Here is a 115,343-nt window from a genome sequence, read left to right as displayed (position 1 = left end):
AAGGGGCGATCGCCTTAAAAATAACTGAGTAATATAGTAAGTATTACCTATTCGCCACACTCCTACACCTGTCTCTGCAAATACGGGGCGGAGAATATTTTCTCGGTGTCCAGGGCTTTTCATCCACCCTTCAATAGCTGACGGTACAGGGCGGGGAATATTTGTGCTTGTGTATAGATTTTCACCTACTACCCAATAAGAGACACCACCAGCACGGACTCTATCGGCTGGGGTACTGCCATCTGCACCTGTATGACTAAAAAAGTTCTTTTCTGCCATTTGTCGGCTGTAATTGCGGGCTACTTGCGCTAATTTGACGTTATTTTGTAGGGGTTGTAGCCCATTACGTTGCCGCACTTGGTTGATACCTTGGCGGATGGCTACTTCGATTTGGGCAGTCGTGGCAGATTCTACGGGAATTTGCGGTTTTTGTGGCTGATTTGATGGTATTTCAATGACTGGTAGAGGTGGCAAAGATTCAATTACCTGCTCACAGCCAGTAGATAATAAGGCGATAGCACCCCCCATTACCCAAAAAATATTGGGTAACATATTTTTGTATTTGTATAGTAATTTCATTTATTCTTCCTTAAACAGTATTTTTACTGCTTTGTGCGTATAAGTTTCATTAATTTCTAGTGTTCCAATATTTATACTTTAGACAATTTTTGCATAGCCTAACAACTACTTGTTGCCAATTTATTTGGCAAATTTTAAGGCTTTTAATCAGCTAATAGCTGCTAAATTGACAATCGGGATTGAATGAACTGGCATAATATAAAAGAGGTAAATACAGATAGTAGAAATAGTGCGATCGCTACAAATTCATGAGAAATTAACAGCAGATAATCTGTATATTTAACTGCAAAAATCGAGGGGATTTAGCTGCGAAATTCGGGTACTTATAATTTTCACATTGATTTCGCAGAGGGGTTTATGAGTCAAATTGACATCGAAAAACTTCATCTTTGGGTACAAGATAGAGACACTGTATTAAAGTACAGCACTCATGTTGACTGGCGTTATGGTGAAAAACCAGATTATACCCATTCTAATGAAAAACTTGCCCAGGAAAGTACACGTAATCACCCATCCAATTCACTGGAAACACTAGTACAAAATTTGGTGCGTACCTTTGATATTGAAGCTAACTTTAAAACAAATCCTGCTCAGTGGCTTTCTGTTGTTCCCGACCAATTTCGCATGAGTACCAATGGAGGTTCTCGCCATACCATCACAGACTTGATTAATTCAGGTACTTATAAATTGATGATTGGCAATACCAAAAATTACAAAGCCACTGAGGAAAACTTTGAAACTTCCACTGGTCTATTTCATACAGCTTTTCCTAACGGCTTTTTGTGGGAAGTTCTAGAAGTTTATTCAGGGCCACCGGAGATTGTTTTTAAATGGCGACACTGGGGAGAATTTAAAGGTGAATTTAAAGGCTATGCACCCACAAACGAGACGATAGAAGTCATTGGTACAAGCGTTGTGCGCGTCACAGATGATTTAAAAATCCTTTCTTTGGAACACTATTATGACAATACCCAGTTCCTAGCAAAGCTGACATCTGGTGGTAAATTACTCAAAACTCCCCAAAATCAGCAAAAAAAATCTAATTCTCTTTGGCGGAGGTTTTGGAATTTGATCCGAAAACTTTGGGGAAAAAAGGAGAAATCAGCCTCGGCAAATTTACAAACTAGCCGTTGTCCTTTTGCTGCTGTTATGAAGTAAAGATGGAGATTGGGTAAGAGATAATTTCTGAGCGCTAGGATCTCAACTTTAGTCTCTTTGATGCCCTAATACATCTTCCAGCATCGGCGCTAATTCTTTATTTAATCGCCCAGACTTGACAAATTCCGCATAAGTATCTGCCTCAATCGCTAGTAGTTCATCGCGGAATTGTTCTGTTGTAAAGTTTTGAAGATTGGGGTATTCATGGTGTAATTTATCAATCTTGGTTTGCAATTCTGCAATTTCGCCTGTGACAAGTTTTTCTTGGTAACGAAGAAATTCTGGGTCGATACCGGGACGTTTCTCTGTTTGCAGGTATTGCAATACTCGTTCTAGTGCAACAATACGGGCGACTAGTTGTAAATATTGTTCGCGTAAGGGTGCATCGCCGAGCAAATTGAGCTTTTGTAGCAGGGGCTTAATTGTTAATCCCTGGACTAGTAGGGTAAATAAGACTACTCCAAAGACGGTAGCAATGATTTTTTCTCGCCCTGGCAATACAGTCGGTACACTCAATGCCAGGGCAATTGACACCGAACCACGTAACCCACCCCACCAAAGAATAGTCTGTTCAGGTAAGGAGACTTGTGATTGAGTCATCATAACGCTCAATTTGCTGAGAATAAATAGTGTAATTGCTCGCATGAAAATCATTGCACCTACTGTAATAGCAATGATTTGCAGGTTTTCTCCTAAACTGGCAAAGCGGATTTGGTCGCCAATTAATAAAAAAACAATCGAGTTGACAAAAAAGGCTAAAAATTCCCAGAATTCGGAAACAATAATCCGCGTCCGGGGATTCATGCCTATGCGTGAACCAAAGTTACCTAATATCAAACCTGTAGTGACAACGCCAATCACGCCGGAACCTCCCAAGTCTTCGGTAACGAGATAAGTACCGTAAGCGGACACCAAAGTTAAGGACTGTTCCACCATTGGCAAGTCAAAGCGTTGAGTCAGGTAGGAAATAGCAAAGCCAATCAAACAGCCTACCGCTACACCGATGCCAACTACTTGAAAAAACTGTAACAAAATCGGTTGAACACCCAATTCGGCACTTCCCAAAGGCAAAGCCACCAAAAAACCAAAGGCGACTACTGCCATACCATCATTAAATAGACTTTCGCCTTCCATGAGGGTGACAAGACGAGTTCCTACACCCAATTCACGAAACAAAGCGGTCACAGAAACCGGGTCAGTAGCAGAAAGACTCGCACCGATGAGTAACGCTGTAGTTAGGGAAATTCCCGCCAGTTGATTAAGTCCAATTGCTACTCCGGCAATTGAGATTACCACCCCAAACACCGCATACAGGGAAATTGGCACAAAATCTCGCTGCAAATCTGACCATTTCAAATTCCATGCGGCTTCAAACAATAAGGGTGGTAAAAAGATGGACAGAATTAAAGCAGGAGACAGGACAACTAAGCGCACATCAACGACTGCTAGTCCTAAACCGACAATTACCAGGAGTAAGGTATAGGGGATTTGGCGAAACCAACTAAATACTTGGGGTAAGGTGGCTACGCCTAAAGAAACCGAAAGTACTAAAAGGAACTGCTTGAGATTCGTGGCGATCGCTTCTTCACTAATTGCTGATTCAAGTACCATGAGTAAGTATTTAGTACAATTATGTACTTATTCTCCAAGGACTATATTCAGATAACATCGGCTGAATATAAGATTTTAATCATCAAGCCGCGAATATTTGCCAGTTTATTCCACAAGAAGGAGGAAGCTCTTGGGTATTAACATTCGAGACCGCTTTCAGAACTTCAGGCGCAAACAAAGACAGCCAGAACAACTACAACAGTTACAAGTAGATTTATTTAAAGAGTCAATTTTAGATATATCTTATATCGCACTAATAGTTGGTTCCTGTGCGATCGCTACTTTTGGTTTATTGTCAAATAGTAGCGCTGTGATTATCGGTGCTATGATTATTGCCCCCTTGATGTTGCCCATTCGCGGATTAGCTTTTGGTGCTTTGCAAGGTGATATTGGCTTATTCCGCCAAGGTGTGATCTCAGTAGCGTTAGGTACATTATTAGCGCTGGCGATCGCTTTCTCTTTGGGTTTAATAGTGGGACTACCTGATTATGGTAGTGAAGTCTTGGCTCGTTCCGAACCAACCCTATTAGACTTAGGTATTGCCGTCGCGGCTGGTGCTATTAGTGCTTATGCCAAAGTTGAGTCAAAAATTTCTGGTAGTTTAGCAGGTACAGCGATCGCAGTAGCTCTCATGCCTCCTATATGCGTAATTGGTCTGGGTTTAGCAAAGGCAGATTTCGCACTCAGTTTGGGCGCAACCTTACTCTACCTCACCAATCTACTCGGTATTACCCTCTCCTGTATGGTGACATTTTTGGCAGCAGGCTATACTTCTATGAGCCAAGCACGTCGCCCCATCGTTTGGACTTTAGTACTAACAGCTATTCTGGTTATTCCTTTAGGTGTGAGCTTTGCTCGACTTGTACGACAGACGCAATTAGAAACTAGTTTACGTAGAGCATTATTAAATCGTACTGTCACCTTTCAACGCCTGCAATTATTTAGAAGTAGTACTAACTGGTTAGTTAATCCTCCGGAAGTACGGCTGAGTGTGCGAGCCAATGACCCGGTTACACCCCGACAAGTAAAGCTACTAGAAGAATTTGTCGAGCGAGAAATGGGACAACCATTCACCTTGATTTTTGAAGTTGGTCAAGTGGAAGAAGTGAAAAGTTCTGAGCCTTAGTAGCTGACAGAATTACGAATTCTCCCTACTGATTGAGTTTATTGATTAATTTTGATGGCGGATTTTTTGATCAATTCCTGAATTTGTGCTGCTACTAGGGGATGAGAATCTTTTTGTAATTTGGGCAGAAGTTCTAAGAGGACGCGATGTGAAACTACATTCAAATAAGCGATCGCCGCTTCCCGTACAAAGCCAGTAGGATGACGCAAAGCCATCAGAATTTCGTTAATTGTCAAACGAATCCGGTTAACCTGGGCAAAATGAAAACAGCAAGCCAAGCACCAATCAGAGAGAAAAGTGCCTAAAGTCAGCATCTTCCGCAATCTTTCACTAGCTGACAACGGTTGATATTCTGTGAATTCCGCCTCTAAAAGATCATGCAGCTTTTCTTGGTGCGATCGCTTATCTAAGAGATTTAATAACAATGATTTTCTGGGCAAATTCACTGTATGTTCTAATATTTCCAATCCTCTTGCTAAATTCACCATCGATTCAGACCGGAGATTAAACGCGGCTGCCTGCATTTTATCTGGCGAATATAGTAATTTTAATAGTAATAATAAACGTTCCCGAATATCCCATTCCATTTCTGCCAAGGCACGTTGGAGTAAATCCGCAACAATCAAAGCCCTGGAATTTGTTTGACTATTATCTAAAGTGAGTTGTGGTCGTAAGTCTATATAAGCTGCATAAATCTCACCCAAAAATCGTAACTCCTGATCAATGAGACTTTCTACCCGACTGTGTTGAAACCTATCTACTAAATTGGTAATTTCTGATTGTTTCTGAATTTTCAACAAGCTACGCAGAATATGGTACCTAGTACCACCCCAAGAAGATTCCAACTGCAACCATAAAGTCTCTACAGCTTCTGTAGTAGAAATTTGTCCGATGGTACGCCAAGCATACATTCTTAATACTTCTGGTTTATGGGCATTGGTAGCCAGTTGTAACAGCATATCCAATGCTTCATTCTCCATTTTGATTAAGGCGCGCATAGCGGTAGCGCGGGTTGATTTGTAATAAAGTGCTGTCAGCAGTGAGGAATAGTATTCTTCCATACGTGTTGCAGCAATCATTTCTAAGACAGCACAACGCACCCTTAAGGATTCATCCTGTAACAAATTAGGGATATGAATCCGTAACGCCTGTAAATAAACCACTTCTCGCAGGGCTTTGACACCATTCACCCGTTCTCGTTCCTGCTTATGGGTTAGCATCCGGCTTAAAGTCTTGGTGGCGGCTACTTTTTGGATTGGTGTTCCCTGACGCAATAGCAAAGCCGCAGCTGTGGCGCGAGTTAATGAATGGTGGCGCTGGTTGAGGTATTCTTCCAGTTGGCTTAAATTGGGATTGGGGTCAGCTAGCCAAACATAACGTAATGCTAGGGCAAAAACTTCGGGATTAACATTGTCTGGATGACGCTCTAACAACCATTTTACTTCCGATACATGGTTGGGATTAGCATCAGCCCCTAGCATCACCTCTAAACTGTGTCGTTGTAAATCTGGCGTTAGCTTAAATAAAATTGGTGAAAGAACATCTGCTGCCCCTTGGGGGTCAATTTGGGCTAATAATTCAATACATGAGTGTTTATCTGCGGTGTTGCCCTTTTCTTCTAAAGCTTTGACTACCCCTTGTTTAAAGGCACGCAAACCCACATTAGAGGCACTTAGTTCGCCTCTATCGGCGCTCAAGACTAACAAATCAACATAACGCGATCGCAATAACCATACTACCTTCAAGCAGGCAACGGCTACGACCATTGTTTCGCAGATAAACACCCACTTTTGCATTGTTGCAGGTACAAATAACCCACACACAAACAAGGTAATCACAATGATGATACCAGCAGTACCAGTGGCGATCGCTTCCGCCGTTCCCCCTGATAATGCCTGCATCCGGCTACGAATGCGTTCTGGAATTGGTTGATATAGTGACGGCCCACTACTAATAACAAAGGTGTAGCGTAGCAGTTCATCAAAGAACTTTAACCCGACCAATCCCCAAAAAAATGCCAGTGATTGTATTCCTGGTAGTAAGTAAAGTACAACAATCATCCCAGGGACAACAAAGCCTACAGCCACAGGCAAAAGTGCAGCAGTAAAGAACACTCCAAAGCGTTCGATCAAGCGGCTGGAAACGAACCACTGAGTTCCTAATTCACACAAGCCAACAATCCCACCAAATATACCTAAAAAGCCTGCTAGTTCGCGATCGCCTAAGTTGATTTTTAGTTCTTGGAGATATTGAAAATCTACTAATAAACCGATAATTTGTAACAGACCAACAAAGGCAAATAGCTGTAAAGTATAACGCTTGAGTGGTGCTTGGATACGCCGATGCCGAGAGGCTTGTTCTTGAGGAATTAGGCGCTGTGGTGCTTCGGGAAAAGAGCTGCGATACTGATAACTTAAATAGCAGAGAATTGCCGAGCCAATCATAATCACTCCACAGGCGATCATAATCACGCGGTTGAGTTTGGCGAACTCCAGCAACCAAGGCAAACTAAAGCCACTGATCACATCAGCCACTAATAATCCACTACTAATCAGTGGGTAAGTGCGCTTAATTTCTCGAATATTAAATAATTGGTTAGCAACAATGGAAGTATTTAGATCATTAACTACATAAAGGGAATCTACCCACAACCGTAGTAAAAATACAACAATGACTGAAAAGTAAGAAAGATGGATGCCCCAGCGTAATAATACCAACAACATTAATGGCACAACCATACAAGGTGCGATCGCTACCACCACCCAGCGCAAAGGAAAAATCTTTTGCAACCAAGAATAGACAAAAACCAGCGCCATACCCATAACCGCACTGGCAATATACATCCAAGGCAATGGCCCAGCGCCATATTCATCCAAAAATAGTGCTACTGTACTATCCTCAGCCCATCGCAACCCCACAGATACAGTCGTGTAAAAGGCAAACATCATCCAAGTCCGTTCGCCTTCCTCTGGTCGTAGATTCACCCATTTTAAAAGTTGTGCCAGCCAACTTGGATTTGCCGCCAACGAATAATTTTTCAATTCCATGTTTTACTTTCTGGTATCTTCTCCGTCCAGTAGCTACGGTGTGTACACAAGTTATTTGATCCCCCTAAATCCCCCTTAAAAAGCAATACGGTTCAGTTAAGAAAATAAGTTAACTGCTACACATAAAACAGATCTATTTTTTGGAGGGGGCTTGGGGGACGCAACCGTCCCCCAATCGGGGGTTTGGGGGAGAATCCCCCAAGTCTTGGTTCTTCTGAAATCAATTCAAAATTAATAACGGCTCCCCAGTCCCCAGTCCCCAATCCCCAAAAAGGCAAAAGTCCTGAACAACTGAGTATTATGTTTCCCACTCAGAGTTCAGGACTATCAAATTGCAATTAATTTCAACGACAGTGAAGCCGTTTTGATATTTTCAGTGGTGGATTACTTGGTTACAAGAATACTTAGGGTATTACTTCTTAGGCGAGATGAGCATCATCATGTTTCGCCCTTCTTTTTTGGGTGCTTGTTGCACTTCACCAAACGGTTCCAGATCCGTTGCCATTCGCTTCAGTAAATCTTCTGCCAGGTCACTGTGTTGAATCTCTCGACCCCGGAACATCACAGTCGCTTTGACTTTATCACCATCTTTCAAGAAGCGTTCTGCTTGCTTAACACGGACATTGTAGTCGTGTTCCTCGATTTTGTAGCGCATCTTCACTTCTTTCACATCAGCCGTGTGCTGTTTCTTTCGAGCTTCCCGCGCCTTCTTCTCCTGCTCGAACTTGTATTTCCCGTAATCCATAATCCGACACACCGGCGGGTCGGCCTTGTCACTGAGTAGCACTAGATCCAGCTCCTTCTCCTCTGCTAGTTGCAGCGCTTCCTGTGGAGTTAGAATTCCTAGCTGGGAACCATCAGTGTCAATGACTCGAATTTTCGGGAAGCGGATCCGTTCGTTAATTTGGGGCAGATCGCGAGTTCTTTTTTTCTCAATCACAGGCATTATGATTTGTGGGAGCTTCTTTGTTAAGTGATGTAATGTGGACTTGATTGCTTTGTTTTGATTGGTCTGCCAAAGCAGCACAATACTAAAATAACTGAGAACTTAAAAAGGAGTCTATAGTTTTATGGTAACTAATCCATAAAATAGTTTATTTAGTCTGTGTATTTGTTATTCTACTCATTTTGAGAGAATTTCTCTGCGATCGTTAATTTAAATCACACAATCTAGAGAATAGTTAACTATTGTAACAATTCTTTTTTAATGGAAAAAATGATAGTTATCCCCCACACCCCTTTACCCGAATGGTACTAAGATAAGCGCAAATCTTGAAGGTATAAGCCTTTCGGGGGGTAAGGGTGTAAGGGTGTAGGGGGGTAAGGGAAACATCTCATGATTAAATCAAGATACCTCATACATACTGTTATTCTCATCACCCCTACACGCCTATACCCCTAAACCCAGTCACGGCAAGAGCTTTATGTTTTCTTAGTGCCATTCCCCTATACCCTTACACCCCCTTTAAGATAGAAATTAATCACTAAGGAATTGTGACCATGACGGTACACTGGCGGGAACGAGTAGGGAATCAACGAGATTGGGTTTGGCGGGGGTGGCGGACTCGTTATACTTACATTCGTTCTACCCAAGAAGACCGGGAAAAAACCCCTCTAATTTTACTGCATGGTTTTGGTGCTTCCATTGGTCATTGGCGACATAATTTAGAGGTTTTGGGCGAATCTCATACAGTATATGCGCTGGATATGCTTGGTTTTGGTGGTTCGGAAAAAGCCCCTGCAAATTACAGTATTGAACTTTGGGTGGAGCAAGTTTACGATTTTTGGCGAGCTTTTATTCGTCAACCAGTGGTATTGATTGGGAATTCTAATGGTTCTTTGATTTCTTTAGCGGCGGCGGCGGCTCACCCCGATATGGTTAAGGGGATTGTGATGATGAGTTTACCAGACCCATCATTAGAGCAAGAAATGATTCCACCTTTTTTAAGACCTGTAGTCACGACAATCAAAAATATTGTCGCTTCTCCAATATTTTTAAAGCCGGTGTTTTATTTCGTGCGCCGTCCCAGCATTCTCCGTCGTTGGGCTGGTATTGCTTACGCCAATCCCGCAGCCATCACCGACGAGCTGGTGGATATTTTAGCTGGGCCTCCCCAGGATAGGGGTTCAGCCCGTGCTTTTAGTGCTTTGTTTAAAGCGGCGATCGGTGTTAACTTTAGTCCTAGTGTCAAAGCTATATTGCCAACTCTACAAATTCCCATGTTATTGATTTGGGGAAACAAAGATAGGTTTGTTCCGCCGATTTTGGCTAACCAATTCGCTCAATACAACGAAAAGTTGCAATTGCTCAACCTAGACGATGTAGGGCATTGTCCCCACGATGAATGCCCAGAACAGGTAAACAAGGCAATTTTGGCATGGATGGATAAGGCCTTGGGAGATTACTAAAATCTAGTCATCTCCCAGACATGACAAAAATTGCTAGTCTTTAGCCAATATTAACTTGGTTGGTATCAACGTTTGTAGTACCATGTACAGACTGCGCCACAGAAATCATTTTATTGAGAATGTCTTGGCTGGGAACCGAACCTTTTAGAACGACGGTGCTACCAGTTTGAGCAACCCACAAAGAATTCATATCATCAAGTTGCTGGTCTTGATCAAATGCCAGTGCTACTCGCTTTGCTAAACCACTTTGGTCGTATTCGCCGTTTAACCCTAAACGTTCTGGTGGAATTGATTGGGTAGCCGTAGGTGCATTAGCAGTAGTGGAGGCTGAGGATACTTGCGGAGTTGGATTTACCTGGGCATTTTGAGGTTTTTCCATGCCAAAAAGTCTTTTTAACCAACCCATAAATGTCTTTCTCCTGATTTAATGGTGACAATATTCTCAAAATAAGATTTTGATAAATAATGTACATCTGCCGATCAAAAGATATATTCTCCAAATGACTTCTGCTTTTGGAATGATTTAGACATAACTTTTTTATAGAAGATTTCAGGAATGCAGGGATTAAGTTTAAAATAAAGTATAAGATTTATAACCTATTCACCTAGTAAGCAGTACGTGTAGGGCAGCTGTTAGCTAACATTCGGGTTAGTTATATGTTGTCTGAGCCTGTGTTGGCAAAGATGAAACATACTCTTTCAGTTCTGGTAGAAGATGAGGCGGGAGTTCTGTCCCGCATTGCTAGTTTATTTGCTCGTCGTGGCTTTAATATAGAAAGCCTGGCTGTTGGTTCGGGGGAAGAAGGTGGGGTTTCCCGCATTACTATGGTTGTGCCTGGTGACGATCGCGTGATTGAACAACTTACCAAACAACTATACAAGCTCGTTAACGTTCTCAAAGTACAGGATATAACTGAAACTCCTTGTGTGGAGAGAGAATTGATGCTCCTGAAGGTGAACGCCACTAGCAGCAACCGTTCAGAAGTCATTGAACTAGCTCAAATTTTCCGGGCGCGAGTAGTCGATGTAGCGGAAGATTCTTTAACTTTGGAAGTGGTCGGCGACCCTGGTAAGATGGTGGCGATCGTCCAGGTGCTACAAAAGTTTGGTATCAGGGAAATCGCCCGCACTGGTAAAATCGCCCTGACTCGTGAATCTGGTGTCAATACTGAGTTACTTAAATCCTTAGAAGCGAAAGTTTCTTAAGATTTGTCCCCTCACTCCCAGTCTCTGACTGGGAAATCTCATCTTTATTGTTTGCGTAATCATTTCCAAGCATAGCTCATAGCCTTTATAGATCCGCATATATTAATATTTTTAGTTTTAAGCACCTTATATTAGGTGCTTGACTCCTGTTTTTGATTGTTCAATAAAAATATTTCACCAGCTTTATATCAAGCTGCTATCTGCTATGTATTAGACAGGTTTTTTAGTCGAATATCACTCTTTTGAGATTTATAGGATAGATACACATAAAATCATTTATTCAACTATTTGGATAATACTTTATCGTAAATTTAAAAAAAGTGCATTTTTTATATTGAATAAGTAGTTTTACTTGAAAAAATATAACTGCAATATTAAAATCTACTGTGTTTGAATATCAGTAATTATACTAACGCGCCAAAAAAGAAAACTACTTTAAAGCCAAAAACCTAGTTATTATCTGGATTTTTGAATTAGCAAGCACTTTGGCGCAGGACTATGCTTATACCAATTTTCTATGAAGTTGCACCAAATAAATGATGTAGAGGCGTTTCATGCAACGTCTCTACAGTTCAGAATAAAGCACATCTTCATTAAAAAACGGTATTAGGCTATTGGAGATGAACTGTCTTATTTTTTGGCGATCTTGATCACTGGCTAAGTCTATCCTAAATCATGTAGTGAGGGGAAATGTTTACTTACAAAAGTATTAGTTTAGGTTTACTTTTAACATTACTAGGATTGATAACTTTACCAACTAAAGCATTAGGGCAATTCAGCTATGATGCCAACGAGACAGAAATTTTCAAGACAGATTTTGATAACAGCGACGGCTGGTCATTAAGTGGAACAACTATTAATGCCGGTAAAATTGTCGGTACTTCAGCTTGGGGTACTGCCTCTTATTCTCTAAATAATCGTGTAAATTTAGATTTAGGGCCTGTTTCTTTATACTGGAGTGGAATTTTTCCTAGCACAAATGCTCACAGAGAAAATGACAAATATTATGTTGGTTTGCAGTATGTTGATAATGCTCCTGTATGTTACAACAGTTCAAGCAATACGATTGTCGGTACACCACTCTGTCCGAGCGGTAGTTCAATAGTTGATGAAAATGCTGAACTCAGAGTGGCAATGAGACCGCGTAATCCTACCAATGTTACAGATACTTATCATCAAGTTTATGTAGATCCCGGTTTCGATCCGATTAGTAACTACTCACCTGCATCAACGCGATTAAACCTTCCAGCAGGTCAGCCAACAGATTTCCGCTTGAGAGTCAGTAAGGTAAGTTCAACCTCATACGAAGCTTCTTTATCGTATTGGGATATTGCTCAGACTGCTTGGAAAATTTTTGATCCCAAGTCAACGTTAATGTCTTCCCCACTTACAATTAAAGCTTCAGATTGGATAGATGCTAATGGGTTGATTGAAAGTCCTGTGACTTTTGAAGCCATTAATCTTCAGTTTCGCAAGAATTCCACTCGAAACTCAGAAATAACTGCTCTAGCACTAACACAAGTTTTACCACCATTGTTGCAGCAACAATCTATCACTGTTCCGGAAAGCCCTTCTATTATTGGCTTACCGTTGGTTATGGGATTTGGCATTTTATTAAAACGGCAAAAGCAGAAATAACATAGGTTAAAATCATCACCTAAAAGGTATGAGAATTTGGTAATGGGTAATTGTTATATTATCTATTACCTTTTTCTTATATCTTCTGTAATTATCAGAAGCTATTAAAAAAAATGTTTGGAATCAAATTTGTCGTTTTTGGGTAAATATTCAGAACAGTTTTTTGCTTCATCTGTGAGTACAATGGAGGGCTGTACTGCACATTTAAGATAATGATTATTGCAATAATATTGGCAGTTTTTACAAGGCAATTGATGTAAACCTTTCACTGTAAAAACCATCTTATTTTCTATGATAGAACGAATCTTTCGTAAAATTATAAAAAAAATTACCCAACTAAAAACTAATCCAACAGGAGTTAAAGAAATAGCTATATCTGGAAAATCTATACTATTAGTTTGAGTGTTTTTTTGTTGAGATTCAGTTATATTCACAGATCGAATGTGATTATTTGTCGTTATCTTGTGTTGATTTATTACCTCAGTGAACATATTATTGAACCTTATTTATATATTTGCTAATTTGGGTTTTATTGGTATTTATTTGGTTCTGTGAACACAAAAATATTAATGCTTGTACTACATAACATATTTAGCACTAATAAATTAGGCATATGCTATAAATATTGATTACTATTATATGCGCGTGTAACATTGATACCTCAGTGTTTGATTCGAGATGAACCTTTTTTAGTGCTTTAATTATATGTTTAACAAAATAAAGTTTTAGCTATCTCTGTCAATAGTTTTGCTTAGTAACCTGAAAACTATATCCTTGGATATAGTTTGAAGGCATAATCTCAGAAATATATTTGTTTAAGAACATGAATCATAAAATTTCTAGCTATGGGTGCAGATCATGAATACTAATATATACCACTATGAATATAGTTAAAAACGATGTAATATGATATTTTCGGGATTATAAATTATAATTGTCTGTGCAGTTTACTGAAAGTCTAAATACTGCTATTATCCCTGATTAAAAGAGAATTTAATCTGTATTTTTTAGTAAATTGTAATGTTTCTATCTCTATCATAACCATAGTTCAAAATATTTAAAAATTTGCTCAAGTATGGCAAATAGCAAGGAATTTATAAGTGATAATCAGACTAAATTGTAAGTAGTGAATCCTTTTCATGGGATGTGTTAGCGTAGTCTTTCTGAGGGACGGGATTCCTTCGACTATAGCCTACTATTGCAAATATGGTTCCAATCACTATTAGGACTTACACACCCAGTTTGTCTAAGAGTATAAATGTTTAAAACCCTTACACCCTTAAACCTTTAATCTCTACATCCTGATCAAATCCCTTGATTTTTCTTTTTCGTGTGTAAGTCATAACTAGGTTAAAACAAGTACGTAAAAAATTTGGGTTGTGTTAAGAAAAACAAATAGTTTCCCAGGAATTTTGAGATGTTAGATAGACTAAAAAATATTAGTCATAGATAAAAGTACTGAGTTTGATTAGTAGTAATTATTTACAGATTATTGAAGATGCAAAATGCAATCACTCTCTTTAGATACCTTAACTATAACTAAGTGAGAGGAAAATAAACAGTCTAGTTAACTTAATTATCTTCTTCTCAATGCAAACTAGACTAAATATCGACTCTGAGATTTAATGTTTTTCCGGTTTCTCAGTACTATTGGATGAAAATTACAAAAATAGTACTCATATTATAAGAAGTTTTAACAAGAATATTGATGAAATTAAGAGCAATCAAGATTTCAGAGGAGGAGAATATGGAAATCTTTGATTATGTAATTCTTGGAGCCGGTTTGGGTGGATTAGCAACTGCTGCTTGTTTAACTCGACAAGGATATAATGTAGCAGTTTTAGAAAAACACTATTTACCTGGTGGCTGTTGTCACACTTTTGATTACGGTGAATATAGTTTTTGTGCGGATGTGCATTATGTTTCTCAATGTGGTCATGGCCAGGCGATCGCTCAATTTCTCAACTATATTGGTCAAGATGTCCCTTTTAATAGCCTTGACCCCGACTGCATAGATCGCATCATCACCCCAGAAGCAGATTTTAGAATTCCCTTAGGATGGGAAAGTTTACGTTATCGTTTGCTGTCTACCTTTCCTGAAGAAACCAATGCTATTAACCGCTACTGCAACGAAATTCAACAACTTCATCAAGAAATCCGTAATTTAGCGCAAGAAATTCGTTGGTTTGACCAGAAGCTGCCTGACTGGTTAAAGTTACCTAAGTATTTTAATCTTTTTAAAAAGCGCAATTGGACTCTGCAAGACTTGTATAACTATGCCGGGTTATCGCCCAAACTCCAAGCTGTGCTGGCTGGACAAAGTGGCGACTATGCACTACCACCCGCAGAAATTGCTTTGCTGACCCATACTTCTCTGGTTTGGGATTATTCTGAAGGTGCTTATTATCCCAAACATCACTTTAAGCACTTGGTTGATACCATTGTTGAGACAATTACCGCCGGTGGTGGTGTCATTGCTTATGCTACGACGGTTAATCATATTCAAGTTAGTGGTGGCAAAGTTCATACTGTCATTGCTGATGGCAAAATCTATCGCGCCACCAAAGCCTATATCAGCGACCTTGACCCTAAATTAACAGTAGAGTTGATGCACGATAGTGAAGCCATCAGCCACAAAGAACGGCGGCGGCTGACCGATTATGAATACTCTGCCAGTGCTTTTAATATTTACTTGGGTTTAGATAGCAATTTTGATCCACAACGCTACGGCATTGGTAACTGGAACATTTGGTATTATCCTACTGGAGATTTAAATAGAGAATATCACCAACAACTGCAAGGTGATTTCAGTCATCCGTGGATTTTCCTTTCTTGTCCGACGATGAAATCTCATGAACCAGGAATGGCTCCAGCCGGGCATCATGTTTTAGAAATTGCTACTGTTTGTGCTTATGAACCTTTTGCATATCTGCATAGTAACGACTCGGCAGCCTATAAAGCTAAAAAGCGTGAGGTCTACCGACAAATCATGAATAGTGTGCGTGATATCGTTCCAGATATAGATAATTACATCAGGATGAAAGTTTACGGTACACCCACAACCAGCGAATATTACCTGGGACAACCACAAGGTAATATTTACGGTGCGAAATTAGTCCCTAGACAGGTGGGGTTAAATCGCTTAGGTTACACGACAGAGTTACCTAACTTATTCTTAGTGGGGGCCAGTGCTGGATATCCTAGTGTTCCTGGTGTAATTGGGAATGGCATGGATGTTGTAGAGTTGCTGACTGGGCAATCTGTCAGGCAGAAAACTAGCGCGCCTCAACGATTGGTGGGGATGAGATAAGCGATCGCAGTAAAATGGCGATCGCTTGTTTATTGCACTACGTATGTCAGTTGTTAATCGTCAGTTGTCAGTTGTGGAAATGATCTGGTCTAACACGCCAACCCGCACATGGCGTGGTTTTTACATATCTTTGCCACTGACTACTGACCAATGACTACTGACAAAACTCTATCCCCTTGTGGGTAGAGTTTTTATTCTTCAATCTTCACTTCTAAAAATTGCCAGCACTTGCTTCTACTCTTCTAAATCCTCTACTTCTTCTGCATCAAAACTATAAGCATCTACAAACTCTTCCACGTCTTCTTCTTCATCTACCTCGTCTTCGTAATAGTAGTCAATAGGTTGGTAAGAAACTAATCGACCTGTACTTTGTAACCAATCCAGCAAAGATTCTTCTTGTTTGAGAGGAATGATAGCGCCTGACTGGTGACGAGGTTCTTCGTGGAGAGCAGGGTTAGACAATTTAATCATTGTTTTGCACCACGAATCTCTTTTAATTACTAGTGTGATTGGTGTATTTACAATGACTTCTGTCTTATGGGTGAGGTTTTTGATCAATAGGTTAGAGTTAATCCATTTTTTGGCTGGGTAATTTAGTTCCGCAACGCTTACAAAACTCTGCATCCTGATCGTGAAATTTTAGACCACAATTCAAACATACAGTTTCTACCTGATTGGCTGTTTTGACTACGCGCCTAATTAAATCTCCTACTTGCCAAGGAATGATGGCTACACCTGTCAAAATCATCAATACAGTTAATAATCTACCTAGTTCTGAGATGGGAGTTAAATCTCCAAAGCCTACAGTAGTCATTGTGACTACTGAGAAATAAAAGGCATCTAAAAAAGTACTATAAACTTGGGCATTTACGGGATGTTCTACTTGATAAATTAAGCCAGAATAAACAAAAATTATGGTAAACAAAGTAAACAGTATGCGAATAAAAATTATCCCGTCTTCGGAACTAATACTGCCAAATAAAAATTTACTGTCAATGAATCTAATTAATCTTAAAATTCTAAACCAGCGTAATATCCGAATAAAACTAATATTTACTAAGCCTAGTAAAAATGGCAAAATTGCGATTAAATCAATAATGGCATAAAAGCTAAATATATACTTTAGTTTATTTTCCGCACTCCAAAGGCGGAGGACATACTCTACTGCAAAAATTGTCAATATAACTGTATCTATTTGATCCAACTGCAACCTAATAGAGTCGGGTATAGCGTAGGTTTGAGCAACAAAAATGCCTGATGATAATAGAACCAAGGCAGCAATTGTCAAATTAATCGCTTTACCTAATGGTGTTTCTAGGTCTGTTAAGTAAAATTCAGTTTGTTGTCTACTCAGTAACATACTTCACGATATCTGCTTAAATATGGTATTTTTACCGTCTATCTGACTGAAATATCAAGATAATTATGAATCCAGAATATTTTATGCGTCTAGCGATCGCTGAAGCAAAAAAAGGAGATGCGCCATACGGTGCGATAATTGTCAAAGATGACCAAGTTGTGGCATTCGCACACAACACTGTTGCTAGAGACAATGATCCTTCTGCTCATGCAGAAATTAATGTGATTCGCCGTTTAACCGCGCAATTGCAAAACTTTTCCTTAGAAGGTTATAGCATATATACCACTGGTGAACCTTGCCCCATGTGTGCCGCAGCCTGCGTTTGGACTGGTATTGCAGAGATTATATATGGTGCTTCAATTCAAGATTTAATTTTAGCAAATCAAGCACAAATCCAAATATCTTGTGAAGAACTAATTGCCAAATCTTTTAGGAACATCAAAGTTACTAAGGGTATTCTTCGACAGGAATGTTTGAATTTGTTTGTGTGAAATCAGATAATCACTTTTATTCAGGTTCATTGAGATGATTTAAATAGGTATTGGCAATGATAGCGGCTTGAGTGCGATCGCGCAAACTCAAACGATTTAAAATATTCGTCACATGATTTTTAACTGTCCCCTCGGAAATATAGAGTTGTTGGGCAATTTCTTTGTTATTCGCACCTGCGGCAATTAAGCGTAAAACTTCTTTTTCTCTGGGCGTAAGATCAGCTAAATTAGTCGGCGCAGGTGGCGTGTGGTTTGGTGTAGACTGAAACTGCACTAAGAGTTTCTTGACTATTCCTGGGCCTAGTTGAGTGTAACCTTTCTCGACTGCACGAATTGCCACAGCTAATTCTTCTGAGGGTGTATCTTTGAGTAAATAACCCATTGCACCATTTTGTAAAGCCGCTTTGACATATTCATCATCATCAAAAGTTGTGAGGACTAGAACTTTAACACTAGGGAAATTTCGTTGAATTTCTTGTGTAGCAGCTACTCCATCCATAATTGGCATTCGCATATCCATCAATACTACATCTGGATGGAATTGGGGAATCAAATCAATAGCGATTTTTCCATTTTCTGCCTCTCCCACAATTTCTATATCAGATTCTAGCTCTAATAATGCTCTTAATCCTTGACGGATCAGATTCTGATCATCTACTAATAAAACTTTAATCATATTAATCTGCTTGCAGGAATATCAACTGTAATTTGACAACCATAACCAACATCGCTATTGATGGCAAATTTTCCTCCTAAAGCCAAAGTGCGATCGCGCATACTTTGTAATCCAAAACCTGTAGTATTTTTTTGGATATCAAATCCTCTACCATTATCCCGAATTATCAAAGATAAGCTACCTCGATTGAGGGAAATTTCTAAAATAACTTCTGTGGCTCTGGCGTGCTTAGAAATATTGGTTAACGATTCTTGAATAATTCTATATATGGCTGTACTAACTTCTGTTGATAATTTATAATTAACATTAAAACTACTAGTGAATATAATCCCGGTATTCTGTTGAAAGTCTTCTGCTATGATATCTATTGCTTGTTCTAAAGTTTTGTCCTGCAATGGATGAGAGCGCATGGTAGAAACAGAATTTCTCACATCTTGTAAAGCTTTGGAACCAAGCTCTTTTGCCCTAACTAAAAAAGTTTGTGCTTTATTGGGATTAGACTGTGCAAGTTTTAACGCAGTTTCCAATTGTAAATTCAATGCTGTGAGCGAATGACCTAAAGAGTCGTGAATTTCTCGTGCAATGCGGTTGCGTTCTTCTAGAGTTGCCTGGTTTTCAATACGTAGAGCATATTGACGTAGTTTTTCATTCGCAACGGCTAGTTCTTCTCGACTCTGACGTTCCGATAATAAGCTATTCATTAACAGCAACACGAAAATTAAGCTTAAGCCAAATACAAGTGTCAAACTCAGCGTGAAAAAGCGAAAACGCTCTTGGGCTTGTAGTGGGAGTGGAGGACGAGGTAATCGATTTATTAGTGTGAATAAAAACAAACTAAATGAAATAAAAGTGACAGATAACCGTCCAGGTAACTTAAAGATTAAACAACTACGAGTCACTAAAATGATGTAGAGAAAGGGAAACATCCGCGCTGCTCTCCCTTCAAATAATCCAGTAATGAAAATTAAAATGATTTCACAGGCAGTATAAACTATTTTATCTAGGTTATTACTAGTAGGTAATCTTAGTCCCATCAATCCAAAAATTGTGAGACTAATAATCGTAATTTCGGGAAACCTACTGGAAAATCTAGGTGAGGGATAGGGCAATATCGATGTGATAATAGATATTGCCAACAATATCCATTCTAGATATAGTAAAAAGCGGAAAGGGTGATTATGAACTTTAATATATTGACCCATAGTTTATAATACAAAATATATTGATATTTTTTGAATTTGAAATACAAAATACCCTACAAAAAAGCTGCGCCAACAAAATTATGTTAGGAAGAATAGAAATAATTTTGAATTAATTAATTCTAAGTTTCAAGCCACCACTAATTATCTTCACTTTTGAATTTTGCGGAAAGTACTGTAGGCAACTGGTGAACCTAGAGGGGTTTCCCCACCGTAAGAACACCAATTGCTACAAGCCGGGGAACCCGTAAGGGCGCAGTGGCTCAACTTTTCAAGACTAATTTTGAATTGGTATGACTTCTGGATTCTGACTAGTTCTCTATGTTTACTTGAATTTCCACCAAACCACCAGTCACTTGAATCAGGGTTGCCGCATGACAAAAGTCATGGGTGTATTCATGACTTTCTCCTCATGTGGATAGTTGATTTGGGTTTCTAAGATGGTTACATTCCCACAGGAAAACACATCAAGGAACCTAATGCAACTCAAACCCTTATCCCTATTAGTTGGAGCGCTAGCGCTCACCTTAACTGCAACCCCCTTCGCTGTTCAAGCACAAACAAATTCTTCTTCTGTGTTATTAATCGCACAGGCTGGAAAGAAAGGCCCTTGGGAAAGTTTGGGATTAAGCAACGAACAGAAAGCCAGAATACAAGAAATTGGCCGTAATAGCCGCGCCCAAATTGAGGCAGTTTTTACCCCAGAACAGAAAGCCAAAATGGAAGCCGCACGCCAAGCACGTCAGGCGCAGCGTCAACAAGGTCAACGCCCACAAGCCGGCCAGCGCGGTGGTAAGAAGAATTTTGCTGAATTAAATTTGACTGAAGACCAGAAAACTAGAATCCGGTCAATTCGCCAAACTTCGCAACAACAAATGGAAGCAGTTTTAACCCCAGAACAGCGAACTAAATTACAAGAGCTGAAAGCTAATGCCCGTCAGCGTTGGCAGCAAAGACGCAATAATCAACCTTCACCTCAAAGCTGATAATGCTACCCCTTGCTACGTCAACTATTTCAACTCCTGGCCTACGCCAGTTTTTAGATTTGGTTGACCGTCTGGCTGAAGCAAGGGGGAAATCTTCTCCCAATTGTGGAAATAGAGAAACTATGCTTACTCTCAAGAAAAACAGGGGTGTAAGGGTATAGGGCAAGAGAAAAAGTGTTTCTCCTATATTTTGCTAGTGCGCCACCGCGCTAGTTAGAGGCTTATATCAAGCAACCAGAGAAAATTCATTTCTCAGAGTGCTAGACAAAAATAAATTTGTCAGCTATATTAAGAAATGTGTGAAAAACAAGGCTCAGTAGCTCAGTTGGTTAGAGCACGGGACTCATAAGCCTGGGGTCGTTGGTTCAAATCCGACCTGAGCCATATTCAAAATTAAGCTATGCAAGAGTTTTTCTTCCTAGCCATTAAATACGGGATAAACATCTAAAGCTTTGTAAGGCCAAAAGAGGCGATCGCCTTCGGGAGTGTCAAAGATAATAGTTTTGGCTATTACCAATGACCTATTAAATATTACCAATCTCCACAAACCAAACACAAATCATGTCGTCCGCAAATGGCGAATCACTTCTGCGACTGACCAAGCCTGTGCTACGGCTCCTCTTGCTCTATGAGGAGGGTCACCATCAAAAATTTCGGAAATAGAACCCAGACAAGCATCACTTGAAAAGTGATCTAATAGAGGTTGCCAATCAAAAGGCAATGGTTGTTCTGGGTAAAAACGCTGCCAAGCGCGGATAAAAGGCCCAATTAGCCAAGTCCAAACAGTACCTTGATGGTAAGCGCGATCGCGTTTTTCGGGATTGCCTTCATATCTGCCAATATATTCTGGATCTGCCGGATCGAGGCTACGAAGACCATAGGGGGTTAACAGGCGATAAGTTGCCAAATCTAATATTTGTTGTCCCTGTTTTTGGGAAAATCCGCAGTGGTGTAGAGACAAAGCTAAAATCGCGTTGGGACGAATTTGGGCGTTCCGGCGATCGTCTAAATCGATGGTGTCGTACAAATAACCAAGCTGTGGATTCCAAAATTTTTGCAAAGAAGCTTTCACCTGTTGGGCTTGTTGAGCATAACGCCGCCCCTGTTTTTCCAGACGAACAGAATCACCCAAATCCATCTGACTCAGTCGTTCAGCCCATTGACTCAGCCAACATAAAGCAGAATACCACAGAGCGTTAATTTCCACTGCTTTACCTGGACGAGGAGTCATCGGCTCTCCCCCAACTACCGCATCCATCCAGGTAAGAGCAACATTTGGAGCATCCCAGCCAATTAGACCATCAGTCGCATCGAGTTGGATATTGTAGCGAGTACCACCAAAATATGCTTTGTAAATTTGCTGGACAGTGGGGAACTGTTCCGCCAAAAATTGCCAATCTTGGGTAGCTTCCAGGTACAGTCCTAAAGTTTCAATCCACCATAGGGCTGCATCAATACTGTTGTAATATGGTTCGCTGTCAATATCAGGAAAAGCGTTAGGTATCAAACCGTGGCGGCAATAACGCCCAAAGGTTTGCAACAGACCTTTTGCTAATTCAAAACGCTTGGGTACTAAAGCTAAACCAGGTAAGGCAATTAACGTATCACGTCCCCAATCATTAAACCAGTGATAACCAGCAATTACCGTAGGGCCAGCAATGGAATCTCGATAGACAATAAATTGATCCCCGGCTTTGAGTAGTTGCTGCCAAAGTGGGGATGAGGAGGAAATATGGAAAGATTCTTCCCCATCGCTCCTATCTTCCCCCCATTCCCAACCAAAAACCTGAGACAGTCTTTCTTGCTCTGCTTCCACGGCTTCGGCAAAGGTGTCGCTGGTTAAGGAATCTGTGAGTTCAGCCGGAAAACCCATCCGTGCTTCTAGAGTGACTGTGTCTCCTGGTTGGAGAGTCACTGTCAAATAACCAGGGCTGTGGAGGTCTTCGCGATCGCCTAATCCCCGTTGTGTTTCTTCTGGTAAGCCATAACGCCAATACCAAACTGCATTGGCTTGATACTCTCCTTGCGACCACCGCAACTGCCAAGGTGTGCCGAAACGACCAGAATTCATGGCTTGCAAGTAGATTTGCTTGTTACCCAGGACTTGGGAAAATTGTAAATCTAGGCTATTGGTTTGTTGATGGTGAAAGTCGCGATCGGCAATTAGCAATCGCAGTCTTAATACGGCAGTTTCTCTACCTTCGTAACGATAGTGAATTAATAACCGATGGCAAAATTGAGATTCCTGATCTTGGAGTTCACATTCTTCTCCACTTTCCACTACACCGTAAGGCATCACAAGTTGCCTACTTAATTGCCATTCTCCTTCACCCCAAATCCACTTAGGTACTGGGTTAACATCAAAAGAACGCAGTAGCTTGTAACCAGTGGGTGCAATCTCACCTGTACCCCAAATATTCGTCCCCAATGCTACGACTTTTCCTGAGACTTCTAAGCTAGCTTCTAGGTGCGACAGTAGTAGGGTGCGTCCAGAAGGCGGATTTGTCGATGCAAATAGCCAACCGTGGTAGGTGCGTGTACGGATATCCGAAACAGTACCACTGGCAAAACTTCCTAAGCCATTGGTCAGCAACCATTCTCTTGTATCTAAATCATCCATTTGCTACTCAAAATCGTTATGACTATGATATAGTCGTAACAGATCGTAATCAAACTGTGAGACAGCCCTAAAGGACTGCGTACCCGTAAGGCTTCTCGGAGAATACCCGATAGGGTGAAAGCGTGGATGGGTAAGTTTATTCCTAACCCAAACTCCAACACCTAGTAAACCGATATAAGTTGAAGGAGAATTAAGTTAATGTCCATCACCTACGGAACACAAGAAAGCCTCCGCGTTGGTCAACAGGCTCCCGACTTTACAGCAACAGCTGTAGTTGATCAGGAATTCAAGACAATCAAGCTTTCCGACTATCGTGGTAAGTATGTTGTCTTGTTCTTTTATCCCCTAGACTTTACCTTTGTTTGCCCCACGGAAATCACAGCATTTAGCGATCGCTACGAAGAATTCAAAAAACTTAACACCGAAATTCTCGGTGTGTCCGTTGATAGCGAGTTCTCCCACCTAGCTTGGATTCAAACTGATCGTAAGTCTGGTGGTGTTGGCGACCTAAATTATCCCCTAGTTTCCGATATTAAGAAAGAGGTGAGCGACGCTTACAACGTACTAGACCCAGCAGCAGGTATTGCTTTACGTGGTTTGTTCATCATCGACAAAGATGGTGTAATTCAGCACGCTACCATTAACAACCTAGCTTTTGGTCGTAGCGTTGACGAAACCCTACGGACATTACAAGCAATCCAGTACGTCCAGTCTCACCCAGATGAAGTTTGCCCTGCTGGTTGGCAACCTGGCGAAAAGACCATGACTCCCGACCCTGTGAAGTCCAAAGTTTACTTCGCGGCTGTTTAAAAAAGCAGTTGGCGATCGCGCATTTTTTGAAGAGAGGGTAGCAGGCACAAGGAAAGAAAATAGCCTCATTGGTTCATAGCTGTTTCTTTCATATATTTATCCTGCCCCTCTGCGATCGATTACTTTATTTAGAAACCTTCCAACTTCTATCCTGCTTGCAAGAGTCAAATAAGATAATCATCCGCACCACAGATGAACGTAGATAGACACAGATATAAAATCAGTGTTAACTCCAGTGTTTATCTGTGGTTTTATAATTGTATTTTCCATCATATTACTACTAGATAATTTTCAAATGTTTATGTTAACTTCAACAGATTTTAGAGGCTTATTGAATGAACGTTTCTTTCGTAATTTCTTGCCTATTCCTGCTAGCAACGAATTAAGGCTAGATGTAGGAACACCAGATTTTCAATTACCAGATATTACCAATGGAACGTTAGTTAAATTATCAAATTACCGGGGTAACAAACCTGTATTATTGGCATTTACGAGAATTTTTACAGAAAAGCAATACTGTCCCTTTTGCTTTCCTCATATCAAAGCCTTAAATGAAAACTATGAACAATTTACCAATCGGGGGATAGAAGTTTTATTAGTTACGAGTACTGATCAAAAGCAAAGTCAAATAGTAGTTAAAGACTTAGGCTTAAAAATGCCTTTACTTAGCGACCCAAGTTGTCGGGTATTTCGTACCTATCAAGTAGGGCAAGCCTTGGGAGCGCCTTTACCAGCCCAATTTGTCTTAGATAAAGATGGTAGATTGCGTTACAAGCATTTATTTTCGTTTTTCGATCACAATGCCAGTGTTGAGAAATTGTTAGGGAAATTTGATTAAAATTGGTAATAGGAAAAAAAATTATACCAATTTGAAAAAAAGAATGCTTGTAGAGACGCGATTCATCGCGTCTTCTTCTTCAACCAATGATGTATTACAATCATTAATCGAATCGGTATTAATATTACCCATTACCAACCAAATCAACCATAGAAATTCGATTTGATTCCAGAGAAATTTTCAACATCTATAGGGCGGGCATTGCCCACTAAAACCATGAGCCGGTGGCAATGCCCACCCTACGTTTCAAAAATCAAGTACGAATCCTAGATATAAATAAGTAGCAAAACGGAATATTACAACTTCACTTGTTGTAAATGACTCCGGGGATTGTAACTGCGGATAGCCCGGATTTTTTCATAATATTCTCGCTCTTGTTGGCTCATATCTTTTGGTGGAACAATAGCCACTTTGACAAACTGATCACCCCGTCCGCCTTTGGCTATAGGCCAGCCTTTGCCCCGTAAACGGAGAGATTGACCAGAACGTACACCAGCAGGTAGTTTAACGTTCACAGAACCATCGGGTGTAGGTACATCAATGGAAGCTCCCAGCGCAGCTTCATCGGGGGTAATGGGAATTTCACAGGCTAAGTTATCCCCTTCAATTTGGAAGAATGAATGGGGCTGAAATTCTACTTTTAAATATAAATCGCCTCTTTGTTGTGTCATAGGGTTAAATTGACCCTTACCTCTTACCCGTAAGCGAGTACCGGGTTTAGTGCCAGCCGGAATTCGCACATCAATAGTTTCGTTACCTAAATTAAAGCGCTTTTGAACTCCAGCAAAAGCTTCAGCAAAGGTGAGGCTGATGGTAGCTTCCGCATCTTGACCACCACCGGCTGCGCCTACATCTTGAAATCCAAAGTCATTAAAGCCGCCAAAACCACCCCCTGGTCTACCACCAGAAGTGCGATAAGAGTAGCCTTGTCGCCCACCACGAGGTGCAGCACCACCAAAGCGCCCTAACAACTCATTAATAAATTCATCAAAATTGCCGTATTGGCTGAAGTCCACTCCACCCATATCGACACCAGCGCCACCCCCAGGGAAACCTTCGCCTACTTGTCGCCAATATTGTCCAAATTGATCGTATTTTTGGCGTTTTTCGGCATCTGACAAAACTTCGTAGGCTTCGTTAACTTCTTTGAAGCTTGCTTCCGCCTGTTTATTCCCTGGATTAACATCAGGGTGATATTTGCGGGCTAATTTGCGAAAAGCTTGTTTAATTTCCTCTGGAGTGGCAGTTTTACTAACTCCCAAAATCGCGTAATAGTCTTTGAAGTCTGTTGCAGCCATCTACCAGCCTCCTGTAGAAATTTCTTTAAGTTTTTTTCTAAGATTTGAAATGAGAATTTGCTAGGTCTAATGCCAACGCATAAATATAGGATTTACCTACCCAGATTTTCTGTTGAGACCGGGTGTAAGGGTGTAGGGGTGTAAGGGTTTCAAACATTTATACCCCTAATACCCCTATACCCTTGCCCAAACCCTTGATCTTTCGTTTTCATACGTAAGGCATAAATATTCTGATTTTAAATTAACAAATAATAAAGAAAATCAAGTGTGGTTCCCGCTCACTGGGTCAGGGCAATTTCCGTACTTATCGATGAAGGAAATGGGGAGTAGGGAGTTGTGAATGGGGGAAGAGATATTTTCATGGACAATTAGGTTTTCTAGTCCTTCTTGTAGGGTGGGGGGTGCATCGCGGAGTTGGCGGTGCATTCTTAGGATGACATCTTCGGGGACTTGGCGTGGGCGTTTTTTGTTACGTGCTAGACATAACCAGACGGGTGTTTTGATCCAAACTCCTGTAATTTCGGTAAAGCCTAATTCACGGGCTAGGGCAATAAGTTCACGACGATGGCGGCGTTGGGCGTTGGTAGCGTCGAAAAGGGCGATTTTACCTGTAATCACAGTTTGCTGCAATTGCCGTTCTATCTCCCGCCAAATTAGCAGCCATGACCCTTGAATTGCTTCTGAGCCAAACAGTTGCCCCCTGATGGCATCTGTGGAAATCAGCTGCATCTGGGGGCATTGTGCTACTAATTGTTTTGCCAAGGTTGACTTACCGCTACCAGGAAGACCAATCAGTAATATGAGTTTTGTCATTAGTCTAGGGTCAGTAGTCAGTAGTCAGTAGTCAAAGTTGTTGACTACTGACTGTGAGGCAGTCGCAGTCTTGGCGCTTTGCGTCGATTGCGAACTGCCGTTCTCCGTTCGCGGAGCGTTCCGTAGGAAAGGAGTTCTCGAAGAGTACCCGAAGGGTTGACTGCTGACTAAATTATTGTGCCATCGGTAATGACAGCATTTTTGAGAACAACGACAATGCCACTGCGGATGTAAAATCCTTGACTTTCGCGGTCTGCTTCCTGCACGTTGTCTTTATTGATAATTTTGACATCGTGACCGATGCGGGCATTTTTATCGATGATGGCACGGCGAATAATGGTATCTGGGCCGATGCCTACGGGGATGTCTCCTTTGTCAATGCTGCACTGGCGTTCCACTGAAGCTTGGTAGAAGTCGGCACCCATGAGTAAAGATTCTTCAATGACGCAGCCGGTTTCAATACGCGATCGCACTCCCAATACTGAGTGTTGAATGCGACAGTTTTTCAGAATACAGCCTTCGCCAATGATGGATTCTGTAACGTGGCAATCTAATAGTTTTGTGGGTGGTAAGTAACGTGCGCGGGTATAAATTGGTGCTTCTTCATCGTAGAAGCTAAAGGGCGGCATGGGCTGCTGAGTCAATGCTAAATTAGCATTATAAAAAGCTTCGATTGTCCCAATATCTTCCCAGTAGTCATCGAATAAGTAAGCTTGAACGTTGTGATCTTTCGAGGCATCAGGAATAATTTCTTTGCCAAAATCAGTACGTTCTAAAGATTCCTTCAACAGTTTGATCAAAACATCTTTTTTAAATACGTAAATCCCCATCGAGGCGATGTAAGGCTGTGATGCTGCCTGTTCTGGTGTCAAGCCTAAAACGGTGGTATCAACACGCATTTTGGTTAAGGCTTCGCCTTTGGGTTTTTCGCTAAAATCGATGACTCGTCCAGCGTTATCGATTTTCATTAAACCAAAATCCGAGGCGCGGCGATCGTCAATGGGAATTACGGAAAGTGTGATATCCGCATTGGTTTCTCGATGGCGCTGGATAAATAGGCGGTAATCCATCCGGTACAGGTGATCTCCTGACAGGATCAAAAATTCATCTACGTCCCACTCTTGTAACATCCAGAGATACTGACGTACAGCATCGGCTGTACCTTGGAACCAGTTAGGGTTCTCCGGTGTCTGCTGGGCGGCCAGCACTTCCACAAAACCCTCGCTAAAACCACTAAAGTTGTAGGTACGGGCAATGTGGCGATTGAGAGAAGCTGAGTTAAATTGTGTTAATACGTAGATTTTAAAAATTTCCGAATTAATGCAGTTACTGACAGGGATATCTATTAGGCGGTATTTCCCTGCCACTGGTACTGCCGGTTTAGCGCGGAGTTTGGTTAGTGGGTAAAGGCGAGTACCCGCACCACCACCAAGAATAATTGCTAAGACTTTTTTCACAAGATTTCTCCCAACTGCCTTTCAACTCCCACCTACAGTTTAGGACTGTCTGTGGCAGCTGGTAAGGGGGGATCAAAGATTATCTTGAATGAATTTTAAAAAACCTTACTGGTGACGTATCGTGTAGCCATTGATCACAAAACAATTTCCACTGTATTAATTTGCACTGGTAATTAAAAATATTAGATATGTTAATAGTTACACTATTTCTTAATCTCGCCTTAATTTGGTGGAAAATCTGTTGTGGTGACTACTGAGTAAACTTAATTTTGGCGATCGCATAACGTCCAGTGTAGCTGATTGCCTCAAGAATTTCACCCAAGGTTGGGCGGATAACTGAGAAATCTGATCAGGTGATACTGTGGCTGTAAATATTTCCTGGTTAGCTTTGACACAATTAATTCCCAGACTCTTTAACACAGCAGTTGCCCCAGCATCTAAGTGAGTGTGTGTATGGATAAATATCTCTAAACTGCCTTCTGGCGATTCATTTAGCGCCATAGTCAGGGCTGCATCTAACTTTTGGTAATCCATAATCATGACTTTTTGGCTAAAAACCCTCAATCTCAGCCGATTAATTTTGCAGCATTAATCAGCCCAAAACCCCATTTGGGGTCAAATGTACCAGGAGGTTTACCAGGGATAGAACTACTTTGACGTAGTAAGTCTTTAATTGCCTCCGGGTCTAGGTTAGGGTTGCGTTGCAGAAGTAAGGCGATTAAGCCGGTGATGAACGGTGCAGCCATACTTGTACCAGACATGGCGATAAACTGAGGATTAATGGTCATTGAGCGATCATCGCTATGAGCATAACCAGAAAGTGCAGATACAATCATTGCCCCTGGTGCAGCTACATCTGGTTTTTGGGTATTGTTCCGTAAGGGGCCTTCACTACTAAAATCCGCAATAGTGTTTAAATCCAGCCCCATTTCTTGAATCTGACCATCTATATCTTGAAACTTGGCTTTGGTGGTGTAAGCAGCAACCGTTACCGCACTTTTAGCGCAGCCGGGAGAACCAATTTTTAAGGCATCCTTGACGCTTTTACCTGTAAAAAACACTGATGATGTATCATCCAGTGTCCACACATCCAGTTTAGTATCAGATGGGGAAGTGTTGCGCGATCGCAGTTGCCACACACCGCCTTGTACTGGTGATTTACCTTGACCACGAATCTGCACAAAAATATTGTAATCACCATTGGCTGGGTCTGGGCCTGGGGTAACAATTTCTACCTGAGAATCAGGTAAATTATAACTGTGGCTAGGATTGCCGTCAGTGATGATTTTTTGCCAAGGACTAACAAAACCATTGGGACTCTGTAGCGATACTTCCAATTGGCCACTACTGGCATACCAAGCATTTAACCAGACTACACCGATTTGATTTAAGGGGACATGAAAGCGCATTCCTCGGTTGCGTCCACTGGGAATGTTTGCTTGACCGTGAATATTGTAGTTACCTTCATTACCCGCAGCACAGCAGACAATTCTGCCTGAACCTGATTCCGCATCAATAATTTGTGATAGAGAATCAGTGCCATCATGGGCATCACTATGATTACCTAAACTGATATTGACTACGGCTGGTCTTCCCAACTCACCAGCTACCCGAAAAATATAACGGATACCATCAGCAATATGGGCATCTTGTAAATCAGATTTGACAATGACTAACTCGGCCTCTGGTGCTACGCCGCGATAGGTAGCATCCGCACCAGCCGCAATGCCAGCAACATGAGTACCATGACCTGTCGTATCTTGAGAAATGGTAAGTTGTGTTTCTGTAAATTCTGCACCGTAGCCCCCCTCATTTACTCCTGGGCCTGGTAGAGTTTGATCCCAAATCCGCAAGATCCGGCCAGTAAAGGCATGGTGTTTGGCATCGATACCTGTGTCGATAATACCGATGATGACACCTTTACCAGTCAATCCTGTTTTGCCATGAAAATCTGGCAATTGCACGGCTTGGGGTGCAACATCCATCCGCAGCTTGAGTTGACGTGAAGGTTTAATTCTGTGGATGGCGGCTTCTTCTGATATGGCGGCGAGATTTTCTAAGGGTAAGAAAGCTGTGCGAACGCTACCGGAATTTTGATTTACTTCGACCCCATATTGTGACAAATGGCTTAAGTCAGCGTCAGCATCACAGTAGATAAAGATAATACTTTTGGTTGGTTTGATAACTGTTTTAGGGGCAATTATACCCAGAAAATACCTATGCTTTATTAAAGCTGTCTGTCCTTGATTTTGAAGGTCTTGATAGGCTAATAACAATGCAGGCGCAAGTTTTTCATGTCGCATTTTGACACCAATTTTACAGGAGTATTTAAATTAATTAGCGCTGGTATTGATGTGACTCTGGATTGGATAATTGGTAGTAATTAATTGGTAATCGGTAAAAATTTAGTAAGTTTTACTCATTACTAATTTTTGAATTCATAAGTTCCTAATTAGGTTATTACCTTTAGCAATATCATTAAATCAATTTAAAGAGTAGGAAATAAATTGGAAATATTTATATATAGGAATCCGATTTGATTATTGAATAAAAGTAAGTATCTGTAGGGTAGGCAATGCCCACCATATCGGGTTTTTTGGTGGGCATTGCCTAGCCTACTACGTATGATTCACAAATTAAATGGTAGCCCTATAGTATTCATGCTTAACTTTGGAAGCACAAGAAGTATGGCTGATAATATAAGCTCTTTGGTGGGCAATGCCCACCCTACAAATATTTATATTTTTTGAAAACTTCAATAGGTAATACCGTTTCTTAATGAAGATGTGCTTTATTCTGGACTGTAGAAACGTTGTATGCAAAGTCTCTACATCATTTATTTGATGCAACTTCATAGAGAATTGGTATAACAACCAGTCAACAACTACCAATTACCAATTACCAATTACCCAAACTTGATATAAATTAACTACTGATGACTGATAGGTAAATGTAAATTTTCTATCATAAGTAAGAATCACAAATAGGTAATTATTTGTAACGATCGCACCTGAAGGCATAAAAGGGAACTCATGCAAATTCAAACACCAGACTGGGTGAAAAACGCTGTATTCTACCAAATCTTTCCAGACCGTTTTGCTATAAGTAAACAGTCCCGGAAGCGGCTGTTGCGTGATGTGCGTTGGGAAGACTGGGACGCAATGCCCACACTGCAAGGATACAAAGGCGGTGATTTATGGGGCATTATGGAGCAGTTGGACTATATTCAAGATTTGGGCATCGATGCCATCTACTTTACGCCCATCTTTCAGTCTGCCAGCAATCACCGCTATCATACCCACGACTATTATCAAGTAGACCCGATGTTGGGTGGGAATGCCGCTTTTAAGGAATTACTAGACGCAGCCCACGAACGCAATATTAAAGTTGTCCTCGATGGCGTATTTAATCATTCCAGTCGAGGATTTTTCTTTTTCCATGACGTTTTGGAAAATGGCCCCCATTCTCCTTGGGTAAATTGGTTCAAAATTGAAGGCTGGCCTCTTGCACCATATACAGGTGAGTTACCAGCAAATTACGTAGGTTGGGCTGATAATCGTGCCTTGCCCGTATTTAATCACGATAACCCAGACGTACGGGAATATATTATGGAAATTGCCGAATATTGGATTAAATTCGGCATCGACGGTTGGCGATTGGATGTACCATTTGAAATTAAAACTCCTGGCTTTTGGCAAGAATTCCGCGATCGCGTTAAAGCCATTAACCCTGAAGCTTATATTGTGGGGGAAGTATGGGGAGACTCCCGTGAGTGGCTAGATGGGACGCAATTCGACGGCGTGATGAATTACTTATTTGCCGGGCCGACCATTGCCTTTACCGCAGGCGATCGCGTAGTCTTAGAACAAGTCCAAAGCCGCGACTATCAACCGTATCCGCCCCTATTCGCCGCCGAATACGCCACCAAAATTCAGGAATTACTGCAACTTTATCCTTGGGAAATTCAACTTACCCAACTCAACTTATTAGCCAGTCACGATACAGCTAGACTAATGACCATTGCTGGCGGTGATCAAGCCAGTATAGAATTAGCTACCCTATTACTACTTACCTTTCCTGGTGCGCCGAGTATCTACTACGGCGATGAAGTGGGTTTACCAGGAGGTATAGACCCTGATTCTCGCCGGGGTTTTCCCTTAGAAGCCAACTGGGATAGAGAAATTTACCAGACTCACCGTCAATTAATAGCTTTACGCCACGCTTACCCAGCCTTACGCACAGGTGAATATCAAGTTATTTGGGCGCAAGGTGCATTGTATGTATTTGCCCGTACTTTAGGTAAGGAAGAATTGATTATTGCTGTGAATGTAGGTACAGCACCAGCCCAGGCTAATGTAGATGTTGCTAGTTTGCAGACTCAGCCAGATAAAATCCTGTATGGCGAAGCAGAATTGAGCTGGCACAATACAGAAGAAACAAAACAACTATCCTTAAATCTCCCGCCACGTAGTGGCTGCATTTTGGGTTTAGGGGATTAGGGACTGGGGATTGGGGACTGGGGACTGGGGACTGGGGATTGGGTACTGGGGATTGGGTACTGGGGACTGGGGACTGGGGATTGGGGACTGGGGATGGGGGACTGGGGACTGGGGGAGAAGAAAAGATAATCCCTATGAGTTTAGAGATGTTCTTTTTCTTTCTTTTGCCTTTTAACTTTTTACTTTTGCCTTATTTGGTAATACCCAGCCCCGTTCCCAGAAGAAATCCTTTCCGCAGGCTATGAGGAACTATTTCCCCGCTACCATCGCTGGCATTAAAACAGCGTCGATAACATGAATCACACCATTATCAGCCAGGATATCTGTTTGCAGGACATTAGCACCATTCACCTTAAATTTACCGTCGATAGACTCAATTGCTAAAACAGATCCTTCCACGGTTTCCGCTTCTGCAATTTGCACCAAGTCATCCGACCGGACATCACCAAAAGCTACGTGATATGTGACAATCTTTTTTAGCTTGGGTATATCTTTAAGCAATGCTTCTAAAGTTCCCTGTGGTAACTTTGCAAAAGCCTCATCAGTAGGTGCAAACAAAGTAAAAATCCCAGGACTATTGAGAGTATCTAAGATTTGTGCAGCTTCGGCCGCCTGCACAAACTTATTGAATTTTCCGGTTTTGACAGCAGTTTCCACAATGTCAGCCATAATATTTGGTTAATTTATTGACTTCACAATTACAACCAACTTATAAACAGACAAAAGCAATCAACCTCTATCGCAAGAAAGGTCATTACTCACCAGTTCTTACCCCTCCCTGCCCCTGAAGAGTCCCTAGTCATGATAACTACTGCTAAACTAGGTTAGTCCCTAAGAACCCATTACTATGCTCAAGCGTTCTAAATTCGAGACAACTCAATCTCAGATTATGCACCGTGCTGAGGATTTAATTAGTGCAGCTTCCAATCGCTACCGCATTACGGTTCAGGTGGCAAATCGCGCTAAACGTCGGCGTTATGAAGAATTTGAGAGTGCTGAAGATTCCATGATGAAGCCAGTACTCAGGGCAATTATTGAAATGTCTGATGAATTGACACAACCAGAAATCATTGGTGAAATTTAAAATATATAGGACTTACGCACACATATTTTCTGTTGAGACCGGGTGTAAGGGCGTAAGGGTGTAAAACATTTATTTTGAATTTTGAATTTTGTAGCTTTAGCTTCCCGTAGGGTATTTTGAATTGATTCATACTCCTATACCCTTCTCCAAACCCTTGATATTTCGTTTTCATGCGTAAGTCCTAGTATATTGCTGAGTTGAGAGTGCTATTAGCGATAGCGGGGCGTTCAGTCCGTGCTGAGTTGATAAGCAATCGCTTTGCACTTTCTTCTCAGGATGTCTGGCGATATCAAAAACAAGCTTGTGCTTTAGTCAACCCTCCAGTTTGTAGTTGTGAAGTTTAACTCAGCGTTGATAAGTACCTTGGTGGTGGCGGGTGTTCTTGTTTTTAGTGCAGGTAATTTAACCAGTATCCAACCTGCGGTAGCCCAACAAAGAATTAGTCCCGGCGACGTTTGGCAGTTAGTTTATCAGCAATTGCCTGATTTTCCCAAAGAAAACCAATACATTAGTAAAGAATCAGGAAGAGTTGCAGAAAATAACACCTTAGCATCTCGCCTGATTAGGTATCACATATATGTCAAAGAACGCGCGCCCAATTATCGCCTAGATTGGAAATTAACTCTAGCCGATTACTTGGATGCGAATGAAATTATGTACGAAAATACCTATCCTGGTAATGATACATTGCGGCAGAATCCCTTAAAAGGCGATCGCGCGATTATTTCTCGCCTCAGTCGCACTCAACGCAATGCCTTAGTACAAGTATTAACCAATATATTTAATCCCAATACCCCCACTCAACCAACCCCACGCCCCAGCACTCCCCGCACCCCAACCCCACCCCCAACAGGAGGCGCTGAACTCCTCAAATAACCTCTTCATCAAAATGTTATGGAACGTCTCATTAAAAGCGGTGCTGGCTGGCGTATTGGCTGGAACCCCGACGCAAGGGAATATAAAGGTTTAGTCGGTACTGACGATTGGGCAATCGAGTTAACCGAAGCTGAGTTAGATGATTTTTGTCGCCTCTTAGCCAAGTTAGCCAACACCATGAAGCAACTCACCGCCGAGTTGATGGATGAAGAGAAGATTGCCTGTGAAGCCGAAAGCGATTTATTATGGATGGAGGTAGAGGGTTATCCTCATGAATACAGTCTGCACTTTATCCTCAACACAGGACGTTGTGCAGAAGGTAAGTGGAACGCCTCTGCTGTGCCTAGTCTGTTGCAAGCTGCGGCAATGCTCAAAGTTTTTTGAACTTACCCCTTGATTTCACAAAGCGTTTGCGATAATATAGTAATTCTGACCGGGGCGTAGCGCAGCTTGGTAGCGCGCCACTTTGGGGTAGTGGAGGTCGTGGGTTCGAATCCCGCCGCTCCGATTGATAAAGCCTAGATTATAAGGCGTATGTAATATTTAACTGAAACCCTAACCACAAATGGTTAGGGTTTTGTTTTGCTTTTCAATTATGGCAACTTATAGCTAGCAACACGCACAATTAGTTTTCCTTGACGGGGGTTTTGGCTAAAGATAAATGTACCCTCCTCCTTTTCACCGTCAGATAAAAAGTCAATTTGTTGTTCTCCTGTTTCCACAACCTCACCAGCAATTTGTAATTCAGCAATAATTTGTACTGATTCAGCAGTTTCGCCACCAGTATTTACTATCTCGAATGGAACGTAAAATTGTCCGTTAACTTCCCGCATTACTTGTTTTTTCGTAACAGATAAAACGGGGGGTTTATTTTCCTCATGTAGCCAAAGATAAGCTACTAAGCTCATAATAATTCCGAGGATAAACAAAGCAATACCGAATGTTACCCACTCAGCTAGAGAACGTGCTGATTTTTGTTCTGCTTCCATCATATTGCTAACCTACCAGCAGCACCACCAATTGTTGCAGGTAAACCTAAAACCAAAGTATGTTCTAGCCACATTCTCCAAGGGTCTGCAAATGTTACTTTTTGGAAGAACAATAACATTAATGCACTTGCTAACAACGATACTAAATAAGAAATAGTTGTTTCACTTAATGGACTTTGAAAAATCCCCTTTTGCTGTCTACGTTTTTTCTGGTCGGAAAAACCAGCTTGGAAGACAATAGCATAAGAAATTACTAAAGATGCAGCGATTAATGCGAATAGCCACGGCGGTGAAATAGCTGCTGCTAACATGGGAACTTCATCCGTAGGCGCGATATTAAAAGCAATGACAATTGCACCGATGAGAGTTGCACCTAAATCAGCCAAAGTTCCATACAAACCATTTTGTTTATACTTGCTGAGTCCGTTTTCTTGATGATCACTGGATGGTAAATTATTCTGGTTGCTATCTCCAAGAAACTGGTTAGCTAATGCTACACCCAAAGTAAAAGGTACACCTTCAAAAACAATTTTACCCAATGATTCTTTTAATGAAGTTTCTGGCGTGATTTCTTGCAATAACCACAACATAAAAGCAGCACAAACAAACCCAATTGCCATTGCTTCTACAGTATCAATTACAGCTTCATCCACTCGCCAGTTATTTTTGCGTTTGCGAAAACCTTCAGTATAATTGAGGAGGAAAACTACGATAAACATCAAGGCGATCGCTATCATAATTAATCTTGGTTTTGCTAGCGAGCCAATCCACCAGACTTCCATCGTATATATTAAAGGTATACCAAATAGAAAACCTCCACAAGTACCTCGTAAAATATCATTTATCTCGCGTTTCCACCCATTTTTCTGATATCTTTTAGCCACTCCTAAGATTTACCTATTTAATTTTGATATTTTCAGTGTTGTAGAATATCTCATGATATCTTCTATTTAATCATCTATCCCAAGTATATGAAAAAAGCAAATATTATCTTTCCTATGATAGACAAATAAAAAGCTTTTTACTGGTAGCCTATTTTATGTTGGTATTTTCAATAGTTTAAGGAAAATATGAGTACTGAAAAAAGAATTGAAGCAACTGCTAAAAATATCGAAGGTAAATTACAAGAGGTAATTGGCGAAGTTACCGGAAACCCAGCAGATAAGGCAGAGGGTAAAGCTAAACAAGCTGAATCTCAGGTGATTCATACTACAGAAAATATTAAGGACGAATTAAAGAAAGCCATTGACTAAAAAACTTTAAGGGAACACCAAAAAATAGATTATCCAAAATTGATAGTTTAGTAGGGTGCGTCAGTGTCAAAAAACCTAAATACACCAAGAACTTATTCATACTGACGCACCCTACATTTGGAGTATTTTTTCTCTGTAAGTCTCTAAAAGGATATGCACGTTTTAATTACTGTAGTTACAGCTTAAATTTTCCAGATTAATATTTTTTTACTCCACTACTTGTAAAAGAGTGGAGTATTTTTGTTTTAAATTTTTCATGTAAAAAAGGTTAGTTTTGAATAAATTCGCTCTAACCATAATTTCTATCATCTGACTAATAGCTTCTGGAACTTCCAGTGACTAAATTCCACAGAAAGATAGCAACTATAGCTCCAATAATTGCCACGATTATCCCAGAAATACTAAGGCTAGCTGCCGTCAGTTGTAGTGTTCCCGTATCTATCAGGGTAACAATTGTACCACCGATTAAAGCGCCAATAATACCTAAGATCATAGTTCCCAAAATACCACCACCTTGACGACCAGGGTAAATAGCTTTGGCTATGGCTCCAGCAATGAGACCAAGAATAATCCAGGCAATAATGTTCATAATTCTACTGTGTAAAAGACTTACCAGTAATTTATTAATTACCAATAATTTTTCCTTCTACCAGAAGAGATAAGTAGAGTATCTAAATTTATAGATTTGCTACATTCATCGCTCAAAATATTAGTTTATCTTACGATCATACTGGTAGCGATCGCCTCACATAAACTGTGTAATTATCGTCTATCAAAGAGCATCGTTAATTAATAGATTTAATAAAATTTAATGAAATATCAAGCCAGATTTACCTCACCGTGGGCTTATATTCCTATTTTATATTTTGCTTCTGGTGTCCCTTACGTTATTATCAACACTGTTTCTGTAATTTTCTACAAAAAGCTAGGAATAGCTAATACACAAATTGCCTTCTGGACAAGTTTTCTCTATCTACCTTGGGTAATTAAAATGTTTTGGGGGCCGATTGTCGATGTTTACTCAACCAAACGCACATGGATACTTTATACTCAATTTGCTATGTGCGCTTGTTTAGCTGTAGTGGCATTTTGTTTACAATTACCAAATTTCTTTTTCATCTCCCTAGCTGCTTTGACTATAGGTGCATTTATTTCTGCAACCTATGACATTGCGACAGATGGCTTTTATCTACTAGCGTTAAATCCCGAACAACAAGCCTTCTTTGTAGGCGTTCGCTCACTATTCTATAGACTAGCTGTTATTTTCGGCTCTGGCTTTTTAGTAGTTTTCGCCGGACAACTAGAAACTTACCTCAATGATATTCCTCTCAGTTGGACTTTGGCTATTGGCTCGGCTACTGTAATTTTAGCAATGATTTATGTCAGCGATCGCCTAATTTTACCCTTCCCAGAATCAGATAACCCAAGAGAACTACAAGCCACTAGTAAAATCTCATTTTTAAAAATAATTACCTCATATTTCCAGCAACCCAAAATTCTCGCCATCTTAGCTTTTATCCTACTTTACAGATTTGGCGAAGCCATGCTGCTAAAAATTGCTTCCTTATTTTTATTAGATAAACCAGAATTAGGTGGTTTAGGCTTAACTACATCGAATGTTGGCTTAGTTTATGGCACATTTGGCGTTATTTCTTTGATTTGTGGCGGTATTTTGGGAGGACTAGCAATAGCTAAATATGGACTGAAGAAATGTCTCTTACCAATGGCTTTAGCTTTGAACCTACCTGATCTATTCTACGTTTACATGGCTTATAATCAACCTCCGCTAACATTAGTATATCCCCTTGTTTCCCTAGAGCAATTTGGCTATGGTTTCGGGTTCACCGCTTTTAGTGTGTATTTAATGTACATCTCTCAAGGAGAATATAAAACATCCCATTTTGCCATATCTACAGGTATCATGGCCTTAGGAATGATGCTACCAGGAATAGTTAGCGGTTATCTACAAAATTTACTTGGCTATCCATTATTTTTCGTCCTAGTTTGTGTTTTAACTATCCCTGGAATGATTTCTCTATTTTTTATTCCTTTACCAGCAGAAACCAATCACCAAACTAGTTAATATGAGCTATGTTTTAGGAATAGACGGCGGCGGTAGTAAAACTGTGTGTATTTTAATGGATGATATACATCAAGTGGTTGGTCGCGGTCAAGCAGGTGCAGCTAATTATCAAAGTATAGGGATAGAAACAGCATTTACATCTATTCAATCCGCCATTCATGAGGCTGTCAAATTAATCAAAACAATCGAAATTAACGCTATATGTTTGGGATTGGCTGGTGTAGGTCGTCCAGAAGATATAAAGGTAGTTAAACATCTAATAGAACAATTAATTAATAGTAAAACTTTACCTATTACCTGGAATTTACAACCATTTAATATTGTTATTTGTAACGATGCTTTGATTGCTTTAGTCGGCGGAATTGGTCATCCTGTAGGAATTGTCGTCGCAGTTGGTACTGGTTCCATCGTTTTTGGTCGCAATCATCAAGGAAAAACCAAGCGAGTTGGCGGTTGGGGATATATTTTAGGAGATGAAGGAAGCGCCTACAAAATTGCTGTGGCTGGTTTAAAAGCAGCATTGAAATCTTATGATGGGCGTGAAAAATATACCAGTCTCATAGCAGATTTTAAACAGCATTTGGATTTAGAAAATATAGAAGACCTAATCGAGGTTATCTATCGTCGGGGATGGGGAGTGAAACAAATAGCAGCTTTAGCACCTATTGTTGATTTAGCCGCCGCTTCTGGTGATGAAGTAGCCAATAATATAATTGATGATGCTGTCGGAGAATTAGTCAAAGCCACAGCTACAGTAATCGAAGCAATTTTTATTCCTAACTCAGTTTTAGAAATAGTGACAACGGGAAGTGTATGGCGGGGTAGATGTAAGATACAGCAGAGATTTACAGCAGCTATAGTCAATAGATTTCCCCAAGTGAAGGTAATTTTCCCCCGCTATGAACCTGCTTATGGTGCTGGTTTATTGGCTTTGCAAAGTTTAGCAGGTAAAGAGGGAATTTAGGCGATCGCAGTTTTCAATAAATCCGCAATAATTAAAGGGATAGATGACATTCGTTTACCGCGAAGTATCTATCCCTAAATAGCTGCCCAGATGACGAACCTGGAACCCTATAATCTGGTATCTAATGAATCCAGTATCAGTCGAGATATGTCTATTGTCACTGGGATAGATACGGATTTAGACGATATTTATGAACAAATCATACTGAATATTTGATGAGGGAATGATGGTGTGATTGATTCACGCAGAGGCGCAGAGAGAAGGAGGAGTTTTTCTCTTATCTTCCCATCGCCAGCAATGCTGAACCATAGGCGGCTTCTGTATTAAGTGAAGAAATGACGGGGACTTTTAAGTTTCTTTGCCGAATTGTATTCCAGGTAGAGTTTTTTGCGCCGCCACCGGCTGTATAGACTTGATTTAAGCTATCTGCACCCAATTTTTGTAATAGTTCATATCCTTGGGTTTCTATGCGGGCGATACTTTCTAATAAGCCATGTAAAAATTCGGCTGGATTGTCTGGGCGTGGTGTAAGGCGTGGGGGTAAATTGGGATCATTGATGGGAAAGCGTTCTCCTACTTTCAACAAGGGATAATAATCTAATTCGCTGGCTTTTGTGGCATCAATTTCACGACTCAAGTTTTCTAACTCAGCATCAGTAAAAAATTCGCGTAATACTGCACCCCCCGTATTTGACGCGCCACCGGTTAGCCACAAATCACCAAGGCGATGGCTATAAATTCCATATCGTGCATCTTCTACAGGGGTGTGACTCAGAAGTTTGAGTACTAATGTCGAACCAAGGGAAGTCACCGCTTCCCCTGGAGATTTTGCCCCACTCGCCAGAAATGCTGCAATACTATCTGTTGTCCCTGCACATACCAAGCAGTCTGGAGGTAATAAAAACTGTTGGGAAATTTCGGGACGTACTTCACCAATGGGAGTCCCAGGCGGTAACACTTTGGGTAGCTGAATTGGTAGTTGCAAATTTTCTAACCATTCTGGGTATTGCAACTTTTCCACGTCATACCCCAGCTTTAAAGCATTGTGGTAGTCGCTGATTCCCAACTTTCCGTGTAGGAGAAACCCTAGCCAGTCGGCTTGGTGGAGAAAATATTGTGCTTCGCCAAAAGAGGGTAACTGCATCATCCAGCGCAATTTAGCCAAGCTGGAGGTAGCACTTAAAACAGTATGATTTGCTGGTGCGATATCTCTCAACTCATTTAGTACTATTGATCCCCGCCCATCGTTGTAGAGTAAGGGGGTATCTACAGGGTTGCCATTTGCATCGCATAATAAAACTGTAGAGGAAGTGCCGTTAATTGCGATCGCTTTTATTTCTCGCCGCAACTGTTCGGGAATTTGTCCCAGCAGCGTCAACAAGGCCTTTTGCCAACTAGAGACTAGGGAATCAACCTCTAGCCAAGGATAACGCACCTGCACCTGGATATGGGCTGATTCATCAATTACCACAGCCCTAGCACCAGACGTACCAAAGTCTATCCCCAAATAAAAATCCATATTTTTATAAATTTTTTTAATGAAAGATAACTAAGACTACTGACTAACAAGTGCTTTTGTTGCATCTTGTAACAAGATATTCCATATTTCTGGCAAAACAAGGAAAAGTAGTAAACGAACTACTATGTCAACATCCATTTAAGGTTAGGAGGTTTCCCACCATGCCTACTCTGTACCTTGCTCAAGTGTCTTCCATTTCGGATACCCAAGTGTACATCGCTCTAGCTGTAGCGCTGATTCCAGGTCTTCTAGCTTGGCGTTTAGCAACAGAACTTTACAAATAATGAAGCCTCTCATCAAGTCTGCTTAGGTACTTGTCATGAAAATTTGTCATGATTTAGTCATCAAACAGGCTTGATGTAAACTCAAGCTTCTTATTACTGAACACAACAATCCAAAGTATCTGGATTGTTGTGTTTTGTTTGTTTGTTAGATAAATTTCAGTGCAACTTGCACCCACGAGAATTAAACAAGGTTTCTCTATCCAGACACCTTTTTGTATTTTTTATACTTGTACATTAAGTGTATATACGTCCTGAGATAAAAATATATATCGAAAATATATGCTCATTTATGAGTCTACAATAGACGCATATCTCGCAAAAATGGTAGTAATTGCGAGAAAAGTAACATCTGCCATGAGAATAAAATTGACAGAAGCAAGTTTTGATTGATACTTTAGAATGGTTTAGTTTCCCTGAGGAATCAAAACATACAAAACTGTACATCATACAGTAAGTTGTGCTTTACAAGTGAGATACACGTTGCAATTGACATTAACTCTTAAAAGAATAATAATCCTGGCATACAAGGAGCAGTTTCCATATACTGGTGGCTGAATTCCAGAAAGCTGTGCCAACTAGTTACCTACGTATCTTTTGTGTACTTTTGACAAATAGCATACGTGTAGCAATTTGGAAAAAATGAAGTAATATGTCAGCTAATCTCAGCCGTTATCTATGCCAGTAGGCTCTTGACGGTTCAGCTATTCAATCAGGCAATTTTCTCTAGAGCATCATGAACGCTTTTCAACCTTCCCAATTTCCGCAACAACCTACGCCCCAACCTCGTCCTGTACCCCGCCCAAAACGGCATCTACGCCAACGCTCTTATCGAGTAATGGCTATAGAAGCCACAGTGAAAATAGGGGCTAATATAGCGATTTCAGCCGCAGCAGCAGCCGCTTTGATGCAGCTTGTACCTCATCACTTTTCACAGCAAACAAAGTTGCGCGAAGTGCGTGTTGAGGTCAAACAGATGGAAAAGCGCGTTAGCGATTTACAAGCTCAATTGAGCCGTAATCTTGATTCGAGTCAAGCTAATAGTATTAGACAACAGCAAGGATTCCGATTTGCTCCTAATCAAATTCCCATTGTATTGACCAATGAAGAGCAAGTAGATACCGAAGCCTCAGAATCTTTGCCCTAAGGAAAGTATTGCCTTGGGGTTGAAATAATATAAATTATTTTTATAGATGTAGTGGCTTATAAATACAGGGTTGTACTGCCGATTAGGCAGGGGATAGGGGAAAGAATTAATGTACAGATGTTGTACACAACGTCTCTTATATTGACAACTGACTAATTACGCCGAAGGCAGCAATTCATTTAACCAATTTTCCATTTGTAGCCGCAAACGGTAGCCAGGAACATCTCTGCGACCATGTAACGAAGGTAATTGAGTTTCGGCACGACGATAGTCGGCGATAGCACAATTCCAATCACCCCAAAGATGGTAAGTTCTACCACGTTCAGCCCAGATATGCCCCTCTAACTGACCAAAAACCAGGGCAATATCAAAATTCTCAATTGCTTGGTCATATTCGCCCAAATCGCGTAGAGTAATGCCACGATTAATCCAGGCTCGCACATGACGAGGATTTAAATCAATAGCGCGATCGTAATCAGCCAGAGCGGCTGCTAGTTGTCCACAAGCTGCGTAATAATTGGCGCGATTGTTGTAAGCGCTGGCTAAATCAGGATTCAAATGTAATGCGGTGTTGTAATCTTGTATTGCCTTTTGAGTATGTCCACATTGAAAATAGATTAACCCCCGGTTGTTGTAGTCAACCGCGTTGTCAGGATGGCGGTTAATCAATTGGTTCAGGAGAGCGATCGCTTCGCGATAATTTCCTTGTTGCGCTGATCTCAAAGCACAAGAGCGTAAGTAGCCATCACCGAACCCCGACTCATCACCCCTAGCCCCATGTTCTTGAGGGTCAAGTTTAGTCTTAGCAATAAATTGGTAACAGTTATTCTGCTGATCACCAGAGGCTAAAAATGAGTGACTGTTCATGTTTTCCTACCTTCGCTGCTTAGTCTGAGAAATTAAATTAGAGTTGTGGTGGTAGCTTGCTCAGAAATTTTCTTGCCGACAAGCACACCTGATACAGACTATTTACGCTCCAATCTAGTAATACATACGTCATCCTCAGGGTAAATTCCTGAAACAAGAAATATTAATCTCTAAGACTATTCAAGTAGTAAGACTGACAAATTCGGTAAAATGCCAGGGAAGACACACAAGGGCAATCAATTCAAAATACCCTACGGGAAGCTAAAGCTACAAAATTCAAAATTCAAAATTAAGAGATAACGCCGTGTGCAACTTTCTCTCAAACCTAACCCCCAACCCCTTCCCTGCGTTCGCGCAGCGTGTCGGAGACAGGGAAGGGGAGCAAGATTCAAAGCCTCTCTCCGCTTCGGGGAGAGGTTTGGAGAGGGGTTTCAAAAATAAATCGCACATCGCGTGAGATAAGGGCTTCCTACTCAGCACGGACTAAATGCCCTTCCCTTAAAGCGCAGCTATGCCCACAGGGCCTTACAGCAATCAACACTGAAAACTCCCCAATCCCTATGACAACTACAATTTCTGAGCAAAACACAGCCGATCTCAATGGTGATGATTATATTGTCATCGGTCTGGCTACCTGCTTCATTAAAGAAGATGGCGAAGTTCATCAAGTCGATGTGATTGAACCAATACCCTCAGCTTCTTTAGAAGCAATTATGAAGGGTATCCCCACCTCTTATAAATTTGCCTATGCAACCACCTTGGGTTCAGTTTTGCATGGAGATGAGCCAATCTTACCCGTAGGCTTTCCTGATACGGCTCAGTTCGCCGATGAATTTGCGTCACGAGTATTTGCAGCCACTCGTACATACAAGCGTCGAGAAATTGCCAAAACTCTGATTCCTCTCGGTACAACCTATACGGATTTTAAATATTCCCTTGACCGTAAGCGGGTATTAAATGCTAATAGAGTAGTAACAAAAGACGATAACGTCAAACAGCACTCCCACACTCACAAAGTACTTTAATCTCAGGTAGCTATGCTGAAACTTTATGGAGGGGCTTTTAGCCGCGCTTCCATCGTGAAGTGGTATTTAGAAGAGATAGAAGTTCCCTATGAGTTTGTTTTGTTAGATATGCAGGCGGGGGAACATCGCCAGCCCGAATACCTGAAAATAAACCCCATTGGCAAAGTACCCGCGATTGTAGATGGGGATCTTCAGCTTTGGGAATCAGGAGCAATTTTACTTTATCTTCGGGATAAATACGGTAAAGCTCCCCTGTCAGCAGAGGAACGGGGGATACTCGCCCAATGGGTAGTATTTGCTAACGCCACCCTTGGGCCTGGTATTTTTGTCGAAGCAAATCGAGAAAAAGAAATGCCCCGTTTGCTAACTCCTCTCAATGAAATTTTTGAGCGTCAACCCTTTTTGCTGGGTAACGAATTCAGTGTTGCTGATGTTGCAGTGGGGTCTATTTTGGCTTATATTCCCATCATGCTGAAACTAGATTTGGGCGATTATCCAGCAGTGGTGAACTATATTAAGCAAATGACTGAACGACCAGCATTTCAAAAAAGCATTGGCGGAAGATCATAAATTCAGTTAACAGTCAATAGTCAACAGTTAACTTTTAATAATTTATCAAACAAAAAAGCGGGGATATGATATATCACCCGCTTTTTTATGTTTTGAAATTACCTTTTAACGATAATTAGTGAACTGTAAAGCCACTGGATAGTCTTCTTGTTTCAAGCGTTGGATAACGGTTTGCAAATCATCTTTTGCTTTAGCAGACACTCGCACAGCATCACCTTGAATTGAAGCTTGGACTTTTTTGAATTCATCCCGAATCAATTTAGAAATTTGCTTGGCGATGTCTTGACTGATGCCTTTTTTGAGGGTGATTTCTTGACGGACGCGATTACCACTGGCCGATTCTACTTTGCCAAAGTCAAAGATTTTTTGTGAGAGATTACGCTTGGCTGCTTTTTCCCGAAGAATGTTATGAACAGACTCTAGGGTAAACTCGCTATCCGTACCAATCGTGATTTTTTCTTCACCCAACTCGACAGTTGTCTGAGTATCTTTGAGGTCGTAACGACTTTTCAGGTCTCTGATGACTTGATCAACAGCGTTAACTAGTTCTTGCCGATCAAAATCGCTCACAATGTCAAAGGAATAAGTAGAAGCCATAAAGAATGTCTAACTTGCGATTTTGGATTTTAGATCAAGGATAGAACATGGATTGAAAAGAATCCCAGTCCCCGCTTCCTAATCAACCTTTAGCTTGAATTATGCTCAGGACAAAGAGAGTACCAGAGCCAAGGGAGCCAATAGCGTACATGAGCGATCGCAAAAGCGGTATATTCAAAATATAGAAGATAGAGTATAGCAGACGCGCCACCAGAAAGGCGATCGCAGCCCATACGGCTGTAGGAGAGTTCACACCAGTCACATAAGCCATTAGAGCGGCTGCGGCAAATATCATAAACGCCTCAAATGAATTTTGGTGCGCCCATGTAGCTCGCTGTCCATAAGGTGGTAACTTATCAAACATCGCCCGTGGAGCAGAAACATCATACCCAACACGCACGCGAGCATAACCTACCACCAAAAATGGCAGATAAATTAAAACCGCAGCTGCGGCAATAGAATATAAGAAAATAATCATGCTTTATGGTTAGTTATTCATCAGTCATCAGTCTATAGTCCCGATGTTTGACTATTGACTGTTGACTAATCAAAGTAGAAAAGTGTGACAACCTTTCTCTGTTCTTCCGCATCTCCACAAGTTTGTAGGAGAGTACGGCTGTCATGAAACGCAAAGCAGATGAGCTGCTGACATCGGGAGACAATTTCTTTGTTGCACAAGTAACTAGCTTCAGCAAGAGACAAGTTATCATTACTAGGATTTTCTACTAGGTGCATCACCTGTTCTAGTTGCTGGCGAGATTCTTGGGGCTGACGTTCTAAGCTTTGGGGTAGAATTACCGTGAGCAAATTGGGGTCAGCGCGCATTGCGCCCTTAATGGCAGCCGAGTTAGTACCTGTAGCACCAGAAGTAATGACTCGATTCCCTGACAAAACCAGGGCATAAGTCATCATTTCAATGAGATTTTGATGCGTAATTGGCACATGACGGGAACCCAGCAAGGCAATTCGTTTAGAACCTGTTTGCTGGATTGTCGCCAGTTCTTGCGCTAACGTATCGAGGTTAATGAGGTCTGTTGACTGGCTCAAAGACGGATATATTCAGATTAAACGACCAAGCTATTCTACCAAAGAGCGTGTAAGTAGGAAGCGAATTTGAGTCGTAAAGTTTTTCATTTTGTATCAAAAGATTTGTGTGTGAAGAGGTTGGAAATCTAAGGTAAGGCTGTAGCGGGCGTTAAACCTAGTTTAGATAACAGGCGATCGCTATCAAAATTTTCAGCCATTAACTGACGAATACACTGTACTTTAATCGGCTCATGGACACGCACTTGGCCGAAGGTGCGGTCAACAATTTCTACAGTGGTGAGGGTATCTAAGTCAACGGATAAGATGGGAATTTCTAACTCTTCAGCACGACTGAGGATAAATTGTGGAGGAGGTAATTGTCCGGTAAGGATGAGACATTGAGTAGAAGTTTCTAAGGCTGCTTGCTGAATTTCCACGCGATCGCCGCCTGTCACCACTGCCATATTCCGACGTTTGCGGAAATACTTCACAGCTGCATTCACATTCATTGCCCCAATTGCTAAACTCTCGACCATCAAATCTAGGCGATCGCTACGACAGAGAACTTCGGCGTTGAGTTGTTTGACTAATTCGCCCACGCTGACACTACGGAGTAAATCATTTTTTGGCAGCATCGCCATCACGGCAATACCTTGCTGTTCTAGATAAGGGCGGACAAAATTATCAACGGTTTCTAACTGGGCAGGCGGGATATCATTGATCACAACACCAATCAAGCGATCGCCTACACGTTGTTTAGCCGATAATAACGATTCCACAGAAATTAGCGAACTGTAACGACTCACCAATAGTACAGACGCATCCAAAACGTCTGCTACTTGCAGTAAAGACAAATCAAACAGATAACCTTCTGCTAAATCCCCAGGGCCTTCTAGCACAACTAAATCCCCGCGAGGAACTTGTAAATACTGCTCCACCAAAGTTTGGGAATAATCAGTTGTGTCTTCACCAAATAGACGTTTCTGCATACTGGCTTCATCTAAAGCCAATATTGTGGGAGCAATACGATTTGCCGATAAATTGAGACTATGGGTAATAAACTGGACATCTTCTTCAACTAAAGTACCTTCAGATGTACTCAAACTATTGCCTAATGGTTTACCGTAAGCAATATCTAATCCTTTTTGCTGTAACTGATGAGACAATCCTAGAACTGTTGCGGACTTACCGCTATAAGTCTCAGTCGAGCCAATCAGCAAATATTTAGCAGATTTTGGCACACACGCACTCCTAATTTCAAAAGGCAGTAAAACCCAGCCAGGTGTTTACTAATTTTAGTTGGTTCCGGCAGAAACCTCAGACGTTCTCACAAGGTAATTTCTTGAAATGTACTTTTTTTTGGTATTTAAATGAATATAAATGCTAAATAATTTTACTGTGCTACGCGTGTCAGTTTTCGGATTTGCGATAAACACTTCTGCGTGAGCGCTTGGTTAAGTTTTCAGTAGAGCGGTTATTTTTGCTCTGGTCTAATGTCCTGTCCACTTGTACCCTGTCGAAAACATCCGTCTATATAGACCACAGATCAAATCAAGAGTTTCCTTACGGGTAGAGAGTTATTATGTTAAATATAAGAAAATTAATCTTGTTTAAATTACACAATTAAAATTGTTTAAATAAACCCAAAAATTAGCAAATTTTAATAAATTCCAGAGTATAAGAGCATAGATTCCAGAATATATTTCTGTCTCTAAACTCCTACACTCATATACGCAAACAGACTTTCATTCATCTATACGCAGGAGTTTGCGGTAAAAAGATTGCGAGAAATCTGTCAGCTTATAACGTCTATGATTTTCCATTAATTCGATGAGAAAACTCATAAATTCAAAACTTGCCATCATTACTTCGTAATTTAATTCAGCGTTGCCATCAAACTGTATCCGGCAACGTGTCAAATCTGAAGGTAGAGTAGCAACATTCCAAGAAGCGACAAAAGGAACATTTTCACCTGCTTCTATTTTGCGTTGACCTTCCACAATGCCTTTTTGATAAAGACTAATAGCAAGGGGCAAAGAATTGCGTTTAGTACCCTGAATATAAGGCAAATATACACTCGCTTGTTGCTGAGTGGCAGGCTGGAGTTGCTCAATAGACATTTTTGGACATTCCTCAAGTTAATTGACAACTGGGGATATTGGTGGCTGTGAATAGTATTCCCAAAAATTTTCAGTTGTACACATGAGGGGGTTGGGGACTGGGGATTGGAGGCTGGGGATTGGGGATTGGGGACTGGGGACTTTTTACCAAGCGGTAAATGATGACTCTCAAACTAACGAGAGAATCATCATTTCACTAACCCCTAAACCCCTAAACCCCTAAACCCCTACACTCACCTACTCCAGTGTTTCTAAATATAAATTTGAGGCGATTTGCACCAGTTGATCGAAATCAGAGAAGTTATCTACGTAAGGTAGACAGCCTAAGACTGGAATATTCGTGAGGGATTGAATTAAATCTTTTGGTGTTAAGTCGGCGATTTCTTCATCAGATATAGGTTGTGTACAGTTCAACACAATTCCTTTGAGATCCACTCGTGCTTGTCTAGCCAATGCTACATTTGCTACAGCGTGTCCCAGGGAACCTAATTTTACTGGTACTACTAATACTGTAGGTAAGCGCCATTCCCCGGCTAAATCTGCCACTGTTAACTCGTCGGTGACTGGTGAACCCAAACCGCCTAAAGCTTCAATTAACAACACATCAAGACGCGATCGCAACTGGGTTAAAGTCTGCCAAACTATAGCTAAATCTACAGAACGATTTTCCTTGGCGGCGGCGATGGGAGGAGCCAGAGGTGCGCTAAAGTGCAGAGGTGTAATTTCGGCGATTGTTTGCTCTAGTGTAAACAGATTTTGATACCATTCGCGATCGCCAATTCCCGATTGAATTGGTTTCATAATTCCCCAACTGCCTTGGGGGTAATATTTCTGACAGTAAGCTGCCAAAACTGTAGTCAAAGCAGTTTTGCCAGCTTCTGTATCAGTTCCAGTAATTAGTAGTGACTTCAACAATCTGGTTTAATAATCTGAATGAAGACGGGTAAGTGATGAAGTAAATCGCATTACTTCAGAGTTTTGATCGCTAAGAACTCACAAATATTGTAATACACTGTTGGCGCTGGCATTCAGGCATTACGGTAACGCTGGTATCGAAACTGATGTTTTGTATCCATAAGTAAGTTCTATTAGGGTAAACTTTGTGGTTCAGGAACAGATGTTGGGGTTTCTGTAGGCGTGAGGGTTGGTGTTGGGGTTTCCGTAGGCGTGGGGGTTGGTGTTGGTGTCTCCGTCGGTGTGGGGGTTGGTGTTGGGGTTTCTGTAGGCGTGAGGGTTGGTGTTGGAGTTTCCGTAGGCGTGGGGGTTGGTGTTGGTGTCGCGGGAATGGCTTTTTCTATGGCTACATTCAAACTGTAGTCACTTGCAGCCACCCCTGAACCTAAAGTCAACTGAATGGTATATCTTCCAGTATTCGGTAATGTACCTACGTAGTTGGTCACTTGCTGGGCGCTACTATCAATTGGCTGTTGATTCCTACCCACAATAGTCAATGACACGCCTTCACCTTGGTCAATAAAGGTAGTTACCTTATCTCCTGCGTTGCCAAAAAAACTGTATCGAATAATCTGATTTGCTTGGATAGTATCTGCAACCGTAGCTGTATTAGAGTTTCCCAGATTGAGACGCTTGTTTAGAACTACTGGTTCTGGGGTTTCGGTTGAGAAAGTAGTACCACCTGTAACTACTGGCGAGGGGAAGGTTTGGGGCGGCGGTGTTTCACCAGGCTGTGATGATGAGTGACTGCGAATAGAACTTACCAGCGCCCAAGAACCGACACCAGCCAAAATGACTACAGCCGTACCTATCGCCCCCAAAGCCAGAGGACTATCTAAAACTGAACTACTGCGGCTGGGAGGAATTACAGGTTCAGATTTGTTGGGTGCAGGTGGTGGTGGTGCAAAGTCAGGACGACGACCGACCGCAATTGTTTGCACACGGGAAACATTAGGAAGAGAAACACCAACATTGGGTTGGTCTATGGCTTGTAATGCCTGGGAGACTTCTGCCGCAGTTTGGAAGCGATCGCCTGGTGCATGACTCAACATCCGATTTATAATCTGGGCAAGGACGGGATGTACTCTCACCCATCTTTGCCAAGTCCAACTCAGTTGGTTCTCATCAAATAATTCTGATGCTTCCTTCCCCGTTAATAAAACTATCGCGGTGACTGCTAAAGCATACAAATCACTGCTAGGATAAGCCCGCCCCGTTTGCATTTGTTCACTAGGAGAGTAGCCCAATTTTCCCACGGAGGTAACTGGTGTTGTCATCTCTGGAGACTGCAAACGCGTCGCTAACTCTTTGACCACCCCAAAGTCAATCAACACTGGCTGAGAATCACTATCCCGCAAAATAATATTATCTGGAGAAATATCTCGGTGAATAATGCCGCGCCCGTGGATATGTTCCAAGACTGGTAACAATGAGCGCATTAACTGTAATACTTCTAACTCCGTGAAAGCTTTGCCGGTAGCTTGCCTTTCCGTCAATATGTCCCAATAGGTCTTCCCCGCTACATAGTCTTGTACCAAGAATAAGCGCTGGTCTTGCTCAAATTTTTCGCGGAATTTTGGTATTTGGGGATTTTCTATCTGATATAAGATAGCGGCTTCTCTGTGAAAAAGCTCTTGAGCCTTTTCCCAAGCAACAGTCCCTGTTGCAGTAGGAATCAGTTCCTTAATCGCACACAGTTCGTTAAAGCGTCTCTGGTCTTCCGCTAAATAGGTTCTACCAAATCCTCCTTGTCCGAGAATTTGCACAATGCGGTAACGATTTTGCAGGACAGTGCCAATTAAAATTGGTGGTTGCATGATCAATCAGTAGAGTGTAATAGCAACTCAGGAGGGAGTAAGTCACCCACCAAGATAAATCAAAGCGGCGACAGACAGTTACCTGCGGCGATATTCTACCCTACACAGCAGGTAAACTGGCAACTAATGTGTTGTATGCCTATTGTGCAACGCTCGGCAACCTTTGGATCTACCATCAATAATGTTGCCTCAAATGAAAGGCGATCGTCTACTCGTAGGAGTTACGCACTCAGGTTGGGTGTGGAAACTGGGTTTAGGGGTGTAAATGCCCAACCAAAGGTTTCACCTTTTATTGGTTGAAATTCAGATGGGAATTTTTTGTCAATTTCGATCAAAAGTCTGAGGTAATAATCAAAAAGGGGAGCTTGTGGAAATTAACTACAATTTTCTCCACAAGAATTTCTCAATTCATAGAAATACGGTATTGATGGTTTTAATTGTCGTGGTAGAATTTGTTTTACTTTCGTACCAATGTCTGCCATTCAGTTTCATAAAACAGTTCAATAGACTCAAAAAAATCTTTTTGGGAGCAGGCAACAATCATTCCCACGCATTTCGTATATTTAAATAAGCTTGTGAAAAATAGCAGAAAAATCTTGTAGTTAGACTCATACTCGCTTCGCTCTCAGGTGGGCGATCGCCTACGGTGAGCTTAACGCCATCGTCTTTCATGGAGGGTTCCGTAGGAAAGACGGAGGGGCGCATCGTCGCATCTTTACTCTGTAACCTTCAGAGTAAATCACTGCTTGCTGGGGAACTTTCCCTGAATGAGTAGTTGTCCTCAAAAATAAACTATATTTCAGGAGAATATGAAATTTCAGCCGGTAAGCTAATAACTCATCAACTATAATCTGAATGGATAATAGTTAAGATGATTTTATAAACTGAAAAAATTTGTTGATGACCAGTCAAAAATTTAGTTTGTCAGTTTATATTATAATTTTGAGACTAATATCGTAGAATATTAAATGAACCCTTAGAATTCGTTAAGGTTTTTGTCTGTTAATGATTCTATTTCTTAATTGCTATTAGGACAAAACCAACTAACTAATTTAATGGTTAATCCTCCGTTAGCAATATATAGAAGAAGTCTCCCAGTCTAAATAGACTCGGAAAATCTGGTTTTGCTGATAATGAACGAGAATTAAACTAGTTTCTGCTAGTCCGTGGGTTAATCGGCATGATGCTTTGTTTATCAAAAGGAACGAAAAGTGAGCAGATGATGATTATATTGAGAAATATTTAAAGTATTTATGAAAGCTTCAAAAAAACACACAGATGTTTTTTTTGCTCTCTTTCAGTTAAATCCACCAAATATCTAATGCTAAGATTGCCATGAATGCACATCGAGGATCTGCTGTGCTCAGTTCTGCAACTTTTAAAATGCAGCCAACTGCAACAGGACTGACTGAAAATCATCGCCTGCGGCTGTTTTCTGGCTCTTCTAACGTACAACTTTCTCAAGAAGTCGCTCGTTACCTGGGTATGGACTTAGGCCCCATGATTCGCAAGAGATTTGCGGATGGTGAACTGTATGTTCAAATTCAGGAATCGATTCGGGGTTGTGATGTCTACCTCATCCAACCGTGTTGTCAACCAGTTAACGATCACTTAATGGAATTACTAATTATGGTTGATGCTTGTCGGCGTGCTTCTGCGCGACAGGTGACAGCAGTAATTCCTTACTATGGTTACGCTCGTGCTGACCGTAAAACCGCAGGGAGAGAATCAATCACTGCCAAGTTGGTTGCTAACCTGATTACTCAAGCTGGCGCTAATCGCGTTTTGGCAATGGATTTACACGCTGCTCAAATTCAGGGATACTTCGATATTCCGTTTGATCATGTGTACGGTTCACCAGTCTTACTGGATTATCTAACAAGCAAACAACTGCATGATATTGTAGTCGTTTCTCCTGACGTTGGTGGTGTAGCCAGAGCAAGAGCATTTGCGAAAAAGCTCAATGATGCCCCACTGGCGATTATTGACAAACGCCGTCAGGCTCATAACGTCGCCGAAGTTTTAAATGTGATTGGTGATGTCAAAGGCAAAACAGCAGTTTTGGTTGATGACATGATCGATACTGGTGGGACAATTGCCGCCGGCGCTAAATTATTACGTGAAGAAGGGGCGCGTCAGGTATACGCTTGTGCAACCCATGCAGTCTTCTCTCCTCCTGCTGTTGAACGATTGTCCAGTGGCTTGTTTGAGGAAGTAATTGTCACCAATACAATACCCATACCAGAAAGCGATCGCTTTCCCCAACTAGTAGTGTTATCAGTCGCTAACTTGTTAGGGGAAACCATCTGGCGGATTCATGAAGATACATCTATTAGTAGTATGTTCCGCTAGCCCAAACAAGACTGTTTTTCCTGTTACAGTCGAAGCATAAAAAAGATGTGAAGTATGAGGCAAAGAATTTTTCAGCCTTCATGCTTCAGATTTTTTCTGAGATGCTAAATCCTCAATTTGGGTAACTACCCGTGCCAGTTCTGCAAAAATTGCCCTAGTTTCAGTCTTTTGATAAGCATCCACAAGCGATCGGTAATACCAAAGAGTACCAGTTTTACCACCTTGGAAGCGTTCCCAAAGGGATTCGCCCACAAGGCGATAATCTTGGAGAATTGACCGAGCATTGTGGAGTTTATCAGCAGCTGATACCAGTAGCACTGATGGAGAAGCGGTAGAAATATGAGCAATATAAGCCTCCTTGCGTTGTTTCCAAGGGGGCTTTGGCATTGTATCAGCGTCTGTACAACCATCAACAATTGCCGTGACAGTTTCACCAAAGCGGCGACGAATTTCTTCTCGTGTCTCTGCACCACCTTGGTCTTCCACCGCATCATGTAAAAGTGCTGCTATGGCTTCATCTTCATTGGCTCCATATTCCAAGGCAATACTGGCAGCTCCTAACAAATGAGCCACGTAAGGGATACCCGAACCTTTACGGACTTGGTGAGTGTGGAGTTGAGTAGCGTAGGTCAAGGCTTGGGTAAAGCGTTCTGAAAGCATAAAAAGGAGAGGGTGGTGTTGAGAACTAGAAAAATATTGGCAGAGAAGTTAAAAGCGTTAAGTGTTGACCCTGATGTTATTTAGTTTTGGTTAAGTATGATTGTAGTGCGGTAAATATCTTTGATTTTGTCAGTGGTCAGTGGACAGTGGTCAGTAGTCAGAGGTAAAACAATTAACAACTGACACGTACAGCGCAATAAAAAACAACTGAAATTAACAACAGACGCGATTAATCGTACAGACGCGATTAATCGCGTCTCTAACAACTGACAACTGACACAGGCAAAACGGTAAAGATAGAGCTTGGTAGATATCAGTATAGGGAGGCTAGATTTTTAAGATTTTATGTGACAACCGGATCTTTTTACTCCTAAAATCGAAGACAAGGTAAAGTTCAGTAGAACAACAGCCTAAATTTATGATTCTTTTAAAAAATTCAGGGTTAAAAGCTATTATTAAATCTCCAATGGTAGATCGGATAAACGATATCGCCTGGCAAGCTCACCAAGGAAGCGTTGCGGCGATTATTCAACTATTAAACGAAAAGCTCACCAAATCCGGTGTGAGAATTAGGGCTGTTTTTGCTGATGGTGTCCTGCAACTATTATGCGAAGCAGCCAAGGTAGAACAACTTGAGCAATCTAGTCTGGTAGAGCAAATCCAGCACATTCTGGAATCAATTGCACCGCGCCATATTCGCCGCATCAAAATTAACAGTCGGATTGTTCGGGAACAACAACTGCTATGGTTGACAGAAATTGACCGCGATCGCGACAATCAATTACTCTGGTCACAAGAAATCACCCTTGCTCAACCCAATGTCCTCAAGCAACTGATCAGTGATTTCCAAGAAGCCCAAGCCGAACAAGGACAGGTAAATTTACGCGATCTCTCGCCACTGCATAAAAAAGGTAAACAAACAAAAGTCTCCAAAGTTAAGTTGCGGTCAGCATTTGGTTTGTGCTTGTTGCTATCGGTCGGGTGGATTTTTTATAGTCAGTTTGGTGAACAACTCCAAAATTCAGCACAACTAGACAATCACAATTCTTTAGCTACAGCCAACACTAACGGGAAAAAATCAGCAGTACTGAACAAGGCTTTTAATAGCGGCGCTACTAACGAATCTGAAGACTCCTTTGCTTCGGCTGTACGCCTGGCTAATCAAGCCTCCGCATCTGGTAAAACAGCTACTAGTGCAACTCAATGGTTGGAGTTAGCGGCTATGTGGCAACGAGCATCTGATTTAATGAGTGCAGTACCAGCCAATCACAGCCGTTACCAGGAAGCCAAGATACGTACTCAGCTATATAAGAAATATAGTGAGGCGGCACAAAAAGAGGCGGATAAATCTCCATGATGACTAAGCAATTCACAAGTGTATGAACTGTGTCACCCAGAGAGAATATTTAGATTTGAGGATTTGGAAAACAGAGATGATATGGAAAATGGGGAAACTTGATTTCCCCATTTTATTTGTAAAAAATATAAGAATTAATTGACTAATTACTCATCTCTAACATTCGTTGCATTGGTCGCAAAGCGGCGATGCGGATATCTTCTGACATGGTGATTTCCGGAGTCCGATTTTTCATCGCCCAGTAAAGTTTTTCTAGGGTGTTTAACCGCATAAATGGACATTCATTGCAAGCACAATTATTTATGGGCGGGGCAGGAATAAAATGCTTGTTAGGTGCTAGTTTCTGCATTTGGTGGATAATTCCTGGCTCAGTTGCCACGATAAATTCTTGGCTGGGGCTGGTTTGGCAGTATTGGAGTAAAGCTGCTGTAGAGCCGATAAAACTGGCGTGGCGCAAGACACTGCTTTCGCATTCTGGGTGAGCGATCGCCTCTGCTTGGGGATGAGCAACTTTTAATTGTACAATCTTCTTCTCAGAGAAGGTTTCATGGACTAAACAGCTACCCTGCCACAGTACCAAATCCCGTCCCGTCTGTTCCATCACATAACGCCCCAAATTTCTGTCAGGAGCGAAAATAATCGGTTGTTCTTGAGGAATTTGCTGCACAATCTTCACGGCATTGGAACTCGTGCAGATAATATCGCTCATAGCTTTAATTTCAGCAGAGCAGTTAATATAGGAAACTACTAAATGATCGGGATGTGCTGCTTTAAAAGCGGCAAATTCTTTCGGTGGACAACTATCTGCTAAAGAACAACCGGCATTTAAATCTGGTAACAGTACCAATTTGTCGGGATTGAGAATTTTGGCTGTCTCTGCCATAAAATGAACGCCGGCAAAGACAATCACATCTGCATTGGTCTTGGCCGCGGCTCTAGCTAGTTGTAATGAATCGCCTATAAAGTCTGCAATATCTTGAATATCCGGCTCTTGATAATAATGCGCCAAAATAACCGCATTGAGTTCTTTTTTCAGACTCTCAATCGCAGCAAATAAATCTAGTGGTAGTCCACCTGGTTGAGTCTGTTCCCGTTGAGCAAAGGCAGTGGTAAACACAGTTAGGGTTACTTTTTATTACAAATTTTGTCTGGTTATTTAATTATAGTAGTTTTTACCAAAAATAGATGGCGGGTTAATACCCCTAAATAGTGTCCAAATCCGGCTGAGTTTCCTATGCTGGAAATATACGGCAAGGAAAGTGGCATGACCAGTCAAAAATATCAATCCAAAACTCTGAAAATTGCTGTAGTTGGAGATATCCATGATCAGTGGGAAGTAGAAGATGGCATGGCACTCAAGCATCTGGGTGTTGATTTAGTGCTGTTTGTGGGGGACTTTGGTAATGAGTCGGTGGAAGTGGTAAGAGCGATCGCTTCATTGAATATTCCCAAAGCAGCAGTTATGGGTAACCATGATGCGTGGTACACTGCCACGGAATGGGGACGCAAGAAATGCCCTTATGATCGCACTAAGGAAGACTGGGTACAGGAACAATTAGATTTACTGGGTTCAGCCCATGTTGGTTATAGTAAACTGGATTTCCCAGAATGGAATTTAACCGTAGTGGGTGGTCGTCCTTTTAGCTGGGGTGGTCATGAATGGCGATTTGCTAACATCTGTAAAGAGCGTTACGGTGTGACCAATCTGGAAGAATCAGCACAGAGAATCTTTGCGTCGGTAAAAAGTGCAGCCTGTGAGACGATTATTTTCCTTGGTCATAACGGGCCGAGTGGATTAGGCGATCGGCCAGAAGACCCATGTGGTAAAGATTGGCATCCCATAGGCGGAGACTTTGGTGATCCAGATTTAGCCGAGGCGATTTCTCTAACGATGACGGCTGGTAAACAGATTGCCTTGGTGACTTTTGGTCATATGCACCATAGTTTACGCCACACCAAAAAAGAACTACGCAAACCCATATTTAAAAGTCCAGAGGGCATAGTTTACCTTAACGCCGCTAGTGTGCCAAGGATTGTGGAAGGTGAAAGCGGCAAACTGCGGAATTTTTCCCTGGTTTCCCTAGAGGCGGGTGAGGTGACACAAGCTTCCTTAATTTGGGTGGGCGAAGATTTTCAGGTGGCGAAAGAGGAAATTTTTTATGAGCGATCAAATTCAGTAGTACCATCTGTGTAGATGATAAGATATAGTATTATCTGTCAGCTTTATTGCTCACCCACAAATGTAGGCAAAGCAGTAGCTCGACAGTTTATTTGGAGAGGTGGCAGAGTGGTCGATTGCGTCCGACTTGAAATCGGATGAGGCTAAAACCTCCGGGAGTTCGAATCTCCCCCTCTCCGTTTGAAAAATTGTATGAAAATAATAAACATTAACTCTCAGATTTAAGTTTTAGATTACAGAGAGCTAGTCAAGTTTATATTGTATATGAAAGTCAAGAGAGAGATAACTTTGTAATGATATCTAAGATTGTTTTTTAGATATATGATTAAGTGATAGATAGAAGTTGCTAAACTTCTAGGACAAGGTAAGGATGAATTAATCCTATAGACTTATTTACGAATAACTTAAATTACACGATCTATGAAAGTAAAAATTGCTAACTTAGGTGCTGTAGAAAAGGCTGAGATAGATTTAAAACCTCTCACTGTTTTTATTGGTGGAAATGGAACAGGTAAGACTTGGACAGCTTATACATTAGCATCTATTTTTGGTAGACATGGTTTTGATAGATATTGGAAAAGCTATGTTAATAACAAAACTCAAAATAGGTATCCAATTATAGACAATGCTATTGAGAAATTTCTACAAGAAGGAAATGTTAATATTGACTTAATTAGATTTGTTGATGAATATACTGACATATATATTAATGATGTTGCCCAATTATCTCCTATTTGGATGAAACAATTCTTGAGTACCGAAAGTATTGATTTTAAGAAAATGCAGATAAGTTTTGATTTATCTACAACAAAACACCAAATAATTGAAAATATCAGAAAAAGTAATATAGAAAGAAAGTTTTCTTTTGGTTCTCAAGGTGAAGAGTATCTAAGTATTATAAAAGAATTAGACGAAATTTATATATATTTTAACTTGGTGTCCAAAAAAGATATATTAAAAACAGTTTCTAAAAAGTTATTGAGAGAGATTTTAGTCCAAGAAGTTTTCCAAATCATTCATAGAGCTTTTTATTCCTATGTTTACATCTTTCCTACAGAAAGAACGACTTTCATAACTTTTCCTTTTTTTATTAAAAAGGAAGTAATTAAACGAGAAAATTCAAATATAGCAATTTCAGAAATCTCTGAGCCTGATATTGAACAAATAATATCTGAACAGGAGAATAGACAAAGAAGTAAAAAGCCAAGTGAACCGATCCAAAATTTAATAAGTATATTAGCTAACGCATATATAAAAACATCTGATGAGAGAGAAGAGGAAATTTGCAACAGTCCAGAAATTGCAATTTATATTGAATTAGCAAAGCTATTAGAAGAACATATTTTACAAGGTAGAATTGATTTTAATCAGCCTGGATTAGAAAAGGAAATAATTTTTCAACCATCAGACAATATAAAATTAGAAATCTCAGTCACTTCTTCTATGATTAAAGAACTAGCTCCCTTAGTTCTTTGTCTGCGTTATCTTGCTGAACCAGATGAGTTGCTGATTATAGATGAACCAGAAATGAATTTGCACCCAGTAGCTCAAGTAGAAATAATCGAATTTTTAGCCATGTTAGTTCAATCTGGTTTAAAAGTATTAATTACCACTCATAGTCCTTATATTGTGGAGCATTTAAGTAACTTAATGAAAGCAGCTAAATATGAAGACAAAGAGAACATAAAAAAACGATTTTATTTAGAGCGAACAGAGGCTTTTATTCCTCAGGAGAATGTTTCGGTATATTTGTTTGAAAATGGTACAGCAAAGAATATTTTAAATGAAAAAGGACGTATAGATTGGGGTACATTTGGAGATGTATCTGATGATATATCTCATATTTTTCCATAATCACTATTAGGTTATGGAGTGATTTAATAATGCCTTTCAATACATTATTACTGTCAGGTTGTTTACTACCAGGTAAAACTAGTCATAGAGAAGATGGGATAGAGATAAGAATAGAACCAGTTAGTGGAGAGACAGTCCTCTTTTTCTCAATAGATCCGGAAAAAAATCCTAGTTGCAAATTACGTCAGCTATTAGGTTTAGATCAAGTAGGTATGAAAAGTTGTGATTTAATTGTATTTTATGCAACAGAAAATAAAAACATTATTTGTTTTGTAGAGTTGAAGGGGCGTAAAATCGAAAATGCTAAAGAACAAGTTATAAATACATATACTTATTTTAAGAAGGTATTCAAACAATCAGAGCCATCATTAGATTTTGTTCCAAAGGCATATATTATATCTAATAGTTCTTTACCTAAAGAAATGGATAAATATAAGCAGGAATTAAAAACTATATTTGGTGAAGGTAACTACGATATTAATAGAGATCCAGATTTAGGTAGCTTTCTACGAGGTGTTCAGTATCGACCCAAAGGAAAGCGCAAAAGAGGTTAAGAGTCTGTTTCCTCACTTCCCCAAACTCCCATGTGCTACCATGACCGATAAATTAAGCAATGGCTACCCTTCGCACGCTGGATATACCTGATGAGTTATACGCACAACTGCAAGAGTTAGCGAAAGCGGAAAATAGCTCTGTTGAAGCTCAAGTTATAAAAATATTGCACCAAGCCTTGCAGAAGATAGCAGAGGAACAGGAAAAGCGAAAGAATGTACTCAAAATTTTAGAGGAAAATCGTCTGCGTCGTGAAAGTCTGCGGACTGATGTGGAATGGCCTGATAGTACAGCATTAATCCGAGAAGACCGCGACAGATAATTATTGACAGTATTTACTTTCCTATACAAAACCTACTAAAAATCCTATCCAGCACTGACTCCGTTACCTCTTCCCCAGTGATTTCTCCTAGTGCTTGGATTGCACCACGTAAGTCAATTGTCCAAAAATCTAGGGGTAGCTGTTGGGTGATTGTGGCTTGCACTTGTTCTAGAGAAATTTTCGCTTGGGTGAGGGCTGCGGCTTGTCTTTGATTAATGGCTAAATCCATATCAGATGCTTTCACTTTTCCGGTTTGAACTGTCTCTAAAATTGCGGTTTCTAGAGCATCAATGCCTTGTTTTTGGGCGGCGGCTGTGTGAACAATTTGACTAATATTTTGCGGATATTCTAAGGATGAAATCAATTGTTTGTCTACCAAATCAATCTTATTCATCACGAGAATTAACGGACGGTGTTTTACTTGTTCATAAATTTCTTGGTCGCCAGTAGTCCAGCCTGTGGCTGCATCGATGGTTAACAAGACTAAATCGGCGGTGTTGGCGGCTTGGCGCGATCGCTCTACCCCAATCTTTTCTACTTGGTCGCTCGTCTCCCGAATGCCTGCTGTATCTAGCACTTGTACAGGAATGCCGCCCACAACTAACTGCGATTCCACTACGTCACGGGTTGTGCCGGGTAAGTCGGTGACAATGGCGCGATCGCTCTGGCTCCAAGCATTCAATAAGCTGGATTTACCTACATTGGGGCGACCGACGATCGCCACTTTTAAGCCTGTCCGCAGCAGTTCACCTTTGTCTTTAGTTGCCAGTAATTGCGATATTTCTGCGGCAATGTTTTCAATATCTGATATTATTGTTTCATCATCCAACGGGGGTAAATCTTCCTCAAAATCAATCCGGGCTTCAATTTCTGCCAAAATATCCAAACAGTTAGCGCGTAACTGGCGGATGGGATGAGCTAATTTGCCTTGTAAACCTGCTAAAGCCGTTTGAGCAGCTTGGGGCGATCGCGCTCCTACCAAATCAGCAATGCTCTCGGCTTGGGTTAAATCAAGTCTGCCATTCAAAAAGGCTCTGAGGGTAAATTCCCCCGGTTGAGCTAGTCTAGCGCCGCTTTCCAGGCATAGTTGCAACACCTGCTGCACTGCCATAATTCCACCGTGGCAATGGAACTCTACCACATCTTCGCGGGTGTAAGAACGAGGGGCTTTCATGAGCAGTAACAGCGCTTCATCTACGATTTGTCGCGTTTGGGGATGGCGGATGTAACCGTAAAGAATCCGGTGACTTTCCCAAACTTGTTTACCCGGTGCATGAAACAGAGTTTGGGCGATCGCTATTGCCTGGGAACCAGACACCCGCACGATACCGACGCTACCTTGTTGAGGCACAATAGCAGTAGCGATCGCCGCAATAGTTCCAGTAATAGCCAAAAGTTGAGTCATTTGTCAGTTGTCATTGGTCATTTGTCATTAGTCCATAGTCAACAGCCAACAGTCAATAGTCATCATCTCTTGCACCTCTTCCCCATGCCTAGTATCCAGACCTTTTTTTAAATGGTAGATATTTAGACTAATTTGATTTTAACTACCAAGGTAAAATTTACCTGGAGGGCAGAAAAAGACCCTGAGTAGAGAGGAATGGACTGTGGAGCAGAAAATTAACTGCGCTCAAGCTTGTGTCAACGGTTGTGTTCTAGGGGATAAATGTCCGAACATTGAGTTTCGAGAGGCTACTTCTCAATTCATTGCCGAGACTTCTTTAGACCAAATGTTGCAAATGGCAGAAGAGCGTCTGCGGAAAAAAAGGATGGAACCACCTAAATGGGTTCTTCCTGAAAATTGATCAGTAATGGGTAAACATAATCTTCTCGATTACCCATTACCAATTACCCAATACAGAGACTATATCTATATAACTAGCAATTTCGGTTAAATAGTATCTGTATCTGTATTTAATTCTCGCAGCTTCGCCCTCAAGCGATCGCTGCGTTCTTTTTTTTGTTCAGCACGTTGTTTTTCCTTTCTGCCTTTTACTTAACTATTCAGGATTCATGACTATAGAAAGAGCAATTTGATAGACTTGGCGACGGTTGAGGGAAGTGTATTTTGCTAGTTGACGGCTAGCTTGCGATCGCGATATTCCTTGACTGATTAATTGTTGTAATTCAGCTTTGAGTTGTTCTTCTGTTAGTAGGGTTTGGCTGGGTGGGTTTCCCGCTACCAAAAGCGTATATTCACCTTGGGGTTCCTTTTGTTGATAATGGGCGATCGCTTCCTCAATACTCCCTCGCCAAAATTCCTCATATAATTTAGTCAACTCCCTTGCCAGGACTATTTGGCGATCGCTTCCCCAAACCTCTGCTAAATCTTGTAAAGTTTCCCGCAGACGGTGGGGCGATTCGTAGAAAATTAAAGTACGGGATTCTGTTTGTAAAGCCTCTAAATGTTCTCGTCTTTGTTGACCTTTAGCTGGCAAAAAACCCTCAAATACAAACTTATCTGTTGGTAGTCCCGCCGCACTCAAGGCTGTAATTGCCGCACTCGCACCAGGAATGGGAACTACGGGAATGGCCACCTCAACACAGGCTTTCACCAGTTCATAACCAGGATCAGAAATTCCCGGCATACCTGCATCACTGACGAGAGCGATCGCTTTACCACTATGCAAATGCTCTAATAATTCTGGGATGCGACTACTACGATTATGCTCATGGTAACTAACTTGTGGTGTTTTTACTTGCAAATGTTGGAGTAATTTCCCTGTGTGGCGCGTATCTTCCGCCGCAATCAAATCCACATTTTGCAATATCCGCACCGCCCGAAAGGTGATATCCTCCAAATTACCAATCGGTGTACCAACTATATATAGTGCGCCTGGTTTGGGTTCAGTCTGCATTTAATCAATTCAAAATTCAATAAATATTTAGTACAGACGTGATTAATCACGTCTCTGAAAATTGTACAGACGTGATTAATCACGTCTCTGAAAATTGTACAGACGCGATTAATCGCGTCTCTAACAAATGACAAATCACTCTCTATTCGTGGGTTTGGTGACACTAGATTTAATTTACTTGGCTGAGTCTGCCCCTAAAAATAATCAAAAATTAGTGGCGACTGACTACACTGTAGCAGCAGGCGGCCCTGCCACTAACGCGGCTGTGACTTTTAGTTATTTGGGTAATCACGCCAAAGTTTTGGGTGTAGTTGGTTCCCATCCGATGACGCAACTAATTCGTAGCGATTTAACCAAATATCAAGTAGCGATCGCTGACCTTGATCCTACTATTAATACACCACCGCCTGTATCTTCAATTATTGTCACCCAAGCCACGGGGGAACGGGCTGTCATTTCGATCAATGCTGTCAAAAATCAAGTTAGTAGTGACTCTATCCCACCAGATATTTTACATAATATTGATATCGTGCTGATTGATGGGCATCAAATGACTGTGGGGTATGTCATCGCGCAAATGGCTAAAGCGAGTCGTATCCCTGTAGTAATTGATGGCGGTAGTTGGAAACCTGGATTTGAGCAAATCCTACCATTCGTTGATTACGCCGTTTGTTCTGCTAACTTTTATCCCCCTAAATGTAGTTCTAGCGGAGAAGTTTTTGCTTATCTCCATAACTTAGGCATTCCCCACATTGCCATTACCCACGGCGAACAGCCAATTGAATATCTAAGTTATGGTGAACGTGGTACTGTGATTGTACCGAAGATTACAGCAGTCGATACCCTGGGGGCTGGCGATATTTTTCACGGTGCTTTTTGCCACTATATATTACAAGAAAGTTTTACTAAAGCACTAGAACAAGCAGCCAAAATTGCGGCTGATGCTTGTAGACTCTTTGGTACACGCCGTTGGATGGATGTGAAATGAAAGACTTACAAGAGATATTAGCGATCGCTCGCGCTGTGGGTTGGGGTGCAGCCGAAATATTACAATCCTATTATCACGGCACAGCCAAAGACTCAAATCTCAACATACAGTATAAGCAGAATGAGCCTGTCACCATTGCCGATATCACCGTCAGTCAATATATTTTACAAAAGCTACAGGCTGCTTTAGGACAAGAAGATTTTGCCTATGTCAGTGAAGAAACCTATAAATCAGAATTATCTGAAGATACAAAAACTAAAACTGACTGGGTGTGGATTATTGACCCCTTAGATGGAACCCGTGGTTTTATTGAAAAAACAGGTGATTACGCAGTCCATATTGCTTTAGTCAAAGAACATCGACCAGTTTTAGCGGTGGTAGCAATACCGGAAGCAGAAAAATTATATTTCGCTATCAAAGATAGTGGTACATTTGTAGAGACACGCAACAATTCCCAGACTTTACAACTATCACTCAACAGCACAACCAAGTCATTAGAGGATCTCAAGATAGTTGTCAGCCGTTCTCACCGCAATCAAAAGTTAAACTACCTACTAGAAAATTTACCCTGTCAGCAGCAAAAATCTGTGGGTAGCGTAGGTTGCAAGATAGCCACTATTTTAGAACAGCAAGCAGACCTTTACATTTCCCTGTCTGGCAAATCTGCTCCCAAAGACTGGGACATAGCCGCACCAGAGTTAATTCTGACCGAAGCTGGAGGTCAATTTACTCATTTTGACGGCTCGCCTTTACAGTACAACACCGGAGATATCAATCAATGGGGTGGTTTACTGGCTAGTAACGGCCATTATCATACAGAACTTTGCCAGAAAATAGCAAAAATATTGGTGCAGTTTGACGAGATGTAATAAAGTTTGTCCTCAAACCTACATGAAATCGATAAGTCTCAACCACAAATTACCATCAATAAATCGCTAATTTATGATGCTGTGTCAAGTTCTCCCAACATTTAAGAGCTGTGCTATAGTTGAGTCTATAAGAATTATTTTCGGTTGAGTGACTCATTTTGATTTATAAAAAGTATCTCTCCGAATTTAACTCTCTACATTTCCTGAATTCGGAGACATTGTATGTCAATTTACATCGGTAACTTATCCTACCAAGTTACAGAGGAAGACCTGAAGCTGGCCTTCGCAGAGTACGGAAAAGTTAGCCGCGTTCAATTACCAACCGACCGTGAAACTGGCCGTCCTCGTGGGTTTGCTTTTGTAGAAATGGAAACAGAAGCTCAAGAAACCGCAGCCATTGAAGCACTGGATGGTGCTGAATGGATGGGACGTGATTTAAAAGTCAACAAAGCTAAACCCCGTGAAGAAAGAAGTTCTCCTCGTGGTGGCGGCGGTAGTTGGGGCAATAATAACCGTGGTGGTGGCGGCGGTGGTAATCGCCGTAGTTACTAAATCCTATTGCTGCAACGCAAGCTTTAGATAGTCGAATCTCCAGCAGATTAAATCTGCTGGATTATTTTTTGTTTGCTTAGGTCTTCAATTATAAGACTTTAGAGTATGGCGACTTGCAATTGAGTCAAATACAGACCTAACCCCCAGCCTACAAGGTAAGGGTAGTAAGACTCACAGCTTCTCTCCTCAGCATACAAACGAGAAGCGCTATAAAAATGTCCCTGCGATCGCCTACACTCCGGCTCTTACCGTCCTGAACCCAACACATATCACATAGATTCCTGTACACTCACAAAGTATTGTAGATACAATTAATCTGCAATCTTTGCCTTGGGACAATCAGAAAAATGTTACGTGTTTATCATCTTATAATTGCTACTATTTTACTCATTATCATCCCAGTGGGAGCAAGGTTTGCTTTCCCGAACCTTTTTATAAATAAAGATACACAACCTAATACTGAAGCTACAACCACGAAAACTGCTACCCCATCAAAACCAGCCAATCTCAAAAAAGATAATACTTGGCAAAGATTGTTACGCAGCACCTCTGCACCGAACAATTGGCAAGTCTTACCTTGTCAGGGAGAAACTGCTTTACTATGCGTTGCTTCTCAAGGTAAAACATTGGGTACAGTTGAGATTGATATTTACCCAGTAAAAAACAATCCCGAATTTCAAAAGCACCTAACAGAAGTTGGTATCCCTCCAGGTTCCCAAATCAATTTACAAAACCCTCAGTCCCAAAGCCAACTCGTCAAAGCACTCCAAGCCTGGGTGGCGGACTCATACAATACCTTTGCCAAAAACCACCAAGCTAAAAACGCAGACAAAACCGCTTTCTCAACCTATCCACCACAAGAAGTAAGCTTCGGTCAACAGCCTGGAATACGTTATGGTTTTGTCAAACTCAAGCCAGAAGGTGGTGTGCAAGAGCAATATATAGGTTACGTTACCTCAGATGGTACACAACTGTACGTAATTAACACATCCTTTAACCCAAGTTCATCAAAAGCTAAATTTGACAGCCTGGAGGACTTGGCAATTTTTCAACCATACTTGTCGGCGATCGCTGAAAATTTGAATTTGTCTATCAATCAAACATCAGCGCAACCTTAGTAAGTAAATATTTTCCTTAAATAAATATAAAGAATACTAGATTACCAAAATTTTTTACATAGGATATCTAGTGGTTCAGTTAGTATAAGTACAATACAGATTTCATATTTGTCACCACCATTATGGATGATAAATACTAGGCTTAATAGAACATTTATTGTAATGTATTATTTGTCACATAGTTGATTTCACCAGTATACATCTATCAGTCGATAGAAAATATTGTAGATACTGGATTTTATCAACATCATATTTGGTTGTTCGGTCAAAGATTTCTTCTTAATCATCCCGAAATGTGATGATATCATCATAATTACTTGTATATGCCTAAAAGCTAAGTTATTAAAATAACTAATTATTGTATGTAAATATGCTGCTGATACACAGCTTATTTGACAAAATTTTTAATAACCAAATAGTTATAGAACTCTTTTGTCATGCTTAGATAAAACGATTGGTGAAAATACATCACATACTTAATCTTATAATTTGTATTAAGTATAATTTTCATCAATGTATTAATAAGATAGAAGATTTCTTAGTAATTACATAAAAATACAGTTCTTTTTTGAAGGAAAATATAAAAGAATACTTAAGTAGTTACCAGAAAGTACACATAACTGAAACTTAGTTAAAGGCAGGCTCACACTTAGTTATATAAGTGACGTGATAACTGGTGGTTTTTACATTGTTTGGTAGCGGTGTAAATGCGGATTTATGAAGTGCTGTTCATTAAAGTTTCAGTGATACGAAAGGATAAGCTTTAGTAAAAGATGAGCTTTCAATCTCTGAACTAAGGGTTTGTCAAAAGTTTATTCCATATCTTCTGCTAACGATTACAAGTTGGGGAAACTTCGCAATCTAGTAGCTTGGCTATAGGAGTCTTCGCCTCGGCGTTTCCTCTAATTAGCTAGTCTATTATGCTTACGCTGAACTCCATCTAGCACGTAGGCTGTAAAACAGAAATTTCACCTTAGCCAAAGCTCAATAGCAATACTGTACTGCGGAAAGATTTGCCAATTCCTTCAGACTGGCAAATTCTTCCGTAAGTTGTACGCAGCGCATCTGCGTAGTTCAACTAAAAGAGCTTAGTTTGATTAGCAACGATTCTAGTTATTAAGTTAGTTAAATTGGCATTTCTTGGAAACACAAAGGATTTATGGAAAAATTCACTTTCCCAAATTTATACTGCCCATTTCCCGAAAGGAAAAATCCGTATTCTGAATTTCTACAAGACTATGCACTTCAATGGGTAATTCGCTTCAAACTAATTGATAGTGAATCGTTATATCAACGTTTCTCAAAAGCTAAATTTTATTTACTCACAGCAGGCGCTTATCCTCATTGTCAACTGGAAGAATTAAAAATTGCCAATGATGTAATAAGCTGGTTATTTATTTGGGACGATCAATGTGATATTTCAGACTTAGGAAAAAAACCGGAGTTACTGAAAACTTGGTGTAACAGATTCCTAGAAATATTAAATGGAGCAGAACTTACTCCCGATGATCTACCCCTTGGATTTGCATTAAGAGATATTAGAAATCGCATCATTAACAGAGGAGGCATAACATTTTTCCATCATTTTGTACGTAACTTCGAGGATTATTTTCACGGATGTATTGAAGAAGCTCATAACCGCGTCAATGTATCAGTTCCTGATGTTGAGGCTTATATCAAAATCCGTAGTGCAAACGCCGCAGCCGCTCTGTGTCTGAACTTAATTGAATTCTGTGACAGAGTAATGATTCCTTATTCTTTAAGAAATCATGAGACTCTCAAAAAACTAACTCAAATGACGATTAATATTCTTGCCTGGTCGAATGATATTTTCTCCGCTCCCAGAGAAATAGCTAACGGTGAGGTACATAATTTAGTTTTTGTCATACATCATCATCAAAAAATTCCTCTAGAAAAAGCCATGTTAGCGGCTGCTGCAATGCACAATCACGAGGTTCAGAAACTTGTAAATTTAGAATCAAAAATTGCATCTTTTAGTGCAGAAACTGATGCAGAGATTACAAAGTATATATCTGGATTACACGCATGGATACGTGGAAATCTAGATTGGTATGCTCATTCGGGGCGTTATCAAATAACAGAGAAATTAGAATTACTTGCTTCTTGAGAAAGTCATCAATATTTTATTATGAAGTATCAAATAAAGAGACCTAATCCGCTAAGAACTCACCCTTTTCTACAAAAACTCCAATGGATTGCTGACCCTGTAGAATACATGGAAAAAGCATCTCTGCAACATCCTGATATGTTTACAGCAGAGGTAATTGGTTTTGGCGACACTGTAGTGTTTGTTAGCCACCCTCAGGGAATTCAGACAATCTTTGCCAATGACAGAAAAAAGTTAGTAGCTGTTGGCGAAGCAAACAGAATTTTGTATCCTTTAGTGGGTAACAATTCTATGTTCCTATTGGAAGGAGTAAAACACAAGCAACGACGACAACTCCTTATGCCCTCCTTTCATGGGGAAAGAATGCGCGAGTATGGCCACTTAATCAGAAATATTACTGAAAACCTTTTTAGTCAGCTACAACGGAATGTTACTTTTTCTGCTCTCACAGCAATGCGAGAAATCTCGATGCAGGTTATTTTACAAGCTGTGTTTGGTTTTTATGAGGGAGAACGTTGTCAACAATTCAAACACTTATTACCAGTTTTTCTTTCTGAATTATTTCAGTCCCCATTGGCTTCTAGTATCCTCTTTTTTCCTTTCCTCCAAAAAGATTTAGGTAATTTGACTCCCTGGGGAAGATTTGTCCGCCAAAGAGAGAAAATTGATAAACTGCTTTATGAAGAAATTGCTGAACGCAGACAGGAAATAAATTCTGATCGTATTGATATTCTTTCCTTGCTCATATCGTCTAGAGATGAGACAGGTAATTCCATGTCAGATCAAGAGTTGCGGGATGAATTGATCACCTTGATGATTTCTGGACATGAAACTACAGGGACAGCTATGGCATGGTCTTTATATTGGATTCTGCAAACTCCAGAAGTATTTCAAAGGCTGATCCAAGAGTTAGATAGCCTCGATGATTCTCCTGATCCTATGAGTATCTTTCGGTTGCCATATCTTACAGCTGTCTGTAACGAGACCTTGCGAATTAACCCTGTTGCCATGTTAACACTACCTAGAGTAGTGAAAGAACCAGTTGAGCTATTGGGAAATCGACTAGAGAGTGGTACAACAGTAGTTGGCTGCATTTATCTGACTCATCACCGAGAAGATTTATATCCCGAATCAAAGCTATTTCAACCAGAGCGGTTTCTCAAACGTGAATTTTCCCAGTATGAATTTATGCCATTTGGTGGTGGTGTACGTGGTTGTATTGGTCAGGCTATAGCTATGTTTGAAATGAAGATAGTATTAGCAACAGTCCTATCACGTTATCAATTTGCACTGGCAGATGGAAAACCAGAACGTCCTCAGCGTCAAGGTTTTACTCTTACACCTGCCAACGGAGTTAAGATGTTAATCACAGGAAAACATCAGCGTCAAAACTATTCAACGGCTGCCTCAACAACATTCACAACATAGTATAGTTACTCTACTATTAGATAGGAATCTCAATAACAAATTCAGTACCCTGCCCTAAGGCTGAATAACAGGTTAACTGACCCTTGTGTTTTTCCACGACTACTTGATAACTAATAGATAATCCTAACCCCGTACCACTGCCTACCGGCTTAGTGGTGTAAAAGGGGTCAAAGATTTTCTGCTGCACTGCTTCAGTCATCCCAAAACCATTATCAGCAATGCGAATTCGTAGGGTGGTTGAACCTAGTAGTTCCGTACAAATGCGAATAGTAGGATGATCAGTTGTCATGTTGTTCATGTCATTTGTTTTACCAACTGACAACTGATAACTGACGACTGACTCCTCCAAAGCATCGATCGCATTACTGATAATATTCATAAATACTTGGTTGAGTTGACCAGCGTAACAATTCACAAGTGGTAATTGTGCATATTCTTTGATAAGTGTAATTTCAGGGCGTTCGCTATTCTCTTTAAGTCTGTGATGCAAAATCATCAAGGTGTTATCAATGCCTTCATGAATATCTACAGGCTTCATGTCTGATTCATCTAACCGAGAGAAATTACGTAAACTCAGAACAATGTTACGAATGCGCGAACTTCCAACTCTCATAGAGTTAAGAATTTTTGGCAAATCTTCTGCTAAGAAATCTATATCAATTTGTGCATATTCCTCTGCAAGAATATCAGAATAATTAGGGCATTCTCTTTGATAGATAGTAACTAAATTGAGTAAGTCTTGTACATACTCACTAGCATGGGCAATATTGCCGTGAATAAAATTAATGGGGTTATTAATTTCATGGGCAATACCCGCTATCATTTGCCCTAAAGAGGACATTTTCTCACTTTGAATTAATTGAGTTTGTGTGCGTTGTAATTCTTGGAGAGTTTGCTGTAAGCAGTGATTTTTATCATTGAGTTCCTGTGTTCTAGCTTCTACTTTTTCTTCTAATCGATGGTTGTAATCTTCTAGGTTTTGATTAGCTTGTGCTAAATTTTTGTAAAGCATAGCATTCTCTATGGAGATTGCTGCTTGAGTCGTGAGTAGTTTCAGAACCTCTACGCGATCCCGTGTAAATGCTCCTGTTGTCAGATTATTCTCTAGATAAAGAATTCCTAATAATTTACCCTGATTGATAATAGGTATACATAATAGACTCTTAGGTTGCTCACGAAGAATGTAGCGATCGCTAGCTAAGAAATCAACAGTCTTGGCATTATCGATAACAAAGATTTCTCCATTACGTTTGACATACTTAATCAAGCTCACAGGAAGCTCGAAACTAGAATCTAAAATGTTTGCAGGAAACGATGTGAAGACAGAAGCAGAATTGGTACTGTGACTCACTGTAGTAACTACTAATTCTGAAGTATCTGATGCAGTCAAAATCAACGCTGATTTAGAAGCGCCGGCATTCTCCATGACAACCTGCATCAAGGTGGAAAGTAATTGTTCCAACTCAATTTCCCCGGAGAGGGCTTGAGAAGCTTTAATGACAGATGCTAAATCTAAAGAGTCAGAAATACTGGTTTTAGAACCAATTACTGTCTGCTGGATACTCCTATCTGGTATAGATTGATAAGTAGCAGACGTAATTCTATCACTGGCTTGCAAGGTCAATTTTTCTTGTTGGAGTATGGGCGCAAGTAATTGGGGATAATGTTTTGCTAAATCATCAACTTTTGCTTTTGCTCCCCAACGACTGTAGCCATAGTAGGCATCAGTGAGATAAGTCTGGGCTATTTTTTCTTTGCCCCATTGAAGATAGAATCTGGCAGCAAGTTCATTAGCTAAAGCTTCTTCATTAATGTATTCATTTTCTTTGGCAAGGGATATAGAGCGATCATAACAATCTATTGCTTCAAGATACTTCTCTTTTACACGATATTGCTCGGCTTCTACTAAATAAAACTTATGCAGATAATTCATGGGGGCATATTTCACCCAATGTTGTATTTTATTTTGATTAGCTTGTACCTTATCTAATACTTCCTTTTTTTCACTTTCTATTAGATTATTGTATACTGCTAATCTTGCTAGTGAATCATAAAAATAGAAAAGAGAAAAAACGTGATTTCCGACTCCACTTTCTAAATAATTTTCTGCTATGTAAGAATTTTTAATCGCTTGCTTAAATTCACCAAATACATAGCATAAAAATAGTTTATTAAAATGTAAATATACAAGACCAGTTCCATCATTGGATATCTGGTGAACATGACGCATAATTTTCTCATTATATGCCTCACCAATTAAATCACAGGGATTTTCATTGGCTTGTATTAAATTCAAAACTGTTTGCCTATAAATAGCGTGCCAATTCAATACCCTTTCTTGCTTAATTTGTGATATTGCATGACTATAACTTGCCATTTCAGATGCTAATCCTGTTAGTTCTGTTCCTATAAAATAGGAAGCATAAGAATGGGTATAGAGACAATAGCTGGCAAATTCCAAATCTCCCGTTTGTAATGCAGCAGAGTAACCTTCTAATAAAGGAGATAGTATTTCTTTGGTGTGCTCTTTCCAATGGCTGATAGTAGCGTAGAAAATTTCTGTTATTTTAGCTTTCAATTCTTCAGAATTGAATTTATCTGTTAGTCGTAATGCCAGTTTGCCAAATTGATAACCAGATTCTATATCTCCTATAATGCCACAAAGCATTAATCCATAAAGAACATAAGCATAAGCTGATAAATGAGCATTTCCATCTTTAAGAGATAGTTCAACTTGTTTTAAAACAATCAGTGGAAACAGTTGAGGAACAGCTTGATATACTAAACCAGATGCACTAGATAATATTTGGATTACGGCTAGTGATTTTTTATCTCTCATTTCTGGGAGATTAATTAAATTTTCAATTAGCTTTCCATCGAGATTTGTTGTAATCCCTGCCATTGCTAATTGAAAATCTGACTGGCTGGGATTTTCTGGAAACTCTACTCCTAATAATTTTAAAAATGTCAATGCAGTATTGACAGCTTCAATCGCTTGATTCTGCGCTCCATAAGCCTGAATTTTTATTTCATAAATTTTTACTTGTTCAAGCAGTGTTTTAGCGTGTAATAAGACTACTTGAATCAAAGATTCCATTCGCTCAAAATTACCAGCTAGGTAGGCTGCTTCTGCTGCTGTTTCATACAAAGCTAAAGTGAGTTGATATTGATTCTCCCAGCTATCCCCTGCCAGTAGTTCAATTCCCGTCGTTAAATATTTAATTGCTGCTGTATAAGCTGTTGATGCTAAAGCTTTACGTCCAGCAATTAGATTCATCTGGGCTAATTCGTCACGCTTGCTTTGATGCGTGATTAACTCCACTGCAACATTTAACTGATTTACCAGTTGAAAAACTTTGTCTTCTCTTTCAGCGACGGGGATTTTATCTAAAAGCAACAATCCAATTTTTAAGTGAATTTGTTTTCTCAGTTGCTCCGGGATTAAAGAATAAGCGGCTTGTTGTACCCTGTCATGAATAAACTTGTATGTGGGAACTTGGCGGCAATGATTTATTCGTGATTTATAAGGTTTCTTATTCCCAAAAATCGCTACTGAATTATTATCTTCTTGGAAGAATTTATAAAGCTCTGTCTGAGGTAGAATTATACCCTCATGTAATGCTGCCCATAAGTCAGATGCTGTACCTGACACTGATTTCTCGTGAGCGATCGCCAGAGTTTTCAAATCAAACTCATTACCAATACAGGCTGCTAATTTTAATATGTTTTGTGTCGTTGTGGGCAACTTTTCGATTTGCTGTCCCATGAATTCTACGACATCGTCTGTCAGAGATAATTCTTGAATTTTAGCAATATCATATTGCCAATAGGCAACATCAAAATTAAACTTAATTACGCCATCTTGATGTAAAGATTTAATAAATTGAGTAGCAAAAAAAGGATTACCTTGTGTTTTTACAAACACCATTTGGCTGAGAGGAATAGTTATTTCCTCTTGGCAACGTAGCGTATCAGAAATTAAAGCATTTAAATTAGTTTGATTTAAAGGTGATAAGGAAATACGTGTAATATTACCCCGCACTTTTTCAATCTCTTTGATTGTCAAAGATAGTGGATGTGCTTGAGAGACTTCATTATCACGGTATGCACCAATGAGAAATAAGCTATGCTCTTCGTCATTATTTCTCTGTAACTCAGAACCCGTCCAAGGTTCTCCATTAAAAACAGGAATCCAGAGATTCTCTTTGGTTTCCGCAGCAGGCGCGGCAGGATTTTTATTCAGTAAATTTGTTTGATTCATCAATAACTGGATGAATTTTAAAGAAGCCGTATCTGCCCATTGCAAATCATCCAGAAAAATAACTAGGGGATGGTGTTTACTACTAAATACTTGGATAAATCGTTGAAATAACAAATTAAATCGATTTTGAGCAGAACTACCAGAAAGTTCGCTGACCTCTGACTGCTGACCAATGACTTCTGCAAGTTCAGGAATTACATCAATAATTACTTGAGCCTGTTCACCTAACGCCGATAGAATTTTGCTTCGCCAACGTTGAATTTGAGCATCAGTTTCTAAAAGTATTTGCCCAATTAAATCTCTAAAAGCTTGCACTAAGCCCGATAAAGGAATATCTCGTTGAAACTGATCAAATTTTCCTTTAATAAAGTAACTTTGTTGTCGAACAATGGGCTTATGGACTTCGTTAACTACAGCAGTTTTACCGATGCCAGAGAATCCAGTAACTAAGATCATTTCTGTCGTTCCTTGTGTTGCCCGCTCAAAGGCAGCAAGTAAAGTTGCCACTTCATGTTGACGACCATACAGCTTTTCGGGAATGAGAAAACGATCTGAGACATCCTTCGTTGCTAACTCAAAGGATGTGATGTTACCTGTTTCCTGCCACTGTTTATGGCAAATTTCTAAGTCGTATGCGAGTCCGTAAGCACTCTGATAACGGTCTTCGGCATTTTTCGCCATCAGCTTGCTGACAATATCAGACAAAATGGTGGGAATCTTAGGGTTGATGTCGCTTGCTTTTGGTGGTTGCTTGGCAATGTGGCAGTAGACTAACTCCATCGGCTCAATAGTCATGAAGGGTAACTGTCCGGTTAGGAGTTCAAAAAAAGTGACACCCAAAGAATAGAAATCACTGCGGTAATCGATTCCCCTGTTCATCCTACCTGTTTGTTCAGGAGATAAATAAGCTAGCGTCCCTTCTAAAACATTGTGATTTGTGAGAACTTGGACTTCTCTTGGTAGGAGAGTAGCGATACTAAAGTCAGTAACTCTGATTTCCAGTGTAGTAGGGTTAATCAGGATGTTGGCAGGTTTGATATCTTTATGAATAATGCGACTACGATGTAAACTTTCTAAAGTAGATGCGATCGCTATAGCAATGTGAAAAAATCTTTTGAGAACCGCGCCATATTCGTTACTATCTTTGCTAATTAGCCCCCAGTCCTTAAGTGATAGGCCGCCAAAGTCCTCCATCACTAGAGCATAGCTGTTACGATAAGTCTCTAAGCTCAGGGGTTTCACAATCCCTGGAATGTCCAAATCTTTGGTGATGGTGTACTGGTTACGAAACTGAGCAATTTCTTGGAAAGTTGGGTACTCATTCCGCATCAACTTGATGACTACAGGTTTCTGGTCTTGTTTTCTAAAACCTCGATAAACTATGGTTTTGCTACCAAAATAAAGTTGTTCTGTAATGCGATATCCAGAAAGGGGAAATATTGGATCAGACAATACTATCATTGCAGCGCTCTTGACATTTTTATAACTCTGCTTTAGTATTCCCTTCTATGAGGTCATTATCTCAATACCAATTCATCCAATTTTAATATTTTTGGCGATAAATTCACTTCCGGATCTTTGAGGGTTTTTACTTACGTAAATTTGATTATTTATCAATATTATCTATAAATGTTTAATTAGCATATTCTTTTTCACTTGGGACTTTCAGATAAAAGAATATCCAAAATGTAGGGTGCGACAGTATGAATAAGTCATGAGTATATTTAGGTTATATTGCAATACAGTTCAGTTAAGGCAACAACTTAGACTGGTGTAGGTTGGGTGGAGGAACGGAACCCAACATTCTCAAGACTTTGTTGGGTTACGCTATCGCTCCACCCAACCTACTATTCTCTTAACTGAACCGTATTGGGTTATATTGCGCTGATACACCTTACCAAATCATCAATTGCGGATAATTTGTTTTTTGGTGTTTCCTACTTATATTTTGTAAGAAGATATTCAGTGAGTTACTTAACAGGTAATAGCAAAGGTAGAAGTTTTGCTATTACCTCTTAGCTTAAATCTCCGCTACAGCTCGCTCAATCAAGCGTCTTGCTAAGGTTTGTGTTCCTGTGTGTTCGTAGTAATTCGTGGCTACATCTAAAAAAGCAGCTAAATAATCTAGCTTATCATCAGCGATTTCCACAAAGTTACTCAGATTGTGAACTACTTTTTGTGGGCTTAAATTGTGACTACTAACTAAACCGTTCATCCAACCTTTTACTGAATCAAAACTTTCACCAATAAAGTTGAGTTTACTGCCAGCATTTCCACCAGGAATCACATCCTTGATACCTTGAAAAGTGGAATTTTTCTCTAATTCTTGAGGATTAGTTTGACTTAAAGCAGATATAGCCCTACTAATAAAATCTGGGCCTAAAGGTATTAAACCATCAACGCAAACTAAAGCTACCATGCGAATTAGTGACTCACCACTATACTCACCAAGTGAGGCAACAAAATCACTGATACTATCCCCAGGAATGCCGTTAATTTGGCAAAAAGCGACTAGTTCAGCCACCAATTTCAGAGATAAATCTATAGTTTGGGCTTTGTCAGGTTTAGGCGTAACTGAGTTGAGGAAACCCAACAGGGGTAACTTTTCACCGACTTTGTTAGCTAAAGCAGCCGCACCCAAGGCTTTATCTGTATTATCAACAGTTTGATAGAGCCATAATGCAGTTTGATATCCTTGGGAGCGATCATTAAAGAGATAAATTGCTCGTTCACCAATTTGCTGAATTAAGCTTTCGTCAGTTTCACCAGTAACAGTCTTAATGGTATTCACAAAACCAACAGTATTTTGCCACTCACCAGGAGCAACAAAATCTAAAGCATTTAGCATAGATATAGTTAAACCACTAGTTGGTAGTTGATCAACCAACTCAAAGATGGGTTTGCTCACAACAATCTCCTAATTATCAGGTTTTATTATCTGTTTTGGGTCAAATGGTAGCGAATTCAGGGTTGAATCTTAAACGCAGAGGTACGCAGAGAAACAGTACTTATTTGAGTTTAGCCAAGCCATCGAGATTAAATTTTTCTATCCAGTCGGCGCGATCGCTTGCAGTAAATGACGGAGAACGTGACAGAACTTTTACCTGGTATTTACCGACTAAAACTGCTGTTTGCGTATTACCTACTTCCACCGCCTGATATCCACCAATGTTCTTGGTACTGTTAGAGAATTTCGCGGCGGCTCCAGGTGTACTGGTAGTATCGGAAATAGATAACATTGCTAAATCTTTGCCATCTTTTTTCAGCTTGGCTTCAGCAAAGCCCTTTTTCTCTTGGGTATAAACCCTCTGATACCCGGCTTCTTCTTTTGGGAAAAATTTGTTAAACTTCTCGCCCTGAGTTGCCGTTTTAGCTACCGCTTGTCCAGTTTTTTGGCGGCTACTTTCCTGCTGTGCTTGGTCAAATCGCCCTGGTGCTTTAGGGGTGCAGGCGGTAGTCAATAACAAAACAGACAGCAATACAGCCGCTAGAATTCTACGGGAACGGGGAAAGTTCATGTCTACTCCTGATGTTTGAGCTTTGAGGCAATTATCTGCGCTGCTGTCAATTCATACCCAAAAATTTATCTTTTGATCCAATTCAAGGATGAGTGATCAATGTTGACTCTACTTTCGATGAGCGATCGCAGCATAAAAGGGATCTCCCCCTGGCGCACCTAACCACTGCAAGAAATTGGGTGCTGTTGACTTACGAGCAACGATTTCTGGAGTGCTAAATCCAGGAACTGAGGCGAAGTAGCGTTTCACTAATTCTAAACGTCCAGGCTCGGAAGCATCGCGCCAAGCTTGAATTGCTTTTTGATAGAACATTCTGTTAGAAAAACTGATAATTGCTACACCACCAGGTTTGAGGATGCGGTGAATTTCGGAAAATACTGCTTCTGGATATTGTAGGTACTGTACGGAAACACAATTGAGAACTGCATCGAATTCTTGATCTGGTAGGGGTAAACCTGGATTTTCGTTGAGGTTCTGCACAAAGTAATGGTTAAGTCGGGGATTGCGTCCTAGTTCCTCAGCGTTGAGTCCATGTCCCTCCACATGAGCAAACTTTATCTCTTCTGGTAGATGTGAAACCCAACTACTCATCATGTCTAATATGCGTGTGTTGGGTTGTAATCGCTCTCTATATAAATCAGTCAACTGTTGAATAAAACCTTCATCCACATGAGTAACAAAACGGGGATAAGCATAAAATAAGTTGTCGTCTGTATCGTCTAATTTCAAGCGTTGATCTGGTTTTAGCAACATAAATGTCTGTAGGGAAAACTTTTAGTTTTTCTGAGAAAGAAATGCTCTTTAACATATTTTAATAAAGTTAAGGTACATCAACCCATTTACTTAGTGCTTTAATGTCGTATAAATCACAGCCATTGCCAGCTATTTGGCGACAAATCAGTTTATCAGTAGTCTTTCCTTACATAAGTTTGCTGATTTGGACAGTACCCTTATTAATTTTTAGCTCCGGGGAAAATAGTTTAATCGCTCATGATGAAGGGCTTTATGCTTGGCGATCGCGTCAAATATTGGACTCTGGTAATTGGATATCCAGTTGGGGTTCTATGCACCATAAGACACCAGGCCCTTATTGGTTAATTGCTATTTTCTACCAGTTATTTGGAGTCAGCGAATTTAGTGTCAGATTACCCAGCATGATTTTTGGTATTTTATGCCTATTACTTGTCTATGAAATTGGCAAGATCATGCTTAGTAAAACCTTAGCTTGGCTAAGTGCAGCAATTTTGAGTGTAGAATTTCTCTGGCTGCAATATAGCCGTTTAGGTAATCCTGATATGCCAATGATTTTCTTGATACTCTTGGCTATTTACTTACTTATTCAAGCAGAATTACATCCTCAATATAGAAATTATTTTAGTTTTATTGTTGGGTTAAGTTTGGGTTTAGGTTTCTTGATGAGAAGCTTTGTAATTGTTCTCCCGACTGTAGCTTTATTACCTTATTTAATAGCAGAACATCGTCATCATCGTCATTTGATTAACCCTTGGTTGTACTTGGGTATAGTTATTGGTTTTATCCCCATATTGCTTTGGTCATGGTTAAATTGGCAAGGTGACGGTAATAATACCTTTACTCCTCTAGTCAACTTTGTATTTCTTCTTGGCTCGGAAGAACGTGATGGTAATGGGATATTATTTTATTTGTGGAATACCCCTTTAAAAGCTTTTCCCTGGCCATGTTTTAGTCTTTTAGGATTAATATTAATTATTCGTCGCCCTTGGCATCGTTATAATTTGCTCCTGATAGGATTTCCTATTGTATTATTCGCAGAACTTACCATTTTCTCTACTCGTTTATCTCACTACGCTCTAAGTCTTTATCCTTTCATCGCTTTACTAGCGGCTGTTGGTTTAGACTGGTTGGGTAAAGTTTACGAGATGGAATATACAAAAAGAAAATCCTTGTGGCACAAGGGTAATATTCCTCAGATCCTCAGCTATACTTCCGGTGCATTAGGCATTTTATTTTTGTTAGCCGCCATAGCTACCTTGATCTGGGGCTTTGTCGATCGCAAGTATGCAGTTATTGCTTTAGTTGTGGGTTTAAGTTGGTTTATTGTGCCAGTAATCTGGATTAGTCGCCATAAACTTGGCTGGAAGTTTCTTTCCGCACGTTATTGGATTGCAGGTTGGCTAATTCCTTGCTGGTTAGCTTTGGCTTTTGCTGGTGGCTTTGGCTTATTAGGTGACTATAATCCAGATTTTCGCATTTTTTTCCAACAACCAGCGATCGCCTCTATCTTACAAAACAACCCCATCAACTTTGTACAGGTAAACGATAAGAACTCTGTCTTACTCAATTTTTACACCCCTGTTCACGGTCAAAAACTAGACACAATCTCCCAACTACCACCTTCTAGCTATGCTTGGATAGATAAAAATCACTCACCTGAAATATCCAGACCACACCGCATCATCGGTGAAGTACGCAACTACAAGTTAATTCAAGTGGTTCCGTAGGGGTGTAGGAAGAGAATCACTATTGAGACAATTGTACAGACGCGATTGATCGCCTCTCTGACCATTGACTATTAACCCTTTACCCCCCTATAATAAATATTACGTGCGCTAAGTAATTGTCTCATGATTGCCCAACCAGATAATTCACCAGCTTTAGATTCGTGGCAACAAAATCTGGCTCCCTACAATGTGGGCTATAGAATTAAGTTACTTTCACAACTGCTTACCCGCAGGTTTACTGAAATACTAGAACCCTTTGGATTGACTCCATTTCATTGGCTAGTTTTATGCTGTCTGTGGCAAGAAGATGGTTTACCTACTTCGAGTATTGGAGATAAACTCAAGCAAGTTGGAGGTACGCTGACAGGTGTACTAGACCGTATGGAAGAACGGGGCTTGGTGCGTCGAGAAAGGGATCTACACGATCGCCGAATCTGGCGCATTTGGTTGACACACGCAGGTAAGGACTTAGAAGCCGTTTTACCACCACTGTCTGCAAAACTACGCGATGAAGCCATGCAAGGGATTTCTGATGCTGATCGTGAACTATTTTCTCAGCTTTTAAATCGGGCGATCGCTAACCTCTCTTAAGTCTTATTATTCTTCATCCGACGGGGTGAAGAAATTTCTAGCTTTTTTTAGGAATATATTACGTACACGAAAGAAAAGCTGTACATATATCAATAAGCTAATATTACGCACTTTAAACATTATCAAGTTTTACTAAATTTATCAGTCCCCAATTCTCAGACAAATAATTTATGAATAAAAAAACGTGGTTGCAAATACCTGCTTTTAGGTCAAGAAATTATCGCTTGTTTTTTGCAGGACAAGGAATTTCTCTAATTGGCACTTGGATGACACAACTAGCTACTGTTTGGCTAGTTTATAGCTTAACTAATTCCCCTTTAATGTTGGGAGTTGTGGGATTTACTAGTCAGATTCCTAGTTTCTTTCTTGCACCTTTTGGAGGCGTATTTGTAGACAGATTTTCCCGTTATCGAACCTTGATTGGTACACAAGTACTAGCAATGTTTCAGTCGTTAACCTTAGCAGCCTTAATGTTCACAGGTGTCATTCAAATTTGGCATATTATCGCCTTAAGCTTACTGCAAGGAATGATTAACGCCTTGGACGCACCCGCCAGACAAGCCTTTGTCCCAGAACTCGTGCAACGCAGGGAAGATTTGGCTAATGCGATCGCCATCAACTCGACTATGATTAATGGGGCGCGATTAATTGGCCCAGCCATTGGCGGCTTATTAATATCCTGGGTGGGTGTAAAGTATTGTTTTCTAATAGATGGCTTGAGTTATATTGCCGTTATTGCTAGTTTATTGGCGATGAAAGTTAAGCCTTGGACAGTAACTAAAATTGATGGTAATCCCTTACAGCAAGTCAAAGAAGGATTTATTTACGCCTTTAGCTTTCCACCAATTAGAGCGATTTTATTACTATCAACTTTAGTGAGTTTGATGGGATTACAAAATACTATCCTTGTGCCAATTTTTGCTGAAACTATTCTCAAAGGTGGTGCGGAAAGCTTAGGATTTATCATGGCAGCTTCAGGACTGGGAGCCTTATCTGGTGGTATTTATTTAGCCAGTAAAAAAACAATTCTAGGCATTGGTAAACTCATTGCTATAGCTCCAGCAATTTTAGGATTTGGACTAATTGCTTTTGCCATTTCTCGATATTTACCTCTTTCTCTCTTCACCATGTTGTTTGTTGGCTTAGGAACAATTTTACAAATAGCTGCTAGCAATACATTTCTGCAAACAATTGTCGAAGAAGATAAGCGCGGTAGATTGATGAGCTTATATACCATGTCATTTTTAGGGATGATACCTGTGGGTAATTTATTGGGTGGTGCATTAGCCAATAGAATCGGCGCACCTAATACATTAATTATTGATGGTATAGCTTGTATTATCGGTTCAATATTATTTCAAAGAGAATTACCAAAGCTGAGAAAATTAATCATGCCAATTTATGAGCAAAAAGGTATTGTAACAGTTGAGAATCAAAGTGCTTAAACAGAATTTGATATCGAAGTATTTCTGTGTAGCAAATAGCTCTAAATAACCTACTCAATCCAGATATTAATTAATCACAACTTTCCCATAGAAGTGAATTAAAAGTATTTATTTTAGGCTGAATATAGCCATTAATATATAATTTAATTAAATTCTTAATTATACTTTGTACAGAGATTAATGTATTTTATTATGCACTCATATCATACATTCACTGAAGTATAGATTAAAAGAATAACCTTAACCTAAATTTGTACGAACTTTAACTCATTCTTTGCTTATAGCATATGCCTTCATAAGAAAATTATAAGGTATTTACCATAAAATACGGCAAGTCTATCGGTGTTTAGATGTATCAATTCTATCTACCCAAATCCAGAAGCCAAATAACAGGCTATCAACGGTTGCCGCTTCGTGTAATTAGGAGCATAAATTCGTGAAAATGCAACTTTTGCAATTACCTAAATGTTCAGCCAAATAATCTGAAACTTACTCGCAGAAACATTATTAAAACCGTGTCTCTGCTTCAACAGTAATGATATTCACCTTTTTGGTGTGGTGTTTTTTTACGGAACTTGAGGAGTACAAATGCTTGAGGCGATCGCTGTTGCTTGGCTATTGTTATTTTTTGGCGATTTCTTGTCTACATTTTTCTACCACGTACCCGAACACGTTTTTGGTAGTCTCCATTTAAAAACGCATCATTCATGGAAAAAGAACTTCCGTCACTACGCTATTTTAACCTCCAATACCCAAGTTCTTTTAGATGGTATTTTGGGAGCTTTACCTTATTTAATAGTAGCAGTAGTTCTCTGGTCTTTCTCTCCCATTGGTGTTATTTCTGGATTATTGTTAGGGCAATTTCATGTATGGTGGAGACACGTAACAGCTTTAGGTTGGCAAACTCCAAAGTTGGTGAATATTTTATGTCAAATTCTGTTTATCACCACTCCTGAAAGACACTGGTTACATCATCAAAAAACTAACCTGGGTTTTGGTGATATCTTCACTGTCTTTGAGCAACCAGCACAGGTTTGGCTACGTTGGTTAAGAGTACTAAGAGTACGTTTGCGTTACTCCCGTATCTAATGCTAAATATCCCCGATTTCTTGAAGAAGTCGGGGAGTCAAGTCGCTTCGCTCCAATTCAAAATTCAAAATTCAAAATTAAATACCCCACGGATAAATCCGGGGGCTTGTATACTTTTTTCTTTGGTCATACTTATTACAGATATCAATCACCATTGCGAAAAAGTTAAGAGAATAGTAGGTTGGGTGGAGCGATAGCGTAACCCAACAAAGTCTTGAGAATGTTGGGTTCCGTTCCTCCACCCAACCTACACCAGTCTAAGTTGTTGCCTTAACTGAACTGTATTGAGATATAAAGAACTTCCAGCTAAAAAAATATCCTAAATGTAGTGTAGAAAACTATAAATGTTTTAAACCCCTACACCCCTACACCCTTACACCCTTACACCCAGTCTCAACAGAAAATCTGGGTGCATAAGTCCTACTAATTACTCACCATTGCGAAAAAGGGTGTTTAACTAAATAACTATTGAAATATCGGTGATCTCCAGTGACTTCTGTGCCAATCCAGTGAGGGATGTCAATCTGTTGTGCTTCATCGGCAAGTTCAACTTCTGCTAATATCAAGCCTTGATTGACTCCGGCAAACTCGTCTATTTCCCAAACTAAACCAGCCAGCTCGATTTTGTACCTGATTTTTTCGATAAAGGGGCGATCGCACAAAGTATCTAGCATTTCCTGGGCATCTGCAAGGGGAATAAGATACTCAAACTCTGAGCGAGAGAAATTGACTGTGGGGCCTTTAATAGTTAAATAACCTTGATTACCAACTACACGAATACGCACAGTAGCCCCTTGTGAAGGAATGTATCCTTGACGATATGGACTACCTTCAGCTAGCTGTCGCCAATCATCTCCGTTGACTAAAAATTTTCGCTCGATTTCTTGTGCCATTGTGCTTTGAGATTGCTTATCGATGAGCTTCTGGAACTGTTAACTCTGATTTCATGGGTTTTTTGATGGGATTTCCTTGCAAATCTACCACGACATTAAGGAATTAACCAATAACCACCCTAATAGGGTTTAATAAAAAAGCGTTCAACCTTAAGAATAGCCAATACTGAGTTTTAATATTTGAATGAGTAAATTTTCTATCGATATTGATTTTAGCCATGTAGACTTATCTTCCTTGGAAACCGAGGAAGATTTGCGTATTGAAGCCAAAAAATTACTCCCTGCTGCACTTGTCCAGCATGGTGAAGCTGTAGCCCTGCAAACCTGGGAAGAAATGCAAAAAAACTTTTCTGGTAAATTGTCCCCAGCAGAGAAACGTAAATTTATTCAACAAACAGGGAAGAACTATCAACGCTCTGCTAGTAACCGAGAAAAACAAGAACTCGAAGACCATATAGTAGAGCAGCTACGCCAGCAGAAGTAATTTAGAGGCGATGGTCTTTGAGCAACCAGAGGCGATCGCCCCTTTAATGCTATACATAAAGTTATGCTGCAAATTTCCCAGAAAATCATCATCCCTGATAGCGAAATTGAAATTAGCGCCATTCGCTCCCAAGGCGCGGGAGGGCAAAATGTCAATAAGGTTTCTACTGCTATCCACCTACGCTTCAACATAGAAGCTTCATCCTTACCAGCTTTCTATAAAGAGCAGCTTTTGAAGCTGAATGACCGACGCATTAACCAAGAGGGAGTCGTTGTCATCAAGGCTCAAGAACACCGTAGCCAAGAGCAAAACAAAGAAGAAGCTCTGCAACGCCTCAAAGACCTCATCAAAAGCGCGGTCATACTACCCCAACCACGCAAACCTACTAAACCAACTCGCGGTTCTCAAAAAAGACGACTTGACAGTAAAACTAAGCGAGCAGAGATTAAATCTATGCGAAGGCAGGTTATTGATTAGAGGAAAATTGAGGAGTGGAAAAATTACTGATGACTGATGACGGTTGACGGGGATTATTACTCAGCATTTAGTACCTTAGAGATTATTTATAAAGAAAAAATAAAATTACTGTAGGGTGTTTTAGGCGCTGATTTCCCAGATGATTGGTCACAAAATAAATATCCTCGCGCCTAACGCACCATCCGTGAGGCGGTGCGTTACGGCTAAATTTTCTTGTCTTTCCGTCCCGAATCCTTTCATAGCCGTAACACACCCTACTTAAGATTTACTTTATAAATAGTCTCTTACATAGTTCATCAGATTTTTGCAGAATAAACAAACTACCGTCGCCCCCGCGTCCAATTCTTAAGGTTTCGTCTAAGTAAGTAATGTCAAGGCTGGCAACTCTACCTTGAGGATTGTTCGCTGACACAACCTTAAAGGGGTTGAGTTGGGGGGTATCAATGCCAATAATCTTCTCGATGGATAGATAGCGTTTGTCAAAATAGACATTGATCCGTTTGTCTGGTGCAGATGATTTATCATCTATCACAGGCTCAAACCTAGCTGTAACTTTCACGTATCCTGATATTAATCCCAGAGAATGTTGCACAAAAGCTAAATTAAAAAACAATTTATTAGCAACATCGATCACTTGATAAACTTTACCTACCTTGAGTCCTAATGGCAGGGAATCCAAAGAACGGATTTCTCTGGCTGTGGAGTATTGCAGTTGCCAAGCACCCTCCAGCAAAGCAGCAGCATTCAACAGAGGCTGGGGATTGGGGTTGCAGCTTTCTAATTCCGTTGTTATCTGTTCGATTTCTGCGGCGATAGTTTGATCTAGCTTCACATTAGTAACAGGAGAGCCAGCACTGTTAATTTGGATCTCCGCCAGTTTTGCTTGTAGTTTCTCCTTCAGTAAAAGTTGGTTAGTCAAGGCTTGAACATTTCCTTTTGAGAACTTATATCGTGTCAGATTATGAGTTTACCTTAGCTATCTCCAGCAGTGCGGAACAGATGACTATGCTCAGGATGATATAAGCGCGATCGCCCAGTGGTATGTGATAATGCAGGGCTAATCACATATAACGTAGTGCGAATCAGATTTTCTTGCTGAGTACAATCTGCCATTTCCTGAAGAGAAACCACACGAATTCTTTCATCAGGCCATCCTATGCGAAAGCAAATAGCTACAGGTGTATCTGGGGGATAGTGTTCTAGTAGTTTAGCTTGAGCATTTTCCACATGACGCGCACTCAGATATAAGCATAAACTAGCCTGATGCGCTGCGAGGGTGGCTAGTTCTTCTGTCTGTGGGACTTGTGTTCGTCCACTAATGCGCGTCAGAATAATAGTCTGGACTAAACCAGGAACAGTCAACTCTACCTTCAGTTTAGCTGCGGCGGCTTGGAAAGCACTAATACCGGGAATGACTTCAAAAGGAATATTAGCTGCTGCCAGAAGCTGCATTTGCTCATTAATGGCGCTGTAGAGACTGGGATCACCTGAGTGGAGACGTACTACAGATTTGTGCGATCGCACCCTGGCGATCATCAAGGGTATAATCTCCTCCAAAGTTTTGTTTGCAGTCTGAATAATTTCTGCATCTTTTCGGCAAAACTGCAAAAGCTCTTCTGGTATTAACGAATCTGCGAATAAAATTACATCTGCTACTGACAGTAGTTTCTGGGCTTTAACCGTAAGTAAATCCGGGTCTCCAGGCCCCGCTCCTACAATATAAACGGCGGAATCTAGGGAATTTACATGATTTTGCATATAAAATTTTATATAAAATCTAAGTAATTATCGGTAGACAGAAAAAAATCAAAAAATTTTTTGAGAATTTGCTCGGTATCTTTCCGGATTATCCCTCTAGCCATAGTAGAGAGTAATGGTAGATGCACCCTGGTTAAGCCCTAGAAATCATTCTGGGGCATTTTTTATTTTTGGTCAGTTGTTAGTTGTCAGTTGTCAGTTGTCATTAACCATTAGTATTCCTCTTCTCCCCCTGCTCCCTGCCCCCTTGCCTCCCACCCCACAGCCTCTACTCTCCAGTATCTTTGGGAGAAGAAACAACGTCAGGTAAAGGGCGTTTACGAACGTACAACCAAGCTAATCCGGCTAATCCTAAAGTAATACCTGTCAAGCTAACAACTTGTGCGATGCGTAGCGGCCCAAGCATTAAGCTATCTGTCCGCAGACCTTCAATCCATAAGCGTCCTAAGCTGTAGGTTGCTAGGTAAACCATGAATAATGTACCTACTTTGAGGCGTGGTTTGCCAGCTAAACTACGAAAGAATAAAGTAATTAGCAAGGCAAAAACCATTAAGTCCCAAATAGATTCATAAAGGAATGTTGGGTGAAAGTACTCAAAACTTGCTAAATCTGGAGGACGGCGTTCTATGGGAATGTATAACTTCCAGGGTAAATTGGTAGGACGACCAAAAGCTTCTGAGTTGAAGAAATTACCCCAACGCCCGATCGCTTGCCCTAAAATCAGTGAAGGAGCCACCAAATCAGCTAATTGCCAAAAAGGAACTCGCTTGAGCTTGGCAAAAATTAACGCTGCTAGAGTCCCGCCAATAATCGCTCCGTGAATCGCAATTCCCCCCTGCCAAATTGCAATAATCCGTTCTGGATGCTGGGCATACTCTGACCACTGAAACAAAACGTAATAAATCCGGGCTGCGGGAATCGCCCCAATCACTAGCCAAATTGACAAGTCACTGAGTAAGTCAGGATTCACCTGTCGGCGCTTTGCCAAGTATTGAGAAAGGCTAACACCAATTAGCACAGCCGTAGCAATCAATAAGCCATACCAGCGAATAGTGATTGGGCCTATTTCCACCAGAACCGGCCCTGGAGAAGTAAACAGAAACGCCAAAGGCAATGCCATGTAAAATTACCCAAATAAATATTATGAATCCATAGTCCATAGTCAATGGTCAATAGTCCATAGTCAACAGTCCATAGTCAACAGGCACTAAGCCTTGTTTTGAATTTTGAATTTTGAATTGTTTCCCCCCATTCCCCGGATATAATCACCTCAATAACTTTGATACATCTAAAATTGTGATTGCTGTTTATCCTGGTAGCTTTGATCCGATCACTTTAGGACACCTCGATATTATTCAGCGTGGTAGCCGTTTATTTGATTTGGTGATTGTCGCCGTCTTGCGAAATCCTAATAAAGTACCATTATTTAGCGTGCAGGAACGCCTAGAACAGATTCGCAGAACCACTAAGCATTTACCAAACGTAGAAGCCGATGGTTTTGATGGTCTGACTGTTAATTATGCCCAACAGCGACAAGCACAGGTTTTATTAAGGGGTTTACGAGCGATTTCTGATTTTGAGGTCGAGTTACAGATGGCCCATACTAATAAAACTCTTTCTACTCAAATTGAGACAGTTTTTTTAGCAACATCAAATGAGTATAGTTTTTTAAGTAGTAGTGTGGTAAAAGAGATTGCAAGATTTGGTGGTTCCGTCGATCATCTTGTCCCCCCACACATAGCTTTAGATATATACAAATGCTACAACCACAATTATCCAACGGCGAATCCAACTACAACGGAAATTACTCCCCCTCACCAGAATATGGCAACGGCAGCCCCCCAGGAGATACTCCAGGAACGGGAAATGTAGATATTCAGCAAGAACTCGATCGCCTAGAAGAAATTATCTTATCTAGCTTCCGCGTCCCCTTAACGGGAAGGACGCTGATAGATGAAGAAAAATTATTAGAACAGCTAGATTTTATTAGAGTTTCTTTACCGTCGGTGTTTCAGGATGCAGCCGCAACCTTGGAACAAAAGCAAGAAATCTTGTTGGAGGCGGAAGAATATGGACAGCAATTGGTTGATGCAGCTCAAGCTAAAAGGGCGCAAATCTTAGCTGAAAGCGATATTATCAGACAGGCGAAACAAGAAGCTGACCAACTGCGCCGACAGGTGCAGCAAGAGTGTGAGGAAATGATGCAGGAAACCCTTGCAGAAATTGACCGCAAGCGGCGCGCTTGTCAACAGGAATTAGAAGAAATGCGACAAACAGCGATCGCTCAAGCTCAAGAAATCGAAAATGGTGCTGATGAATATGCTGATCATGTTCTGGAAGGGATCGAACAAGACCTCAAAGATATGTTACGAGTTATTACAAATGGCAGGCAACAATTAAGAAGTGATAGTCAAGCACAGCGTAATTCCCACTCTCAGAAAAAGAAGTAAACGCTGATATTTGAGTTACTGTAATATTTTTTTAGCCCCATCTTGTATTTGGGGTATATTTATCTCTGCGTACCTGTAATACCAAATTAATATGAAGCTGCGCCAAATAAATGATGTAGAGATTTTGTATGTAACTTCTCTACACTACAGAATAAAGTGCATCTATGGCTACGCCAGGTAAGCTACATCAAGAAACGCTATAAAGAGGATTTTGCCCGTCATCGGCAGTTATTTTTAACAGAGCAAGGTTATAGCCATAACACTCAAATTGAGGATTAGTTTGAGAACAAATTGATCTGAATTTTTGTATCAATCAATTGATTATTAACTAATAATCGGCTACCAGTAATCCAAGTTTGTTGAGCTTGAAATTGGTAAATTCTCCGGGGAGAATCATCTAGATAATCCGCCGCCGTTTTGAGAAGCGGTTTTCTGGCGCGATTTGCTAGCAGAGGAAAAGCTTGTTCGGTTTGGTTTTGGTTTAACTCACAAGCTGTACCTTGAAAATACAACCCTTCTGGACTACCTTCTGGGAAACTAGAATTATAAATAGCGATCGCCACTCGTCCATTATTGCTATAAATATTTTGTGAGTGCTTGGATGTAATAGCTGAAGACCAGTAAATATTCCAACTATCATCAAAAGCAAAAAATACAGGCGATACCCAAGGAAAACCATCAACTGAACAGGTGGATAGTGAACAGTAAATATTATCGGTAATGATAGAATGTGCTTTATTTATAACCTCTAGATTTTTGCCATCGATAGTATTCACCCATCCATTGTCAGCAGTTGCAGTTTCCATCATTTCTATAGCTGTATTTTGTACAATTGCATTCTTCAAGAAAAGATGTATCGCAGTTGAGGATTAATTGTCCAGTAGTTAGATATTAAATTCCTGATATACAGATAATAAAGTACATTCCCAAACGAGGCGCGGTTGAGCGTAGACCAGTAGGTATTTACGAGCTTTTTCTAGTTGACTGATAATCCCTGGTATATGCTGCTTTTGCCAGTAAGATTGCTGTAAATAATCCACTAAACATAATTGTGCTTCCGTCTCTAAATCCTTGTCGATTCTCTTAGCTAATTCCAACGCGTGACGTTGAGATTTTGGTGCTGTTGTTAAATCTTGCAGTAAGTCAGGGGGAATGATTTGTAATTGTTCATAAGAGGCGATCGCACTCCCTGGGCTACCAGATGCTAAACTCAACAGGGCTGGGTGCTGTAAAACTGCTTGATTCCCTGTTTGCGTAAGTACTTGAGTCAAAGATGTTGTATCTAAACTGTAAAAGGGAATGCGTTGACAGCGTGACACCAAAGTCGGCAATACAGACTCAGGGGAAGGCGTAATCAAAATTATGGTTGCTTGTCCTGGTTCTTCTAAAGTCTTCAACAAAGCATTTGCGGCTGGTTCCGCCATTGTTTGCGCTTCCTCCAACACCACCACATTTCTTGGTGCTTCTAAGGGAGGACGGCCGAGAAATTCTGTAATTTCTCGAATTTGTTCTAGGCGAATTAAAGGCGGTGCTTTGCGCTTGAGTTTCTTTTCAGCTGCTTGGGCGGCGGTGAATCTTTGCCCTTGGTATTGATAAGTTGGCTGTACCCACAGTAAATCAGGGTGATTACCTTGACGCAAACGCTGTTGTAAAGATGGAAGAAGTCTCGCTTCCACAACAGATGCAAATAACAACTCTACAAAGCAACGCGCCGCTAAACTTCGTCCTACACCATCTGGCCCCACAAATAGATAAGCCGGGGCTACTCGGTTTTGCTTAACAGCTTGAGTCAGTAACTCAATAGCTTGCTTTTGTCCTACCAATGGTGCAAACGGGTTATTGGTCATTCTTAAGTAATTAAAATTTCATATAAAGCTTATTTAATTTTTCACGTATTTGTCTTAATAGTCGCCGTTTTTCCATGTTTTGTGGTTAGATTTAGCTGAATGCTGCATATAAAGCGGCTAACCGTCACATTTATAAAGATAATTGTTAAGCGTCCCGGCGATACTAAAACATATTACACATCAATAAGGGACTTCCAACTAAAAAAATATACAATCACTGTGGTAAGCAGGGAAAGCAGGGGAGGAAGAATACAATGATCATATTTGCTCTGACCCATTGAATAATTTATTTTCTGGAAGTCCCTTACACCCTTATGCAAACCCTGGATTTTTCGTTTTTATAGGTAATCCCTAATTTAATTTCACCTAGCTACCTAGTCATTTTGGTAAAGACATATTTTAGACAAAATTTAAGACGTTTTGTCTATTTTTATTTATTCTATATATTGATTTATACAAAATAAATTGTAAACATAATAATTAGTTTGCATAGATTATCTCCTTGGGTTTAATCTTGGGAGAAAGGAGTGAGATAAATGGCTAATATCGCAATCGATACACTACATCTTACAGGTTATGATTTGTTATCTGATGCTGACAGCTTTCTTGATGAACTATTTCATCAGGAAACGTCATCTGTAGGAGGTGGTTGGGGTAAATCTTATGGTTATAACTCCTTGTTTGGCGGTGGTTACTCAGGAAGTAGTGGCTCTTATAATTCATTTTCTGGCGGCTTTTCTGGGCATGGTGGCTACTACAATAGATCATGGTGTTAACCCCTAAATAGAGGAGCAAATTATCGTTTTATAACGATATTGGTAAAAAGCAAAAGCAGTAATTTTTCATATGAGGCTAATAAAAGTAAATTAGACTTATAAAGTTAACAATCTGGCAACTTCTATATTAGATCAACTTTTGTTGATAATAAAAACTCCCAGTAAATAAAGTTTTGCTGGGGCTGGATATAAATATTCTGATGATTTTTCGATGACAAAATCATCAAACGACTGACTACAACCATTCCTTTAGATGTGGGCTGAGAATGTCCTGAATGGTTTTATGTACAGTTTCTTTACTCAATTGACCATCAACCCTGATGATGCGCGAGGGAGAGGATGCAGCTAAGTTTGCATAGCCTTGCTGTACACGGCGGTGGAAATCGATGGTTTCTTGTTCAATCCGGTCTAGTCCTACATTTTCCCCCCGTTTTCGGGCTAGTCCGACTTCAACATCCACATCTAGCCAGATGGTGATGTCACTGGTTAACCCACCAGTAGCGATGTCATTTAACTGATGGATGAGATTCATGTCCAAATTGCGACCGTAACCTTGGTAGGCAATAGTAGAGTCAACATAGCGATCGCATAATATATACTTACCCTGAGCCAACTTAGGTTTGAGTTCTTGGGCAACGTGTTGTGCGCGATCGGCAGCATATAATAATAACTCTGTCACCTCAGCGATTGGCTTATCTTCCGCCTTCTGTAACAACAAGCGCCGCAAATCTAAACCTAATTCTGTTCCTCCTGGTTCACGGGTGAGAATCACAGAAATTCCCAAATTTTGCAACCACTCTGCACAAAGCTGCATTTGGCTAGTTTTGCCGCAACCTTCAACCCCTTCAAATACAATGAATCTGCCACCCATGCTGTTTTTATGTTCGCCGATGTTTTGAGGACTGGCTCAACAAGATTTTTAGCTGTGCAAGGGTTTAGGGGAGTAAGGGTTGTGAACACTTGTACTCTGAGCCGAAACCCTTGATTTTTCATTTTCTTGCTTCAGTCCTAGTTTTAATACGCTACCAGCAAACTGTTCGTTCACACCAAAAGAGAAAGTTAATGAGAAGTATATTTTTACTTACCAGAGCAGTAGCCGTTAATTTCTTTAACTATGACACCTTCTTCAAGGCTGCTCTTTTGCAAGGTTACTAAAAAGCGATTTGCCTGTTTAATATTCTTTTGATTTATGGCTGTTGCGGCTTCATTCAAACCCTTACTAATATCTTCATAGAGTTTGATAAATCGCCCCTGAAAGCCTTGCAACTGTTCATCCTTGATTGCCAAACCTTTCATTTCTGTGGTTACTTGGTCTATCTTACTAGCAAATTCAGTTAAGCCTTGGGAACCTTTAGCTGATTTGGGATCTTTACCATATTGCTGACCTAATAAAGCTGCTTGATTAGCGATTTTTATAACTTTATTACATTGAGCAACCTTACTTTCACCACAGCCTGTCAATAATAAGGCGATCGCAGCTGCAACGGAAAGCGTAGCACTAGGTTTATAGATACTCAGCATATTTACTATAATCTCCAAATATATGATGCAAAAAAACAGACTAAGCAAATCATCGTTGATTTTATTGAGTCCTGTCACTTTATACTGCATCATTTCCCAGAAGTGTATGTAATTACCCAGGTATAGAGAAAAGTTAACATTGACTATTGACTAAGCTGTTACGCATTTAAATCGTATATTTCGCACTCAGGTTGTCAAAAGTCCACAGTCCAAGCTAGCCGTTAACTCTGGACTCTTGACTATGGACAGCCCTGACGCAAGAATATTTGATCTAGGTGCGTATCACCTTATTGACTATTGACCAAAGTATTAACTGCATTGACTACAATTTGTGCAGCACCAACAAAAAATGCTTGCTCAATATTGCTGGGTGTATCAGTAGGTTGATGATAATGAGGTGTACGCAAATTGGCAGTATCGGTGACTAATACTGCACCTATTCCCTGATACCAAAATGGAGCATGATCACTACGCAGTGTATCTGGTGTGAGTAGACCTTTCAGAGGAATCGGTATAGTTAAGACACTGGGAAGATTTTTTGTATCTGCATGATTAAAAGCTTTGAGTAAAGACAAATTTTCGATATCGCCGACAGCTACTAAAAAATCACCCTTGTCGCTGGGTGGGGTAACAGGTAATCCCGGTGGATATTGCTGACAGCCGGCGGTGTAACAAGCATAACCAACCATATCCATGACTATCACACCCCGGAGTTTTTCCAGGCGTTGAGTATTGGTGACAAAAGCTTTACTACCAACCAGTCCGGCTTCCTCAAGGTCAAAAAAAGCTAACTGCAAAGTCCGGGGTGTGGGGTGGGAAGCAAACAGTCTGGCGATTTCCAAGATTACAGCCACACCGCTAGCGTTATCATCTGCACCAGGGGAACCGGCTACAGTGTCATAATGAGCCGCTACCAAAATTGCATCGCCTGTGTTGTCAGTCCCTCGGCGTTCAGCAAACACATTTATACCACCAGAGAACTTTTCCAACTTTGGTGTCCAGCCAGATTTTCGCAGTTCATTAATAATATATGTCCGAGTGCGCGATCGCTCTGTTTTTGTATAGCGTTGAAAATTTAACTGTTGAATATGAGCTAATAACTTATCAACAGATATTCGTAACTCATCCTTGACTTCCTGCAACTCTGGTTGTGGCTGCGGCGTTGCTACTGGCGCACTCTCAACCATTTCTGGCGAAGAACGCTGTTCAAAAAAAGCGCTACTCCTACTACCCACAATCACAACTACCACCAGCACCAACAATGTCAACCAAATCCGTTTTTTCATCATGAAACTACACAATTTCGACAGTTTGTCTTTTGACAAAGTGACCAATATGGCCTAATGTTTTGCCCTAGTATTCTGTTGAGTAAAATTTGCAAAAGATAAAAATTTTTAGCAAAATAACTCTTTCCCCCCTCCCTACTCCCCACCTGTACGAAAAAGCTGCCTCAGGAATTTCTTTATGCTAGATTTATCACTCATCACTATCCTGGGGTTCTTGGGCAGTTTTGGGCATTGTTTTGGGATGTGCGGGCCGTTAACAGTAGCGTTTTCTCTATCTCATCAACACACCACTCCTGAAAAGGATTCTCAGAAAAACATATCACCCACAAAAACTAATCCGACTTGGCAACAGCAATTAAAGTTTCATTTCCTGCTCAACTTGGGGCGGATGTTGAGTTATGGCCTTGTGGGTGCTGGACTTGGGGGAGTCGGTTCTGTATTATTGCAAGGCGGACAGTTAGCGGGTGTAGGTAGCGACTTCCGCCGAGTCATGGCAATTATTACTGGTGTTATGTTGATTTGGTTCGGCTTAGGGCAATTAGCACCAAATTTACTACCCCACATTCCCATATTGCATCCCCTGTTAAAAGGCAACTTACACAACCGCCTGAGTGCGGGAATGGTCAAACTTTCTTTGCAACCGCGCTGGTGGACACCCACACTTTTAGGCATGACTTGGGGTTTAATGCCATGTGGCTTTCTGTACGCGGCTCAGATTAAAGCGGCGGAAACTGGTAATTTATGGATGGGTGGAGCTACTATGCTGGCTTTTGGCTTGGGAACACTCCCCACTATGTTAGGTGTAGGCGTGTCTACTTCCTTGGTGAGTCAAGATAGGCGCAGTCAGTTATTTCAATTGGGTGGTTGGATTACCCTGACTATTGGGACAATTACTTTGCTGCGGACTGGCGACACAATGGTAGACTATACCGGACACGCAGCCTTATTCTGCTTGATTCTAGCGTTGATTGCTCGCCCCATTAGCAAACTTTGGGCATCACCGTTGCATTATCGTCGCGCTTTGGGAGTAGGGGCATTTGTGTTGTCTGTGGTGCATACCACCCACATGATTCAACATTCATTAGACTGGAATTTTGCCGCCTTTTTCTTTTTACCGCCACAATTTCAAATAGGCATGGCTGCTGGTGCTGTAGCATTGATCTTAATGACCCCCGCAGCTTTTACAAGTTGGGAATCATGGCAAAAATCTTTAGGCAAGTACTGGCGACAGATTCATTTACTGAGTGTACCAGCTTTGCTGTTGAGTGCGATTCATGCGGTGTTGATTGGTTCCCACTATTTGGGTTCTCTACAGTCAACTTGGGGGAATATCATAGCAACAGTGCTGTTAGGAATAATAACTCTTAGCGTGTTGCTCGTTCGCTCGCACTTTTTTTGGTCAAAGTTAGCCGTAAAGCAGTTTTATGTCCCCCCTACCAAATCACGCTAAAGCAACCAAAGAAAAACACCTGGTGTATTACAAAATCCAAAACAAGGTATCAACAGCAAATCTTAGAGTTAATCAATACCTCATACCATTTCTCAGCTGTTTAACTCTATCCATCGCCATTCACCCAGCTACCGCCCATAAGGTGCAGATATCACCAGATATTGGCGGGACACTGCATATTGAACCCAACGATAACCCTCGTGCAGGTGAACCGACACAAGCTTGGTTTGCCCTCACCCGCAAAGGCGGCACAATATTACCCCTCCAGCAATGTAATTGTCAGTTAGCAGTTTACGCCGAACCCCACACACCAGGAGAACCGGCACTACTGGAACCATCCCTAAAACCAGTGAATGCTGAACGCTATCAAGGCATACCAGGCGCAGATATTACCTTTCCCAAAGCCGGAATTTATCAACTACAACTAAGTGGTAAACCCGCAACTGGGGCAAACTTCAAACCATTTGAATTTACATTTGAAGTGACCGTAGCCGGTGGCAATGCAGTAAATCCACAAAAGACTCAAAATGTCAACAACAACAATTCAGTTGATATAGCAGCTGAATCTAAATCTATACCACCTTGGGCGATCGCTCTGCCGATTTTAGCTGTCTTAGGTGTTGTATTGGCTATTTGGCGCAATAAAAACAAGCCATAGATCCCCGACTTCTTGAAGAAGTCGGGGATCTATTAATTTTGAATTTTGAATTTTGAATTGTTATTGATGCCGCTTCTGATGCCATTGCCAAGCATGGGCAACAATATCTTTGATTGATGGGTAATTTGGTTGCCAGCCGAGGATTTTTCTGGCTTTCTCACCACTACCAATCAGACTTGGGGGATCTCCGGGACGGCGATCGCATTCTTCAACGGCTATGGGTAATCCTGTGACTTGTTCACCAGCTGCAATTACTTCTCTGACAGAGAAACCTTGGCCATTACCCAAGTTAAAAACTTCGCTATCTCCACCTTTTAATAAATATTCCAATCCCAAAACGTGGGCATCGGCTAAGTCGTTAACGTGGATATAATCCCGAATACAAGTGCCATCGGGTGTGGGGTAATCAGTGCCGAAAATGGAAATGGATTTACGTTTACCTAAGGCGGTTAGTAGCACTAGGGGAATTAAATGAGTTTCGGGGTTGTGATCCTCACCTAGCAACCCATCAGGATTAGCACCAGCCGCATTAAAGTAACGGAAACGGACTGATTTCAAACCATAAGCTACATCGAAATCCGCCAAAATCCTTTCCACCATTAACTTAGTCGCACCATAAGGATTGATGGGGTTTTGGGGATGATCTTCAGGAATAGGAACAGTTTTCGGCACTCCATAAGTGGCACAAGTGGAAGAAAAGACAAACTTATTAATTGAAGCAGCCAGCATCGCTTCTAATAAGGTTAATGTGCCTAAAACATTATTGCGATAGTACTTGGCAGGATCACTCACGGATTCACCTACATAAGCGTAAGCGGAAAAGTGCATCACTGCATCAAAATGGCGTGATTTAAATAACTCATCTAACAAAGGGCGATCGCCTGTATCACCCACCACCAATTCTACTTGTAAAACTTTTTCTACTAAATCACGATGTCCATAGACCAAATTATCTAGTATTACCACGTCGTAACCTGCTTGCTTGAGAGCCAGGACAGTGTGCGAACCAATATATCCTGCTCCCCCCGTTACCAAGATGCTGGGCTTTCCAGGCGACATAGTTTTTCCTTTTGAGTGACAACTACTCAATTAATTTAGCAAGAAAGGTAGAAAGTACCCTGCTGAATTCACCCCTACACCCCTACACCCTCACACCCCTAAACCCAGTCTCAACAAAAAAATTTAGCTACGTAAGTAATTAATAATCTGGAAAATTATAAATATTGGACGCAGTGTGGAAAAATTGCACTAAAATCACTACGACGGTGGTCTTTTGTGTGAGGGGTGAACAGTTTGATGTCAAATGCTGCAATTACAGTTGAGGCTAAAATAAATCCACTTCGCAAGACCTCTAGGCTAACCACAAAAGGAGATTAGAGCGTAAATATATGTTTTTACTGTTAAGCCGGGTACTGCTGTGGCTACTGATTGGGATTATTGTCTATTCCCTGTTTCAGAGAGTTTATCCTTCCAGTACTTTTGTTGGGCGAATAATCTTAGTTATTATCTTGGTTGTCTTAGCTTTGTCATTCATTAATCCGAATGAACCAGCTGTGCGATCGCTATGGGATTTAGTATCCTTTCCCCTCAAACCCTTAGGGGGATCACTTTTACTGCTGATTTTCGCTGCCCAAAGAATCAAAGGTGGTGGTATAGACAAACCAGGAGGATACCTTGCTGGTTGGGCGTTGACGATTCTACTGTTGTCGAGTATGCCATTCATCAACAAGTTACTAGGAGGAACCCTAGCTACCACATCTGTTTCTCTACCATCACAAACTCTAGTAGCCTTGCAGCCATCAAGCAGTAATATAACTGATATTGGAAGCAATATCTTATACAGCGCAGAACCAGGGCAGACAACAGTAGCTCTCAACTCGTTAAATTCAGAAATTCCCTCCTATTTGTTACAGACTCCTGCCCCTGTAGCAAATCGGACAGGTTTAACTGTGAGTGACTTTGTACCTAGTGCAGACACTCTGCAACAAACAACAAGATTTTGGGAAAGTTATCTTAATCAGATTTATTTTTTCTTACGTGGTCGTCAATCATAAGGGTAAAATAAGTATCTTGAAAAAGAGAACAGGGGCTAGGGACTAGCAAATAGTAGAGGAGCAGGGGAGCAGGGGAGCAGAGGTGAAGAAATTTTTACTCGGCACTCTCCACTCAACATTCTCCACTCACTAGTCCCCAATTCCCAGTCACCAAAACCCAGTCCCCCAATTCATGACAAAATCTCGACGAATTACTAAACTTGCTGCTTATCTGCGTCCCCATTGGCGGGAAGCAGCATTGGGCATCCTGGCTTTGTTGTCTGTCAATGGGCTGGGTGTTTATATCCCTTGGTTGATTAGGGCTTGTGTTGACCTACTTTCTACCAACTTTAGCTGGAACCAAATATTACGTTACGTAGTAGTTATTATCTTGCTGAGTTCCGCTATGTTGCTCATCCGCATGGCTTCGCGGATTTGGTTATTTGGAGTGGGTAGGCAAGTAGAATTTGACCTTAAACAACGGATTTTTGAGCATTTACTCAAGCTAGAACCAGCTTATTTTGCCACCAATACAATTGGTGATCTAATTAGCAGAGCCACCAGTGATGTAGATAATGTCAGGCGCTTATTAGGTTTTGCGGTCTTAAGTTTGGCCAACACCCTATTTGCTTACGTTCTCACCTTACCTGTCATGCTGAGAATTAGTGTCGATTTGACACTCGCAGCTTTGGCAATTTATCCCTTAATGTTTGTTTTAGTCAACTTATTTAGTAATCGTTTACGCCAAGAACAGGCAAAAGTACAAGAACAACTCTCTGACATTAGTGAGTTGATTCAAGAAGATATTAGTGGCATTGCTTTAATTAAAATTTACGCTCAAGAAGAAAACGAGCGTCGCGCTTTTGCCCAACAAAATCAAAAGTTATTAAGTGCTAACTTGGAACTAGCCAAAAGCCGCAATATTCTGTTTCCTTTAATTGGGGGTTTAGCCAGTCTGAGTTCACTGGTAGTTATTTGGTTGGGAACGTCAAGAATTGCCGAGGGAACCTTAGCTGTTGGCGATTTTTTGGCGCTTCTCATATACATAGAACGTCTAGTCTTTCCCACAGCGCTATTAGGCTTTACGATTTCTGCTTACCAACGGGGTGAGGTGAGTGTAGATCGTTTGGAAGCTATCCTCAGCGTGGAAGCTAAAATTCAAGATGCTGATGCAGCCATACATTTAGAATTAGCTGAGGTAAAAGGGGAATTAACTGCCAAAAATCTCAGTTACGCTTATCCGGGTGTGGAAAATCCGGCTTTGGACAAAGTTAATTTTACTATTGCTCCTGGGGAAACCGTAGCGATTGTCGGAGCGATCGGTTCTGGTAAATCTACCTTAGCTAATGCCTTGCCCAGATTGTTGGAAGTTGCGCCAGGACAATTGTTTTTAGATGGGCGGGATATTACTCAGATAGCTTTGAGTGATTTACGTAGTGCGATCGCCTATGTTCCTCAAGATAGCTTTTTATTTAGTACTACAATTAAAAATAATATCCGCTACAGCGATCCTGTCAGTACCCCAGAAAATGTTGAGTACGTTGCTAAACTAGCTCAAATCCATCCCGAAATTATTAATTTTCCCCAACAGTATGAAACCATCGTCGGAGAACGCGGTATTACCCTTTCTGGCGGTCAAAGGCAACGTACTGCACTAGCTAGAGCAATGTTAGTTAATGCTCCAGTCTTAATTTTGGATGATGCCCTTTCTAGTGTGGATAATCAAACAGCTACACAAATTCTCAATAATCTATCTAGTGGTACTGTAAGTAGGACTGTAGTTTTCATCACTCACCAACTTTCGGCGGCGGCAGCAGCAGACCGGATTTTTGTCATGGATAAAGGGCAAATTGTACAGGTAGGGAATCACCTGGAACTATTACAGCAAGCGGGTCTTTACCGTAACCTGTGGAGCCAGCATCAAGTGGCAGAACTACTAAGTTAGTGATTTCTCTGTAGCATCTCTATTGAGCAAATTTTATACTTGTAATATAAATTATCGTAGCAAAGTATACTTTTGCGGTATTTGATGTTAGAAATAATACATGATGTTTTTGCAAATAATTCATTTATTCCTCATGGTCATTGCTACTTGTGGCAACCCGGATTAGTTGGATTACATATACTTGCAGATTCCCTCATTGCTATTGCCTACTATTCCATTCCCATCACCCTGGTTTATTTTGTTCGGAAGCGACAAGATTTGCCTTTTAAATGGATATTTCTACTATTTGGGGCTTTCATTGTCTCCTGTGCTACATCCCATGTGATGGAAATCTGGACACTTTGGCATCCAACTTATTGGTTGTCTGGTTTCATGAAGGCAATCACTGCTTTTATCTCCATATATACAGCCATTGTCCTCATACCCATTGTTCCGCAATTATTAGCTTTACCTAGTCCTGCACAATTAGAAGCTGCTAACAACCAACTCAAAACCGAAATCATCGAGCGCAAAACAGCAGAAGCAGCTCTTTTACAAATTAAAGCAGACTTAGAAAATAGAGTGGAGGAACGCACCAATCAGTTACAGCAAAGTATGTTGGAATCTTTGGATACAGCCGCTAAAGCTAAAGACCAAGCAGAAAAACTGCAAGTCGCTTTGAACGATTTGGCTAACGCTCAAGTCCAACTGATTCAAACAGAAAAAATGTCTTCTTTGGGTCAATTAGTTGCAGGTATTGCCCATGAAATTAATAACCCAGTTAATTTTATCTACGGTAATATTCATTATATCTATGAATATACTAAAGATTTGTGGCGACTAATTATTCTTTATCAGCAATACTATCCTGAACCTGCTTTAGAAATTGCAACTTACATACAAGAAATTGATCTTAATTTTGTACAGAACGATTTTGAGAAAATTCTAGCTTCTATCCAGAATGGAGCCGATCGCATTCGGGAAATAGTTTTATCTTTACGCAATTTTTCTCGCTTGGATGAAGCGGAAATTAAACAAGTAGATATTCATGAAGGCATTGATAATACAATATTGCTGCTAAAAAACCGCTTAAAAGGTCAGGGCAAACATCCAGATATTGAAGTTGTTAGAGAATACAATAACTTACCTCTAGTCGAGTGCTATCCTGGTCAACTGAATCAAGTATTCATGAATATCCTGACCAATGCTATTGAAGCAGCCAAGGAATCAGTGAACAAGCCACTGATTCAGATTCAGACTAAGGCTCTAGATAGTAGTCAAGTGATGATTCAGATTTCTGATAACGGTTGTGGTATGACGGAAGAAGTAAGAAATAAAATTTTTGACCCTTTCTTCACAACTAAACCTATTGGTTCAGGTACTGGTCTAGGGATGTCGATTAGCTATCAGATTATCAATAAGCATGGTGGCACCCTAAAATGTGTTTCTGCTCTCAACGAAGGGACTGAGTTTATCATTTGCATCCCAACTCGCCTCAAGTCTTCTACATAAATATCAAGTTTTATACCGTTTTTTGAGCAAGATGCACTTTAATTCTGTACTGTAGAGACGTTGTATGCAACGTCTCTACATCATTTATTTGGCACAACTTTATAGAGAATTGGTATTAGGTATTAGTTGTTAACAAAAAAACTTTCTATCCAACATTTGTACATTAATTCTGCCCCCTATCCCTCTACCTCTGTTTTTTATGAGATGTTAGTTATTTTGATTGTCAGGGAAGTATAAGGTATCAAAAAACTACTTGTGCATTTTTATGTTAACTACATCCATACCTACTGCTGTCAGGAAGTTACAGCATCGTCACCTGGGAGCGATCGCCGCTTTGATACTAATTAGTTTGTTAAGCTCTGTAAGTGGATTATCTCTGCAATATCAGATAACCAATAGCTGGGATGGTTTTTTATGGGGTGTGGCTGATCCGGTGCTGCACCTCGACAGTTTAGCCAGGATATTAGGCATTGGTTTAATCTCAACAGGCATTGTTCATGGTTCATTCGTCACCATGTCTTTTGTTTTAGCATCTGTACTGGGCGAACTTACACATTTATCGACGTTCCATTTCCCAGGTGCAGAGATAGCGATCGCTATTTTTACTATTGGCTTTGGTGCTATCTTAGTGATGCCCCATAAACCTAACTGGCTGGTTGTAGTGACCTTAGGTGCGATCGCTGGTTTGTTGCAAGGCTACGTTTCTGGACAAGTTACCGACGGGATTGATTTCATCTCCTTGCTTACCTACACCGCAGGCTTCGGTTTAACTCAGTATGCAATCGCCACTAGTACCAGACGGCTGGTTAAGGATAGCTTATCCACAATAATCCGTTTTGTAGGTTTTGCTTTTATGGCGATCGGTTTTGTATTCTGCGGTAACTTACTCAATTTCTTAGGTACTGCTAATTTTTGAAATATCCCTGGTTGTGGGTATCTATGACTTGTCATCGCAATTTAGAGGTGCATTAGCTGATACCAATTCTCTATGAAGTTGCACCCAATAAATGATGTAGAGATGTTGTATGCAACGTCTCTACCATTCATTAAGAAACGGTATGAGAACCATTATTCTCAACCCTGAATATTAAAGTTTAAAGAAATTGGATTATATGTCACCTTTACTCTGTTAAGATTCACGGTTGGGGTATTCGCTATCAGTCTTGGCGCTACTGCCCATCCCACGCCTCAAACTTTTGTCCGTCCGCCTAAGACTGATACCGCTACTGGTGACAGGCCGATGTTATACCCGGAGTTCTATGTCTTTTTCTCATCTCGGCTTGTCCAATGAAATTATTCGTGCTGTTACTGAGTTGGGGTACACCAAACCGACACCAATCCAGATGCAGTCAATTCCTGCTGTCTTGTCGGGACGTGACTTGCTAGCTGGCGCTCAAACTGGAACTGGGAAAACTGCCAGCTTTACCCTACCCCTGCTACATTTATTATCCCAAGATAGTCTTAAAAGCGCCTCTAATCCTTCCTCCCCCATTCGGGCGCTGATTCTCACCCCGACTCGTGAACTCGCTGCACAGGTGGAATCAAGCGTACGTGACTACGGCAAGTACTTGAACCTCAACTCAATGGTGATGTTTGGCGGAGTCAGTATTAATCCCCAAAAACAGCGTTTAAAGGGTCGCGTGGATATTTTGGTTGCTACCCCAGGGAGACTCCTAGACCATGTGCAGCAGGGAACAGTAAATCTTTCACAAATTGAGATTCTCGTGCTGGATGAAGCTGACCGGATGTTGGATATGGGCTTTATTCGTGATATCCGTCGTATCCTCTCTTTGCTGCCCAAACAGCGACAAAATTTGCTGTTCTTCGCTACATTCTCAGACAAAATCAAGGAACTAGCCGCCGGTCTGCTAAATCGCCCACAAATGATTGAAGTAGCACGCCGTAACGTTACCGCCGATACGGTGACACAAAAAGTCTACAAAATAGAGCGCGACAGGAAACGAGATTTACTTGCTCACCTGATTCGGAAAGATAATTGGTATCAAGTACTAGTATTTACTCGTACTAAATATGGTGCTGACCGCCTGGTGAAACAATTGGGACATGAGCGCATTCAAGCTCTAGCTATCCACGGCAATAAGAGCCAGTCGGCACGTACCCACGCTCTGGCAAAGTTCAAAAATGGTAGTTTACAAGTTTTAGTGGCAACTGATATCGCCGCGCGGGGACTGGATATCAGCGAATTGCCTTATGTGGTCAATTTCGATTTGCCCTATGTACCAGAGGATTATGTTCATCGCATTGGTCGCACTGGTCGCGCTGGTGCATCAGGTGAGGCTGTATCTTTGGTGAGCGCCGATGAATATCATTTGTTGGCAGATATTGAAAAACTGATCGAAAAACGATTGCCTTTTGAATTGGTAGCGGGTATTGGAGCTAATTCCCAAGCTAAACCAGAACCAAGCCAGGATGAACGCAAGCAAAAACCCAAAGGTAGTCAACATCAGCCCCGCGCTACTACTCAACCTGTGCCAAAGAAATCAGGGAAAAAACGTTTAACTAATTCTGGGAAAAGGTAGATAGGGGACTTCCAGATAAAAAATATCCAAAATGTAGGGTGCGTCAGTATAAATAATTTCCGAGTATAGTTAGGTTCTATAGCGCTGATGCACCCTACCAAAACATCAATTTTGGGTAATTTATTTTTTGTTGTTCCCTAGACATTATCCAGTATGTACAAAAGAAAAGATGAAAAAATCTACCCACAAGGGGGTAGATTTTTCGGTAATAGGTAATTGGTGTTAATCTGAGCGATCGCTTTAGAAGGCTCCAACTCTAGCGACGATAACGTAAATTGTTTTACCAATCAGTAGCAAGTCGTATAGAGGATGCCAATTATTTTGATATTGCAAATCTAAATCTACTATCTGTTCAAAGTCTTTGACATGAGAACGTCCGTTAACTTGCCATTCGCCGGTTAAGCCAGGCTTGACGTTTAATCTTTGCCAGTGGCGATCGCTATATTTGGCTACTTCATCAGCAGTGGGTGGACGTGTTCCGACTAAACTCATGTCACCCATAAGGACGTTCCAGAATTGGGGTAGTTCATCTAAGCTAGAGCTACGCAATAAACGCCCCGCTTTAGTTACACGAAAATCGTTTTTATTTTTAAATATCAGTCCGTCTGCTTCGTTATCTACTAAGGTTTTCAGCCTCTCCGCGTCGTTCACCATCGAGCGAAACTTCCACATTTGGAAGGGACGACCCCGAAAACCATAGCGCTCTTGAGAAAAGAAAATTGGGCCTGGACTATCGAGCTTGATCGCGATCGCAATTGGTAAGAAAGCGATCGCTAAAATTCCCAATCCCACTAAGCTGCCTAAAATATCTAAACAACGTTTGAACTTAGATTGCACTGAGGGATGCGGCATAAGCCCGAACGCCCAATCCTTATAAGTAGTACCTTGCAAGACGCTTTGTAATTGTGTTTGATACATGGTACGTTTTCTAGCCGAATGCCTAACAAAAAGGGTAATAACACTGAGTTGCACTCAACAAAATATAAACTCATCTTCATCAAAGACTCGGACATTTTACGGTATATTTACGTAATCTTCATCAACCTTCTGGGGATCATGAAGTTTTATAAATTTAAAATAAAGAGAAATAAATATTTCATGAGGAGGATGCTTGAAACACAATAATATGTATTTAAAATGCCTATAGTCGCAAATAATGTTACCAGGCGATCGTATGAGTGAAAAATCTCAACTTTATCTGAGCAAAATTAAGTCCAGATAGACATCCCTAAGCAAGGATTCTCTTACTAAGATCAAATGCAGGTGACAGATACAAGGTAAAGCAATTAAACTGGCTCAATTATCATTGAAGTTGCAAAAATTCTTCTACCATTTGCTAGAAGCAGCCATCAATAAAATCATCAATAGTATGAAAAGAGTATTTATATAGAGTTGTATTTATTGGACTAGATTAGTCAATTATTAATATCCATACATTACTAAAATTCTCTCTTACAATCGGGGTAGTCAAGAAATGGTTGCATCTGGAGTCGAGGTAAAAATTAGTCGTCTAGAGTCCATTGTGGAGCAAATAGGGGAAGCAGTATTATCTACTACTGAAACCATTGAACGTCTCGCAGAAAGAGTGGAAAATCTGAGTTGCCAAGTAGAAGCACAAGGAAAGCAATTACAGCAACAGGGGTATCAAATTTTTGCCTTGTGTGATGCAGTGCAGAGCCTCGCTGAATCTCAAGATGACTCCTTGCAAAAGCTAACACAACTAACACAAACTTTAGATAGACTTACTTCTTTAATTCAAGGAGAAGATGAAGAGGTTTAAATAATAATGCTAAATTTTTCAACATAGATATAAACACAGAGACAAAATATCTTTTATCTCCACATTCATATGTATAGGAAGTTGTAGCGTTGCAGATTTGTGGAATAAATGAAAATTTTTAGCCCGTAGCAGCGCATCTGTACCTTATTTATGGCATTAATTTTAAACACAGATGCGCTATTACAAAACTTTTTTAAGCTTTGATTATTACTTGTATGTAAGGGAATTCCAGATAAAAAATATCAAAAATGTAGAGTGCGTCAGTACGATAGAACTTAAATATACTCAGAAATTATTCATACTGACGCACCCTACCAAACCATCAATTTCGGACAATTTATTTTTTGGTGTCCTCTAAATCTTGGTTATTTATACCCATTCTCTATGAAGTTGCACCAGATAAATGATGTAGAGACGCTGCATACAAGGTCTCTACAGTCCAGAATAAAGCACATCTTCATTAAGAAACGGTATTAGTGAAAATTAGCATTATGTCGTACTAAATTCATAAACTCTTCACGAGTGCGAGCGTCTTCCGCAAATACACCACGCATTGCACTAGTGACAGTCCAAGAACCAGGCTTTTGTACACCACGCATCACCATGCACATATGAGTTGCTTCTACTACCACTGCTACCCCTTGAGGTTTGAGTAAACCTTGCAGTGCATCAGCAATTTGTAGTGTCAGACGTTCCTGTACTTGTAAACGTCTAGCGTACATCTCACAAACTCGCGCAATTTTAGATAATCCTATCACCTTACCGTTGGGAATATAGGCAACATGAGCGCGACCAATAATTGGCAAAATATGATGTTCGCAAGAACTGAAAATGTCGATATCCCGAATCAATACCATTTCATTGGCATCTTCTGTAAATACTGCACCATTTAACAGTTCATCTAAAGATTCATTATATCCCTTAGTCAAAAACTGCAAAGCTTTTACAACTCGCTTAGGAGTATCTAGCAAACCTTCACGGTCAGGATTTTCCCCTAATCCAATTAGTAAAGTACGCACAGCCTGTACCATTTCTGCTTCTGTAACAGTTGGTGTTTGCTGAGTAGATAAAGAAGACACCATCTGAGCAGCAGAAACTGTATCGGGACGAATCGATAAAGTCATGTTATTTCGTTTAATTGGTAGAGATTGTGAGTTAGTTAATAGTTAAAGATTGGCAAAAATCTATTAACTGAGTTGTTTGATTACTTAACACTTCTTAATCATACCAAACAATTGTTAAGTTGTGTATAAATTTGCTGAGTATTTAATTTTCTCCCAATAAAAACTAATTGGTTATTCGGTAAAGTAAGCCATTCATCAGCGTGTAAGTGATAACGAGGCCCACTCAGTTGAAATATATGGCGTAAATCACTATCACTAAACCACAAAATACCCTTAGCTCGGAACACATTCTGGGGCATTTGTTCTGTGAGAAAATTCTCAAATTTATGAACATCAAACGGTCTATCAGACTGAAAAGATACCGCAACAAATCCATCATTATCTAAATGATGGGAGTGGTGTTCATGATGATGGTGATGCTCATGGTCATGGTCGTGGTCATGGCTATGATGCTCATGATTATGTTCATGAGGAGCTTCTGTATCATCAGTTGTATAGTCATCTTTTGGGGTTAAACCAACACCTAAAATTAAGGGTAAAGCCACTTCACCATATTTGGTATGTAGGATTCTTGCACTATCTTTAACAGTTTGAATATAGTCTTCTAATACTTGAATTTTTTCCGAAGTAGCCAAGTCTGTTTTATTCAGGAGGATAATATCTGCATAAGTAAGTTGTTTTAAAGCAGCTTCGCTCTCGAAATGAGTTGGTTCAAAAGCTTCCGCATCTACAACCGTCAAAATTGAATCGAGGTTGGTCAAATCCCTAAGCTCTGTACCTAAAAATGTTAAAATGATGGGCAATGGGTCAGCAACACCAGTAGTTTCAATAACTAAATAATCAATGCGTTCTTCTCGTTCCAAAACCCGATAAACAGCATCAACTAGACCATCATTGATGGTGCAGCATATACAACCATTACTTAGTTCGAGCATATCTTGGTCTACAGACACTAATAACTGGCTATCAATATTAATATCGCCGAACTCATTGACAAGAACAGCTACTTTTAAGTCATGCTTATTTTTAAGAATTTGATTGAGTAGAGTTGTTTTACCACTACCTAAAAAGCCAGTAATGATTGTAACTGGCATTCCCCGCTTGGGAATTTCAGGAATTATGCTGGTTGTTTCTGCGGTTAGTGTATTCATAGGATGATGAGATGTTTGTGAACTATGAAATCAATGATGCTGTTGAATAATTGTGGCTATGTACGTATATTCAATTTCAGCAAATAGACTTGAGAGTTTTGTATTTGTAAATTACTTCTTGGCAGCCAATATGTACCGGCAATATTCAATAATTGGAAACTATGTAAAATCCCTTCTCTGTAACTGAGTCAGTGGCTACTTTTGTCCCTAGAAATAACTTTTGTACTGCCATCGCCATGATGTGGGCGCAGGTGTGACGAATCCGCACAAGTTGCTCGTTGTTGTGCTGGTCTAAGTCTTTCTGGGACTGGGTTAAGGAACTGACCATATTAATAAATAATGAGAATCGTTATCATGGTAGCGCAAAAGGGGTGGATTGGGAATTGGGAATGATTATAAAAATGGCTATTGCTCATGGGTGATTGTCAAAAGTTCTCCCTTCTACTTCCCCATTCCCATTTTTAAAGCAACATCAGTGCTACTTCTTTGGCAAAGTAGGTGAGAATTAAATCTGCGCCGGCGCGTTTCATGCTGGTTAAAGATTCCAAAATCACTTGTTTTTCATCAATCCAACCCATTTGAGCCGCAGCTTTGATCATGGCGTATTCGCCACTGACGTTGTAGGCTGCAACTGGTAACTGGGTGGCTTGACGGACTTGATAAATGATATCTAGATATGCTAGGGCAGGTTTTACCATAACAATATCTGCACCTTCAGCAATATCTAGTTCTACTTCTCTAATCGCTTCTCTGGCGTTGGCTGCGTCCATTTGATAGGTCTTTTTGTCACCAAATTTGGGGGTAGAATCTAACGCATCTCGAAAGGGGCCGTAATAGGCAGAGGCGTATTTGGCGGAGTATGCCAAAATTCCTACATGAACGTAGCCTTCTGCATCTAAGGCTTGACGGATTGCGCCAATTCTGCCATCCATCATGTCGGAGGGGGCGACAAAATCTGTACCGGCGGCGGCTTGGGAAAGTGCCATTTTCACTAACACTTCCACCGTGGGGTCATTTAAGATTGTGCCGTTTTCATCAACTAAACCATCGTGTCCATGTATGGTGAAGGGGTCAAGGGCTACGTCGGTGATAATAACAATGTCGGGAACTGCTTGTTTAATGGCTTTGACTGTTTGCTGTACTAACCCATATGGGTTGTAACTTTCTGCACCGATATCATCTTTTTTATTTTCGGAGATGACAGGGAAAAGTGCGATCGCCTTAATTCCTAACTGTGATACTTCGGCTATCTCTTTGAGCAACAAATCTAGGGAATAACGATAACATCCAGGCATAGAAGCAATTTCTACTTTTTGCCCCTCTCCTTCCATGACAAACATCGGATAAATCAAATCATCCACTGTCAGGGTAGTTTCCCGCACCATCCGCCTCAGTGTTGCAGTCCGACGCAACCGACGGGGGCGTTGAAGCAGGTTCAATGGTTTGGCGGTAGATGGATTTTCAACTGACATAAGTCTTCACAAGATTGATAACCATTATCATAATGGAAGCTGTTCATTTTGTGTGGAAAATATGAACTCTCTGAACCCCGACTTTTTTAAAAAGTCGGTGATCTATAAACTGGTGCTTATGCTAGAGGCAAACAAAATCGGAATGTGCTGCCAATACCTAGTTCACTATCTAGGTGAATTTCGCCACCTTGGAGTTCTACTAGGTGTTTAGTGATAGTTAAGCCAATACCTGTGCCACCGGAATGGCGATCGCGTGATTGATCAGCTCGCCAAAAGCGCTCAAATACATGAGGTATATCCTCTGAGGCAATACCAATCCCTGTATCAATCACGGCAATCCAGAGTTGCCTGTTTTCAGTCCATGTACGGATGGTAATTGAACCTTTGACGGTATAACGGATGGCGTTACCTAGCAAGTTGACTAATATTTGTTCTGTGCGATCGATATCTGCTAGTACAAGGGGGATTTGGGGTGTAAATTCTGCAAGTAATACTGGCCCATCCTCTAACAATTGATCACTAAATCTTTCTACTAAAGACTCTAATAAAGGATATAGATTTACTGACTGTATTCTAATCGGTAAATAACCAGCTTCTGCCTTCGATAATTCTTGTAAATCATTGACCAATCGTTCTAAACGTTTAGTCTCTTTCGCCAAGCGCCGATAAACCTCTGGGGACGGTTCAATTTCACCATCGGCGAGTTCTTCTAAATAACCACGCACCACTGTTAACGGTGTGCGTAGTTCATGAGTCATATCTCCTATGAGTTCCCGTCGGCGTGCTTCCACCCCTTCCAAACTTGCAGCCATACGGTTAAAACTTGTACCCAAGCGATTGAGTTCGGGGATATCAGACAAAGGTAGTCGCGCTTGTAGATGACCAGCAGCAAACTGTTGAGTGATTTGTTCCATCTCAGTTAATCGCTGCATAATCCGTTTAGAAACCCAGTAACTCAAGCCTCCCGCAGCCGTGCTACCGACTAAAACTGACCAAATAGTGCTACTGCGCCAAGCAATCTCGAACCCTTGGACTAAATCTGCACGAACATTGATTAAATTTACCCCTTCACTTTCCAATCTTTCTAAGTGCAGGACAAAAAAGCGCGGCGATGAAACTCTACTGATAATCACCAGACTAATTAATCCCACTATCATCACCACTAAATGGGAGACAAACAAGCGGGATGCTAAAGGTAGGGATTTTGTCCAACGCCAACCTTTGTTGATCATGCTGAAATTACGGGAGAGTCTTCAAATTTATAACCAACTCCGACAACAGTTTTAATAAAACTGGGATTAGTGGGATCAGGCTCAATTTTTTTTCTGAGCCTAGCTACATGAGTATCCACAACACGCTCATCACCAAAAAAATTATCTCCCCACAATTTGTCAATTAGTTGGGTTCGGTTCCACACCCGCCCAGGATTGCTGACAAAAGTGCTTAATAAATTAAATTCTAGAGTAGTTAAATCTAAAGCTTCTGCTTGATGGGCATCTATTTGACGACTAGCAGTCCGTTGGTCTACATCTACTATAAAGTGTTGAGTCCGACTTACCTGATTTTGTCCCCCTTGACGTAGACTGCGCCTTAGAAGCGCCCGCACTCGCGCTACCAACTCTCTAGGGCTGAAGGGTTTGACCATGTAGTCATCAGCACCCGTAGACAAGCCAATTACCCGGTCTATTTCCTCACCTTTAGCTGTGAGCATTAGTATATATGGGTCTTTTGCTCCAGGTTTCTGGCGAATTCTCGCGCAAACTTCCAATCCATCTAACCCTGGAATCATCAGGTCTAGGATGATTAAATCTGGTGGTTGTTCTTGGAACATTCGTAAAGCATTGATTCCATCGCGGCTAGTCCGACAGGAAAAGCCCTCTTTTTCTAAAGAATGTTGAATTAACTGAGCAATTTCTGATTCATCCTCAACAATTAGAATGTCCATTTTGATGTCAGGTACGCAGCGTAATTTCTAGGCTTGTTATTTTATTTCAGCAACTGTAAGAGTTCTGATAGTAATTAATTTAACACTTACGCTTTTAGTTGTGCTTGAGCTAGATATAGCTTTTAGGTTAGTAAGGAAAAGTATCTGTAGGGTGGGCATTGCCCACCATATCATGCTTGTGGTGGGCATTGGCCAACGCCACTTGCTCTAAGCCGGGGAACCCGTCCAACGCAGTAGCTCCCCTACATATAGTTCATAAATCGAATATTAGTCTTATAGATTTAAGGTTATTAAAACTAATTAACGGTTTGCAAACATTAAAAAAGAAAGGAATGTCAAGTGCATCCTTTCTCAATAGCTTTTATCCAAATATGGTGAAATTATCTTTCACTTAACCATATTGAGTATTAACTCAACTAACCTTTATATTTTAAAGGTTAGAATTAGATAGCGTCCGATAGCCATATCCTAGATGGGAATCTTTTTGGATATATTGTTTAATGCTGTCGAGGTCAATAAAGTAGTCGGCGACATCAATTAAACAGTCGTTAGTCATGGTTCGTAAACTGACGACTTCTACACGAACTCCGGTACTGCTGACTGCGTTGACTGCGTATGCTAAATCACCATCACCGCTAACCAAGACGGCTGTATCATAATGAGGTGCTAAGGTGATCATGTCTACAGCAATTTCTACGTTCAAATTTGGTTTTTTGTTGTTATCGGTGACTTGGAGTTCTTTGGTGACAACACGATAACCGTTACGGCGCATCCAAAATAGAAACCCTTGTTGCTTATCATTGGTGCGTTGACGTGTAGGAGTTGGTCGAGACATATCAACTCCGGTGTAGAAAAATGCCCGTAATAATCTAGAACCCGCAGTTAAACGGCAAAGTAATTTGAGGTAATCGATTTCGATACCAAGTTGTAAAGCGGCTTGAAATAGATTAGCACCATCGATGAAAATAGCTACTCGACCCCGATTTAAATCATTAGTAATAGATACATCATTTCTAGGTTCTCGCTGCCTAGAAACTTCATGTTTGCTACCATTTTTTATCTGTATTTTGGTCGGTAAATGCGGTTCTTCCGCTTGGTGGTGATATGAATTTTTTCCTTTCGTAAAACTGGAGTTAGTCATTGAGTCCTCTGGATTTTAAATCTGGCGAAGCGTTTGAGGTAATAGACAATAGACCATCTATGCTGATCAATCAGCAAAACAAAAAATGATATTCAGTCACTTGAAATACACTCAAATCGGTCTAATTGTGTAGATTTCAAAGTTTAACGACCCAGAGTATTAAACTCTTTTCAGGAAAAGTTTTACGAGATATCCCCTCTGCCTATAGATATGCTGT

The 115,343-nt window shown here is 40.6% G+C and carries 110 protein-coding genes and 3 tRNA genes (1 of these 113 running past the window's edge); 57 read left to right on the top strand and 56 right to left on the bottom strand.

Going from position 1 to position 115,343, the window contains the following annotated elements; all coding sequences use genetic code 11:
- Positions 1-579: the 5' portion of a CAP domain-containing protein gene (locus ACM5QX_RS01775; RefSeq protein ID WP_414752114.1), read on the bottom strand. It extends 12 nt beyond the left edge of the window; only the first 579 of its 591 coding nucleotides appear in the window; its start codon is at positions 577-579; its stop codon lies off the left edge, out of view.
- 357 nt (positions 580-936) lie between these two features.
- Here ACM5QX_RS01775 and ACM5QX_RS01770 point away from each other — a divergent pair, with 357 nt between their 5' ends.
- Entirely contained in the window at positions 937-1,737 is an 801-nt protein-coding gene (locus ACM5QX_RS01770) for an ester cyclase (protein ID WP_414752113.1), read from the top strand.
- Positions 1,738-1,785: 48 nt separating this feature from the next.
- Here ACM5QX_RS01770 and ACM5QX_RS01765 read toward each other — a convergent pair whose 3' ends face one another.
- Complete coding sequence (locus ACM5QX_RS01765) at positions 1,786-3,348, bottom strand: cation:proton antiporter (protein ID WP_414752112.1); 1,563 nt, start codon at positions 3,346-3,348, stop codon at positions 1,786-1,788.
- A 130-nt stretch (positions 3,349-3,478) separates the two neighbouring features.
- On the opposite strand from ACM5QX_RS01765, the gene ACM5QX_RS01760 reads away from it, so the two are divergent.
- A complete protein-coding gene (locus ACM5QX_RS01760) occupies positions 3,479-4,474 on the top strand; it encodes a DUF389 domain-containing protein (protein WP_011318832.1) in 996 nt (331 codons plus the stop codon).
- 38 nt (positions 4,475-4,512) lie between these two features.
- On the opposite strand, the gene ACM5QX_RS01755 is transcribed toward ACM5QX_RS01760, so the two are convergent.
- The gene (locus tag ACM5QX_RS01755; protein ID WP_414752111.1) at positions 4,513-7,521 is read right to left on the bottom strand and encodes an MFS transporter; all 3,009 of its coding nucleotides are present in this window, start codon (positions 7,519-7,521) and stop codon (positions 4,513-4,515) included.
- A 412-nt stretch (positions 7,522-7,933) separates the two neighbouring features.
- Complete coding sequence (infC, locus tag ACM5QX_RS01750) at positions 7,934-8,467, bottom strand: translation initiation factor IF-3 (RefSeq protein WP_011318830.1); 534 nt, start codon at positions 8,465-8,467, stop codon at positions 7,934-7,936.
- Positions 8,468-9,015: 548 nt separating this feature from the next.
- Between infC and ACM5QX_RS01745 the strand changes: the two genes are divergently transcribed.
- Positions 9,016-9,930, top strand: coding sequence for an alpha/beta fold hydrolase (locus ACM5QX_RS01745; RefSeq protein WP_414752110.1), 915 nt, complete (start codon positions 9,016-9,018; stop codon positions 9,928-9,930).
- A gap of 40 nt (positions 9,931-9,970) precedes the next feature.
- On the opposite strand, the gene ACM5QX_RS01740 is transcribed toward ACM5QX_RS01745, so the two are convergent.
- On the bottom strand, positions 9,971-10,336 hold the full coding sequence (locus ACM5QX_RS01740; protein ID WP_011318828.1) for a phospholipid-binding protein: 366 nt from the start codon (positions 10,334-10,336) through the stop codon (positions 9,971-9,973).
- A 278-nt stretch (positions 10,337-10,614) separates the two neighbouring features.
- Here ACM5QX_RS01740 and ilvN point away from each other — a divergent pair, with 278 nt between their 5' ends.
- On the top strand, positions 10,615-11,136 hold the full coding sequence (gene ilvN, locus ACM5QX_RS01735; protein WP_041456726.1) for an acetolactate synthase small subunit: 522 nt from the start codon (positions 10,615-10,617) through the stop codon (positions 11,134-11,136).
- 690 nt (positions 11,137-11,826) lie between these two features.
- Complete coding sequence (locus ACM5QX_RS01730; protein WP_414752109.1) at positions 11,827-12,774, top strand: PEP-CTERM sorting domain-containing protein; 948 nt, start codon at positions 11,827-11,829, stop codon at positions 12,772-12,774.
- A 104-nt stretch (positions 12,775-12,878) separates the two neighbouring features.
- On the opposite strand, the gene ACM5QX_RS01725 is transcribed toward ACM5QX_RS01730, so the two are convergent.
- The gene (locus tag ACM5QX_RS01725) at positions 12,879-13,265 is read right to left on the bottom strand and encodes a hypothetical protein (RefSeq protein WP_414752108.1); all 387 of its coding nucleotides are present in this window, start codon (positions 13,263-13,265) and stop codon (positions 12,879-12,881) included.
- Between the two features lie 1,256 nt (positions 13,266-14,521).
- Between ACM5QX_RS01725 and ACM5QX_RS01720 the strand changes: the two genes are divergently transcribed.
- Positions 14,522-16,084, top strand: a complete 1,563-nt coding sequence (locus tag ACM5QX_RS01720) for a phytoene desaturase family protein (protein WP_414752107.1) — start codon at positions 14,522-14,524, stop codon at positions 16,082-16,084.
- A gap of 234 nt (positions 16,085-16,318) precedes the next feature.
- On the opposite strand, the gene ACM5QX_RS01715 is transcribed toward ACM5QX_RS01720, so the two are convergent.
- Positions 16,319-16,555: a DUF3134 family protein gene (locus ACM5QX_RS01715; protein WP_414752106.1), complete on the bottom strand. Its 237-nt coding sequence runs from the start codon at positions 16,553-16,555 to the stop codon at positions 16,319-16,321.
- Positions 16,556-16,652: 97 nt separating this feature from the next.
- The gene (locus ACM5QX_RS01710; protein WP_414752105.1) at positions 16,653-17,444 is read right to left on the bottom strand and encodes an ion transporter; all 792 of its coding nucleotides are present in this window, start codon (positions 17,442-17,444) and stop codon (positions 16,653-16,655) included.
- A gap of 65 nt (positions 17,445-17,509) precedes the next feature.
- Between ACM5QX_RS01710 and ACM5QX_RS01705 the strand changes: the two genes are divergently transcribed.
- Positions 17,510-17,935, top strand: a complete 426-nt coding sequence (locus ACM5QX_RS01705; RefSeq protein ID WP_414752104.1) for a nucleoside deaminase — start codon at positions 17,510-17,512, stop codon at positions 17,933-17,935.
- 16 nt (positions 17,936-17,951) lie between these two features.
- Here the strand turns inward: ACM5QX_RS01705 and ACM5QX_RS01700 are convergent, their stop codons facing one another.
- Together ACM5QX_RS01700 and ACM5QX_RS01695 are read right to left on the bottom strand one after the other, a co-directional pair.
- Positions 17,952-18,611 carry a response regulator gene (locus ACM5QX_RS01700; protein ID WP_414752103.1) on the bottom strand — a complete coding sequence of 220 codons (660 nt, stop codon included), beginning with the start codon at positions 18,609-18,611 and terminating at the stop codon, positions 17,952-17,954.
- On the bottom strand, positions 18,608-19,813 hold the full coding sequence (locus tag ACM5QX_RS01695) for a sensor histidine kinase (protein ID WP_414752102.1): 1,206 nt from the start codon (positions 19,811-19,813) through the stop codon (positions 18,608-18,610). Before ACM5QX_RS01695 ends, ACM5QX_RS01700 begins: the two co-directional genes overlap by 4 nt.
- Positions 19,814-20,289: 476 nt before the next feature.
- On the opposite strand from ACM5QX_RS01695, the gene ACM5QX_RS01690 reads away from it, so the two are divergent.
- Together ACM5QX_RS01690 and ACM5QX_RS01685 are read left to right on the top strand one after the other, a co-directional pair.
- On the top strand, positions 20,290-20,796 hold the full coding sequence (locus ACM5QX_RS01690; RefSeq protein WP_041456187.1) for a pilus assembly protein: 507 nt from the start codon (positions 20,290-20,292) through the stop codon (positions 20,794-20,796).
- Positions 20,797-21,106: 310 nt separating this feature from the next.
- Positions 21,107-21,180 (top strand) — tRNA-Met (locus ACM5QX_RS01685).
- Between the two features lie 175 nt (positions 21,181-21,355).
- Here ACM5QX_RS01685 and ACM5QX_RS01680 read toward each other — a convergent pair.
- A complete protein-coding gene (locus tag ACM5QX_RS01680; RefSeq protein WP_414752101.1) occupies positions 21,356-23,416 on the bottom strand; it encodes an amylo-alpha-1,6-glucosidase in 2,061 nt (686 codons plus the stop codon).
- Between the two features lie 198 nt (positions 23,417-23,614).
- On the opposite strand from ACM5QX_RS01680, the gene ACM5QX_RS01675 reads away from it, so the two are divergent.
- Both ACM5QX_RS01675 and ACM5QX_RS01670 read left to right on the top strand, forming a co-directional pair.
- Positions 23,615-24,226, top strand: coding sequence for a peroxiredoxin (locus ACM5QX_RS01675; RefSeq protein WP_414752100.1), 612 nt, complete (start codon positions 23,615-23,617; stop codon positions 24,224-24,226).
- Between the two features lie 301 nt (positions 24,227-24,527).
- Positions 24,528-25,064, top strand: coding sequence for a peroxiredoxin family protein (locus ACM5QX_RS01670; RefSeq protein WP_414752099.1), 537 nt, complete (start codon positions 24,528-24,530; stop codon positions 25,062-25,064).
- Between the two features lie 296 nt (positions 25,065-25,360).
- On the opposite strand, the gene ACM5QX_RS01665 is transcribed toward ACM5QX_RS01670, so the two are convergent.
- From ACM5QX_RS01665 to ACM5QX_RS01645, 5 genes are all read right to left on the bottom strand, one after another.
- Positions 25,361-26,362, bottom strand: coding sequence for a DnaJ C-terminal domain-containing protein (locus tag ACM5QX_RS01665; protein WP_414752098.1), 1,002 nt, complete (start codon positions 26,360-26,362; stop codon positions 25,361-25,363).
- Positions 26,363-26,623: 261 nt separating this feature from the next.
- Positions 26,624-27,175 (bottom strand): AAA family ATPase, encoded by a 552-nt coding sequence (locus ACM5QX_RS01660; protein WP_414752097.1) that lies wholly within the window; start codon positions 27,173-27,175, stop codon positions 26,624-26,626.
- A 167-nt stretch (positions 27,176-27,342) separates the two neighbouring features.
- Positions 27,343-28,632 (bottom strand): glucose-1-phosphate adenylyltransferase, encoded by a 1,290-nt coding sequence (locus ACM5QX_RS01655; protein WP_414752096.1) that lies wholly within the window; start codon positions 28,630-28,632, stop codon positions 27,343-27,345.
- Positions 28,633-28,842: 210 nt separating this feature from the next.
- Positions 28,843-29,172: a hypothetical protein gene (locus ACM5QX_RS01650; protein WP_011318813.1), complete on the bottom strand. Its 330-nt coding sequence runs from the start codon at positions 29,170-29,172 to the stop codon at positions 28,843-28,845.
- Positions 29,173-29,198: 26 nt separating this feature from the next.
- Positions 29,199-30,935: a S8 family peptidase gene (locus ACM5QX_RS01645; protein WP_414752095.1), complete on the bottom strand. Its 1,737-nt coding sequence runs from the start codon at positions 30,933-30,935 to the stop codon at positions 29,199-29,201.
- A gap of 729 nt (positions 30,936-31,664) precedes the next feature.
- Between ACM5QX_RS01645 and ACM5QX_RS01640 the strand changes: the two genes are divergently transcribed.
- Entirely contained in the window at positions 31,665-33,131 is a 1,467-nt protein-coding gene (locus tag ACM5QX_RS01640) for a glycoside hydrolase family 13 protein (protein WP_414752094.1), read from the top strand.
- A 249-nt stretch (positions 33,132-33,380) separates the two neighbouring features.
- Here the strand turns inward: ACM5QX_RS01640 and ACM5QX_RS01635 are convergent, their stop codons facing one another.
- Complete coding sequence (locus ACM5QX_RS01635) at positions 33,381-33,800, bottom strand: fasciclin domain-containing protein (protein ID WP_011318810.1); 420 nt, start codon at positions 33,798-33,800, stop codon at positions 33,381-33,383.
- A gap of 178 nt (positions 33,801-33,978) precedes the next feature.
- On the opposite strand from ACM5QX_RS01635, the gene ACM5QX_RS01630 reads away from it, so the two are divergent.
- From ACM5QX_RS01630 to ACM5QX_RS01610, 5 genes are all read left to right on the top strand, one after another.
- Positions 33,979-34,215: a DNA-directed RNA polymerase subunit omega gene (locus ACM5QX_RS01630; protein WP_011318809.1), complete on the top strand. Its 237-nt coding sequence runs from the start codon at positions 33,979-33,981 to the stop codon at positions 34,213-34,215.
- 203 nt (positions 34,216-34,418) lie between these two features.
- On the top strand, positions 34,419-34,559 hold the full coding sequence (locus ACM5QX_RS01625) for a hypothetical protein (protein WP_414752093.1): 141 nt from the start codon (positions 34,419-34,421) through the stop codon (positions 34,557-34,559).
- On the top strand, positions 34,549-35,091 hold the full coding sequence (locus ACM5QX_RS01620; protein WP_414752092.1) for a hypothetical protein: 543 nt from the start codon (positions 34,549-34,551) through the stop codon (positions 35,089-35,091). Before ACM5QX_RS01625 ends, ACM5QX_RS01620 begins: the two co-directional genes overlap by 11 nt.
- Before the next feature lie 18 nt (positions 35,092-35,109).
- Entirely contained in the window at positions 35,110-35,475 is a 366-nt protein-coding gene (locus ACM5QX_RS01615) for a DUF1818 family protein (RefSeq protein ID WP_414752091.1), read from the top strand.
- Positions 35,476-35,525: 50 nt separating this feature from the next.
- Positions 35,526-35,599, top strand: a tRNA-Pro gene (locus ACM5QX_RS01610).
- A gap of 85 nt (positions 35,600-35,684) precedes the next feature.
- Here the strand turns inward: ACM5QX_RS01610 and ACM5QX_RS01605 are convergent.
- Positions 35,685-36,083, bottom strand: a complete 399-nt coding sequence (locus tag ACM5QX_RS01605) for a TIGR02588 family protein (protein ID WP_414752090.1) — start codon at positions 36,081-36,083, stop codon at positions 35,685-35,687.
- Complete coding sequence (locus tag ACM5QX_RS01600; protein ID WP_414752089.1) at positions 36,080-36,964, bottom strand: TIGR02587 family membrane protein; 885 nt, start codon at positions 36,962-36,964, stop codon at positions 36,080-36,082. Before ACM5QX_RS01600 ends, ACM5QX_RS01605 begins: the two co-directional genes overlap by 4 nt.
- A gap of 186 nt (positions 36,965-37,150) precedes the next feature.
- Between ACM5QX_RS01600 and ACM5QX_RS01595 the strand changes: the two genes are divergently transcribed.
- Positions 37,151-37,333, top strand: a complete 183-nt coding sequence (locus tag ACM5QX_RS01595; protein WP_011318804.1) for a CsbD family protein — start codon at positions 37,151-37,153, stop codon at positions 37,331-37,333.
- 313 nt (positions 37,334-37,646) lie between these two features.
- Here the strand turns inward: ACM5QX_RS01595 and ACM5QX_RS01590 are convergent, their stop codons facing one another.
- Complete coding sequence (locus ACM5QX_RS01590) at positions 37,647-37,922, bottom strand: GlsB/YeaQ/YmgE family stress response membrane protein (RefSeq protein WP_414752088.1); 276 nt, start codon at positions 37,920-37,922, stop codon at positions 37,647-37,649.
- A gap of 222 nt (positions 37,923-38,144) precedes the next feature.
- Here ACM5QX_RS01590 and ACM5QX_RS01585 point away from each other — a divergent pair, with 222 nt between their 5' ends.
- From ACM5QX_RS01585 to ACM5QX_RS01575, 3 genes are all read left to right on the top strand, one after another.
- On the top strand, positions 38,145-39,416 hold the full coding sequence (locus tag ACM5QX_RS01585) for an MFS transporter (protein WP_414752087.1): 1,272 nt from the start codon (positions 38,145-38,147) through the stop codon (positions 39,414-39,416).
- Position 39,417: 1 nt separating this feature from the next.
- Positions 39,418-40,380, top strand: coding sequence for an N-acetylglucosamine kinase (locus tag ACM5QX_RS01580; RefSeq protein ID WP_414752086.1), 963 nt, complete (start codon positions 39,418-39,420; stop codon positions 40,378-40,380).
- A gap of 90 nt (positions 40,381-40,470) precedes the next feature.
- A complete protein-coding gene (locus tag ACM5QX_RS01575; RefSeq protein WP_414752085.1) occupies positions 40,471-40,596 on the top strand; it encodes a hypothetical protein in 126 nt (41 codons plus the stop codon).
- 61 nt (positions 40,597-40,657) lie between these two features.
- On the opposite strand, the gene ACM5QX_RS01570 is transcribed toward ACM5QX_RS01575, so the two are convergent.
- Complete coding sequence (locus ACM5QX_RS01570; RefSeq protein ID WP_414752084.1) at positions 40,658-41,899, bottom strand: FGGY-family carbohydrate kinase; 1,242 nt, start codon at positions 41,897-41,899, stop codon at positions 40,658-40,660.
- Between the two features lie 161 nt (positions 41,900-42,060).
- Between ACM5QX_RS01570 and psaM the strand changes: the two genes are divergently transcribed.
- Entirely contained in the window at positions 42,061-42,183 is a 123-nt protein-coding gene (gene psaM, locus ACM5QX_RS01565) for a photosystem I reaction center subunit XII (protein ID WP_011318799.1), read from the top strand.
- A gap of 733 nt (positions 42,184-42,916) precedes the next feature.
- Positions 42,917-43,327 carry a hypothetical protein gene (locus ACM5QX_RS01560; protein ID WP_414752083.1) on the top strand — a complete coding sequence of 137 codons (411 nt, stop codon included), beginning with the start codon at positions 42,917-42,919 and terminating at the stop codon, positions 43,325-43,327.
- Between the two features lie 156 nt (positions 43,328-43,483).
- Here the strand turns inward: ACM5QX_RS01560 and ACM5QX_RS01555 are convergent, their stop codons facing one another.
- The gene (locus ACM5QX_RS01555; RefSeq protein WP_414752082.1) at positions 43,484-44,194 is read right to left on the bottom strand and encodes a tetratricopeptide repeat protein; all 711 of its coding nucleotides are present in this window, start codon (positions 44,192-44,194) and stop codon (positions 43,484-43,486) included.
- Between the two features lie 560 nt (positions 44,195-44,754).
- Between ACM5QX_RS01555 and ACM5QX_RS01550 the strand changes: the two genes are divergently transcribed.
- Positions 44,755-45,219, top strand: a complete 465-nt coding sequence (locus ACM5QX_RS01550; protein ID WP_414752081.1) for a hypothetical protein — start codon at positions 44,755-44,757, stop codon at positions 45,217-45,219.
- A 12-nt stretch (positions 45,220-45,231) separates the two neighbouring features.
- Positions 45,232-45,789, top strand: a complete 558-nt coding sequence (locus ACM5QX_RS01545; protein WP_414752080.1) for a glutathione S-transferase family protein — start codon at positions 45,232-45,234, stop codon at positions 45,787-45,789.
- Between the two features lie 105 nt (positions 45,790-45,894).
- On the opposite strand, the gene ACM5QX_RS01540 is transcribed toward ACM5QX_RS01545, so the two are convergent.
- The 7 genes from ACM5QX_RS01540 to ACM5QX_RS01510 form a co-directional block, all read right to left on the bottom strand.
- Complete coding sequence (locus tag ACM5QX_RS01540; protein WP_011318794.1) at positions 45,895-46,386, bottom strand: YajQ family cyclic di-GMP-binding protein; 492 nt, start codon at positions 46,384-46,386, stop codon at positions 45,895-45,897.
- Positions 46,387-46,468: 82 nt separating this feature from the next.
- Entirely contained in the window at positions 46,469-46,864 is a 396-nt protein-coding gene (locus tag ACM5QX_RS01535; RefSeq protein ID WP_414752079.1) for an MAPEG family protein, read from the bottom strand.
- Between the two features lie 65 nt (positions 46,865-46,929).
- Positions 46,930-47,433, bottom strand: a complete 504-nt coding sequence (locus ACM5QX_RS01530) for a DNA-processing protein DprA (protein WP_011318792.1) — start codon at positions 47,431-47,433, stop codon at positions 46,930-46,932.
- Positions 47,434-47,558: 125 nt separating this feature from the next.
- Entirely contained in the window at positions 47,559-48,653 is a 1,095-nt protein-coding gene (locus tag ACM5QX_RS01525; protein ID WP_414752078.1) for a phosphotransacetylase family protein, read from the bottom strand.
- A gap of 504 nt (positions 48,654-49,157) precedes the next feature.
- Positions 49,158-49,532 (bottom strand): type IV pilus biogenesis protein EbsA, encoded by a 375-nt coding sequence (ebsA, locus tag ACM5QX_RS01520; protein WP_011318790.1) that lies wholly within the window; start codon positions 49,530-49,532, stop codon positions 49,158-49,160.
- A 237-nt stretch (positions 49,533-49,769) separates the two neighbouring features.
- Entirely contained in the window at positions 49,770-50,447 is a 678-nt protein-coding gene (bioD, locus tag ACM5QX_RS01515) for a dethiobiotin synthase (RefSeq protein WP_414752077.1), read from the bottom strand.
- Between the two features lie 173 nt (positions 50,448-50,620).
- Positions 50,621-52,303 carry a protein kinase domain-containing protein gene (locus ACM5QX_RS01510; protein ID WP_414752076.1) on the bottom strand — a complete coding sequence of 561 codons (1,683 nt, stop codon included), beginning with the start codon at positions 52,301-52,303 and terminating at the stop codon, positions 50,621-50,623.
- Between the two features lie 135 nt (positions 52,304-52,438).
- Between ACM5QX_RS01510 and ACM5QX_RS01505 the strand changes: the two genes are divergently transcribed.
- Positions 52,439-52,603: a hypothetical protein gene (locus ACM5QX_RS01505; RefSeq protein ID WP_414752075.1), complete on the top strand. Its 165-nt coding sequence runs from the start codon at positions 52,439-52,441 to the stop codon at positions 52,601-52,603.
- 240 nt (positions 52,604-52,843) lie between these two features.
- Here the strand turns inward: ACM5QX_RS01505 and ACM5QX_RS01500 are convergent, their stop codons facing one another.
- The gene (locus tag ACM5QX_RS01500; protein ID WP_414752074.1) at positions 52,844-52,975 is read right to left on the bottom strand and encodes a hypothetical protein; all 132 of its coding nucleotides are present in this window, start codon (positions 52,973-52,975) and stop codon (positions 52,844-52,846) included.
- Positions 52,976-53,638: 663 nt separating this feature from the next.
- Between ACM5QX_RS01500 and ACM5QX_RS01495 the strand changes: the two genes are divergently transcribed.
- A complete protein-coding gene (locus ACM5QX_RS01495; RefSeq protein ID WP_190566216.1) occupies positions 53,639-54,655 on the top strand; it encodes a ribose-phosphate pyrophosphokinase in 1,017 nt (338 codons plus the stop codon).
- Positions 54,656-54,733: 78 nt separating this feature from the next.
- On the opposite strand, the gene ACM5QX_RS01490 is transcribed toward ACM5QX_RS01495, so the two are convergent.
- Positions 54,734-55,315, bottom strand: a complete 582-nt coding sequence (locus tag ACM5QX_RS01490; protein ID WP_414752073.1) for an HD domain-containing protein — start codon at positions 55,313-55,315, stop codon at positions 54,734-54,736.
- A 466-nt stretch (positions 55,316-55,781) separates the two neighbouring features.
- Between ACM5QX_RS01490 and ACM5QX_RS01485 the strand changes: the two genes are divergently transcribed.
- Entirely contained in the window at positions 55,782-56,672 is an 891-nt protein-coding gene (locus ACM5QX_RS01485) for a hypothetical protein (protein WP_414752072.1), read from the top strand.
- 142 nt (positions 56,673-56,814) lie between these two features.
- On the opposite strand, the gene nadA is transcribed toward ACM5QX_RS01485, so the two are convergent.
- Complete coding sequence (gene nadA, locus ACM5QX_RS01480; protein WP_414752071.1) at positions 56,815-57,789, bottom strand: quinolinate synthase NadA; 975 nt, start codon at positions 57,787-57,789, stop codon at positions 56,815-56,817.
- A 117-nt stretch (positions 57,790-57,906) separates the two neighbouring features.
- On the opposite strand from nadA, the gene ACM5QX_RS01475 reads away from it, so the two are divergent.
- The 5 genes from ACM5QX_RS01475 to ACM5QX_RS01455 all read left to right on the top strand — a co-directional run bounded on the left by ACM5QX_RS01475 (position 57,907) and on the right by ACM5QX_RS01455 (position 61,579).
- Entirely contained in the window at positions 57,907-58,866 is a 960-nt protein-coding gene (locus tag ACM5QX_RS01475; RefSeq protein WP_414752070.1) for a TIGR04168 family protein, read from the top strand.
- 79 nt (positions 58,867-58,945) lie between these two features.
- Positions 58,946-59,030, top strand: a tRNA-Ser gene (locus ACM5QX_RS01470).
- 241 nt (positions 59,031-59,271) lie between these two features.
- Positions 59,272-60,705 (top strand): AAA family ATPase, encoded by a 1,434-nt coding sequence (locus tag ACM5QX_RS01465; protein WP_414752069.1) that lies wholly within the window; start codon positions 59,272-59,274, stop codon positions 60,703-60,705.
- Between the two features lie 29 nt (positions 60,706-60,734).
- The gene (locus ACM5QX_RS01460; protein WP_414752068.1) at positions 60,735-61,259 is read left to right on the top strand and encodes a hypothetical protein; all 525 of its coding nucleotides are present in this window, start codon (positions 60,735-60,737) and stop codon (positions 61,257-61,259) included.
- A 59-nt stretch (positions 61,260-61,318) separates the two neighbouring features.
- The gene (locus ACM5QX_RS01455) at positions 61,319-61,579 is read left to right on the top strand and encodes a FitA-like ribbon-helix-helix domain-containing protein (RefSeq protein WP_414752067.1); all 261 of its coding nucleotides are present in this window, start codon (positions 61,319-61,321) and stop codon (positions 61,577-61,579) included.
- 13 nt (positions 61,580-61,592) lie between these two features.
- On the opposite strand, the gene mnmE is transcribed toward ACM5QX_RS01455, so the two are convergent.
- Complete coding sequence (mnmE, locus tag ACM5QX_RS01450; protein ID WP_414752066.1) at positions 61,593-62,984, bottom strand: tRNA uridine-5-carboxymethylaminomethyl(34) synthesis GTPase MnmE; 1,392 nt, start codon at positions 62,982-62,984, stop codon at positions 61,593-61,595.
- Positions 62,985-63,186: 202 nt separating this feature from the next.
- On the opposite strand from mnmE, the gene ACM5QX_RS01445 reads away from it, so the two are divergent.
- Positions 63,187-63,384: a hypothetical protein gene (locus tag ACM5QX_RS01445; RefSeq protein WP_011318781.1), complete on the top strand. Its 198-nt coding sequence runs from the start codon at positions 63,187-63,189 to the stop codon at positions 63,382-63,384.
- A gap of 195 nt (positions 63,385-63,579) precedes the next feature.
- Here ACM5QX_RS01445 and rsmI read toward each other — a convergent pair whose 3' ends face one another.
- A complete protein-coding gene (gene rsmI, locus ACM5QX_RS01440) occupies positions 63,580-64,437 on the bottom strand; it encodes a 16S rRNA (cytidine(1402)-2'-O)-methyltransferase (RefSeq protein WP_011318780.1) in 858 nt (285 codons plus the stop codon).
- Between the two features lie 127 nt (positions 64,438-64,564).
- Between rsmI and ACM5QX_RS01435 the strand changes: the two genes are divergently transcribed.
- The 6 genes from ACM5QX_RS01435 to ACM5QX_RS01410 all read left to right on the top strand — a co-directional run bounded on the left by ACM5QX_RS01435 (position 64,565) and on the right by ACM5QX_RS01410 (position 71,520).
- Positions 64,565-65,425: a sugar kinase gene (locus ACM5QX_RS01435; RefSeq protein WP_414752065.1), complete on the top strand. Its 861-nt coding sequence runs from the start codon at positions 64,565-64,567 to the stop codon at positions 65,423-65,425.
- The gene (locus tag ACM5QX_RS01430) at positions 65,422-66,294 is read left to right on the top strand and encodes a 3'(2'),5'-bisphosphate nucleotidase CysQ family protein (protein ID WP_414752064.1); all 873 of its coding nucleotides are present in this window, start codon (positions 65,422-65,424) and stop codon (positions 66,292-66,294) included. The genes ACM5QX_RS01435 and ACM5QX_RS01430 overlap by 4 nt, the downstream gene beginning before the upstream one ends.
- Before the next feature lie 222 nt (positions 66,295-66,516).
- Entirely contained in the window at positions 66,517-66,846 is a 330-nt protein-coding gene (locus tag ACM5QX_RS01425) for an RNA recognition motif domain-containing protein (protein ID WP_011318777.1), read from the top strand.
- Between the two features lie 347 nt (positions 66,847-67,193).
- On the top strand, positions 67,194-67,964 hold the full coding sequence (locus ACM5QX_RS01420; RefSeq protein ID WP_414752063.1) for a hypothetical protein: 771 nt from the start codon (positions 67,194-67,196) through the stop codon (positions 67,962-67,964).
- A gap of 1,159 nt (positions 67,965-69,123) precedes the next feature.
- Positions 69,124-70,092, top strand: coding sequence for a terpene synthase family protein (locus ACM5QX_RS01415; RefSeq protein WP_011318775.1), 969 nt, complete (start codon positions 69,124-69,126; stop codon positions 70,090-70,092).
- A gap of 21 nt (positions 70,093-70,113) precedes the next feature.
- Positions 70,114-71,520: a cytochrome P450 gene (locus ACM5QX_RS01410; protein ID WP_414752062.1), complete on the top strand. Its 1,407-nt coding sequence runs from the start codon at positions 70,114-70,116 to the stop codon at positions 71,518-71,520.
- A 16-nt stretch (positions 71,521-71,536) separates the two neighbouring features.
- Here the strand turns inward: ACM5QX_RS01410 and ACM5QX_RS01405 are convergent, their stop codons facing one another.
- From ACM5QX_RS01405 to ACM5QX_RS01390, 4 genes are all read right to left on the bottom strand, one after another.
- Entirely contained in the window at positions 71,537-77,242 is a 5,706-nt protein-coding gene (locus tag ACM5QX_RS01405) for an AAA family ATPase (RefSeq protein ID WP_414752061.1), read from the bottom strand.
- 559 nt (positions 77,243-77,801) lie between these two features.
- Positions 77,802-78,689, bottom strand: a complete 888-nt coding sequence (locus tag ACM5QX_RS01400; RefSeq protein ID WP_414752060.1) for a hypothetical protein — start codon at positions 78,687-78,689, stop codon at positions 77,802-77,804.
- A 100-nt stretch (positions 78,690-78,789) separates the two neighbouring features.
- Complete coding sequence (locus ACM5QX_RS01395) at positions 78,790-79,299, bottom strand: hypothetical protein (protein ID WP_011318771.1); 510 nt, start codon at positions 79,297-79,299, stop codon at positions 78,790-78,792.
- 108 nt (positions 79,300-79,407) lie between these two features.
- The gene (locus tag ACM5QX_RS01390) at positions 79,408-80,052 is read right to left on the bottom strand and encodes a class I SAM-dependent methyltransferase (protein WP_414752059.1); all 645 of its coding nucleotides are present in this window, start codon (positions 80,050-80,052) and stop codon (positions 79,408-79,410) included.
- Between the two features lie 101 nt (positions 80,053-80,153).
- Here ACM5QX_RS01390 and ACM5QX_RS01385 point away from each other — a divergent pair, with 101 nt between their 5' ends.
- The 4 genes from ACM5QX_RS01385 (at position 80,154) to ACM5QX_RS01370 (ending at position 84,904) form a co-directional block, all read left to right on the top strand.
- Positions 80,154-81,779 carry an ArnT family glycosyltransferase gene (locus ACM5QX_RS01385; protein WP_414752058.1) on the top strand — a complete coding sequence of 542 codons (1,626 nt, stop codon included), beginning with the start codon at positions 80,154-80,156 and terminating at the stop codon, positions 81,777-81,779.
- 123 nt (positions 81,780-81,902) lie between these two features.
- Positions 81,903-82,370, top strand: a complete 468-nt coding sequence (locus ACM5QX_RS01380; protein ID WP_414752057.1) for a MarR family winged helix-turn-helix transcriptional regulator — start codon at positions 81,903-81,905, stop codon at positions 82,368-82,370.
- 170 nt (positions 82,371-82,540) lie between these two features.
- Positions 82,541-83,815: an MFS transporter gene (locus ACM5QX_RS01375; protein ID WP_414752056.1), complete on the top strand. Its 1,275-nt coding sequence runs from the start codon at positions 82,541-82,543 to the stop codon at positions 83,813-83,815.
- A gap of 588 nt (positions 83,816-84,403) precedes the next feature.
- Positions 84,404-84,904 carry a sterol desaturase family protein gene (locus ACM5QX_RS01370; RefSeq protein ID WP_011318766.1) on the top strand — a complete coding sequence of 167 codons (501 nt, stop codon included), beginning with the start codon at positions 84,404-84,406 and terminating at the stop codon, positions 84,902-84,904.
- 431 nt (positions 84,905-85,335) lie between these two features.
- Here the strand turns inward: ACM5QX_RS01370 and ACM5QX_RS01365 are convergent, their stop codons facing one another.
- The gene (locus ACM5QX_RS01365; RefSeq protein ID WP_414752055.1) at positions 85,336-85,797 is read right to left on the bottom strand and encodes a CYTH domain-containing protein; all 462 of its coding nucleotides are present in this window, start codon (positions 85,795-85,797) and stop codon (positions 85,336-85,338) included.
- 184 nt (positions 85,798-85,981) lie between these two features.
- Between ACM5QX_RS01365 and ACM5QX_RS01360 the strand changes: the two genes are divergently transcribed.
- Both ACM5QX_RS01360 and arfB read left to right on the top strand, forming a co-directional pair.
- Positions 85,982-86,281 (top strand): hypothetical protein, encoded by a 300-nt coding sequence (locus tag ACM5QX_RS01360; RefSeq protein ID WP_010998826.1) that lies wholly within the window; start codon positions 85,982-85,984, stop codon positions 86,279-86,281.
- A 63-nt stretch (positions 86,282-86,344) separates the two neighbouring features.
- Entirely contained in the window at positions 86,345-86,758 is a 414-nt protein-coding gene (gene arfB / locus ACM5QX_RS01355; RefSeq protein ID WP_011318764.1) for an alternative ribosome rescue aminoacyl-tRNA hydrolase ArfB, read from the top strand.
- 265 nt (positions 86,759-87,023) lie between these two features.
- On the opposite strand, the gene ACM5QX_RS01350 is transcribed toward arfB, so the two are convergent.
- The 3 genes from ACM5QX_RS01350 to lgt all read right to left on the bottom strand — a co-directional run bounded on the left by ACM5QX_RS01350 (position 87,024) and on the right by lgt (position 89,636).
- Entirely contained in the window at positions 87,024-87,677 is a 654-nt protein-coding gene (locus ACM5QX_RS01350) for a PAP/fibrillin family protein (RefSeq protein ID WP_414752054.1), read from the bottom strand.
- A 53-nt stretch (positions 87,678-87,730) separates the two neighbouring features.
- Positions 87,731-88,516 carry a precorrin-4 C(11)-methyltransferase gene (cobM, locus tag ACM5QX_RS01345; RefSeq protein ID WP_414752053.1) on the bottom strand — a complete coding sequence of 262 codons (786 nt, stop codon included), beginning with the start codon at positions 88,514-88,516 and terminating at the stop codon, positions 87,731-87,733.
- 268 nt (positions 88,517-88,784) lie between these two features.
- Positions 88,785-89,636, bottom strand: coding sequence for a prolipoprotein diacylglyceryl transferase (gene lgt / locus ACM5QX_RS01340; protein WP_414752052.1), 852 nt, complete (start codon positions 89,634-89,636; stop codon positions 88,785-88,787).
- Between the two features lie 176 nt (positions 89,637-89,812).
- Here lgt and coaD point away from each other — a divergent pair, with 176 nt between their 5' ends.
- Both coaD and ACM5QX_RS01330 read left to right on the top strand, forming a co-directional pair.
- Positions 89,813-90,388, top strand: coding sequence for a pantetheine-phosphate adenylyltransferase (gene coaD, locus ACM5QX_RS01335; protein WP_414752248.1), 576 nt, complete (start codon positions 89,813-89,815; stop codon positions 90,386-90,388).
- The gene (locus tag ACM5QX_RS01330) at positions 90,274-90,966 is read left to right on the top strand and encodes a DivIVA domain-containing protein (RefSeq protein WP_185478958.1); all 693 of its coding nucleotides are present in this window, start codon (positions 90,274-90,276) and stop codon (positions 90,964-90,966) included. Before coaD ends, ACM5QX_RS01330 begins: the two co-directional genes overlap by 115 nt.
- Before the next feature lie 275 nt (positions 90,967-91,241).
- On the opposite strand, the gene ACM5QX_RS01325 is transcribed toward ACM5QX_RS01330, so the two are convergent.
- A complete protein-coding gene (locus ACM5QX_RS01325) occupies positions 91,242-91,811 on the bottom strand; it encodes a pyridoxamine 5'-phosphate oxidase family protein (RefSeq protein WP_414752051.1) in 570 nt (189 codons plus the stop codon).
- A gap of 39 nt (positions 91,812-91,850) precedes the next feature.
- Positions 91,851-92,813, bottom strand: coding sequence for a DNA polymerase III subunit delta' (gene holB / locus ACM5QX_RS01320; protein ID WP_414752050.1), 963 nt, complete (start codon positions 92,811-92,813; stop codon positions 91,851-91,853).
- A 536-nt stretch (positions 92,814-93,349) separates the two neighbouring features.
- On the opposite strand from holB, the gene ACM5QX_RS01315 reads away from it, so the two are divergent.
- Entirely contained in the window at positions 93,350-93,589 is a 240-nt protein-coding gene (locus ACM5QX_RS01315) for a hypothetical protein (RefSeq protein WP_041456174.1), read from the top strand.
- A 235-nt stretch (positions 93,590-93,824) separates the two neighbouring features.
- On the opposite strand, the gene tmk is transcribed toward ACM5QX_RS01315, so the two are convergent.
- The 3 genes from tmk to ACM5QX_RS01300 form a co-directional block, all read right to left on the bottom strand.
- A complete protein-coding gene (gene tmk / locus ACM5QX_RS01310) occupies positions 93,825-94,460 on the bottom strand; it encodes a dTMP kinase (protein WP_414752049.1) in 636 nt (211 codons plus the stop codon).
- A 206-nt stretch (positions 94,461-94,666) separates the two neighbouring features.
- The gene (locus ACM5QX_RS01305; protein ID WP_011318755.1) at positions 94,667-95,110 is read right to left on the bottom strand and encodes a hypothetical protein; all 444 of its coding nucleotides are present in this window, start codon (positions 95,108-95,110) and stop codon (positions 94,667-94,669) included.
- Between the two features lie 287 nt (positions 95,111-95,397).
- Positions 95,398-96,396: a M28 family peptidase gene (locus tag ACM5QX_RS01300; RefSeq protein ID WP_414752247.1), complete on the bottom strand. Its 999-nt coding sequence runs from the start codon at positions 96,394-96,396 to the stop codon at positions 95,398-95,400.
- Between the two features lie 178 nt (positions 96,397-96,574).
- Here ACM5QX_RS01300 and ACM5QX_RS01295 point away from each other — a divergent pair, with 178 nt between their 5' ends.
- Positions 96,575-97,846 carry a sulfite exporter TauE/SafE family protein gene (locus ACM5QX_RS01295; RefSeq protein ID WP_414752048.1) on the top strand — a complete coding sequence of 424 codons (1,272 nt, stop codon included), beginning with the start codon at positions 96,575-96,577 and terminating at the stop codon, positions 97,844-97,846.
- Positions 97,821-98,504, top strand: coding sequence for a hypothetical protein (locus ACM5QX_RS01290; protein ID WP_414752047.1), 684 nt, complete (start codon positions 97,821-97,823; stop codon positions 98,502-98,504). Before ACM5QX_RS01295 ends, ACM5QX_RS01290 begins: the two co-directional genes overlap by 26 nt.
- A gap of 60 nt (positions 98,505-98,564) precedes the next feature.
- Here ACM5QX_RS01290 and galE read toward each other — a convergent pair whose 3' ends face one another.
- Complete coding sequence (gene galE / locus ACM5QX_RS01285; RefSeq protein WP_190568966.1) at positions 98,565-99,563, bottom strand: UDP-glucose 4-epimerase GalE; 999 nt, start codon at positions 99,561-99,563, stop codon at positions 98,565-98,567.
- Between the two features lie 329 nt (positions 99,564-99,892).
- Between galE and ACM5QX_RS01280 the strand changes: the two genes are divergently transcribed.
- The 5 genes from ACM5QX_RS01280 to ACM5QX_RS01260 all read left to right on the top strand — a co-directional run bounded on the left by ACM5QX_RS01280 (position 99,893) and on the right by ACM5QX_RS01260 (position 106,513).
- Complete coding sequence (locus ACM5QX_RS01280; protein ID WP_414752046.1) at positions 99,893-100,558, top strand: hypothetical protein; 666 nt, start codon at positions 99,893-99,895, stop codon at positions 100,556-100,558.
- Positions 100,559-100,730: 172 nt separating this feature from the next.
- Positions 100,731-102,482 carry an ABC transporter ATP-binding protein gene (locus ACM5QX_RS01275; protein WP_414752045.1) on the top strand — a complete coding sequence of 584 codons (1,752 nt, stop codon included), beginning with the start codon at positions 100,731-100,733 and terminating at the stop codon, positions 102,480-102,482.
- A gap of 84 nt (positions 102,483-102,566) precedes the next feature.
- Positions 102,567-103,973, top strand: coding sequence for a sensor histidine kinase (locus ACM5QX_RS01270; RefSeq protein WP_414752044.1), 1,407 nt, complete (start codon positions 102,567-102,569; stop codon positions 103,971-103,973).
- 265 nt (positions 103,974-104,238) lie between these two features.
- A complete protein-coding gene (locus tag ACM5QX_RS01265; RefSeq protein ID WP_414752043.1) occupies positions 104,239-104,889 on the top strand; it encodes a HupE/UreJ family protein in 651 nt (216 codons plus the stop codon).
- A 343-nt stretch (positions 104,890-105,232) separates the two neighbouring features.
- Entirely contained in the window at positions 105,233-106,513 is a 1,281-nt protein-coding gene (locus ACM5QX_RS01260) for a DEAD/DEAH box helicase (RefSeq protein WP_414752042.1), read from the top strand.
- A gap of 240 nt (positions 106,514-106,753) precedes the next feature.
- On the opposite strand, the gene ACM5QX_RS01255 is transcribed toward ACM5QX_RS01260, so the two are convergent.
- On the bottom strand, positions 106,754-107,431 hold the full coding sequence (locus ACM5QX_RS01255) for a sugar transferase (RefSeq protein ID WP_414752041.1): 678 nt from the start codon (positions 107,429-107,431) through the stop codon (positions 106,754-106,756).
- Between the two features lie 556 nt (positions 107,432-107,987).
- On the opposite strand from ACM5QX_RS01255, the gene ACM5QX_RS01250 reads away from it, so the two are divergent.
- Positions 107,988-108,293 carry a hypothetical protein gene (locus ACM5QX_RS01250; protein WP_011318744.1) on the top strand — a complete coding sequence of 102 codons (306 nt, stop codon included), beginning with the start codon at positions 107,988-107,990 and terminating at the stop codon, positions 108,291-108,293.
- 473 nt (positions 108,294-108,766) lie between these two features.
- Here ACM5QX_RS01250 and folE read toward each other — a convergent pair whose 3' ends face one another.
- From folE to ACM5QX_RS01215, 7 genes are all read right to left on the bottom strand, one after another.
- Positions 108,767-109,417, bottom strand: coding sequence for a GTP cyclohydrolase I FolE (gene folE, locus ACM5QX_RS01245; RefSeq protein ID WP_011318743.1), 651 nt, complete (start codon positions 109,415-109,417; stop codon positions 108,767-108,769).
- A gap of 98 nt (positions 109,418-109,515) precedes the next feature.
- Entirely contained in the window at positions 109,516-110,568 is a 1,053-nt protein-coding gene (locus tag ACM5QX_RS01240; protein ID WP_414752040.1) for a CobW family GTP-binding protein, read from the bottom strand.
- A 145-nt stretch (positions 110,569-110,713) separates the two neighbouring features.
- Entirely contained in the window at positions 110,714-110,896 is a 183-nt protein-coding gene (locus ACM5QX_RS01235; protein ID WP_414752039.1) for a hypothetical protein, read from the bottom strand.
- A 133-nt stretch (positions 110,897-111,029) separates the two neighbouring features.
- Positions 111,030-112,040, bottom strand: coding sequence for a porphobilinogen synthase (hemB, locus tag ACM5QX_RS01230; protein WP_414752038.1), 1,011 nt, complete (start codon positions 112,038-112,040; stop codon positions 111,030-111,032).
- A gap of 116 nt (positions 112,041-112,156) precedes the next feature.
- Entirely contained in the window at positions 112,157-113,272 is a 1,116-nt protein-coding gene (locus ACM5QX_RS01225; RefSeq protein ID WP_414752037.1) for a sensor histidine kinase, read from the bottom strand.
- Positions 113,269-113,985, bottom strand: coding sequence for a response regulator transcription factor (locus ACM5QX_RS01220; protein WP_011318738.1), 717 nt, complete (start codon positions 113,983-113,985; stop codon positions 113,269-113,271). Before ACM5QX_RS01220 ends, ACM5QX_RS01225 begins: the two co-directional genes overlap by 4 nt.
- A 430-nt stretch (positions 113,986-114,415) precedes the next feature.
- A complete protein-coding gene (locus ACM5QX_RS01215; RefSeq protein ID WP_010998860.1) occupies positions 114,416-115,126 on the bottom strand; it encodes an NYN domain-containing protein in 711 nt (236 codons plus the stop codon).
- Positions 115,127-115,343: the final 217 nt, after the last annotated feature.

It is taken from the genome of Anabaena sp. CCY 9910 (assembly GCF_963920875.1).
Taxonomy (GTDB): Bacteria; Cyanobacteriota; Cyanobacteriia; order Cyanobacteriales; family Nostocaceae; genus Trichormus; species Trichormus variabilis.
The sequence above is the reverse complement of the archived record's forward strand: the minus strand, read 5'-3'. Positions and strand labels throughout refer to the sequence as shown.

Bases quoted from the DNA above. Each gene is read 5' to 3' on its own strand.
- ACM5QX_RS01510 (WP_414752076.1), bottom strand. From the start codon at position 52,303: ATGCAACCACCAATTTTAATTGGCACTGTCCTGCAAAATCGTTACCGC.
- holB (WP_414752050.1), bottom strand. From the start codon at position 92,813: ATGACCAATAACCCGTTTGCACCATTGGTAGGACAAAAGCAAGCTATT.
- ACM5QX_RS01330 (WP_185478958.1), top strand. From the start codon at position 90,274: ATGCTACAACCACAATTATCCAACGGCGAATCCAACTACAACGGAAAT.
- cobM (WP_414752053.1), bottom strand. From the start codon at position 88,516: ATGCAAAATCATGTAAATTCCCTAGATTCCGCCGTTTATATTGTAGGA.
- ACM5QX_RS01370 (WP_011318766.1), top strand. From the start codon at position 84,404: ATGCTTGAGGCGATCGCTGTTGCTTGGCTATTGTTATTTTTTGGCGAT.
- ACM5QX_RS01420 (WP_414752063.1), top strand. From the start codon at position 67,194: ATGTTACGTGTTTATCATCTTATAATTGCTACTATTTTACTCATTATC.
- ACM5QX_RS01225 (WP_414752037.1), bottom strand. From the start codon at position 113,272: ATGATCAACAAAGGTTGGCGTTGGACAAAATCCCTACCTTTAGCATCC.
- ACM5QX_RS01460 (WP_414752068.1), top strand. From the start codon at position 60,735: ATGCCTTTCAATACATTATTACTGTCAGGTTGTTTACTACCAGGTAAA.
- ACM5QX_RS01770 (WP_414752113.1), top strand. From the start codon at position 937: ATGAGTCAAATTGACATCGAAAAACTTCATCTTTGGGTACAAGATAGA.
- ebsA (WP_011318790.1), bottom strand. From the start codon at position 49,532: ATGTCTATTGAGCAACTCCAGCCTGCCACTCAGCAACAAGCGAGTGTA.
- hemB (WP_414752038.1), bottom strand. From the start codon at position 112,040: ATGTCAGTTGAAAATCCATCTACCGCCAAACCATTGAACCTGCTTCAA.
- ACM5QX_RS01535 (WP_414752079.1), bottom strand. From the start codon at position 46,864: ATGATTATTTTCTTATATTCTATTGCCGCAGCTGCGGTTTTAATTTAT.
- ACM5QX_RS01215 (WP_010998860.1), bottom strand. From the start codon at position 115,126: ATGACTAACTCCAGTTTTACGAAAGGAAAAAATTCATATCACCACCAA.
- ACM5QX_RS01665 (WP_414752098.1), bottom strand. From the start codon at position 26,362: ATGGCTGCAACAGACTTCAAAGACTATTACGCGATTTTGGGAGTTAGT.
- ACM5QX_RS01710 (WP_414752105.1), bottom strand. From the start codon at position 17,444: ATGTTACTGAGTAGACAACAAACTGAATTTTACTTAACAGACCTAGAA.
- tmk (WP_414752049.1), bottom strand. From the start codon at position 94,460: ATGGGTGGCAGATTCATTGTATTTGAAGGGGTTGAAGGTTGCGGCAAA.
- infC (WP_011318830.1), bottom strand. From the start codon at position 8,467: ATGCCTGTGATTGAGAAAAAAAGAACTCGCGATCTGCCCCAAATTAAC.
- ACM5QX_RS01415 (WP_011318775.1), top strand. From the start codon at position 69,124: ATGGAAAAATTCACTTTCCCAAATTTATACTGCCCATTTCCCGAAAGG.
- ACM5QX_RS01240 (WP_414752040.1), bottom strand. From the start codon at position 110,568: ATGAATACACTAACCGCAGAAACAACCAGCATAATTCCTGAAATTCCC.
- ACM5QX_RS01235 (WP_414752039.1), bottom strand. From the start codon at position 110,896: ATGGTCAGTTCCTTAACCCAGTCCCAGAAAGACTTAGACCAGCACAAC.
- ACM5QX_RS01290 (WP_414752047.1), top strand. From the start codon at position 97,821: ATGTCCCCCCTACCAAATCACGCTAAAGCAACCAAAGAAAAACACCTG.
- ACM5QX_RS01585 (WP_414752087.1), top strand. From the start codon at position 38,145: ATGAAATATCAAGCCAGATTTACCTCACCGTGGGCTTATATTCCTATT.
- ACM5QX_RS01645 (WP_414752095.1), bottom strand. From the start codon at position 30,935: ATGCGACATGAAAAACTTGCGCCTGCATTGTTATTAGCCTATCAAGAC.
- ACM5QX_RS01550 (WP_414752081.1), top strand. From the start codon at position 44,755: ATGACAACTACAATTTCTGAGCAAAACACAGCCGATCTCAATGGTGAT.
- ACM5QX_RS01695 (WP_414752102.1), bottom strand. From the start codon at position 19,813: ATGGGTCAATATATTAAAGTTCATAATCACCCTTTCCGCTTTTTACTA.
- ACM5QX_RS01755 (WP_414752111.1), bottom strand. From the start codon at position 7,521: ATGGAATTGAAAAATTATTCGTTGGCGGCAAATCCAAGTTGGCTGGCA.
- ACM5QX_RS01545 (WP_414752080.1), top strand. From the start codon at position 45,232: ATGCTGAAACTTTATGGAGGGGCTTTTAGCCGCGCTTCCATCGTGAAG.
- ACM5QX_RS01305 (WP_011318755.1), bottom strand. From the start codon at position 95,110: ATGCTGAGTATCTATAAACCTAGTGCTACGCTTTCCGTTGCAGCTGCG.
- ACM5QX_RS01395 (WP_011318771.1), bottom strand. From the start codon at position 79,299: ATGAACTTTCCCCGTTCCCGTAGAATTCTAGCGGCTGTATTGCTGTCT.
- ACM5QX_RS01635 (WP_011318810.1), bottom strand. From the start codon at position 33,800: ATGGCTGACATTGTGGAAACTGCTGTCAAAACCGGAAAATTCAATAAG.
- ACM5QX_RS01570 (WP_414752084.1), bottom strand. From the start codon at position 41,899: ATGGATTTTTATTTGGGGATAGACTTTGGTACGTCTGGTGCTAGGGCT.
- ACM5QX_RS01495 (WP_190566216.1), top strand. From the start codon at position 53,639: ATGAATGCACATCGAGGATCTGCTGTGCTCAGTTCTGCAACTTTTAAA.
- ACM5QX_RS01220 (WP_011318738.1), bottom strand. From the start codon at position 113,985: ATGGACATTCTAATTGTTGAGGATGAATCAGAAATTGCTCAGTTAATT.
- ACM5QX_RS01560 (WP_414752083.1), top strand. From the start codon at position 42,917: ATGAACGCTTTTCAACCTTCCCAATTTCCGCAACAACCTACGCCCCAA.
- galE (WP_190568966.1), bottom strand. From the start codon at position 99,563: ATGTCGCCTGGAAAGCCCAGCATCTTGGTAACGGGGGGAGCAGGATAT.
- ACM5QX_RS01385 (WP_414752058.1), top strand. From the start codon at position 80,154: ATGTCGTATAAATCACAGCCATTGCCAGCTATTTGGCGACAAATCAGT.
- ACM5QX_RS01640 (WP_414752094.1), top strand. From the start codon at position 31,665: ATGCAAATTCAAACACCAGACTGGGTGAAAAACGCTGTATTCTACCAA.
- ACM5QX_RS01725 (WP_414752108.1), bottom strand. From the start codon at position 13,265: ATGTTCACTGAGGTAATAAATCAACACAAGATAACGACAAATAATCAC.
- ACM5QX_RS01700 (WP_414752103.1), bottom strand. From the start codon at position 18,611: ATGATTAAAGTTTTATTAGTAGATGATCAGAATCTGATCCGTCAAGGA.
- ACM5QX_RS01690 (WP_041456187.1), top strand. From the start codon at position 20,290: ATGCAACTCAAACCCTTATCCCTATTAGTTGGAGCGCTAGCGCTCACC.
- ACM5QX_RS01615 (WP_414752091.1), top strand. From the start codon at position 35,110: ATGGAACGTCTCATTAAAAGCGGTGCTGGCTGGCGTATTGGCTGGAAC.
- ACM5QX_RS01300 (WP_414752247.1), bottom strand. From the start codon at position 96,396: ATGAAAAAACGGATTTGGTTGACATTGTTGGTGCTGGTGGTAGTTGTG.
- ACM5QX_RS01705 (WP_414752104.1), top strand. From the start codon at position 17,510: ATGAATCCAGAATATTTTATGCGTCTAGCGATCGCTGAAGCAAAAAAA.
- ACM5QX_RS01365 (WP_414752055.1), bottom strand. From the start codon at position 85,797: ATGGCACAAGAAATCGAGCGAAAATTTTTAGTCAACGGAGATGATTGG.
- ACM5QX_RS01475 (WP_414752070.1), top strand. From the start codon at position 57,907: ATGCTGGAAATATACGGCAAGGAAAGTGGCATGACCAGTCAAAAATAT.
- folE (WP_011318743.1), bottom strand. From the start codon at position 109,417: ATGACTTTATCGATTCGTCCCGATACAGTTTCTGCTGCTCAGATGGTG.
- ACM5QX_RS01250 (WP_011318744.1), top strand. From the start codon at position 107,988: ATGGTTGCATCTGGAGTCGAGGTAAAAATTAGTCGTCTAGAGTCCATT.
- ACM5QX_RS01390 (WP_414752059.1), bottom strand. From the start codon at position 80,052: ATGTTGCTAAAACCAGATCAACGCTTGAAATTAGACGATACAGACGAC.
- ilvN (WP_041456726.1), top strand. From the start codon at position 10,615: ATGAAACATACTCTTTCAGTTCTGGTAGAAGATGAGGCGGGAGTTCTG.
- ACM5QX_RS01740 (WP_011318828.1), bottom strand. From the start codon at position 10,336: ATGGGTTGGTTAAAAAGACTTTTTGGCATGGAAAAACCTCAAAATGCC.
- ACM5QX_RS01430 (WP_414752064.1), top strand. From the start codon at position 65,422: ATGAAAGACTTACAAGAGATATTAGCGATCGCTCGCGCTGTGGGTTGG.
- ACM5QX_RS01360 (WP_010998826.1), top strand. From the start codon at position 85,982: ATGAGTAAATTTTCTATCGATATTGATTTTAGCCATGTAGACTTATCT.
- ACM5QX_RS01380 (WP_414752057.1), top strand. From the start codon at position 81,903: ATGATTGCCCAACCAGATAATTCACCAGCTTTAGATTCGTGGCAACAA.
- ACM5QX_RS01575 (WP_414752085.1), top strand. From the start codon at position 40,471: ATGACGAACCTGGAACCCTATAATCTGGTATCTAATGAATCCAGTATC.
- ACM5QX_RS01280 (WP_414752046.1), top strand. From the start codon at position 99,893: ATGTTTTTACTGTTAAGCCGGGTACTGCTGTGGCTACTGATTGGGATT.
- ACM5QX_RS01375 (WP_414752056.1), top strand. From the start codon at position 82,541: ATGAATAAAAAAACGTGGTTGCAAATACCTGCTTTTAGGTCAAGAAAT.
- ACM5QX_RS01720 (WP_414752107.1), top strand. From the start codon at position 14,522: ATGGAAATCTTTGATTATGTAATTCTTGGAGCCGGTTTGGGTGGATTA.
- ACM5QX_RS01660 (WP_414752097.1), bottom strand. From the start codon at position 27,175: ATGACAAAACTCATATTACTGATTGGTCTTCCTGGTAGCGGTAAGTCA.
- lgt (WP_414752052.1), bottom strand. From the start codon at position 89,636: ATGGCATTGCCTTTGGCGTTTCTGTTTACTTCTCCAGGGCCGGTTCTG.
- ACM5QX_RS01730 (WP_414752109.1), top strand. From the start codon at position 11,827: ATGTTTACTTACAAAAGTATTAGTTTAGGTTTACTTTTAACATTACTA.
- ACM5QX_RS01715 (WP_414752106.1), bottom strand. From the start codon at position 16,555: ATGATTAAATTGTCTAACCCTGCTCTCCACGAAGAACCTCGTCACCAG.
- ACM5QX_RS01670 (WP_414752099.1), top strand. From the start codon at position 24,528: ATGTTAACTTCAACAGATTTTAGAGGCTTATTGAATGAACGTTTCTTT.
- ACM5QX_RS01255 (WP_414752041.1), bottom strand. From the start codon at position 107,431: ATGTATCAAACACAATTACAAAGCGTCTTGCAAGGTACTACTTATAAG.
- ACM5QX_RS01315 (WP_041456174.1), top strand. From the start codon at position 93,350: ATGGCTAATATCGCAATCGATACACTACATCTTACAGGTTATGATTTG.
- ACM5QX_RS01275 (WP_414752045.1), top strand. From the start codon at position 100,731: ATGACAAAATCTCGACGAATTACTAAACTTGCTGCTTATCTGCGTCCC.
- ACM5QX_RS01680 (WP_414752101.1), bottom strand. From the start codon at position 23,416: ATGGATGATTTAGATACAAGAGAATGGTTGCTGACCAATGGCTTAGGA.
- mnmE (WP_414752066.1), bottom strand. From the start codon at position 62,984: ATGACTCAACTTTTGGCTATTACTGGAACTATTGCGGCGATCGCTACT.
- ACM5QX_RS01595 (WP_011318804.1), top strand. From the start codon at position 37,151: ATGAGTACTGAAAAAAGAATTGAAGCAACTGCTAAAAATATCGAAGGT.
- ACM5QX_RS01500 (WP_414752074.1), bottom strand. From the start codon at position 52,975: ATGAAAGACGATGGCGTTAAGCTCACCGTAGGCGATCGCCCACCTGAG.
- ACM5QX_RS01260 (WP_414752042.1), top strand. From the start codon at position 105,233: ATGTCTTTTTCTCATCTCGGCTTGTCCAATGAAATTATTCGTGCTGTT.
- ACM5QX_RS01435 (WP_414752065.1), top strand. From the start codon at position 64,565: ATGACAAATCACTCTCTATTCGTGGGTTTGGTGACACTAGATTTAATT.
- ACM5QX_RS01265 (WP_414752043.1), top strand. From the start codon at position 104,239: ATGTTAACTACATCCATACCTACTGCTGTCAGGAAGTTACAGCATCGT.
- ACM5QX_RS01405 (WP_414752061.1), bottom strand. From the start codon at position 77,242: ATGATAGTATTGTCTGATCCAATATTTCCCCTTTCTGGATATCGCATT.
- psaM (WP_011318799.1), top strand. From the start codon at position 42,061: ATGCCTACTCTGTACCTTGCTCAAGTGTCTTCCATTTCGGATACCCAA.
- ACM5QX_RS01650 (WP_011318813.1), bottom strand. From the start codon at position 29,172: ATGATTATGGATTACCAAAAGTTAGATGCAGCCCTGACTATGGCGCTA.
- ACM5QX_RS01555 (WP_414752082.1), bottom strand. From the start codon at position 44,194: ATGAACAGTCACTCATTTTTAGCCTCTGGTGATCAGCAGAATAACTGT.
- rsmI (WP_011318780.1), bottom strand. From the start codon at position 64,437: ATGCAGACTGAACCCAAACCAGGCGCACTATATATAGTTGGTACACCG.
- ACM5QX_RS01505 (WP_414752075.1), top strand. From the start codon at position 52,439: ATGCCTATTGTGCAACGCTCGGCAACCTTTGGATCTACCATCAATAAT.
- ACM5QX_RS01455 (WP_414752067.1), top strand. From the start codon at position 61,319: ATGGCTACCCTTCGCACGCTGGATATACCTGATGAGTTATACGCACAA.
- ACM5QX_RS01540 (WP_011318794.1), bottom strand. From the start codon at position 46,386: ATGGCTTCTACTTATTCCTTTGACATTGTGAGCGATTTTGATCGGCAA.
- ACM5QX_RS01765 (WP_414752112.1), bottom strand. From the start codon at position 3,348: ATGGTACTTGAATCAGCAATTAGTGAAGAAGCGATCGCCACGAATCTC.
- ACM5QX_RS01465 (WP_414752069.1), top strand. From the start codon at position 59,272: ATGAAAGTAAAAATTGCTAACTTAGGTGCTGTAGAAAAGGCTGAGATA.
- ACM5QX_RS01410 (WP_414752062.1), top strand. From the start codon at position 70,114: ATGAAGTATCAAATAAAGAGACCTAATCCGCTAAGAACTCACCCTTTT.
- ACM5QX_RS01590 (WP_414752088.1), bottom strand. From the start codon at position 37,922: ATGAACATTATTGCCTGGATTATTCTTGGTCTCATTGCTGGAGCCATA.
- ACM5QX_RS01580 (WP_414752086.1), top strand. From the start codon at position 39,418: ATGAGCTATGTTTTAGGAATAGACGGCGGCGGTAGTAAAACTGTGTGT.
- ACM5QX_RS01295 (WP_414752048.1), top strand. From the start codon at position 96,575: ATGCTAGATTTATCACTCATCACTATCCTGGGGTTCTTGGGCAGTTTT.
- ACM5QX_RS01490 (WP_414752073.1), bottom strand. From the start codon at position 55,315: ATGCTTTCAGAACGCTTTACCCAAGCCTTGACCTACGCTACTCAACTC.
- ACM5QX_RS01425 (WP_011318777.1), top strand. From the start codon at position 66,517: ATGTCAATTTACATCGGTAACTTATCCTACCAAGTTACAGAGGAAGAC.
- arfB (WP_011318764.1), top strand. From the start codon at position 86,345: ATGCTGCAAATTTCCCAGAAAATCATCATCCCTGATAGCGAAATTGAA.
- ACM5QX_RS01485 (WP_414752072.1), top strand. From the start codon at position 55,782: ATGGTAGATCGGATAAACGATATCGCCTGGCAAGCTCACCAAGGAAGC.
- ACM5QX_RS01630 (WP_011318809.1), top strand. From the start codon at position 33,979: ATGCTCAAGCGTTCTAAATTCGAGACAACTCAATCTCAGATTATGCAC.
- ACM5QX_RS01270 (WP_414752044.1), top strand. From the start codon at position 102,567: ATGTTAGAAATAATACATGATGTTTTTGCAAATAATTCATTTATTCCT.
- ACM5QX_RS01675 (WP_414752100.1), top strand. From the start codon at position 23,615: ATGTCCATCACCTACGGAACACAAGAAAGCCTCCGCGTTGGTCAACAG.
- ACM5QX_RS01605 (WP_414752090.1), bottom strand. From the start codon at position 36,083: ATGATGGAAGCAGAACAAAAATCAGCACGTTCTCTAGCTGAGTGGGTA.